Source organism: Gordonia westfalica, from assembly GCF_900105725.1.
Classification (GTDB): domain Bacteria; phylum Actinomycetota; class Actinomycetes; order Mycobacteriales; family Mycobacteriaceae; genus Gordonia; species Gordonia westfalica.
Genome location: NZ_FNLM01000034.1, coordinates 3442268 through 3556969, shown reverse-complemented (window position 1 = coordinate 3556969; position 114702 = coordinate 3442268). Strand labels below are relative to the sequence as shown.

At 67.0% G+C, this 114702-nt stretch carries 106 protein-coding genes, 1 tRNA gene and 7 pseudogenes (1 of these 114 running past the window's edge); 74 read left to right on the top strand and 40 right to left on the bottom strand.

Translation table 11 applies throughout. The features are described 5' to 3' along the window. Positions 1–311 carry the end of a hypothetical protein gene (locus BLU62_RS21835; RefSeq protein WP_074852046.1) on the top strand. It extends 439 nt beyond the left edge of the window, so only the last 311 of its 750 coding nucleotides appear in the window; its start codon lies off the left edge, out of view; its stop codon occupies positions 309–311. A gap of 88 nt (positions 312–399) precedes the next feature. Here the strand turns inward: BLU62_RS21835 and BLU62_RS21830 are convergent, their stop codons facing one another. The 4 genes from BLU62_RS21830 to BLU62_RS21815 form a co-directional block, all read right to left on the bottom strand. Next, positions 400–732 carry a hypothetical protein gene (locus tag BLU62_RS21830; protein ID WP_074852045.1) on the bottom strand — a complete coding sequence of 111 codons (333 nt, stop codon included), beginning with the start codon at positions 730–732 and terminating at the stop codon, positions 400–402. An 11-nt stretch (positions 733–743) separates the two neighbouring features. Next, a complete protein-coding gene (locus BLU62_RS21825; RefSeq protein ID WP_074852044.1) occupies positions 744–1097 on the bottom strand; it encodes a DUF732 domain-containing protein in 354 nt (117 codons plus the stop codon). 252 nt (positions 1098–1349) lie between these two features. Further along, entirely contained in the window at positions 1350–1724 is a 375-nt protein-coding gene (locus BLU62_RS21820; RefSeq protein ID WP_139180060.1) for a DUF732 domain-containing protein, read from the bottom strand. 376 nt (positions 1725–2100) lie between these two features. Continuing rightward, positions 2101–3120, bottom strand: a complete 1020-nt coding sequence (locus BLU62_RS21815; RefSeq protein ID WP_074852042.1) for an LLM class flavin-dependent oxidoreductase — start codon at positions 3118–3120, stop codon at positions 2101–2103. A 328-nt stretch (positions 3121–3448) separates the two neighbouring features. On the opposite strand from BLU62_RS21815, the gene BLU62_RS21810 reads away from it, so the two are divergent. The 5 genes and pseudogenes from BLU62_RS21810 (at position 3449) to BLU62_RS21795 (ending at position 8744) form a co-directional block, all read left to right on the top strand. Continuing rightward, positions 3449–4390, top strand: a complete 942-nt coding sequence (locus tag BLU62_RS21810) for a hypothetical protein (RefSeq protein WP_244278283.1) — start codon at positions 3449–3451, stop codon at positions 4388–4390. 4 nt (positions 4391–4394) lie between these two features. Next, a complete protein-coding gene (locus tag BLU62_RS21805; protein ID WP_084811856.1) occupies positions 4395–6134 on the top strand; it encodes a PEP-utilizing enzyme in 1740 nt (579 codons plus the stop codon). Between the two features lie 28 nt (positions 6135–6162). After that, positions 6163–6387: pseudogene (locus BLU62_RS34415) on the top strand (TIGR03857 family LLM class F420-dependent oxidoreductase); the annotation flags it as partial. Positions 6388–6458: 71 nt separating this feature from the next. After that, positions 6459–7277 carry a TIGR03857 family LLM class F420-dependent oxidoreductase gene (locus tag BLU62_RS21800; protein ID WP_280141552.1) on the top strand — a complete coding sequence of 273 codons (819 nt, stop codon included), beginning with the start codon at positions 6459–6461 and terminating at the stop codon, positions 7275–7277. A 95-nt stretch (positions 7278–7372) separates the two neighbouring features. Beyond that, positions 7373–8744, top strand: a pseudogene (locus BLU62_RS21795) (IS30 family transposase). A gap of 75 nt (positions 8745–8819) precedes the next feature. Here BLU62_RS21795 and BLU62_RS21790 read toward each other — a convergent pair. The 4 genes and pseudogenes from BLU62_RS21790 to BLU62_RS21770 form a co-directional block, all read right to left on the bottom strand. Then, positions 8820–10433 carry a PEP-utilizing enzyme gene (locus tag BLU62_RS21790; protein WP_244278282.1) on the bottom strand — a complete coding sequence of 538 codons (1614 nt, stop codon included), beginning with the start codon at positions 10431–10433 and terminating at the stop codon, positions 8820–8822. After that, a pseudogene (locus BLU62_RS21785) lies at positions 10430–11967 on the bottom strand (pyruvate, phosphate dikinase). The gene BLU62_RS21790 and the pseudogene BLU62_RS21785 overlap by 4 nt, the downstream one beginning before the upstream one ends. Next, entirely contained in the window at positions 11964–12578 is a 615-nt protein-coding gene (locus tag BLU62_RS21775; protein ID WP_074852038.1) for a helix-turn-helix domain-containing protein, read from the bottom strand. The pseudogene BLU62_RS21785 and the gene BLU62_RS21775 overlap by 4 nt, the downstream one beginning before the upstream one ends. Positions 12579–12604: 26 nt before the next feature. Next, positions 12605–13504 carry a DUF7065 domain-containing protein gene (locus BLU62_RS21770; RefSeq protein ID WP_074852037.1) on the bottom strand — a complete coding sequence of 300 codons (900 nt, stop codon included), beginning with the start codon at positions 13502–13504 and terminating at the stop codon, positions 12605–12607. A 117-nt stretch (positions 13505–13621) separates the two neighbouring features. Here BLU62_RS21770 and BLU62_RS34405 point away from each other — a divergent pair, with 117 nt between their 5' ends. Beyond that, entirely contained in the window at positions 13622–14239 is a 618-nt protein-coding gene (locus tag BLU62_RS34405) for a TetR/AcrR family transcriptional regulator (RefSeq protein ID WP_074852036.1), read from the top strand. 58 nt (positions 14240–14297) lie between these two features. On the opposite strand, the gene BLU62_RS21760 is transcribed toward BLU62_RS34405, so the two are convergent. After that, complete coding sequence (locus BLU62_RS21760; RefSeq protein ID WP_074852035.1) at positions 14298–14849, bottom strand: TetR/AcrR family transcriptional regulator; 552 nt, start codon at positions 14847–14849, stop codon at positions 14298–14300. Between the two features lie 166 nt (positions 14850–15015). On the opposite strand from BLU62_RS21760, the gene BLU62_RS21755 reads away from it, so the two are divergent. From BLU62_RS21755 to BLU62_RS21670, 18 genes are all read left to right on the top strand, one after another. Next, positions 15016–15420: a sterol carrier protein gene (locus tag BLU62_RS21755; protein ID WP_074852034.1), complete on the top strand. Its 405-nt coding sequence runs from the start codon at positions 15016–15018 to the stop codon at positions 15418–15420. Between the two features lie 48 nt (positions 15421–15468). Then, on the top strand, positions 15469–17016 hold the full coding sequence (locus tag BLU62_RS21750) for an acyl-CoA synthetase (protein ID WP_074852033.1): 1548 nt from the start codon (positions 15469–15471) through the stop codon (positions 17014–17016). Next, positions 17013–18272 (top strand): cytochrome P450, encoded by a 1260-nt coding sequence (locus BLU62_RS21745; RefSeq protein ID WP_074852032.1) that lies wholly within the window; start codon positions 17013–17015, stop codon positions 18270–18272. Before BLU62_RS21750 ends, BLU62_RS21745 begins: the two co-directional genes overlap by 4 nt. 11 nt (positions 18273–18283) lie before the next feature. Then, on the top strand, positions 18284–19075 hold the full coding sequence (locus BLU62_RS21740; protein WP_074852031.1) for a coniferyl-alcohol dehydrogenase: 792 nt from the start codon (positions 18284–18286) through the stop codon (positions 19073–19075). Between the two features lie 10 nt (positions 19076–19085). After that, complete coding sequence (locus tag BLU62_RS21735) at positions 19086–20480, top strand: aldehyde dehydrogenase family protein (RefSeq protein WP_074852030.1); 1395 nt, start codon at positions 19086–19088, stop codon at positions 20478–20480. A gap of 46 nt (positions 20481–20526) precedes the next feature. Then, positions 20527–20727 carry a ferredoxin gene (locus BLU62_RS21730; protein ID WP_074852029.1) on the top strand — a complete coding sequence of 67 codons (201 nt, stop codon included), beginning with the start codon at positions 20527–20529 and terminating at the stop codon, positions 20725–20727. Further along, the gene (locus BLU62_RS21725; protein ID WP_074852028.1) at positions 20724–21587 is read left to right on the top strand and encodes an SDR family oxidoreductase; all 864 of its coding nucleotides are present in this window, start codon (positions 20724–20726) and stop codon (positions 21585–21587) included. The genes BLU62_RS21730 and BLU62_RS21725 overlap by 4 nt, the downstream gene beginning before the upstream one ends. 47 nt (positions 21588–21634) lie before the next feature. Continuing rightward, complete coding sequence (locus BLU62_RS21720; protein WP_074852027.1) at positions 21635–23332, top strand: phytoene desaturase family protein; 1698 nt, start codon at positions 21635–21637, stop codon at positions 23330–23332. 301 nt (positions 23333–23633) lie between these two features. After that, positions 23634–24554 carry an ABC transporter permease gene (locus BLU62_RS21715; protein WP_084811855.1) on the top strand — a complete coding sequence of 307 codons (921 nt, stop codon included), beginning with the start codon at positions 23634–23636 and terminating at the stop codon, positions 24552–24554. A gap of 4 nt (positions 24555–24558) precedes the next feature. Beyond that, on the top strand, positions 24559–25425 hold the full coding sequence (locus BLU62_RS21710; protein ID WP_084811854.1) for an MlaE family ABC transporter permease: 867 nt from the start codon (positions 24559–24561) through the stop codon (positions 25423–25425). A 73-nt stretch (positions 25426–25498) separates the two neighbouring features. Beyond that, the gene (locus BLU62_RS21705) at positions 25499–26482 is read left to right on the top strand and encodes an MlaD family protein (protein ID WP_139180059.1); all 984 of its coding nucleotides are present in this window, start codon (positions 25499–25501) and stop codon (positions 26480–26482) included. Further along, positions 26483–27502 (top strand): MlaD family protein, encoded by a 1020-nt coding sequence (locus BLU62_RS21700; RefSeq protein WP_084811853.1) that lies wholly within the window; start codon positions 26483–26485, stop codon positions 27500–27502. Continuing rightward, the gene (locus BLU62_RS21695; protein WP_074852025.1) at positions 27490–28485 is read left to right on the top strand and encodes an MlaD family protein; all 996 of its coding nucleotides are present in this window, start codon (positions 27490–27492) and stop codon (positions 28483–28485) included. Before BLU62_RS21700 ends, BLU62_RS21695 begins: the two co-directional genes overlap by 13 nt. A gap of 10 nt (positions 28486–28495) precedes the next feature. After that, complete coding sequence (locus tag BLU62_RS21690) at positions 28496–29581, top strand: MlaD family protein (protein ID WP_244278381.1); 1086 nt, start codon at positions 28496–28498, stop codon at positions 29579–29581. A 23-nt stretch (positions 29582–29604) separates the two neighbouring features. Beyond that, positions 29605–30576: an MlaD family protein gene (locus BLU62_RS21685; protein WP_159441571.1), complete on the top strand. Its 972-nt coding sequence runs from the start codon at positions 29605–29607 to the stop codon at positions 30574–30576. Further along, positions 30573–31580, top strand: a complete 1008-nt coding sequence (locus BLU62_RS21680; RefSeq protein ID WP_074852023.1) for an MlaD family protein — start codon at positions 30573–30575, stop codon at positions 31578–31580. The genes BLU62_RS21685 and BLU62_RS21680 overlap by 4 nt, the downstream gene beginning before the upstream one ends. 59 nt (positions 31581–31639) lie before the next feature. After that, positions 31640–32317 (top strand): hypothetical protein, encoded by a 678-nt coding sequence (locus BLU62_RS21675; protein WP_074852022.1) that lies wholly within the window; start codon positions 31640–31642, stop codon positions 32315–32317. 46 nt (positions 32318–32363) lie between these two features. Continuing rightward, entirely contained in the window at positions 32364–33380 is a 1017-nt protein-coding gene (locus tag BLU62_RS21670; RefSeq protein ID WP_074852021.1) for an ABC transporter ATP-binding protein, read from the top strand. 95 nt (positions 33381–33475) lie between these two features. On the opposite strand, the gene BLU62_RS21665 is transcribed toward BLU62_RS21670, so the two are convergent. Next, entirely contained in the window at positions 33476–34411 is a 936-nt protein-coding gene (locus BLU62_RS21665) for a PaaI family thioesterase (protein ID WP_074852020.1), read from the bottom strand. 73 nt (positions 34412–34484) lie between these two features. Continuing rightward, the gene (locus BLU62_RS21660) at positions 34485–35429 is read right to left on the bottom strand and encodes a hypothetical protein (RefSeq protein ID WP_244278380.1); all 945 of its coding nucleotides are present in this window, start codon (positions 35427–35429) and stop codon (positions 34485–34487) included. Between the two features lie 249 nt (positions 35430–35678). Here BLU62_RS21660 and BLU62_RS21655 point away from each other — a divergent pair, with 249 nt between their 5' ends. Further along, entirely contained in the window at positions 35679–36308 is a 630-nt protein-coding gene (locus BLU62_RS21655) for a TetR/AcrR family transcriptional regulator (protein WP_074853096.1), read from the top strand. A gap of 16 nt (positions 36309–36324) precedes the next feature. Here BLU62_RS21655 and BLU62_RS21650 read toward each other — a convergent pair whose 3' ends face one another. From BLU62_RS21650 to BLU62_RS21630, 5 genes are all read right to left on the bottom strand, one after another. After that, a complete protein-coding gene (locus tag BLU62_RS21650; protein WP_074852019.1) occupies positions 36325–37512 on the bottom strand; it encodes a phosphotransferase in 1188 nt (395 codons plus the stop codon). A gap of 68 nt (positions 37513–37580) precedes the next feature. Beyond that, complete coding sequence (locus tag BLU62_RS21645) at positions 37581–38756, bottom strand: hypothetical protein (protein ID WP_074852018.1); 1176 nt, start codon at positions 38754–38756, stop codon at positions 37581–37583. A 105-nt stretch (positions 38757–38861) separates the two neighbouring features. Next, positions 38862–40022, bottom strand: a complete 1161-nt coding sequence (locus BLU62_RS21640; protein ID WP_074852017.1) for an acyl-CoA dehydrogenase family protein — start codon at positions 40020–40022, stop codon at positions 38862–38864. After that, on the bottom strand, positions 40019–41176 hold the full coding sequence (locus tag BLU62_RS21635; RefSeq protein WP_074852016.1) for an acetyl-CoA C-acetyltransferase: 1158 nt from the start codon (positions 41174–41176) through the stop codon (positions 40019–40021). The genes BLU62_RS21640 and BLU62_RS21635 overlap by 4 nt, the downstream gene beginning before the upstream one ends. A gap of 185 nt (positions 41177–41361) precedes the next feature. Then, a complete protein-coding gene (locus BLU62_RS21630; RefSeq protein ID WP_074852015.1) occupies positions 41362–42192 on the bottom strand; it encodes a hypothetical protein in 831 nt (276 codons plus the stop codon). 190 nt (positions 42193–42382) lie between these two features. Here BLU62_RS21630 and BLU62_RS21625 point away from each other — a divergent pair, with 190 nt between their 5' ends. The 3 genes from BLU62_RS21625 (at position 42383) to BLU62_RS21615 (ending at position 46625) form a co-directional block, all read left to right on the top strand. Then, positions 42383–43924 carry a PEP-utilizing enzyme gene (locus BLU62_RS21625; protein WP_074853094.1) on the top strand — a complete coding sequence of 514 codons (1542 nt, stop codon included), beginning with the start codon at positions 42383–42385 and terminating at the stop codon, positions 43922–43924. Positions 43925–43977: 53 nt separating this feature from the next. Continuing rightward, positions 43978–44964: a spirocyclase AveC family protein gene (locus BLU62_RS21620; RefSeq protein WP_074853093.1), complete on the top strand. Its 987-nt coding sequence runs from the start codon at positions 43978–43980 to the stop codon at positions 44962–44964. Between the two features lie 272 nt (positions 44965–45236). Continuing rightward, entirely contained in the window at positions 45237–46625 is a 1389-nt protein-coding gene (locus BLU62_RS21615; RefSeq protein WP_084811849.1) for an IS1380 family transposase, read from the top strand. 218 nt (positions 46626–46843) lie between these two features. Here BLU62_RS21615 and BLU62_RS21610 read toward each other — a convergent pair whose 3' ends face one another. The 4 genes from BLU62_RS21610 to BLU62_RS21595 form a co-directional block, all read right to left on the bottom strand. After that, positions 46844–48439 (bottom strand): acyl-CoA carboxylase subunit beta, encoded by a 1596-nt coding sequence (locus tag BLU62_RS21610; protein ID WP_074852013.1) that lies wholly within the window; start codon positions 48437–48439, stop codon positions 46844–46846. Positions 48440–48485: 46 nt separating this feature from the next. Continuing rightward, on the bottom strand, positions 48486–49094 hold the full coding sequence (locus tag BLU62_RS21605; protein WP_074852012.1) for a TetR/AcrR family transcriptional regulator: 609 nt from the start codon (positions 49092–49094) through the stop codon (positions 48486–48488). A 98-nt stretch (positions 49095–49192) separates the two neighbouring features. Continuing rightward, complete coding sequence (locus BLU62_RS21600) at positions 49193–49909, bottom strand: TetR/AcrR family transcriptional regulator (RefSeq protein WP_084811848.1); 717 nt, start codon at positions 49907–49909, stop codon at positions 49193–49195. Continuing rightward, positions 49906–50703, bottom strand: coding sequence for an SDR family NAD(P)-dependent oxidoreductase (locus tag BLU62_RS21595; protein ID WP_074853089.1), 798 nt, complete (start codon positions 50701–50703; stop codon positions 49906–49908). The genes BLU62_RS21600 and BLU62_RS21595 overlap by 4 nt, the downstream gene beginning before the upstream one ends. Before the next feature lie 249 nt (positions 50704–50952). Between BLU62_RS21595 and fabG the strand changes: the two genes are divergently transcribed. The 17 genes and pseudogenes from fabG to BLU62_RS21510 all read left to right on the top strand — a co-directional run bounded on the left by fabG (position 50953) and on the right by BLU62_RS21510 (position 68877). Beyond that, positions 50953–51690 carry a 3-oxoacyl-ACP reductase FabG gene (gene fabG / locus BLU62_RS21590; RefSeq protein WP_074853088.1) on the top strand — a complete coding sequence of 246 codons (738 nt, stop codon included), beginning with the start codon at positions 50953–50955 and terminating at the stop codon, positions 51688–51690. After that, positions 51687–52451: an enoyl-CoA hydratase/isomerase family protein gene (locus BLU62_RS21585; protein ID WP_074852011.1), complete on the top strand. Its 765-nt coding sequence runs from the start codon at positions 51687–51689 to the stop codon at positions 52449–52451. Before fabG ends, BLU62_RS21585 begins: the two co-directional genes overlap by 4 nt. A 3-nt stretch (positions 52452–52454) precedes the next feature. Next, positions 52455–53258, top strand: a complete 804-nt coding sequence (locus BLU62_RS21580; protein ID WP_074852010.1) for an enoyl-CoA hydratase/isomerase family protein — start codon at positions 52455–52457, stop codon at positions 53256–53258. Then, the gene (locus tag BLU62_RS21575; RefSeq protein ID WP_074852009.1) at positions 53255–54070 is read left to right on the top strand and encodes an enoyl-CoA hydratase-related protein; all 816 of its coding nucleotides are present in this window, start codon (positions 53255–53257) and stop codon (positions 54068–54070) included. The genes BLU62_RS21580 and BLU62_RS21575 overlap by 4 nt, the downstream gene beginning before the upstream one ends. An 11-nt stretch (positions 54071–54081) precedes the next feature. Beyond that, positions 54082–55728: a class I adenylate-forming enzyme family protein gene (locus BLU62_RS21570; protein ID WP_074852008.1), complete on the top strand. Its 1647-nt coding sequence runs from the start codon at positions 54082–54084 to the stop codon at positions 55726–55728. Positions 55729–55740: 12 nt separating this feature from the next. Continuing rightward, complete coding sequence (locus BLU62_RS21565; RefSeq protein WP_074852007.1) at positions 55741–57471, top strand: class I adenylate-forming enzyme family protein; 1731 nt, start codon at positions 55741–55743, stop codon at positions 57469–57471. Further along, positions 57468–58736 (top strand): aromatic ring-hydroxylating oxygenase subunit alpha, encoded by a 1269-nt coding sequence (locus tag BLU62_RS21560; protein WP_074852006.1) that lies wholly within the window; start codon positions 57468–57470, stop codon positions 58734–58736. The genes BLU62_RS21565 and BLU62_RS21560 overlap by 4 nt, the downstream gene beginning before the upstream one ends. 1 nt (position 58737) lies before the next feature. Further along, entirely contained in the window at positions 58738–59292 is a 555-nt protein-coding gene (locus BLU62_RS21555) for an aromatic-ring-hydroxylating dioxygenase subunit beta (RefSeq protein WP_074852005.1), read from the top strand. A 114-nt stretch (positions 59293–59406) separates the two neighbouring features. Then, complete coding sequence (locus BLU62_RS21550; protein WP_309148657.1) at positions 59407–59607, top strand: hypothetical protein; 201 nt, start codon at positions 59407–59409, stop codon at positions 59605–59607. 57 nt (positions 59608–59664) lie between these two features. Next, positions 59665–60876, top strand: coding sequence for an acetyl-CoA C-acetyltransferase (locus tag BLU62_RS21545; protein ID WP_074852003.1), 1212 nt, complete (start codon positions 59665–59667; stop codon positions 60874–60876). A gap of 41 nt (positions 60877–60917) precedes the next feature. Continuing rightward, positions 60918–62334, top strand: a pseudogene (locus BLU62_RS21540) (OB-fold domain-containing protein). Further along, entirely contained in the window at positions 62334–63524 is a 1191-nt protein-coding gene (locus BLU62_RS21535) for an acetyl-CoA acetyltransferase (protein ID WP_074852002.1), read from the top strand. The pseudogene BLU62_RS21540 and the gene BLU62_RS21535 overlap by 1 nt, the downstream one beginning before the upstream one ends. 50 nt (positions 63525–63574) lie before the next feature. Beyond that, positions 63575–64816 (top strand): enoyl-CoA hydratase-related protein, encoded by a 1242-nt coding sequence (locus tag BLU62_RS21530; protein ID WP_074852001.1) that lies wholly within the window; start codon positions 63575–63577, stop codon positions 64814–64816. 3 nt (positions 64817–64819) lie between these two features. Continuing rightward, positions 64820–65982, top strand: a pseudogene (locus BLU62_RS21525) (acyl-CoA dehydrogenase family protein). A 64-nt stretch (positions 65983–66046) separates the two neighbouring features. Then, positions 66047–67353: pseudogene (locus BLU62_RS21520) on the top strand (phytoene desaturase family protein). 51 nt (positions 67354–67404) lie between these two features. Then, the gene (locus BLU62_RS21515) at positions 67405–67599 is read left to right on the top strand and encodes a ferredoxin (protein ID WP_055476729.1); all 195 of its coding nucleotides are present in this window, start codon (positions 67405–67407) and stop codon (positions 67597–67599) included. 33 nt (positions 67600–67632) lie between these two features. Next, positions 67633–68877, top strand: a complete 1245-nt coding sequence (locus tag BLU62_RS21510; RefSeq protein WP_074852000.1) for an NAD(P)/FAD-dependent oxidoreductase — start codon at positions 67633–67635, stop codon at positions 68875–68877. A gap of 29 nt (positions 68878–68906) precedes the next feature. Here BLU62_RS21510 and BLU62_RS21505 read toward each other — a convergent pair whose 3' ends face one another. The 4 genes from BLU62_RS21505 to BLU62_RS21490 all read right to left on the bottom strand — a co-directional run bounded on the left by BLU62_RS21505 (position 68907) and on the right by BLU62_RS21490 (position 73343). Continuing rightward, positions 68907–69563 carry a TetR/AcrR family transcriptional regulator gene (locus BLU62_RS21505; protein ID WP_084811847.1) on the bottom strand — a complete coding sequence of 219 codons (657 nt, stop codon included), beginning with the start codon at positions 69561–69563 and terminating at the stop codon, positions 68907–68909. 99 nt (positions 69564–69662) lie between these two features. Continuing rightward, entirely contained in the window at positions 69663–70307 is a 645-nt protein-coding gene (locus tag BLU62_RS21500; protein WP_074851999.1) for a TetR/AcrR family transcriptional regulator, read from the bottom strand. 544 nt (positions 70308–70851) lie between these two features. Further along, positions 70852–72702 carry a 2-isopropylmalate synthase gene (leuA, locus tag BLU62_RS21495; protein ID WP_074851998.1) on the bottom strand — a complete coding sequence of 617 codons (1851 nt, stop codon included), beginning with the start codon at positions 72700–72702 and terminating at the stop codon, positions 70852–70854. Positions 72703–72911: 209 nt separating this feature from the next. Next, complete coding sequence (locus BLU62_RS21490) at positions 72912–73343, bottom strand: winged helix-turn-helix transcriptional regulator (RefSeq protein WP_084811846.1); 432 nt, start codon at positions 73341–73343, stop codon at positions 72912–72914. Between the two features lie 77 nt (positions 73344–73420). Between BLU62_RS21490 and BLU62_RS21485 the strand changes: the two genes are divergently transcribed. Both BLU62_RS21485 and BLU62_RS21480 read left to right on the top strand, forming a co-directional pair. Then, positions 73421–73828, top strand: a complete 408-nt coding sequence (locus BLU62_RS21485) for a RidA family protein (RefSeq protein WP_074851997.1) — start codon at positions 73421–73423, stop codon at positions 73826–73828. 188 nt (positions 73829–74016) lie between these two features. Next, on the top strand, positions 74017–75444 hold the full coding sequence (locus tag BLU62_RS21480) for an MFS transporter (RefSeq protein WP_074851996.1): 1428 nt from the start codon (positions 74017–74019) through the stop codon (positions 75442–75444). A 103-nt stretch (positions 75445–75547) separates the two neighbouring features. On the opposite strand, the gene BLU62_RS21475 is transcribed toward BLU62_RS21480, so the two are convergent. Genes BLU62_RS21475 through BLU62_RS21465 form a run of 3 tightly spaced genes read right to left on the bottom strand, consistent with a single transcriptional unit; the run spans position 75548 to position 78635 of the window. Continuing rightward, complete coding sequence (locus BLU62_RS21475) at positions 75548–76444, bottom strand: glycoside hydrolase family 16 protein (protein ID WP_074851995.1); 897 nt, start codon at positions 76442–76444, stop codon at positions 75548–75550. A 47-nt stretch (positions 76445–76491) separates the two neighbouring features. Next, positions 76492–77070 (bottom strand): nitroreductase family protein, encoded by a 579-nt coding sequence (locus BLU62_RS21470; protein ID WP_074851994.1) that lies wholly within the window; start codon positions 77068–77070, stop codon positions 76492–76494. Further along, positions 77058–78635, bottom strand: a complete 1578-nt coding sequence (locus BLU62_RS21465; RefSeq protein ID WP_074851993.1) for an MFS transporter — start codon at positions 78633–78635, stop codon at positions 77058–77060. Before BLU62_RS21465 ends, BLU62_RS21470 begins: the two co-directional genes overlap by 13 nt. 294 nt (positions 78636–78929) lie before the next feature. Here BLU62_RS21465 and BLU62_RS21460 point away from each other — a divergent pair, with 294 nt between their 5' ends. Next, positions 78930–79601 carry a TetR/AcrR family transcriptional regulator gene (locus BLU62_RS21460; RefSeq protein WP_074851992.1) on the top strand — a complete coding sequence of 224 codons (672 nt, stop codon included), beginning with the start codon at positions 78930–78932 and terminating at the stop codon, positions 79599–79601. A 16-nt stretch (positions 79602–79617) separates the two neighbouring features. Here BLU62_RS21460 and BLU62_RS21455 read toward each other — a convergent pair whose 3' ends face one another. Then, positions 79618–80871: a hypothetical protein gene (locus BLU62_RS21455; protein WP_099047875.1), complete on the bottom strand. Its 1254-nt coding sequence runs from the start codon at positions 80869–80871 to the stop codon at positions 79618–79620. A 169-nt stretch (positions 80872–81040) separates the two neighbouring features. Here BLU62_RS21455 and BLU62_RS21450 point away from each other — a divergent pair, with 169 nt between their 5' ends. Continuing rightward, on the top strand, positions 81041–82306 hold the full coding sequence (locus BLU62_RS21450; protein ID WP_074851991.1) for an aspartate kinase: 1266 nt from the start codon (positions 81041–81043) through the stop codon (positions 82304–82306). Positions 82307–82308: 2 nt separating this feature from the next. Continuing rightward, entirely contained in the window at positions 82309–83334 is a 1026-nt protein-coding gene (locus tag BLU62_RS21445; RefSeq protein WP_074851990.1) for an aspartate-semialdehyde dehydrogenase, read from the top strand. Here BLU62_RS21445 and BLU62_RS21440 read toward each other — a convergent pair. Further along, positions 83331–84044 carry a FadR/GntR family transcriptional regulator gene (locus BLU62_RS21440; RefSeq protein ID WP_074851989.1) on the bottom strand — a complete coding sequence of 238 codons (714 nt, stop codon included), beginning with the start codon at positions 84042–84044 and terminating at the stop codon, positions 83331–83333. The two genes, BLU62_RS21445 and BLU62_RS21440, sit on opposite strands and share 4 nt — an antisense overlap. A 125-nt stretch (positions 84045–84169) precedes the next feature. Here BLU62_RS21440 and BLU62_RS21435 point away from each other — a divergent pair, with 125 nt between their 5' ends. From BLU62_RS21435 to BLU62_RS21425, 3 genes are all read left to right on the top strand, one after another. After that, on the top strand, positions 84170–84673 hold the full coding sequence (locus BLU62_RS21435; protein ID WP_074851988.1) for a gluconokinase: 504 nt from the start codon (positions 84170–84172) through the stop codon (positions 84671–84673). A gap of 2 nt (positions 84674–84675) precedes the next feature. Continuing rightward, a complete protein-coding gene (locus tag BLU62_RS21430; RefSeq protein WP_074851987.1) occupies positions 84676–86070 on the top strand; it encodes a GntP family permease in 1395 nt (464 codons plus the stop codon). A gap of 186 nt (positions 86071–86256) precedes the next feature. Then, a complete protein-coding gene (locus tag BLU62_RS21425; RefSeq protein ID WP_074851986.1) occupies positions 86257–87672 on the top strand; it encodes a hypothetical protein in 1416 nt (471 codons plus the stop codon). A 13-nt stretch (positions 87673–87685) separates the two neighbouring features. On the opposite strand, the gene BLU62_RS21420 is transcribed toward BLU62_RS21425, so the two are convergent. Continuing rightward, on the bottom strand, positions 87686–88720 hold the full coding sequence (locus BLU62_RS21420; RefSeq protein ID WP_074851985.1) for a hypothetical protein: 1035 nt from the start codon (positions 88718–88720) through the stop codon (positions 87686–87688). Between the two features lie 77 nt (positions 88721–88797). Between BLU62_RS21420 and BLU62_RS21415 the strand changes: the two genes are divergently transcribed. From BLU62_RS21415 to BLU62_RS21400, 4 genes are all read left to right on the top strand, one after another. Beyond that, a complete protein-coding gene (locus tag BLU62_RS21415; protein WP_084811845.1) occupies positions 88798–90093 on the top strand; it encodes a lipase family protein in 1296 nt (431 codons plus the stop codon). An 88-nt stretch (positions 90094–90181) separates the two neighbouring features. Then, on the top strand, positions 90182–90871 hold the full coding sequence (locus tag BLU62_RS21410; protein ID WP_074851983.1) for a hypothetical protein: 690 nt from the start codon (positions 90182–90184) through the stop codon (positions 90869–90871). Positions 90872–91006: 135 nt separating this feature from the next. After that, positions 91007–91438, top strand: coding sequence for an organic hydroperoxide resistance protein (locus BLU62_RS21405; RefSeq protein ID WP_074851982.1), 432 nt, complete (start codon positions 91007–91009; stop codon positions 91436–91438). Between the two features lie 106 nt (positions 91439–91544). Beyond that, on the top strand, positions 91545–92024 hold the full coding sequence (locus BLU62_RS21400) for a Dps family protein (RefSeq protein ID WP_074851981.1): 480 nt from the start codon (positions 91545–91547) through the stop codon (positions 92022–92024). A gap of 106 nt (positions 92025–92130) precedes the next feature. On the opposite strand, the gene BLU62_RS21395 is transcribed toward BLU62_RS21400, so the two are convergent. After that, on the bottom strand, positions 92131–92661 hold the full coding sequence (locus tag BLU62_RS21395) for a hypothetical protein (protein ID WP_074851980.1): 531 nt from the start codon (positions 92659–92661) through the stop codon (positions 92131–92133). A 224-nt stretch (positions 92662–92885) separates the two neighbouring features. Between BLU62_RS21395 and BLU62_RS21385 the strand changes: the two genes are divergently transcribed. From BLU62_RS21385 to BLU62_RS21375, 3 genes and pseudogenes are all read left to right on the top strand, one after another. After that, positions 92886–94337, top strand: coding sequence for a hypothetical protein (locus BLU62_RS21385; protein WP_074851978.1), 1452 nt, complete (start codon positions 92886–92888; stop codon positions 94335–94337). Between the two features lie 109 nt (positions 94338–94446). After that, a pseudogene (locus BLU62_RS21380) lies at positions 94447–95867 on the top strand (DUF2252 domain-containing protein). A 69-nt stretch (positions 95868–95936) separates the two neighbouring features. Next, positions 95937–97331 (top strand): dipeptidase, encoded by a 1395-nt coding sequence (locus BLU62_RS21375; RefSeq protein WP_074851977.1) that lies wholly within the window; start codon positions 95937–95939, stop codon positions 97329–97331. Here the strand turns inward: BLU62_RS21375 and BLU62_RS21370 are convergent. Further along, entirely contained in the window at positions 97268–98389 is a 1122-nt protein-coding gene (locus BLU62_RS21370; protein WP_084811929.1) for an acyl-CoA dehydrogenase family protein, read from the bottom strand. The two genes, BLU62_RS21375 and BLU62_RS21370, sit on opposite strands and share 64 nt — an antisense overlap. A 196-nt stretch (positions 98390–98585) precedes the next feature. Between BLU62_RS21370 and BLU62_RS21365 the strand changes: the two genes are divergently transcribed. The 3 genes from BLU62_RS21365 to BLU62_RS21355 all read left to right on the top strand — a co-directional run bounded on the left by BLU62_RS21365 (position 98586) and on the right by BLU62_RS21355 (position 99803). Then, positions 98586–99041 carry a helix-turn-helix transcriptional regulator gene (locus tag BLU62_RS21365; protein ID WP_084811844.1) on the top strand — a complete coding sequence of 152 codons (456 nt, stop codon included), beginning with the start codon at positions 98586–98588 and terminating at the stop codon, positions 99039–99041. Positions 99042–99218: 177 nt separating this feature from the next. Then, positions 99219–99536, top strand: a complete 318-nt coding sequence (locus tag BLU62_RS21360; protein WP_139180058.1) for a hypothetical protein — start codon at positions 99219–99221, stop codon at positions 99534–99536. Between the two features lie 42 nt (positions 99537–99578). Continuing rightward, complete coding sequence (locus BLU62_RS21355) at positions 99579–99803, top strand: serine hydrolase family protein (protein ID WP_074851974.1); 225 nt, start codon at positions 99579–99581, stop codon at positions 99801–99803. A gap of 46 nt (positions 99804–99849) precedes the next feature. On the opposite strand, the gene BLU62_RS21350 is transcribed toward BLU62_RS21355, so the two are convergent. Beyond that, positions 99850–100464 carry a lipocalin family protein gene (locus BLU62_RS21350; protein WP_074851973.1) on the bottom strand — a complete coding sequence of 205 codons (615 nt, stop codon included), beginning with the start codon at positions 100462–100464 and terminating at the stop codon, positions 99850–99852. Between the two features lie 140 nt (positions 100465–100604). After that, positions 100605–101030 (bottom strand): DUF7144 family membrane protein, encoded by a 426-nt coding sequence (locus BLU62_RS21345; protein ID WP_074851972.1) that lies wholly within the window; start codon positions 101028–101030, stop codon positions 100605–100607. Positions 101031–101232: 202 nt separating this feature from the next. On the opposite strand from BLU62_RS21345, the gene BLU62_RS21340 reads away from it, so the two are divergent. Next, a tRNA-Pro gene (locus tag BLU62_RS21340) sits at positions 101233–101306 on the top strand. Between the two features lie 115 nt (positions 101307–101421). Here the strand turns inward: BLU62_RS21340 and BLU62_RS21335 are convergent. From BLU62_RS21335 to BLU62_RS21320, 4 genes are all read right to left on the bottom strand, one after another. After that, positions 101422–101613 (bottom strand): hypothetical protein, encoded by a 192-nt coding sequence (locus BLU62_RS21335; protein ID WP_074851971.1) that lies wholly within the window; start codon positions 101611–101613, stop codon positions 101422–101424. A 13-nt stretch (positions 101614–101626) separates the two neighbouring features. Next, positions 101627–102322 carry a haloacid dehalogenase type II gene (locus BLU62_RS21330; RefSeq protein ID WP_084811843.1) on the bottom strand — a complete coding sequence of 232 codons (696 nt, stop codon included), beginning with the start codon at positions 102320–102322 and terminating at the stop codon, positions 101627–101629. A 4-nt stretch (positions 102323–102326) separates the two neighbouring features. After that, a complete protein-coding gene (locus BLU62_RS21325) occupies positions 102327–103334 on the bottom strand; it encodes a metallophosphoesterase (RefSeq protein ID WP_074851970.1) in 1008 nt (335 codons plus the stop codon). Positions 103335–103396: 62 nt separating this feature from the next. After that, the gene (locus BLU62_RS21320; protein WP_074851969.1) at positions 103397–105847 is read right to left on the bottom strand and encodes a penicillin-binding protein; all 2451 of its coding nucleotides are present in this window, start codon (positions 105845–105847) and stop codon (positions 103397–103399) included. Between the two features lie 338 nt (positions 105848–106185). Here BLU62_RS21320 and BLU62_RS21315 point away from each other — a divergent pair, with 338 nt between their 5' ends. Then, a complete protein-coding gene (locus BLU62_RS21315) occupies positions 106186–106497 on the top strand; it encodes a WhiB family transcriptional regulator (protein WP_024499565.1) in 312 nt (103 codons plus the stop codon). Between the two features lie 92 nt (positions 106498–106589). Here BLU62_RS21315 and bagB read toward each other — a convergent pair whose 3' ends face one another. Together bagB and bagA are read right to left on the bottom strand one after the other, a co-directional pair. Continuing rightward, positions 106590–107684: an ArsA family ATPase gene (gene bagB / locus BLU62_RS21310; protein ID WP_074851968.1), complete on the bottom strand. Its 1095-nt coding sequence runs from the start codon at positions 107682–107684 to the stop codon at positions 106590–106592. Next, entirely contained in the window at positions 107684–108754 is a 1071-nt protein-coding gene (gene bagA / locus BLU62_RS21305) for an ATPase BagA (protein ID WP_074851967.1), read from the bottom strand. The genes bagB and bagA overlap by 1 nt, the downstream gene beginning before the upstream one ends. A 43-nt stretch (positions 108755–108797) precedes the next feature. On the opposite strand from bagA, the gene sp36 reads away from it, so the two are divergent. The 8 genes from sp36 (at position 108798) to BLU62_RS21265 (ending at position 114670) form a co-directional block, all read left to right on the top strand. Then, positions 108798–108962, top strand: coding sequence for a Sp36 family protein (gene sp36, locus BLU62_RS31925; RefSeq protein ID WP_004022081.1), 165 nt, complete (start codon positions 108798–108800; stop codon positions 108960–108962). A 2-nt stretch (positions 108963–108964) separates the two neighbouring features. Beyond that, a complete protein-coding gene (locus tag BLU62_RS21295) occupies positions 108965–109438 on the top strand; it encodes a RidA family protein (RefSeq protein WP_074851966.1) in 474 nt (157 codons plus the stop codon). A gap of 7 nt (positions 109439–109445) precedes the next feature. Then, positions 109446–110207 carry a TSUP family transporter gene (locus BLU62_RS21290; protein WP_074851965.1) on the top strand — a complete coding sequence of 254 codons (762 nt, stop codon included), beginning with the start codon at positions 109446–109448 and terminating at the stop codon, positions 110205–110207. A gap of 54 nt (positions 110208–110261) precedes the next feature. Next, positions 110262–111530, top strand: coding sequence for an MFS transporter (locus BLU62_RS21285; protein ID WP_074851964.1), 1269 nt, complete (start codon positions 110262–110264; stop codon positions 111528–111530). 42 nt (positions 111531–111572) lie between these two features. After that, entirely contained in the window at positions 111573–112664 is a 1092-nt protein-coding gene (locus BLU62_RS21280) for an IS630 family transposase (RefSeq protein WP_074847987.1), read from the top strand. A gap of 72 nt (positions 112665–112736) precedes the next feature. Continuing rightward, positions 112737–112955: a hypothetical protein gene (locus tag BLU62_RS21275; protein ID WP_074851963.1), complete on the top strand. Its 219-nt coding sequence runs from the start codon at positions 112737–112739 to the stop codon at positions 112953–112955. A gap of 148 nt (positions 112956–113103) precedes the next feature. After that, positions 113104–114243 (top strand): SPFH domain-containing protein, encoded by a 1140-nt coding sequence (locus BLU62_RS21270; RefSeq protein ID WP_074851962.1) that lies wholly within the window; start codon positions 113104–113106, stop codon positions 114241–114243. Between the two features lie 7 nt (positions 114244–114250). After that, complete coding sequence (locus BLU62_RS21265) at positions 114251–114670, top strand: DUF2628 domain-containing protein (protein ID WP_074851961.1); 420 nt, start codon at positions 114251–114253, stop codon at positions 114668–114670. Positions 114671–114702: the final 32 nt, after the last annotated feature.

Below are 114702 nucleotides of genomic sequence, written 5' to 3'. Positions count from 1 at the left end.
GGACCGCGCTCGAGACCGGTGTGACCCAGCAGCTCAAGGAGATGAGCACCGCGGTCGATGTCGTTGCGCCGCTGCTCACCCAGATGCAGTACGTGTCGACCGCCGAGAAGCTGGCCGCGACCGTCGCCCACTCGGACGGAAACCAGTATGTGGTGCGTGTGTTCGTCGACATGGACTCCAAGAGCCGCCAGACGCCGGACGGGGTGACCGCCACCGCGAGTTACACCATCACCCTCGACAAGGCCAGCGGCTGGACCATCACCGACGTCGGTGGTCTCGGCGCCGGTCTGCCCGGTCAGCCGGGTAACTGACCTCACGCACAATCGCGGGTTCCCAGCAGAAGCGGTAGTTGGAACCAGCGCGACAGTCGAGACCGATTTCCTGTGGTGCGGTGCGCCCCTACCACTGCCACCGCAATCCGGCGCTGTTGGATTGTCGGCAGGTCGCGATGCCGTCGGTTTGATACACCATGGCTCGCGCGCCGAGCGTAGGACAGGAGGTGCCGATGTGGACCTTGGGTGCTCGAGTCACGGCATAGCTGCGCCAGATCCCGTCACCTTCAGCAGAGCAGTACAGCTTCCCGTCGGCAGAGTCCTTGCCGAATTCATGCTTGTAGCAAGGCCCGCCCTCGCGCTGTACCGATGTGGGTGCTGCCGAGGCGCCGCCGATGCCACCGCCGGTGCCAGTGACTGCTGCCGCCAGAAGTAGTCCGACGAGAATCTTCTTGGCCATCAGTGATCTCCTCAAAAGTTCTCATAGCGATAAGCGTGGCGAGGGCAAAGGTCTTGGGTCGCGTAGAGCAGGAACAATCGCTGTTCGTAGGCGGGCTGGTAGCTGCCGTCAGGATTGAAGTAGATCCGCTCGGCAACCTGAGTGTCGCGGTATCGGTCCATGACGCGGCAGGCTCGGTACCCGCCTGCCGCCATCTCTGCGTCAGTGGTGTATCGGCTGTTTGGCCAGGCGGCAGTAGGCAGAGTCCGCGCTTTGTTGACGAACTGCTGCTCCGCGGGGGTGATGGCTGACGCCTCCCCGGTGCCCACGAGCGGCCCGATGCCGAGGATCGCTGTGGCCAGTAGCCCGGTGATGACTCTTCTCATGATGTCTTTCCTTTCTCGGGCTGCGCGCCGGATGTAATCCGCAGTGCCGCTCGAAGGTGCTGGCGGCTGAGTACAACAACGTCGTGACCGAAGGCGTTGCGGGCCGAGGACACTGGGCGATACGCGCGCGACTCCACCTGAAGTGATCTCGAGGTCGAAGGTGTCGCCGGGGCGATGCGATCTGGACTGCCCATGTTCCCGGCGCGGTCGCAGATACTCTCCGACACCCCGAGAGATCAGGGACGACGGTCTTCACACGCAGAGTTCTGCCTTCGCGGTGTTGACGACGATGGCGGAGTTCCTCTTGCTCAGGAACAGTCCATCGGCCATGTGCAGAGCGTCCGCGATCGAAGATGATGAGCGGCCTGTACGCAACTCGCGGCAGACCCAATAGCCGGTGCTCAATGCATCTTCTGCGGTGGTGAATCGTTTGCTGCAGCCATTAACCCCGTCGTCCGGATAGTCGAAGCACGGCGCGGCTCCAGGTGTCGACACGTAAATCCCGTTCGACTTGAGCGTGGCCAGATAGTCGTCACGGGCCGCCGACGCATCACCGGCACCCATCGCAATACCCACCGCGACTACAACGAAGGTGAGTCCGCCGCGCCAGCAAGAGAGTGTGGCCATTTTCGTCTCCAAGCGACCGCCTGCAGCTGATGGGCATGTCGAACGATTCAACTGCAGCCGCATCGTATCCCGCTCGGGGGACAAAGCTGGAGGTCGAGCGAATGGTTCATCTGATGAATCGAACGCCGCACATACCTCCGACGCCGCAGACTCCGGCATCTGGGCGCGCTTCGCGTACTTGGAAAGCCGTGACACGATCCGTGCGGCTGGGCCTTGGTTTCGATCTGCCAAACCGACTTCGAGGTCGCTGGGAGGGCGACCTGCTCTTGAAATCCGAGGGGCTGGTCACGGTACCTGACTCGGGATGCGCGAAAGTGCACGCAAGCTACGCATGAGGGTAGCCATGTGCGCTTACCCCGCATTTTGTCGAGAGCGGTCAGCGCCAGCCGAGGGCCGGCGCCACGTGGGTGAGGATCGACTCGATGACGTGCGCGTTGTACTCGACGCCGAGCTGGTTGGGGACGGTCAGCAGCAGGGTGTCGGCGGCTGCGATGGCCTCGTCCTCACGCAGCTGCTCGATCAGCTTGTCCGGCTCGTCGGCGTAACTGCGTCCGAACCTCGCGACGGTGTTGTCGATGACACCGACCTGGTCGGATTCTTCGCCGCCGCGGCCGAAGTACGCACGATCGCGATCGTCGACGAGCGCGAAGATGCTGCGGCTCACCGAGACTCGTGGCTCGTGCGGGTGACCGGCGTCGGCCCAGGTCTTGCGGAAGCGGTGTATCTGCTCCGCCTGGAGCTGGTGGAAGGGGACTCCGGTGTCCTCGGTCAGCAGCGTCGACGACATCAGGTTCATACCCTGCTGGGCAGTCCATTCCGCGGTGGCCCGGGTGCCGGCGCCCCACCAGATGCGGTCACGTAGGCCGGGTGACTGCGGCTCGACCGGCAACAGGCCTGGCGGGTTGGGGAACATCGGACGCGGGTTGGGTCGAGCGAAACCGCCGCCTTCGATGACACGGAGGAACACCTCGGTGTGCTGGCGGGCCATGTCTGCGTCGGTGGAGCCCTCCGGCGGGACGTACCCGAAGTACTGGTAGCCCTCGATGACCTGCTCGGGCGATCCGCGGCTGATGCCGAGCTGTAGGCGACCTTCGGCGATGAGGTCTGCCGCACCCGCGTCCTCCGCCATGTACAGCGGGTTTTCATAGCGCATGTCGATGACGCCGGTGCCGATCTCGATGCGGCTGGTCTTGGCGCCGATCGCGGCCAGCAGCGGGAACGGCGACGCGAGCTGCCGGGCGAAGTGGTGGACGCGGAAGTAGGCGCCGTCGACGCCGAGCTCCTCGGCCGCCACCGCGAGGTCGATGGACTGCAGCAGCGTGTCCGATGCCGAGCGGACCTGGGAGCCAGGGGAGTCCGACCAGTGGCCGAACGACAGGAAACCGATCTTCTTCATGGTCGGTAAATGATACCCCGGTCCGTTTTGTTCCCCGGGGGCGACGACGGTGCCGATCCGCGCCATGCTCGTCCGTGACCCTTGTCACATCTGACTATACGCTGTATGGTTCGTCGAGAAATTTAGTCGCAATTCAAAAGTAGCCGGAATTCGCGAGCGGATCAGCACCGGGAATCGCCGGCGGACAGGCGGACTGGATCGGATGAACAGCACGGGCACGGCGAACTCGCCGACGCAGTTGTTGCATGGAGACAACCCCTTTCGCGTGAATCCCGACGCGGATCTGCTTCACGGGGTTCCCATCGATGTGCCGGGGTGGAGCGAGACGATGTTCTTTCACATCTGGTCGCCCGCGCAGGAGGTGGGCGTCTTCATCCACTGCGGGCGCTGGCCGGACGACCCTGACCTGTGGTGGGCCCAGGTCATCGCGATGCTGCCCGACGGCCGGCTGCTGGTCGACAGATCCTGGGGACGGGCACCTGATGATCGGGGACCGGCCACCGGGAACCTCCGGGTCACCTGCGTGGAACCGCTCCGCGCCTGGCGCCTGACCTTCGACGGCGCCGGCGAGAAGACCGACCTGGGCCGGATGGCGACCGGCGCATCGGGCGCGGGTCCGGCCCGGGCTTTCGCCTTCGACATCGACATCGAGGCGGCGGCACCGGTGTGGGACATGCACGGTGCGCTCGGCATCCATGACCTCTCCTGGGCGGCACTGCACCACACCCAGGGATTCCGCGCGGTCGGCTCGCTTCGCGCCGGGGCGGAAAGCTGGGACATCCAGGGCGTTGCGGCTCGAGATCACTCCAGCGGACCCCGTGACGTCGGCAGGCTCGGCGGCCTGCATTTCTTCGTGGTCGTGTTTCCCGACACCGGACGGGTCGCGAACGGACTGGTGAACTGGCGGGTCGACGGCACCGTCGACCATCGGGTCTTCACCGTGTTCGGCCCGGCCGGTGCCGAGACCGGTGGCGATGTGCACTGCACCGGGCTGGACGATTTCCGGACGCACGAGCCGAGGCAGATCTCGTTGCGTATGACCACCGAGGACGGGCCCTTCGAACTGGAAGGCGAACGGCTGCACGGTTACACGCTGACCTTTCTCGCCCCGAACGAGAACATCAACGGCGTCGCTCGCGACACCGAGCACGACGCCCTCGTGATCACCCAGTCCACCGTCCGGGTCACCGCGCCCGACGGTGACGTCGGCTACGGGGTGTTCGAACGCGACTACCGCCCATCCCAACTCCCATCTCCCGAGGAGCGCTGAACACATGACCGGATCACCAGTGGTCGAGAACGCCTCGACACCCCGACCGACACCCGGACCGACCGCGGATCTCGCGGCGAGCCCGGTACATGTTCCCGGGCGCCGACTGCGTTGGACGACAGCGAATGTCGACGAGGGACTGCCGGGCATCGTCACTCCGATGACATGGTCGCTGTACTTTCCGCCGACCGAACAGACCATGCGCGACTGCTGGGTGGACCTCGGTGTCATGCCGAGGTCCGCACGCGAGATACCGGACGATGTCGACCTGCGGTTCCTGTCTGTCGCTCACGGACATGCCATCGCGAACGTCGACAACATGGGTCAGATGGCCGCCCACGTGCCCGGCGGTTCGGCCGCCATGATGGAGGAGCAGCTGTTCGGATCTGTTCAGGCAGGCGGACTCCCGGAACCGCGGGGATGGGCCAAGATGCGCCGCTACCCGATCGTCGCGGTCAAGTTCCCCGTTGCGCTGCGCCGGGCGATCAGGGCGCTGCCTGCGCTCGCGGAAGAGAGCGAGCGATGGTGGTCACGCCGCGCGTTCGCACTCGACGCCGCGGGCCTCGACGAGGCCACCGCGGCGCTCGTGGAGGCCCGGGACATGTTCGAGAAGGGCCTCTCGGTGCACATGCCGCTGTCGATGGCGGCGCAGGGCCTCATGGGTCAGGTTCAGAATCTGGCCGAGTCGGCCGGACTCGCATCCGGTGGGGAACTGATCAAGAGCGATGAGGGCACCGCCGAGTTCGAACTGGTCCGTGACCTGTGGCGACTCTCGCGAGACGAGATCGACGTCAACGGTTTCGTACGACGCCACGGTTATCACGGGCCGCGCGAGGGACTCGTCGATTCAGTTGTCTGGCGCGAGGATTCGACGATGGTGACCGCCCTCGCCGCGAGATATCGGACGCGTGCCGACGCCGAGAACGTGGACGATCTGGTCGTTCGGCGCCGGCGCGAGCACGACGAGGCCGTCCGACGCCTCCACGCCGGTCTGAGCCCGGCCCGGCGCCGGCTCGCCTCCGCCCTGATCGGGTTCGCCTCCCAGGTGCCGACCTGGCGCGAGACCGGACGGGCGAACATCCTGCGCGGCGTGGACGTCACCAGGGCGGCGGCGCGGTCGATCGGGCGACAGCTCGCCGACGCCGGGGTGCTGGCAGAGCCGGGCGACGTCTTCTTCCTCACCATCGACGAACTCGCCTCCCGCCGGACCGGTGACTACGCCGATCTGGTGGCCCGCCGGCGACTCGACCACGACGCGTACAGCGCGATCGACCTCCCTCATGTCTGGCACGGCGCACCCGAACCGGTCGTCTCGACGGCCCCCCGAACCACCGACGACAGCGACGGCACCGGGGCCGCCGACGGCACCGGGGCCGCCGACGACACCGGGGCCGCCGCCACCGGCGACACCCCGGAGATCCGCACGCTGACCGGTCTCGGTGTCAGCGCCGGGGTGGCGCAGGGACGGGTCCAGGTCATCCGGGACCTCGACGACGCGGAGATCGAGGACGGCACCGTGATGGTCTGCAAGGCGACCGACCCGGGCTGGGCATCACTGTTCCCACTCGCCGAAGCCGTCGTGACCGATGTCGGCAGCGCGATGAGTCATGCGGCCATCGTGTGCCGGGAACTGGGACTGCCCTGCGTTGCCAACACCCGGTCCGGCACAACGGAACTCAAGGACGGCATGTTCGTCCGCGTCGACGGCACGGCCGGCACGGTCGAGGTCCTGGCACCGCAATGAACCCCTCACCACCGGAAAGGTCACGCCGATGACCCAGCTCGACGACCTCAGCGCCTACCTCATCGCCGGCCGGGTCAGATCCACTCTGCCCGAGGGCCGGCGCAACGAGACGGAGGTCCGGACCGTCCCCCAGGGCATCGCCGACGGCGAGGAGGCCGAGCGTCTCGGCTTCCGCAACGTCTTCCTCTCCGAACGCTGGAATCTCAAGGAGGCCGCGGTGGTACTCGGCGCGGTGGGGGCGCGGACCGAACGAGTGGGTCTGGCAACCGGTCTCGTCTCCCCGGCCCGCCGTCACGTCCTCCACATGGCGGCCTTCGGGCCACCATGCACGCGGCGTTCGGTCCACGGTTCATCCTCGGTCTCGGGCGCGGTGACAGCGCGTATCTCCGGCACGAGGGACTCCGGACGGCCGGCTTCGACGGCATCTGCGATTACGTGGACATCCTCCGGAAGCTGTGGCGTGGCGAGAAGGTGTCCTACGACGGTCCGGCCGGCCGATATGAGGGGATCAAGCTCGGCGACGTCTACGACGGCCCGGCCCCGCAGGTCTGGTACGGAACATTCGGTATGCCGCGGGCGGCGGCAGCGGTGGCGCGCGCATTCGACGGGGTGATCCTGCCGCCGATGATGACCCCGGAGGCCACCGCGGGAAGCGTTGCGCGACTCCGGAAGGCGTGTGAGCAGATCAACCGCGACCCGGCGAGCCTGCGGGTCGTCCAGTGCGTGGTGACCGCGCCGGATCTCGGCGACGAGGAGACCCGGACGCTCGCGCACGCCCGTGCCGTCACCTATCTACAGGCCCAGCAGTACGGCGACGCCCTGACGGCGGTGAACGGATGGGATCCGGGACCGGTGCATCGCCTGCGGACCGCACTGGAAGAGGTTCGGCAGCAGGCGGGGGACGAGTTGGTGGACACCGCATTCCACCGCCGCGAGCTGCTGGAACCGGCGCGCCTGGTACCGGATTCGTGGATGGACGACTCCTGCGCCTTCGGCTCGGCGTCGAACTGCGTGACCGCCCTGGGGTCGTATCGGGACGCCGGCGCGGACGAGGTCGCGACCTATGGCAGCACCCCGGGTCAGAACGCGGCACTGGCCCGGCTGTGGGCGGAGACGAAGGAGCCCGCGATCTCCCCGGTGTGACGCCGAACGGTCCGACCATCGACAACGTCCCCGCGACTCACCTTGGGTTCTAGTGATCCCCGCAACACCCTGGCTATCAGGGAGTTGCGGGGATCATGGTTTCTGCGGAGTTGAAGGAGCTGTTTTTCGAGGCGTTGGACCGTGAATACGGCAACGTGACAGCAGCGGCGCGCAGTGTGGGAGTCAACCGTGCCACGGCATATGGGTGGGTTCGTCGAGCCGGCTTACGTGGTCGCGGCAAACGGGGCACTTCCGGGCATCCAGGACGCGCTCGCTATGACGCGCTGCGCGCTGCCGGTGTCGGCCGCCGTGAGGCTGCCAAGCAAGTCGGAGTGCACATCCGCACCGCCCGGGACTGGGATAAAGGGATCCGCAAGATCGGCAACGCGCGCCTCCACCCCGATGGCCGTCGGATCGACTACAAGACCGGTGTGACCACTGTTGACACGCGACCGTCACTGGCCCGGATCGAAGCCCCACTGCATCCTCGGTTTCTCACCTTGTCCGAGCGGGAACAGATCGCCGACATGCGTCGCGCCGGCGACTCGCTGCGGGAGATCGGGCGCCAGCTGGGTCGGCCGGCATCGACGATCAAACGAGAAATCGATGCCTACTCCGTTTCTGGGGTGTATCGCCCTCATCGAGCCCAAAGAGACTGGGCAAGTTCGCGTTTACGACCAAAAGACTCCAAGCTGGCGGTCGGTGGACCGTTGCGGGATTACGTTTCGAACAAACTCGCCGAGCAATGGTCTCCCGAACAGATCAGTCACACTTTGATCATCGAATTCCCCGATGACGAGGCGATGCGAGTGAGTACCGAAACGATCTATCAGGCGATCTACGTCCAAGCCCGGGGGGTTGCGCCGCGAACTCGCCGACGCGTTACGCACCGGCCGCACCCACCGCAAACCTCACCGGTCCCCAGATCGACGCACCACCCGGTTCGTCGACGAGATGGTGATGATTTCCGATCGACCGGCCGAGGTCGAGGATCGGGCTGTGCCCGGTCACTGGGAGGGTGACCTCATCGTCGGCAGCCGGTCGGAATCAGCCATCGTGACGTTGGTCGAACGCTCGACTCGCTATGTGCTCCTCGGTCATCTACCCGGCGAGCACACGGCCGAAGCAGTCCGTGACGTACTGATCCCGCTGATCGGTTCTCTGCCCGAGCACCTGCGGGGATCGTTGACCTGGGACCAGGGCTGCGAGATGGCCGCCCACAAGCAGTTCAGCATCGCTACCAATGTGCCCGTCTACTTCTGTGACCCGCATTCACCCTGGCAGCGAGGCTCGAATGAGAACACCAATGGGCTACTGCTCCAATACTTTCCGAAGGGCACCGACCTGTCGGTGCACACTGCCGCAGACCTCGAACTCGTCGCCCAACGACTCAACAGTCGACCACGCAAAACGCTCGACTGGACAACCCCAGCCGAGCGTCTGCGTGATTTACTTGTACCCGTCTAACCAACCGGTGTTGCGAGGACCCCTAGAATCCGCCCACGAGTCGCGGGGACGTTGTCATCGTGCAGGTGCCGGTCGTCACCCGATGACGGTCACCCGGCCGGTGTCGCCGTCGACGCGCAGCATCTGTCCGTCGCGGATCTGCCGGCTCCCGCTCTCGGTGCCGCAGACGCAGGGGATGCCGATCTCGCGGGCCACGATCGGTCCATGGCTGAGCAGACCACCGAAATCGGTGACGACGCCGGCGGCGACCATGAACAACGACACCCAGCTCGGATCGGTGGTCTCGCACACCAGGATGTCCCCGTCGTCGAGCTCGGTCTCGGCGGGATCGCGGACCACGCGGGCCCGCCCCTCGACCTGCCCCGCACTCGCCGCGACGCCGGTGACCACACCGCCCGTTCCGAGGGCGACATCGTCGTCCTCGTCGACCTTGGTCACCGCGGGATACCCCGCCCACGCCTGAGGAACCCGGATGCCCTGCTGCCGGGCGAACCGATCGATCCGCTCGGTGACGATCGCGCTCTGATCGCCGCTGATCCCGGCCACCAGCGCGTCGTAGCGCAGGTGGAAGACGTGCTCCCGGTCGGTGATGACGCCGCGTTCGACGAGGAGGTCGCCGAGTCTGCGGGCGGCGGCGCGAGCGACGTCGTAGGTGATCAGATATCCGGCCTTGCCCTGCTCGCGCAGTGCGAGGAACCGGCCGGCGATGCGGACCATCCACGCCGTGGCCCGACGCCGTGACCTCGGCGTGGCGTTCAGCAGCCGTTGAACCGCATCGTCTCGGAGCTGTCGCTGTGCCGCACTCCGATGTCGTGGAGCGCGCGGGTTGTCGTCGGCGATCGCGCGGTAGTCCGCCAGCCGCGAACGGATGGGCGCCAGGTTCTCGCGCCAGGTGATGCCGTGGAGCTGGCCCTCGTTGGGGCCGTGGTAACCGTGGCGATCGACGAACTGCTGCTCGGAGATCGTGCCGTGGGCCAGCGCCCACAGGTCGTAGGCGACCTCGTTCTCGTCCGAACCCACCCCGGACAGCAGGTGTTGTTCGAGACCGGGGAACCCGCCCGCAGCGGCGGCCTCGGCCACCTTGTCCGCGAGCGCCGAGCTGATGAACGCGACCCCCATGTGGATGGACATGATGTCCTCGAATCGTGTTCGCGCATCGGCGAGTACGGCGAGGCAACCGGCTTCGTCCAGATCGGCGATCCGCGGCAGCCGATCCAGCCGCCAGCGTCGCAGCTCGGCGAACATCGCATCGTGGCGCCTGGGTACCCCGATGACCCACCGCGGTGCCTTCGCCAGGATGGCGGGATAGCGGCCGACGGTGTTGGCGTCGACCGTGTCGGGGCGAACGTAACCGAACAGTTGCTGTTCGATCGCCGTGGCGGACGTCCCCGGCAGCACGTTCGCGATCTCACGGAACTTGTCGATGTTGCCCGCGCCCCAGCCGGCGAAGAGACTCCAGAAGCAGTCACTGACCTCCTCGGGTACCTTCACATCGCTCGACGACAGCGCGCCGAGATCATGGAACATCCGCCGGAAAGCGAGCTCCATCGGCCCGAAGACGAAGCTGATACCGAAGGTGCTGAACACGCCGGGGAACGCCTCGGCGACGTTGCCGGTGGTCCACGTAGTGGATTCGGGCACGTCGGCGCTGTCCAGGGTGTCGAGCATCGTGTCGACCGTGGTGCTCATGAGTCCGAATGCTCCTGTCCTGCATAGGCGTCCAGCAGAGAAGCCAGGTCTCCGGACGGGTCCGCCGTGGGTTCGGCGCCGGTAAGCCCCGAATGTTCGGTCAACCACCGCCGGATGGTGGCGAGGCCGGGATCGTCGTTGCGACCGTCGACGATGGGAAGCGCGCCGTCGAAGATGATCCCGGCGCCCGCGTCGACGGTCACCGTCCGACCGGCGAGTGTGGTGATGGTGCCGCTTCCGCAGCCGACGACGCACGGCACGGCCATTTCGCGACACACGACCGCGGCGTGGGAGGTCGAGCCGCCGAACTCGGTCAGCACCGCGACTGCCACCGACATGGCGGCGACGTCGTCGGGATCGGTTGTCTGCCTGCCGAGGATCACGTCGGTACCGTCCTCGGCGAGATCCTGGGCGTCGTCGGGATCGGTGACGACAACTCCGGTCCGGATGCCCGGCGATGCGGGTTTGCCGGTCGCCAGCACCTGCGCGCGTTCGGCGGCCACGGCGTCGAGGTGCGGTTTCTGCAGTGCGCGAACCTGATCGGCGGTGACCCGCCGCAATGCCTCGGCGGGAGAGATGAGGCCTTCCTCGACCATGTCGACCGCACACCGGACCGCGGCCTCGGGCGTGCGCTTGGCCGCCCGGGACTGCAGCAGCCACAACCGTCCCTCCTCGACGGTGAACTCGATGTCCTGCAGATCCCGTCCCTGTCTCTCCAATGTCTCGCTCACCGCGAGCAACTCGGCGTGGATTCCGGGCATCGTCTCCGCGAGGACGGACAGCGGCACCGCGTCCATGCGCCCGGAGACCACGTCCTCACCCTGTCCGCCGGAGAGCCACTCGCCGTATGCGCCCGGCGCGCCGGTCAGCGGATCGCGGGAGAACAGCACGCCGGTACCGGAATCGGCACCGAGGTTGCCGAACACCATGGCCTGGACGGTGACCGCGGTACCGCTCGTGTCGTCGAGTCCGCGTGCGGCTCGGTAGGACACCGCGCGGGGCGACTGCCAGGAGTCGAGCACCGCTCGAATCGCCTCGTGCAGCTGTTCCCTGGGGTCTGCTGGCGCCGGCGTGCCCACGACCTTGGCGAACTGTTCGGTGAAGCGATGCCGCGTGTCGGCGGCGTACTGCGCATCACCCGACTGGCCGGCGAGGGCGGTCTCGATCGCGTCGGTCATCCCGAGGTTGAGAACGGTGTCCATCATGCCCGGCATGCTCACCGCGGCACCGGATCTCACCGACACGAGTAGCGGCCTCTCGGGGATCCGAAACCGCGGCCGGTCTCCGACTCGAGGTGCGCGAGAGCGGAGTCGACCTGGTCCCAGAGTCGTTGCGGCACTGTGCGGTCGTGCTCGTAGTACTCGCGACAGAGGGCCGTGGTGATGACGAAGGCGGGGGGCACCCGGATGCCCAGGGCACGCATGTGCTGGATGCTCCAGGCCTTTCCGCCGATCAATGCGCGGTGGTGGTCGGTGGTCCCGTCGAGGACCACGACCTCGGTGGTGACATCGTTGCGATGTCCGGCGACGGTCATAGTGCCCGTCCTGCAGCGGCTTCGGCGGCGCGGGTGCGGCCGGTGAGTCCGATCAGTTCCTCATGGAGTTCGAACCAGACGGTGTGGTAGCTGTCGGCGATCGGCCGGGCGAACCACGAGGTGTCCCCGGACTCCACCTTCCCGAGCGCGTCAGCGAACCGGGCGGGGTAGTGGTGCAGACGCGGTGCCTGCTCGACGATGCGCGTCAACAGTGGCGCGAACCTCTCGTGAAGCGCACGGAGGTCGGCGACGACCGCGGCGTCGTAGGCGGCGTCGGTGTGGTCGTTCGGGGTGGACTCGTCTTTGAGCTGCCATCGCGACATCAATGCCTTGAGGTCGTCGTTGTGCGCATCGAACTCCTCGTAGGCGTCGGTGAGGGCATCGGTGTCGAGCGTGGCGCGTTCGGCGTCGAGTAGCTCCGACAGGTGGGTTCGACCCTCCGGCGTGGTCTTGTACCGGCCGTTCGCCTCGGCGGCGAAGCCGGCCGCGACCAGCGCATCGAGATCGGTGGTCATCGCGGCCGGGTCGACGCCCACGCTGTCGGCGAGGTCGGTCGCGCGCACACGGCCCTTGAGGCGCAACGCCTGCAGGACGATCAGTTGTTCGGTCATGGGATCTCCTTGGGTGAACGCGGATCTCAGTGAACGCGGTGGACGATGCCCTGCTCGAAGAAGCCGGCGCCCGGACTCCCGTCGCGCTCGAGCGTCATGAAATCGTCATAGGTGCCGAATGCCGGCCCCTCGGTCTCGGCGCCCATCGGGACGAAGAAGCCGGCGTCGCGGTGACGCATGACGCACGTGAGTTCCTGGCCGTCCTCGAGGGTGAAACGCGCGGCGAGGAACTGGGCGGCCGCGGTCCGGCGGAAGGTCACGTCCTCGATGTGGCGGGACCCGGTGGCATCGATCAGGTAGCCGTCGGTCGCGAGCGTGCCGTCCATGCCCAGGAACTTCATCACCGACAGGAACGAGTCGCCGAAGACGGCGACGAGCCCCGCGTACTCGGCCCACTGCGCTGCCTCGTCGCGGAAACCCCAGGTACGGTCGCGCATTCCGAATCCGTCGACCTCGGCGCGCGTGCCGCGCAACTGGATGGTGCCGCGCATCGTGCAGGCCTGCTGGAAGTGCTGGAGGGGCTTGCCGGGGACCAGTGGGGGGATGAGTTCGTGCAGGGAGAAGTCGGCCGGGGTGTGCAGGGGCGCGTTGACGAACTGCGCCTGGAGTTCCGGGTGGTCGACGGTGATGGTGCCGTCGAGGCCGAATGTCAGTGATTCGCTGGCGTACGACCCGCGGTCCAGGGGTTCGATGATCTCGATCTCGTCGCCGCCGACCAGCAGGGAGCACCTGGCCCGCCGCGCTCCGTCGCCGTTGGGGGAGGTGGAGAAGTGGAAGCTTCCGAAGATCCGGCGCTCGACATCCCAATAGGACAGGTAGGCGTTGTCCTTCCAGATCGGGTCCGACGGACCGGCCGCGTCGTCGTGCAGGGGCTCGGCCAGCGGCCCCCATGCGGTGATCCCGGGTGATGAGGTGGTGACGGTCATGGGTGACCTCCGTGGAGATGGTGTTGAATTTGAATGCGGGATAAAAACTCAGACGGACTCTACAGCGTATAGTCAAACGTGACAAGGGTCACTCGCATCGGTTGATCGGAGAATTCTGTGGCGCGTGGAGCGGGCTTGGACGCTGACCGGATCGTCAAGGCGTGCTTGGCGATAGCGGATGAGGAAGGGATCGGACAGGTGACGATGCGGCGTTTGTCGCGTGACCTCGACGTCACCCCGATGGCCATCTACCACCATGTCGCCAACAAGGACGAACTGTTCGACCTCGTCCTTGACGAGTCGTTGCGGGCCGTGGAACCCGTCGATCCCGCAGGTGACCCCTTCGATGAGTTGATGCGGTGGGGACGGGCATTCCACCGCCTCCTCGTCGACCACCCATCGCTGGCCCAGGAGATGGCATCACGACGGCTCGAAGGGCCGGTCGCGGTGGGTGCGGCCGGCCGCATCCTCGATCTCCTGGCTCGGGCCGGTACGCCTGACGATCGCGCCGACGAACTGCTGGTCGCCCTGTTCAGCTGCATTCTCGGTACCGCGCAGTACCGGATCTCGCGAAATGCGGAATCCGCCCGTCGTGGCGGCCGCGCGCTCCCCGAGGATTTCGCCGACGGTAGGGCGGGAATGCGTGATCGGTTGTCCGACACGTCGATCACCGACCAGCGTTTCGCCGCCATTCTCACTGTGCTGATCCGCGGTTATCTACCCGCGGCGCACTGATCGTGGCGCATTGATCGTGGTGCACAGACGCGACGTACTGAGGGTCGCGGCCTGCGCGTCAGGACGACGGACTGTTCTCCTCGAGAAACTGCATGAGGCGGATCATGATGTCGCGTAGCGCATCCCGATCCTTCGGCAGCGAGGTCTGCTCGTAGCCGACCAGCAGGAAGACCGACCAGTGGGCGAACCGGTGTGCCAGTCGGGTGTCCTCGACGATCTCCGCGACGGACTCGTAGACCACCTCGAACCGCCTGCGATCGACCTCTTCCTGGGTTCGCCGGGCACGTTCGTCGAGATTGCTCCAGGTGCGGATGGCCCGCTCGGCGCCGTGCGGCAGGCCCAGGCCGATGTCGATGATCGTCGCCAGGCGTTCGCGCGGGTCCCCGATGGCGGCCAACCGATCGATCGAGCGGACCGTCCGGGCTTCGAGCCAGTAGGCCAGCAGGCTGCTGGTGTAGTCAGCCCAGTTCGAGAAGTAGTGGTAGAAGGACCCCGAGGTCACCCGGAGGCGTGAGCAGACCTCGGCCAGTTTGAGGCCTCCGTAGCCGAGGTCGGACAGGACGTCCAGGCCTGTTTCGAAATATGCATCGCGTGACAAAACGGTGCTCATGACCTGCTCCTCAACGTTCGGCGGTCGATGGGGTTGACCATAACTGAACTTATGCTATCGTCGTTGTGACTCAGCTCATAGACCCCGCCGAAGACGCATAGATGCAGGTGGGGGTGCCGCAGACATCGATTTGAATCGAAGTTACATTTAAAAAGGAGGATCTGTCATGGGTTTCACCGACGCTGCCGAGGTCAGGAAGTACATCGGAGGCATCTTCGAGACGGCGTTCGAGGATGCCGAGATCGGACCCAAGCTCGTCGACAGCGGACTCGTGTTCGCCTTCGACTTCAGCAGTCCGGAAGCCGTGGTCGTCGTCGATGCGGTCAACAAGCAGGTGTACGAGGGCTTCGACGGGAGCCCCGAACCGATGGCCACCATGGTCATGCCGGCCGACACCGGAAACGCCTACTGGCAGGGCAAGGTCAATCTCCCCCTGGCCATGGCCAAGAAGAAGATCTCGGTGACCGGCAACGTCGCGAGCCTGCTCAAGCTCGCACCGCTGGGCAAGAAGTTGTTCCCGGTCTACATCAACAACCTCAAGACCGACGGACGCGAGGACCTGCTGGTCTGACGTCGCCCGAACATCCCACACGCAGGAACTCCAGAGAAGAGACAAGCCATGTATCCGGGAACCCACGCGCAGGCGACACCCGACAAGCCGGCGATCATCATGGCCGGCAGCGGCCGGACGGTGACCTACCGAGAACTCGACGATCACTCCGCAGACCTGGCCGCAGCCCTGCACGGAATGGGTCTGCGTAAGGGCGACGTGATCGCGCTGCTGTCGGAGAATGCGCCCGAGTGCCTCGAGATCTACTGGGCGGCAGTTCGTTCCGGCCTGTACGTCACATCGGTGAACTGGCACCTCGCCCCGTCCGAGGTCGCCTACATCGTCTCCGACAGTGACGCACGAGTCCTGTTCGCGTCGTCGGGGGTCGCCGCACTCGCGTCCGCCGTCGTCGAGGAGCTCGGCGACAGTGACATCCGCACCATCGCCTTCGGCGGGAACATCGACGGCTTCGAGGCCTACGGTGACGTGCTCGCCCAGGCCGGTCCGCGGCTCGTCGACCAGCCTCGCGGCTCGGACATGCTCTACTCCTCGGGGACCACCGGCCGACCCAAGGGGGTCAAGCCGTCGTTGCTGCCGATCCAGGTGGACGAGCCCGGCGACCCGATCACGGGTCTGATCCAGCACGTGTTCAAGGTGACCGCCGACGACGTCTATCTCTCGCCTGCGCCGATGTATCACGCCGCGCCGCTCAAATGGTCCGGTGCCATCCACGCCCTCGGGGGCACCGTGGTGATCCTCGAGAAGTTCGACGCCGAGCGCATCCTCGAGGTGATCGAGCAGTACAAGGTGACCATCACGCAGATGGTGCCCACGATGTTCGTCCGGCTCCTGCAGCTGCCGCCGGAGCAGCGGAATGCCCACGACACCTCGTCCCTGCGGCTGGTCGTGCACGCCGCGGCGCCGTGTCCGCCCGACGTCAAGCAGGCGATGATCGACTGGTGGGGACCGATTCTCGTGGAGTACTACAGTGCCACCGAGAACCACGGCACCACCATCATCACGACGCAGGAATGGCTCACCAAGCGGGGATCGGTGGGCAAGTCGGCCATGGGCCCGGTGCACGTCTGTGATGACGACGGCAACGAGCTGCCGCCCGGCGAGGTCGGGCTGATCTACTTCGAGCGTGAGACGCGCCCGTTCGAGTACCACAAGGATCCCGAGAAGACCAGGGCCGCCGAGCATCCGGCGCACTCCAACTGGACGACCGTGGGCGATCTTGGATACGTCGACGAGGACGGATACGTCTTCCTGACCGATCGCAAGGCCTTCATGATCATCTCGGGCGGCGTCAACATCTACCCGCAGGAGGTCGAGAACGTCCTCACCCTGCATCCCGCGATCTACGACGTCGCGGTGATCGGCGTGCCCGACGCCGAGATGGGTCAGCAGGTCAAGGCCGTCGTGCAGTTGCGCGCCGGGCAAACCCCCTCCGACGAACTCGCCGACGAGATCATCGCCTACACCCGGGAGCGCATCGCGCACTTCAAGGCACCCCGAACGGTCGACTTCGTCGACGAGTTGCCCCGCACCGCAACCGGAAAGCTCGTCAAGCGTGAGATCGAGAAGCGATACCTAGCGGCAGGAGCACAGGCATGACCAGCACATTGAGCACATCGGCCCGTCCCTACGACCCGCTGAGCATCTCTTCGCTCGACTTCTGGGCGAAGAGCGCGGACGAGCGCGAGCAGACCTTCGCCCAGCTACGCGCGGAGCGCCCCGTCAGCTGGCATCGGCCGCTCGAGGGCGCGCTGATGCCCCCGGAGAACGACGGCGTGTGGGTCGTCGTCTCGCACGAACACATCACCGAGGTCAGCAAGCATCCCGAATTGTTCTGTTCGGGACAGGGTTTCCAGTTCGAGGAGATCCCCGAGGATCTGCTGTCGGCAGCGGGATCGTTCCTCGGGATGGATGATCCGCGTCATGCGGCCCTGCGCAGACTGGTCAGCTCCGCGTTCACGCCCAAGCAGGTCGCCAAGATCCACGATCAGATCAAGAACCAGGCGCGGCTGATCGTCGACGGACTCATCGCTCGCAAGGAGGGCGACTTCGTCGAGGCCGTCTCGAAGAAACTCCCGATGTGGACGATCTACGAGATGATGGGCCTCGAGGACCTCGACCAGCGCGAGGAGGCCGCCCATCACGCCGACGGCATGGTGTCCTGGGCCGACGAGGACGTGGCCGCGGGCCGCGAACCCGGTGAGGTCCTGAACGAATCCCTGGTCGGCCTGTTGTCGCTCGGATTCGAGTTCGCCGAGGAACGCCGCCGCAACCCGAAGTCGGATCTGATGACCGGTCTGGTGAACGCCGAGGTCGACGGGGAGAAGCTCACCGACGAGGAGATCGCGTCGTTCTTCGTGCTGCTGTCGGTGGCAGGCAACGACACCACCCGCAACTCGATCAGCATCACCACCAAGGCCTTCCAGGACTTCCCGGCACAGCGTGAGCTGCTCCTGGAGGATTTCGACGGGCGGATCAAGCCGGCCATCGAGGAGTTCGTGCGGTGGGCCTCGCCGGTCATGACGTTCCGCCGCACGGCAACCCAGGACACGGTGCTCGGCGGTCAGGAGATCAAGGCCGGCGAGTGGGTGGCGATGATCTATTCGTCGGGCAACCGCGACGAGAAGGTCTTCGAACGTCCCAACGAATTCGACATCACCCGGTCGCCCAACCCCCACGTCGGTTTCGGTGGCGGTGGACCGCACTTCTGCATGGGCAGCTTCGTGGCGAAGATGCAGCTGCAGGAGATCTTCGACCAGCTGCTGCATCGGGCACCCACCCTGAAGGTCGGCGAACCCGAGTGCCTCACCGGCAACTTCGTGCGCGCCGTCAAGTCCATGCCCTACACCCTCTGAGCGGAGAAACCATGTCTGAATTCAACGGAAAGCGGTTCGTCGTCACCGGCGCCGCGTCGGGTATCGGCGCGGCGACCGCCGCCAAACTGCTCGACCTCGGTGCCGAGGTGCACAGCCTCGACCGCAACGTGCCGACCGTCCCGGTCACCTCGCACACCGAGGTGGACTTGGCGAACCCGAACAGCATCGACGCCGCGATCGAGTCCCTCGAGGGTTCCTTCGACGGACTGATGAACATCGCCGGGGTTCCCGGCACGCTGCCCGGCGAACTGGTGTTCGCAGTCAATTCGCTTGCCGTGCGCCATCTCTCGGAGGCGTTCTTCGACCGTCTCAATCCGGGTGGCAGCATCACCATCGTCAGTTCGACCGCCGGCTTCGGCTGGCCCGCACGGCTCGAGCAGATCCGCGACCTGCTCAGCACCGACACCTTCGAGGAGGGGCTGGCCTGGTTCAAGGCGAATCCCCAGGAGGGCAACACATACAACTTCTCCAAGGAGGTCTCCACCGTCTACACCATGTCGATGGGTCTTGCCGTGGCGGAGATGGGTTTCCGCATCAACGCAGTCCTGCCCGGACCGGTAGAGACGCCCATTCTCACCGACTTCGAGGAGTCGATGGGCAAGGACACCCTCGACGGTCTGAAGAATCTGCTGGGTCGCCACGCCGAGCCCGGCGACATCGCCGACACCCTGGTGTTCCTGGCGTCCGACGCCGCGCGCTGGGTCAACGGGCACGCGCTCGTCGTTGATGGCGGCGTCACCGGTTCCGTGCTGTCCGGCGTCGTGCCGGCACCCGAGATCTAGGAGCCGAGACATGGCAACGACGGTCCAGGGACTCGGCGCGGTCGACCACGAGCGCATGATGGCGTCGGTGCGACAGACCTTCGCCTCGGGTCGCACCCGTGACATCAGCTGGCGGCTGGGGCAATTGGCCGCCATCGAGCGGTTGCTCGCCGAACGCGAGGACGAGATCGCCAAGGCCCTGGCCGCCGACCTCGGACGCAGTCCGTCCGAGGCGTGGCTGGGAGACATCGCCTCGACCGCCGGTGAAGCCGCCTATGCGCGGAAGAACCTGAAGAAGTGGATGAAGCGCAAGCGGGTCAAGCTTCCGCTGAACCAGTTGCCCGGGCGCGGCTGGGTGCAGTACGAGCCGCTGGGCGTCGTCCTGGTGATCGGCCCCTGGAACTATCCGGTCTACCTCACCCTTGGCCCGCTGATCGCGGCGGTGGCCGCAGGCAACTGTGCCGTGGTCAAACCCTCGGAACTGGCGCCCGCCACCTCGACGCTGCTGACCAGGCTGATCCCCGAGTACCTGGACTCCTCGGCCATCGCGGTCGTCGAAGGGGACGGCCTGGTCACGCAGGAGCTCCTCGCGCTCGGCTTCGACCACGCGCTGTTCACCGGCGGAACCGAGATCGGCAAGAAGATCATGGCCGGAGCCGCGGCCACGCTCACCCCGGTGACCCTGGAACTCGGCGGCAAGAGCCCGGTCATCGTGGCTGCCGACGCCGACCTCGACGTCGCCGCGCGGCGGATCGCATGGGTGAAGACCATGAACTCCGGACAGACCTGCATCGCACCGGATTATGTGCTCGCCCACCGTGACATCGCCGACCGGCTGGTCGAGAAGATCGCCGCGAACATGATCGAATTCCGTTCGGGCGAGGACGACCCGGCGCTGCGGATCGTCAACCGCCGCCAGTTCGACCGTCTCGCCGGCTACCTGGCGACCACGACGGGTCGGATCGTCGCCGGTGGTGCGACCGACGCCGACCGGTTGACCATCGAACCGACGGTGGTCCTCGACCCGGCGCCGACGGATCCGGTGATGTCCGAGGAGATCTTCGGCCCGATCCTCCCGGTGGTGACCGTCGCGTCCATCCCGGAGGCCGTCGCATTCGTCAACCAGAGGTCGAAGCCGCTGGCGATGTATGCGTTCACCTCGTCGAAATCGCTCGGACAGCACCTGATCGACTCGATCCCCTCCGGGGGAGCGGTGATCAACCACATCGCGATGCACTGTCTCGTTCCCGCCCTGCCCTTCGGTGGCGTCGGGGACTCGGGGATCGGTGACTACCACGGGCAGTGGGGATTCGAGCGGCTCAGCCACCGGAAGGCCGTCCTGTCCAAGACCGCGAAGCCGGACATCCGCCTGATCTACCCGCCCTATTCGGTGCGCGATCTGGCCATCATGCGAAAGCTCTTCTGAATCCACTCGTCAGGGCTCTCGCCTCCACATCCACCCAGGAGGGACCATGAAAGTAGTACTCGATCGCGCCCGTTGCACCGGGCTCGGAATCTGCGAATCGCTGGCGCCGGAGTTCTTCGAGATCGACGACGACGGTTCACTGCTCGTCCTCAAGGACGAGGTCGCAGAGGCCGATCTGATGGAGGTCGAGGAAGCCATATCCGGTTGCCCGACCGAAGCTCTCAGACTTCTACGGGACAGCGAATGAGGAACCTCGACGGCCGGGTCGTCGTCATCACCGGAGCCGGTGGCGGGCTGGGCCGCGAGTACGCGCTGAGCTGTGCGGGAGAAGGTGCGCGGATCGTCGTGAACGATCTGGGTGGCAACCGTGACGGCACCGGCGCCGGGTCGGCCATGGCCGACGAGGTGGTGGCCGAGATCCGTGACCGCGGCGGCGACGCGGTCGCCAATTACGATGACATCTCCGATGTCTCGGGCGCTCTGTCGCTCGTGCGCACCGCCCTCGACCGATTCGGCCAGATCGACGCCGTGATCCACAACGCGGGGATCCTGCGCGACGCCAGCTTCGCCAAGTTGTCGCCGGAGAACTGGGACGCGGTGATGCGGGTGCATCTCTACGGCGGGTTCAATGTGACCAGCGCCGCGTGGCCGCACTTCCGCGAACAGGGTTTCGGCCGCATCGTGGTCGCCACGTCCACCAGCGGCCTGTACGGCAACTTCGGGCAGGCGAACTACGGCGCCGCGAAGTCGGGGCTGATCGGTCTGATCAACACACTGGCGATCGAAGGCGCCAGGTCGGGGATCACCGCGAATGCCGTTGCGCCGCTGGCAGCCACCCGCATGACTGCCGACATCGCACCGCGCGAGGTCCTGGACCGGCTTCCCCCCGAGTTCGTCGCCCCGGTCGTCACGCACCTGGTCAACCCGATCTGCACCGATACCGGATCGATCTTCGTCGTCGGCGGGGGATTGGTGCAGCGCGTGGCGCTCTTCCAGGGCGCCGGGATCACCTTCAGCGAGCCGCCGTCGCCGGCCGACGTCGCCGAGCGGTGGACCGAGATCTGCGATCTGACCGACGCGACCCTCGGCAGCAACCCCCTGGCCTGACGCCCTGAAACGACCAGAACCAGAAGAGATCAGAAGAGAGAAGAGTAGTGAGCCCAGCACCGAAGAACACAACCAAGAACACCGCCGACGTCATCGTGGTCGGCGCCGGTCACAACGGCCTCGTGTCGGCCGCCTACCTGGCGCAGGCCGGTCTCGATGTCCTCGTCGTCGAGGCGTCGCCGACCGTCGGTGGAATGACTTCGACGAATCCGTTCGAACCGGAGGCGCCGGGGTACACCATCAACGAGGCCTCGATGCAGGCCTCGCTGTTCCGGACGACCACCATCGACAAGGATCTGGGACTGTCGAGGAAGTTCGGGCTCAAGCAGACCGTCATCGACCCCGCCCACGTGCAGCTGAACTACGACGGCACCTCCCTGGCCATGTGGCGGGACCCGCGTCGCACCGCGGATGAACTGCGCTACTTCTCGCCGTCGGACGCCGAGGCGCTGCTGGATCTGTACCGGGTCATCGACGCCGCAGTGGAGATCGGCCTGCCGCTGATGCAGACCAGCCCGGTCAAGCCGGACATCAAGAAGGTTCTGCAGGCCACCAAGGGGATGGTCAAGAACCGCAAGGAACTCGTGGCGGTCGGACGCTGGATGGCGTCGTCGCAGGCGGAGGCGATCGAGGACAGCTTCACCAGTGACGCGATCAAGGCGCCGCTGCTGATCGCATTGCCGTTCATGCCTTTCGACGCCGACCTCTCGGGTTGGTCGTTGATCTACCTGGGTGTCCTCAGCAAGTACGGGGTGTCGATGTTCCACGGCGGCACGGGTGCCCTCCCGGCTGCGCTGGTCGAGAGCCTGAAGTCCAACGGGGGTCGTGTACGCACGAGCGCGCCCGTGGACGAACTCGTCATGCACAACGGGCGGGTGACCGGTGTGCGTCTGGTCGGAGGCGAGGAGATCCACGCTCGCCGTGGCGTTCTGACCGCCTGCAGCCCGAAGACGACCCTGACGCGGCTGCTCCCGGAGGGCACGTTGCCGCGGGTCCTGCAGAACAAGGCGGACAAGATCCCCACGCGCCGGCGCGGAATCGCCGACTACAAGCTGAACATCGCGCTCAGCGGCAAGATCACGATGGAGAAGCACGAGAAGTGGCGTGGCGACGGAATCGACCTCCGTCTGGGCTGCAACTCGTTCAACACCTACCAGGAGAGCCTCGACGCGGCGAAGGCCTGCATCAGGGGTGATGTGCCCGAACACATCCCGGGACTCGGACACGCGACGACGTCGTTCGACAAGGGATTCGCCCCGGACGGATGCGACATCTTCTGGTTCTGGACCGGGCTGACCCCGTCGGACCCGCGCGAGGGCTGGGAGGTCGCTCGGGACAAGATCACCGAGCGCGTGATCCGCGACGCCTCGCACTACTACAACGGAATCGAGTCCCTCGAGGTTGCGCGACGCCCTCTGGCGCTGCCCGACATCGAGGACCGGTTCTGGGCGATCGACGGCAGTGTCTACCATGTCGATCCGGTGATCTCCCGGTTCGGGCCGCTGAAGCCGGCGGACAAGTTCGCCGGTTACAGCACCCCCATCCCGGGGCTGTACCTCACCGGTGCCGGGACGCATCCGGTCGCGGGGATCTCGGGTATGCCGGGACAGAACGCGGCGCGGGTGATGCTGAAGGAGTTCCGCAAGGAGGACGGCGCGGGTCTGGGTGACCGCCTGCGTTCGGGTCTGGTGCGTGAGAAGACCCTGGAAGCCCGGTACGAGAAGGCGGTTTCTGCCGCCCGCTAGATCGGCTCGACGTCACCTGGCGGGCGCCGGCGAACCACCGCCGGCGCTCGCCATCTGGTGTTGGTGGAGTGACTGATCACTGCACTTCAGCGGGGGATTTGTCCGTTTTGATCGCGATCGGCGGGTCGGCCGAAGCCCTGTTGGTCAAATGTCCCAATACGGGGTTGACCATAGGTGGACTTATGGCTAAGGTTCCTTGTGATCCAACGCACATCCACGCACGGGTGTGAACTGCCTACTTAATCAAATATCGATTAAATTACCGGAGCTGATGTCTCCGAAGATCTTCTGAGAGGAAGGTATGCGCGATCTTCAAGTCTCGGCTGCCGAGGCCGAGATACTCACCTACAAGGATGAGTTCGCCCATCCCGCGCCGCCCTCGGGCGGAGGGGTAGGGGCGGTCGCCGCTCGTGCAGGGGCTCGTACGGTCGAGTACCTGCGGACCGTGCCGAAGGCGTCGATCGCCACCATGGGACGCGCTGCCACCTTGACCGCGGACGTTGTGCGTTACTCGGTCACCGAGACCATCCGGATGCGTCTGCCGATGGTCGAGACTCTCGAGCAGGCTTGGTTCCTGCTGACAGTGACGGCGCTGCCCGCGGTACTCATCGCGTTGCCGTTCGGCACGGAGATCTCGATTCAGGTCGGCGCCGTGGTCAACCAGGTCGGCGCCAAGTCGCTCGCCGGTGCGGCCAGCGGTATCGGGGTGATCTCGCAGGGCGCCCCGATCGCGGCCGGCCTCCTGATGGGAGGTGCCGCGGCGTCGGCGATCGCCGCCGACCTGGGCGCCCGGTCCATCCGTGAGGAGATCGACGCCATGCGGGTGATGGGTGTCGACCCCGTGCAACGCCTTGTCCTGCCGCGCTTCCTGGCCATCCTCCTCATCTCACCGATCCTCTGCGTCATCATCGTTGCGTCGGCGGTGGCGGCGGGATTCGTTCTCGCCGTCTCGATCAACGGAGTCATCCCCGGCAGCTTCTGGCAGTCCTTCGGAGCGTTCGCCACCCAGACCGACTTCTACTTCGCGATTCTCAAGACGATGCTGTTCGGAATGGAGGTGGTCATCATCGCCAGCCTCCGCGGCCTCGAGGCCAAGGGCGGACCGCGAGGCGTTGCCGACAGCGTGAACGCCTCGGTGGTACTCGGATTCGTCGCGGTGTTCGTCACCAACCTCATGACGACACAGCTCCAGACCATGTTCTTCCCGAGTCAGGTGGGCTGAGGACATGGCATCTCCGACCAAGTACTCCGTGTCCCCGACGCTGTCGCGCACCGGGCGATGGCTCGCCACAAGTGTTTTCACCGTCCAGGAGGGGATCGGCCGGTGGGCGCTGTTCACCCTGCAGACGGTCGTGAACATTCCGTTCACCATCCGGCACTACCGCAAGCAGACCTTCAAGACCATGAACAGCATGGCCTGGGGTCGCGGATCGATCATCGTCGACGGCGGCGTCATCTCGCTGCTGATGATCCTCGGTGTCGCCATCGGCGTCGCGGTGGCGATCGAGGCGTACAACACGTTGAATCTCATCGGTTTCGGACCGCTGACCGGTGTGATCGGCGCCTTCCTCAACATTCGTGAGATGGGTCCGATCATGACCGGCATCGGGTTCGCCGCGCAGGTCGGCTGTCGCATGACCGCCGAGATCGGCTCGATGCGCATCGCCGAGGAGATCGACGCCACCGAGACCCTGGGCATCCGCTCCATCCCGTTCGTGGTCGGCACTCGTCTGGTCGGCGGAATGCTCTGTGTCATACCGGGTTACCTGCTCTCGCTGGCCATCGGGTTCCTGACGGCGAGCGTGTTCGTGAAGGTCGTGCACGGCGCGCCGGCGGGCACCTACGATCACTACTTCTCCCAATTCCTCGACCCGGTCGAGGTCATGTATTCGCTGATCAAGGCGGTGACATTCTGTGCGGTGATCACGATCATCCACTGCTACTACGGCTTCTTCGCGTCCGGAGGGCCAGAAGGGGTCGGACGTGCGTCCGGGCGGGCCATCCGCGCGAGCCTCGTCATGACCATCGTGCTGAACCTCGTGATGACCATCGTGCTGTGGGGTCTTCACCCGGACCTGATCTTCAAGGGGTGAACTGATGGTCTCCGGATTTCTGATCGGATCGGACCGACACCGGCAAAAGGTGTTACGGCGTTCGGGTGCTGTCGTGGTGGCGGTGGCGATCGTCGCCACACTGCTCGGGCTCTACGTCGTCCCGGCGATGACGCCCGACGATCCCGACATCGTGACCGTCACCATCGACACGCCGGCGGTTGGGCCGGGCGTCGAGGGGGGCACCGAGGTGGTCATGTTCGGGGCGCCGGTCGGCAAGGTGACCTCGCTCGACGTCGACCAGGTCGGGGTCACCTCACTGACACTCGAACTCGACCGCAGCTCGGTCGCCGGGCTCGGACGTGACTTCGTCATCGACTTCCGCCCCAAGAACTACTTCGGCATCACCGGCCTGAACATCGCCGACACCGGTGATGTCGCCAGCGGCGAGGTGCGCGACGGCGATCACCTCAGCCGAAGTCCCGGCGCCGACTACACGATGGCCACCATGATCGAGCAGGGCTCGGACGTGGCCAACGGCTCGCTCGTCCCGGAGACGATGGACGCCATCAAGCGAGTCCTGGTGTACACCTCGGCTTTCGAGCCGCTCATCCACACCGGTGTGGTGCTCGCCGACGTCGTCGAGCGTACGCAGCGCGAGATGCCGGCAGAACTGATCACGAAGTACAACGCCATCGTGGACTCGCTGCCGCCGTTCGTCGACGGATCGATTTCGGCGCTGTTCCACTTCTACAACAGCGAGTTGCGCGCCGCGGGCGACGAGGTGCAGAACAACTTCACCACCACGCTGAAGGCGATCTCGGACAACTTCTTCTCGATGGTCGGCAGGCTCCTGAAGTCGAACCAGGCAGATCTGACCTCGACGGTTCAGATGGCCACCGAGGCGGCCACCGTGCTGCCGGCCATCGGCCAGGGCGTGATCACTCCGGTCACCGTGCGGGACCTGGTGCGGCGGCTCGACGGCGCCTTCGCCACGAAGGGTGATGGCACAACAGTTCTCAAGGTCAATCTCGCGCTCGAGCGGCTGCCTGCGCTCGCTGTGCCGCTGACCTCGCTGACAGAACGTGGAGGACGCTAGATGAACGGCCGATTCGCCGGTGCGGCTCGGATCATGCGCCCGCTGTGGAAGCTCATCGCCGCGGCCGCGGTGGCGGCGATCCTGTTCGCGGCGATCACCAACGGGATCAAGAACCCCGTAGACGGCACCACCGCCCAGTACACCGCGGACTTCACCGATGCATCAGGTCTGCGACCGAACGCCGACGTTCGTATTCGAGGGGTGAAGGTCGGCAAGGTGACCGCGATCGAGATGCGGCAGTCGGAGGACGCAGCTCACGCCGAGGTGTCGTTCACGTTGCTCGAGCCGCACAAGCTCACGGACCAGACGAAGGCAGCGGTCAAGTACGCCAACCTGTCCGGTGTCCGGTACGTCGACGTGACCGGTGTGGACGGCCAGGGGGAGTCGGTGACCCACCTCCCGGTGAAGCAGACGATCCCGTCCTTCGACATCACCGAATTGTTCAACGGATTGCAGCCGGTGCTGCAGACCCTCAGCCCCCAGGAGATCAACTCTTTCTCGCAGAATGCCCTCACGCTTCTGCAAGGTGACGGTGGCGGCTTGGCACCGATGCTGAAGAGCGTCGACACCCTCAGTCGCTACGCGACCGACCGTCAGCAGGTCATCTCCGTCCTGGTGGCGAACATGTCGCGGATCTCGGACACGCTGGGCGGAAAGTCTCCCCAGATCCTGGAGTTCCTCCGCGACATCGAGGGACCGGTCGATTCGACTCTCACCGTGCTCGACGAGTTCCGGAAGGCCAGCGAGTACGGGCCGTCGTTCATGGGTGTGCTGAACTCGATCCTGTCCGGTGTCGGAATCCAACCCGACACCGATGTCGACCGGATTCTCACCGAGGCCTTCCCGACGGTCGACAATCTGTGGCGCTCACTGGAGATGCTCCCGACGATGCTGGAGGGTCTGCAGTCCCCGGTGACCGCACCGATGCCGGAGAAGCGGTGTTCCAAGGCAGAACTCGCTCTCCCCGCCATGGCGAAGGTTCTGATCAACGGAAGTGGAGTGGTCATATGTCGGGCCTGACGCGTGCGTGGGAACGGATACGCGCCAACGATTTCCTGACCGGGATGGTGGCGGTCGGTCTGGCTGCCGTGCTGATCGCCGGCGTGAGTTACTTCTACATGGCACCCCCCGGGCGGCAGGCGATCACCTTCACGACCCGCGATGTCGCGTCGTTGAGCGGGGGCGAGGATGTCCGCGTGGCGGGTATCTCGGTGGGAAAGGTCGCCGATGTCAGACTTCGCGCCGACGACGTCGAGGTGGAACTCGATGTCACCGACGACGTCGTGGTGGGCGACAGGTCGAGCGTCCGCGTCCAACTGCTCACCGCGGTCGGCGGTTACTTCGTGTCGCTGATCCCCTCGGGTCGGGTCACCGACACGAGCCGCACGATTCCGGCGGACCGGGTGACCGTGCCCTACACCATCGCCGACACGCTTCAGGAGCTGCCGCGCATCACCGACGAGGTGGACGGCGATCCGATCGAGAGCACTCTCGCCCAGGTGGCCGACGGTCTCGGTGAGAACTCGAAGTCGTTGCGGCACCTGATCGACGGGATGCGATCGATCTCCACGATCGTCGACAAGCAACGGCGACAGGTCGATGCGATCCTGGCGATGGCGAGCAACTACATGACGACGTTTGCCAACAGTCGGGAGTTCGTCTTCGAGCTGATCCGCAAGGTGAATGTCGCGCTGTCGCAGTTCTACACCTACCGCGCAGGTTTCTCGGAGGCCTACCGGCAGCTCGGTGGGGTCCTCCAGCGGCTGGGGGCGGTGTCGAATTTCTATCTCAACCACTCCGACCAGATCTACGCGGCGGTGGTCGGCGCGCGGAACACCGCGGACCGGCTGCGCAACGGGATGGACGCGATGATCGACAACCTCGGTCCGCTGCAGAGCCGGCTGGCCTCGCTGGTGGCGCCCGAGGGTGCACCGGATGCGGACTCCGCCTTCGTCCTGGACGCGACCGCGATGTGCCTGCCGGTGGCCGGAAGGAAGTGCTGACGTGAAGCGAATGGCAATGAGGTCGGCGGTGTGTCTGGCGATGGCGGCCACGGTCGCCGCCGTGGCGACGACCACCGCAGGTGCGGGCACCGCGCAGGCGCGCGCCGAGGGTGGCTACTGCGCGATGCTGCCCGACTCGATCGGGCTGTACGCGGGCAACAAGGTGACGCAGATGGGTTATCCCATCGGCACCATCGAGTCGATCGAACCGCAGGACATCGGTGTGCGCGTGACCTTCTCGGTGGACAACGACCGACCGATCCCCGCGAACGTCGCGGCGGTGACCCGATCCAAGTCGGTCCTCGCCGACCGCTCACTCGAGCTCGTCGGCAATTACCGGACGGGACAGCGACTCCGCGCCTCCGAGTGCATTCCCCTCGAACGGGCGCACACCCCGCAGAGCATCTCGCAGATCACCGGTTCGGCGGCCGACCTGATCGACCAGCTCGCCCCCGAGGGCGACACCCGGGCGCTGGCGGGATCGATCGACGAGATGTCGAGTTCGGTGATCGGTACCGGGCCTCGCGTCGAGACCCTGATGCGCACCGCGGCGTCGGCGGCGCGGAGTCCGGAACGCACCATCGCCGACATCGGCTCCATCATCACGATGACCGCGCCCCTGACGAAGGACGCGCTCGCACGGTGGGGTGACATCTCGTCGATCATCACCAAGCTCCCGCAGGCGACCGACGTTGCGGCGCGGGTCCTCTGGCCTGGAACCGTGAACATGATCTACGGCATGCAGCCCGTGCTCCTGCTGATCTCTGACATCGAGCCGCGCTACGGCGAGTACCTGTACCCGACACTCGACGTGCTGGCCGACGCGCTTCACATCGCGGCAACACGTGTGGGGGACGTCCAGAAGGCACTGTCCGCGATCCCCAGCGTGGCGGCCAACGTGGCACTGGTCGCCGAACGCGGGCGGGGCGCGGGTCTCCGTGTGCGACCGCCGGAGGTGCGGGTACGCACCGCCGACGGAAAAGCCTGGTGCGCCCGGGTCAACGCGGTGAAGTCGGGGAGCTGCACCACGGAGCGTGGCGACACCCGGATGGTCCGCGTGGGAGTGCTCGATCTACTGGTGGCTGGAGTTCGATGATGATCGCTCAGATACGAGGCCGGGTGGCCACGGCTGCTGCCGCAGCACTCGTGGCCGTTGTTCTCGGGGGCTGCACGCTCAATCCCGGCGAGCTGGCCTCCTCGGTGCGTTCGGCAGGCGACGGCGAGACGATCACCGTCCAGTTCGACGACACCCTGAATCTCCCGGAAGGCTCCGACGTCACGTTCAACGGGACGAAGGTCGGTTCGGTGACCGGAGTGGAACTGCGGGGCGATCACGTCGACGTGAACGCCAAACTCACCGGCCGGGTGCGCATCCCGGTCGACGTGACCGCGTCGATCCGCCAGAACACCGTCCTCGGTGATCCCTACGTCGCGCTCGTCGCCACCAGCGGAGGTACGGAGGTCGTCGAACCGGGTGGACTGATCCCGTTGTCGCAGACGACATCTCCGCCACCGCTCGAGGACACCCTCGCCGTGGTCGCGAACTTCGTCAACGGCGGCAGCATCCAGAACATGCAGGATGTGATCCGTACGATGAACACCGCACTGCCCGACATCCGCCAGACCAGGCGCGTCGCGAAGATCTCGGCGATCGACCTGAGCAGTCTCTCGGCGGGCACCGACCTGATCGACGGGATGATCCGCGGGCTCGACGCCACGGCGCTCGCCGTCATACCGCATCTGCCCGCGGCCGAGCAGATGCTCTCCGACGAGGGCATGCACTACTGGAGTCAGCTGGGCAAGCTGTTCTCGGGCATCGGCATCGTGTTGCCGAGTATCGGCAGCGTATTCGAAGGAGGCTACTGGCTGATGCCGTTACTGCGAGGTGTGGACGGGAGCGTCGGCACGGTCCGGCAGGGGATCGACGCCATCGGCGCGAATCAGGCGCAGCTGCAACAGTTCCTGTCGAAGAGCCTGTTCCCGTTCCTTCGGAAGCCCGGTCTCGAGATAGTCTCCGCGTCGACCCCGGACGGGCAGGAGATCATCGGCGACGTGACCAAGGTCCTCCGGATGCTCGGAGCGGTCCGATGAGGCGGGGACAGTCCGCCCTCAACGGCCGAACGCTGGTGTCGATCGCGGGGCTGCTTGCCCTGATCGTCGCCTCGCTCGCCTACCTGAACTCGCTGGGCCTGTCGGTGACGAACAATGTGAACGTGCGCCACGCCACGATGATGGTGCAGCACACCAACGGCCTGGTCGTCGGGTCCAAGGTCCTGCTGCGGGGCGTGCCCATCGGCCGGATCACCGCCGTGAAGCCCTCCGTCGAGGGAGTGCGCATCGAATGGAACTACAAGGACAAGTACTCGATCCCGGTGAACTCGGCCTACCGCGTCGACAACCTGTCGGCACTGGGCGAGACCTACCTGGGAATCACCCCGAAGACCGAATCCGGGCCGGTGCTCTCCAACGACGTCGTGCTGACGGCGTCGACGATCACGGTCCCGACCACGGTCGACGAACTGTCGGCGCGGGTCACCCGTTTCCTCGAACAGGTCGACAGCAGGCAGGTCCGCTCGATCGTCGACGAGATCAACGAAGGGCTCCCGGCGGATCAGGAGGTGCTGACCAACATCCAGCACGCGAGCGCACTCCTCGAGGCCACCATTCTGGCCACGCGCGGATCGCTGACCACATTGCTGACCGACTTCCAGCCCCTGCTGACCAACGGCGCCGGCATCAGCGACTCGCTCGCGGCGTCCGGGGACCCGGTCGAGCGCTTCGCCGTCGGACTGGCGAAGTTCCTCAGCGAGGGCGGCAAGAAGGCGTCGACCAGTGCGGACGGCAAGGACGGCTTCATCGTCACCACCAACGCACCGACCTCGCTCAATCGAGAGGCCAAGCCGCTGCTCGAACACGTACAGAAATTCCTCGACGAGGCCGCCCCGGACCTCCGCGTCCTCAGTGATGCGGCGCTGCCGTCGGTGGCGTCGGGTGCCCGGAGTTTGCGCAGCGTCGACCTCGGCGCCCTGATGCGGACCGCGCTGGCGACCGCCGGCGACGGCAACGGCCTGGTGGTCAAGGTGGGTGGTAGGTGACCGCTGACCCAGCAGGACCCGATCCGCACGAACCGACTTCGAAATCAGGAGAAGCACCGATGAGCACCCCCACCGTGAAAGCCGAGAAGCACACCACCGACACCGGCGACGACACAGCCACGCCCGCAACCGGATCGGCGACACGCGGCTCCGCGAACGACGAGAAGGGCTCCGACCGGCCCACGGCAGGCGGGGACTCGTTCCTGGCCCGTGCCTCGGGGGTGAAACTCGGCCTGAAGCAGGTCGTCGTCGGCCTGGTGGTCCTCGGGATGGCCGTCGCGATCGGCATCCTCGGGTTCGTCGTCGCGGACAAGTCGGACACCATCAGCGCCATGCAGAGCGAGACCGCCGCCGCGACCACCGCCGAACAGCGCGCGCTCGACTACGCCACCGGTGCAGCCGACATGAACTACAAGGATCTCGGCGCCTGGAACTCCCGGCTGACGGCCAACACGTCGCCGGAACTCACCGCGAAGCTCACCGAGGCATCGACCTCGATGGAACAGGTCATCGTCCCGCTCCAGTGGACCTCCACCGCGCAACCGATCGCTGCAAGCGTCAAGTCCCACGAGGGCAGCGTGTACGTGGTCTCCGCATTCGTGAGCGTGATGACGAAGAACGCCCAGGCACCCGACGGCGTGCAGTCCACGGCGAGTTACACCGTGACCATGGACAGCTCGAAGGACTGGCTGATCACCGACGTGGGCGGCATCGACGGCGCCGTCGCACCCAAGTGACCGGCCGCGACGAGTTCCACCGAGATCAGACCAACTGGAGGACGAGATGGGTGTAGAGGTCAGTGTCGAGGGACTCACCAAGTCGTTTGGTTCGCAGAATATTTGGCGAGATGTGTCGTTGACGTTGCCGGAGGGTGAGGTGTCTGCGCTGCTGGGTCCGTCGGGTACCGGTAAGTCGGTGTTCTTGAAGACGTTGATCGGGTTGCTGCATCCCGAGCAGGGGTCGGTGATCATCGATGGCACCGATATCACGCAGTGTTCGGCCAAGGAGCTGTATGAGATCCGGACGTTGTTCGGTGTGCTGTTCCAGGATGGTGCGCTGTTCGGTTCGATGTCGTTGTTCGACAACATCGCGTTCCCGCTTCGTGAGCACACGAAGAAGAAGGAGAACGAGGTCCGCGACATCGTGATGGAGAAGATCGATCTGGTCGGTCTGACCGGTGCCGAGGACAAGCTGCCCGGTGAGATCTCCGGTGGTATGCGCAAGCGTGCCGGGCTGGCGCGCGCGTTGGTTCTGGATCCGCAGATCATTTTGTGTGATGAGCCGGACTCGGGTCTGGATCCGGTGCGTACCGCTTACGTCTCGCAGTTGTTGATCGACATCAACGCGCAGATCGATGCGACGATCCTGATCGTGACGCACAACATCAACATCGCGCGGACGATCCCGGACAACATCGGCATGTTGTTCCGTAAGGAGTTGGTGATGTTCGGTCCGCGTGAGCAGTTGCTGACTTCGGAGCAGCCGGTGGTCAAGCAGTTCCTCTCCGGTGATCGGTTCGGTCCGATCGGTATGTCGGAGGAGAAGGACGAGGCCCTCGTCGCGGCGGAGGCGGCGATGGCGGCGGCGGGGATCTCCGGTGGTGGTACCAAGGAGGACTTCACCGAGATCATCCCGCAGGTGCAGCCCAATCCGGGTATGCCCGAGCGCAAGGCGGTGGCCCGTCACCGTGAGCGGGTGCTGGAGTTGCTGCCCACCTTGCCGCCCCGGGCGCAGGAGACCATCCGCCGCAGCCTCCACGAGGAGGACCGGGCGCGCGACGAATTCACGTCCGCGGTGTAGCGCGCGGAGCCGTTTTCTCTGGCCCCGTCTACCGGTCGACCCCGGCGCGGGGCAGCGCCGAGGTTGTGTCCCAACACGTTCCGGGTGTGTCGCGATCAGTCGCGGCGCACCCGGAATGCTGTGCATGTGGCCCGTGCCTGTTCACGGCCGTCGGTGCCGGTCACGGTCACGGCCATGGTGACCATTCGACGTCCGATTCGGAGGAAGGACACGGACCAGTCGTAGGTGGTCGACGCGGCGGGCGAACGCAGCAGATCGACCGAGATCTCCGTCAGCCCGATGACCTCGTCCGCGGAGGTGATCCCGGCCAGTGCGAGCTGTGCGGCCTCGGTGACCACGGCCAGCACGACGCCGCCCTGCACGGTGTCGAACGGGTTGAGCATCCACGGTGCGGTGGTCCAGGTGCCGGACACCGACGCGGTCGTCGACGCCGCGACCTCGAGTCCGAGAACAGCGGCGAAGACGCTGCTGCGCAGGGAAGTTGCGGTGTTCGCGGTGCCCGGGGCTCCGACGGCCCGTGTCTCGGGGCGTGTGCCGGATTCGTCCACGGTCTGCAGTCCGTGCTGAGTGGGTACGGTCACGGTCTCCCGGAGTACCCGTTCCACAGGAACAGCTCGACAGGTCACGACCGCGATGAGCCCTGCGCCGCCGTGGACCTCGGCCACCGAGGCCACGGTGTCGGTGCGTCGGTCGACATCGACGCGCCGGGACTGCGCCCTCACCGTGTCGTCGTCCCCGACCCCCGCGACGAAGGTCGCCGACAGGCTCGACATCACGAAATTCCGGGTACCGCCGGCGCTGAGGTACGGCGCCGACCCGACTGCGGCGTCGACCATCGGGCCGAGTGCGGCCAACGAGATCGCGCCGTCGGGACCGCGCTGCCAGTCCTGGACCTGCTGGGTGAAGACAGCGAAGTGATCGTCCACCGACTCGAGCCGCACATGCATCGATGCGGTTGCACGGTCCGCGTCGAAGATGGGGAGGCCGACCGCCGGCACCGACTCGTCGGTGGCGAGAGAACTCGAATTCATATTCAAAACGTAACCTACGAGAACAGCACCCGGCCAACCGGCCGGGTGCTGTTCTGATGCGGGAGTGGGTCGGTCAGACCGTCTCGGGAATCCGCTTCGCGGGCGGGCCGAAGACCGCCTGGGCGGGATCCTCGGGGTTGGTGGCGAGGGCTTCGTGTGCGCCCACGCCGCCCTCGTCGACCATGCGATCCCAGAGGCGCTGACGGCTGGCGTGGGTGAACAGGACCCACGAGTACATGAACATCCGCGGGAGGGTCCAGCGCGGAGCGGGCTCGGAGTCCTTGCGGCCCACCAGGTGATGCAGGACGAACATCCAGCCCACCATCATGACCATCATGATGATCGTCGCGATGTAGCGTGCCCAGGTCGGGAGCGCCGAGTTGTGCGCGAGGATGTGAACCCAGCCGACGCCGAAGTAGGCGACCATCATGCCGGCCGGAGCGGCGAGGAGCAGGAGCAGCTGCTGCGCGCCCTTGAGGCGGGGAACCGCGTAGGCGAGGATGGCGCCCACCGTGACGAACGAGCCGCCGTTGATGAAGCCCCACCAGTACGGGAAGCCGAGGAACTCGAACGGCTGAACACCGTAGTACTCGTAGACATTCAGGTTGATGCCGATGGTCTCCATGACGGCGTCGGTCATGATGCCCATGCCGAGCAGCATCACGAAGTGCCACTTGTGTGCGCCGTTGCGGATCACGAAGTAGCAGAAGTACGCCTCGAGTCCGAGGAATGCGACATAACAGAGGGGGATCAACGCCGGTACGGTCACGCCGAAGTTGGTGAACGCCGGAACGAGATCATTGGCCCAGTGCAGATGGCCGAGCAGATCGAGCATCGGCTCGAGCAGGCTGCAGACCAGACCGCTGCCCATGACCAGCAGGGGCACGAAGTTCCGGCTCCGCACTGCGGCACCGATGGCCCAGGGGAGCGCGAAGATGACGACCGCTGCACCGGCGATGAAGAAGAACGTGATCTCCGAGGTGGCACCGGCGGTGAAGTCACCGGGACTCGGCGCCATGTTCGGCGGCCAGCCCTCCTCGGTCACGAGTGGCCAACTGCTGGCCAGATTCAGAACTGAACTCACGGCGAACGCCTTCCTGTGATGGCTTCGACCCCCGACGGGGCGCTTGTGTACTCGGTCACACTAGCAAAAGGCAGACACGTTGTATACCTATTTTTGAAACTGGCATAAAACCAGCCGGCGCTCGCGCCGTCGGCGTCGACGAGAGTGCCGCTCGGGCGGGGTAGTGTCGGCCTGGTGGCAGATGTGGTGCGGACGCGCGGCCGGCAACGGACCGCGGACGAGACCGGCGAGATCCCCGATGAGATCTACCGCGCGACGCTGAAGTTGATGGCGCAGAAGCCTTTCAGCGAGATCAGTGTCGCGCAGATCCTGCGCGGCGCGCAGGTCTCCCGCGCGACCTTCTATGCGTACTTCTCGTCGCGCTTCGCCGTGCTGCTCGGCCTGCTCGAGCGCGCGATGGATGACATCTTCCAGACGGTGTCACCGTTCTTGCGGCGTACTGCCGACGACCCACCGGAAGCCGCCCTGGAACGGAGTATCACCGACGTCACCAGGGCGTGGCGTCGTCATCGGGTGGTTCTGCAGGCGGTGAACCACCACTGGCCGACCGAGGCGTCGTTGCGCGACCGGTGGCTGGAGATCACGGGACGGTTCATCGAGGCGGGCGCGACCGAGATCGAACGTGAGCGGGAGTCCGGTGTCATCGTGTCGACGGTCCCGAGCCGTCAGCTCGCGGCGACGCTGTTCTGGGGCACGGAGAGGGTTCTGCACATTGCCGGGCTCGGGGTGGATCCCGACCTACCGGACGAGGATGCGGCCGTCGAACCCCTGGTGGCGCTGTGGGCGGGCGCGCTCTACGGGCACCCGCACTGACTGGGCAACCGCCGAATCAGTGCAGCGCGGAGAGTGATTCGGCGTCGACCACTGCGGACGCGAGGCGCTCTATGTTGACGAGGCAGTCCGTTTCGTCGTGGAGATCCGGCTGCATCCGCCCGGCGCCGATCGTCGCCAGCCAGAAGATCAGGCCGTGTATCGACTGCTCCCGGTAGGCACGCTCGGCGTCGGATCGCGTCGGCGGAGTCACCCCGCCGGCGGCGAGCGCGTCCAGATAGCGACCGAGCAGTTCGTCGAACCACGCCCGTCGATCGGCGATCTCGAGACCGCAGTTGAGCGCGTAGGCGAAGTCGATGGCCCAGGTGCCCTTGACGATCGTCTGCCAGTCGTAGAGGCCCATCCGTCCGTCGCCGTCGACGTACCAGTTCTTCGAGTGGACGTCGTGATGTAGGAGGGTGAGCGGCGGTCTGGACTTCAGTTCCAGGGACGCCTCGAACGCGGGCCAGATCAGGTCCCGTTGCCGCAGAAGTGATTCGGGAAGCACGGATTCGGCTCGGCGTAGCCCGCGGCGCACCATCGCCTGGGTGTTGATCATCGAGTCGAGATGACGTTGCCAGTCCGAACTCGTCTGCAGGAAACCGAACTCGCGGTCGAGGCGTGGATCATCCCAGAACGCAGCGTGATACGCCGCCATCAGGTTCACCATGTCATGCGCCTGGTCCCGGGTGACGCGGAGTGTCTGGGGTGAACCGAACTCGGCGCCGCGCGTACGTGCGATGTCCTCCATGATGATGATCGACCGGCACGACCGGAGATCGTATGCGGCGAAGTAGCCGTGCGGACTCTCGATGCTCAGCTCGGGTCGGAGCCGGTTGTAGAACTGCGACTCACCGACGAACAGGTTGGTGAGTCCGGTGAACAGCCTCGTCCGGATGTCCGGAGTGGTCTTGGTGAACAGCTCGCGCGGCAATCCGGCGTCGGTGCCGACGCGGTTGTATCCCACCGTCAGGCTCCGACGGTCGCTGGTGCCGCTCGACCCGTCGCCGATCCGGAAATCGGTCACCGCCGCGCCCTCGACGTGCGCACACAACGCCGCGGTCAGCCACTCCGGGGTCAGGTCGTCGACGCTGATCGGGACCTCGCCCGGGTGCAGGGGGCGTGTCCCGTGCATCACCTCCGTGCCCCGATGCAGCACCACCCGCGCTGCCTGACCGACGAGATTCAGCTTTGCTCCGACCGACATGCGTGGTCACTCTCCAGACTGGGGCGGGACTGTGGTGGCGAGGGGTCTCTGCGGTCCGGACATGCCGACTACCAGCGCGGCATGCGGTCGAGGCTGTCGAGAGACTCCAGGTCGACGATCGCCTGACCGGTGCGCCGGACGATACGACGGACGTGGTCGTCGGTCTGCAGTTTGGACACCCGGCCGACGAGATAGGTGTAGGTCCAGAAGATGAAGCCGCGGAACATCTGTTGCCGGTAGGCGAGGAACGCCTCGTCCGGTGACGGCGGCCGGCCGCCGAACGCGGCGAGGCGGTCCACGTACAGCTCGATGAGGTCGCGCTCCCAGTTTCGGCGGTCCTCGATGTCGAGGGCGGCGCTCAGCGCATAGCTCACGTCCAGTGACCAACCGCCGCGACCGATTCCCTGCCAGTCGTAGAGGTTGAGCGAGCCGTCGGGCAGGGTGAACCAGTTGCCCGGATGGACGTCCTGGTGGAGGAGGGTCAGTGGGCCGCTCGCGTTGAGCTCGAGCGATCGGCTGAGACCGGCACGGATGTCGGCGCCGCGACCCCGGAGCTCCGCGGGTACCTCGTCGGGCAGGAGACGCATACCCACGACCGCACCACGATCGAAGCCGATGCGCGCGTTGAACATCCGCTGCCAGTCGTCGGCACGCAGCAGGTTCCAGGTGTTCTCGAGCCGAGGGTCCTCCCACAGGGCCCCGTGGTAGCGGGCGAGTTCGGTGACCATGGACTCCGCGGCGGCACGGTCGACCTTCAGCGTCGACGCGTCGGCGAACCGGGCGCCGCGCGCGACGGCTATGTCCTCGGTCAGGACCATCGATCGGCAGCTGCGGGGGTCCCAGGCGCCGTGGTAGCCGGCGGGCGCGCCGATGTCGAGTTCAGGCCGGATTCTGCTGTAGAACAACGCTTCCGCGCCGGCCGCGCCGGTCACGCCCACCAGCAACCGGTTGAGGAGCGACGGCGTGGACTTGGAGTAGATCGCGCGGGGGAGTCCGGCCGAGATTCCCGCTTCGTTCCAGTCGACGGTGATGGCTCGGCGTGAGCTGGTGCCGTCCGAGCCGGAACCGAGTCGGAAGCCGGTGACCCGAGCCGCTCGATGCCCGGTGGCGAGGACGGCGGTCAGCCATCCGGTGGTCAGCTGGTCCACGCTCGCCGGTACCTGGTCGCGCCTGGTGACCGCCGATCGGCCGCGGATCCGTTCACCGGCCGATGTCGCCGCCACCCGCGTGACCGCAGATGCCATGGCCAACTGTTCTCGCACAGCAGTCCCCTTCTGGTGCCCGGGCGCCGAATGCTCGCGGGATGCGCCGGCCCCCTGCACCGTTCGTCTGGCGCAGGGGGCCGTCTGTCATTCTGCCGACGCGATGAGGTCGCGTCCGATGATCTCTTTCATGATCTCGGTGGTTCCGCCGTAGATCGTCTGGACCCGGGTGTCGACGTAGGCGCGGCCGACGTCGTACTCGGTCATGTAGCCGTAGCCGCCGTGTAGTTGGAGGCAGCGGTCGATGACCCGCTTCTGCAGTTCGCTGACGAACCATTTGCCCTCGGCGGCATCGATGGGTGTCAGTTCGCCGGCGTTGTAGGCGAGTACCGATTTGTCGACGTAGGCCTCGACGATGTCGATCTCCGTCTTCATCTCGGCGAGCTCGAACCGGACATGCTGGAGGTCGGTCAGCGAACCGCCGAACGCCTTGCGGTCACGGCAGTACTCGACCGTCTTCTGGTGGATGGCGCGGGTGACCGCGAAGGCCTTGGCCGTCACCCCGAGACGCTCGCGCGGGAGATGGCTCATCAGGTACGGGAGTCCCTTGCCCTCTTCGCCGAGCAGATTGGCATGGGGTACGACGGCGTCAGCGAAGAAGAGTTCGGCGGTGTCCTGCGCGGGCAGCCCGATCTTGTCGAGTTTTCGTCCACGTTCGAATCCCGGGGTGTCGTCGGCCTCGACGACGAACAGGCTGAAGCCGCGGGAACCGGCCTCGGGGTCGGTCTGGGCGGCGACGACGATCAGGTCTGCCATGATCCCGCTGGAGATGAAGGTCTTCTGCCCGTTGAGAATCCAGTTGTCGCCGTCGCGCCGGGCCGAGGTCTTGATGCCGCGCAGGTCGCTGCCGGCCCCGGGCTCGGTCATGGCCAGCGCGCCGATGCTCTCGCCGGCGGCGAATCCGGGTAGCCAACGCCGCTTCTGTTCGTCGTCGGTCAGATCCAGGAGGTAGTGCAGAACGAGATCGTCCTGCAGGCTGATGGTCGTGTTGAACGACAGCGCGTTGATCCGTGCGGTCTCCTCGCACACGATCATCCGGTAGCGATAATCGGATTCGCCTGCGCCGCCGAACTCCTCACCGATCTGCAGGGCGTAGATCCCGGCCTTCGCAGCTCGCGCGAAGACCGCGCGGTCGATCCAGCGGTCGGCGTCCCACTGCGCTTTGTACGGTTCGACCTCCCGGCGCAGGAACTCGCGGACCGTCTCGCGATATGCCTCGTGATCCTCGGTGTAGAGGGTGCGTTTCATGATCCCAGCCGTTCGATGATGGTGACGTTGGCCTGTCCGCCGCCTTCGCACATGGTCTGCAGGCCGTAGCGACCGCCGGTGCGCTCGAGTTCGTGGAGCATCGACGTCATGAGCCGGGCTCCGGTGCAACCGATCGGGTGGCCGAGCGCGATGGCGCCGCCGTTGGGGTTCACCTTCGCGGGGTCGGCTCCGGTGTCGGCCAGCCAGGCGAGCACGACGGGAGCGAAGGCCTCGTTGACCTCGAAGGTGTCGATGTCGTCGATGCTCAGGCCGGTGCGCTTGAGTGCGTGCTCGGTCGCCGGGATGGGGGCGGTGAGCATCATGATCGGGTCTGCACCACGCACCGACATGTGATGGATCCGGGCACGCGGGGTGAATCCGAAGCGGTTGACGGCGTCCTCGGAGGCGATGAGCAGCGCGGCAGAGGCGTCGGAGATCTGGCTGGCGACACCGGCGGTGACCTTGCCGCCCTCGGAGAGCGGCTTCAGTCCGGCGAGCTTCTCGAGGCTGGTGTCGCGGCGCGGTCCCTCGTCGGTGGTGACACCGGCGTATTCGGAGATCTCACGGGTGAAGTATCCGGCGTCGATGGCGGCCAGGGCGCGCTGATGACTGCGGAATGCGTAGTGTTCGCAGTCCTCGCGGCTGACGCCCCACTTGTCGGCGATCATCTCGGCGGCACGGAACTGTGAGACCTCCTGCGTTCCGTAGCGCTGTTCCCAGCCCTCGCACCCGGTCCACGGGTCTGACGAGCCGTACGGTTCACCGGCGCCGAAAGCGCAGAGGATCGGGTACTGACTCATCTTCTGCACACCACCGGCGACGATCAGGTCGCTGGTGCCGCTCATCACGGCCTGCGCCGCGAAATGGATTGCCTGCTGCGCGGATCCGCACTGACGGTCGATGGTGACGCCGGGGACCGATTCGGGCAGACCAGCCGCGAGTGCCGCGGTACGGGCGATGTCCCCTGCCTGCGAGCCGAGATTGTCCAGGCAGCCCAGGATGACGTCGTCGATCTCGGCCGGATCGAAGTCGTGCCGGCCGGTCAGTGTGGCGATCGCGTGGGCCGCCATGTCCGCGGGGTGCCGGTCGGCGAACCCGCCTCCTCGTTTGCCGACCGCCGTACGGGTCGCGTCGACGATATATGCCTCGGCCATCTGTTCTCCTTGGTCTTGATCGATGCTCAGCGGCATCGGCGCATCACTGGGGCACGTGGGCGCTCCGGTCGGGGCGCGTGGAGGGCGGATCGATCTCGCACCCATGCCTGCCGACATAATTTAACATAGAATCAAAACTTGCCGGGTGGAAAATTGTGTCGGGTCCGGGTGTCCCGGCGGGGCGCCTAGGCGACCGGCGTGCGGCGCTCGTCATCGGCGGTGTGCGTCGCCGGCCGCAAGGCCGGATCTACCGGGTTCCGGCCGTCCACCAGGTGCCGTCCCAGCATCCGGATCGTCCAGGCGATCCCGCCCGCGACGGTCAGTGCGGCAAGCGACACGAGGATCATCGACGGGTTCTCGGAGTGGCGCACCGACAGATAGAGGATGCCGGTCCCGAACAGGCCCATGGCGAATGCGCCGGGAACCAGGGTGATCAGGTACAACTGAGCCGCTCCGCGGAGCAGCGGTACGAGTCGATAGGCGACGATCCCGCTGACCACGGCACTCATCGCGTTGGTGAACCCGAGGAAGATCGGATAGCCGAGGACGACGAATGGCTGGCGGTCCTGGTAGCAGTACACCTCGAGGATGCTGATGTAGGTGATCTCGGCGATCACGGCCATGGCTACGATCGACGCGTACAGCGACCACACCGTCCGCATCTGGGGACGTCGGGCGAGTGTGCGGGAGATCAACACCGTCGCGCCGCCGTAGAAGGCGATGTACGCCGCCGGTACCCATATCGGCTGGTTGCTCCCGAACGTCGTGTACAGGTGCCACTGCCCTTCTTCGTAGAACCACAACCCGTACAGGTGATCGAAGAGGGGCTCCATCAGGCAGGTTAATCCGCCGCTGGCGAGCAGGATGGCGGGCCAGATGATTCTGTCGCGCACGCAGATGCGCACCACGTAGGCGATGGCCGCGAGGGCGAGCGCGAAGGTGAGGCTGGTCGCCAGCCACTGCCCGACCTCACTTACGGGAGAGTCGATTCCGTCGGTCGTCACGGGGGCGGTCATGGTGTTCTCCTCGGACCAGAAGATTTATTTTGTGTTAGAAAATTACCATAAGTTGGTTTATAGTGTGGCCCACGGCACACTCGCCGTGCCTCCGGCCACAAGGAGTGGATCAATGGACGTCCTCAACGCGCAGTCCCCGCCAGGGGCCTCCTGGAGCTCGATCAACCTCGCCGAGGCGGTGCCCGGCGTGATGACCCCGCTGACCGCCAGCGTGTGGGTACCTGCCAGCGAGATGGGTCTCCGGTCGCCCTTCCATGCCATGGGGGTGCTGACCGGCAGCGACGCCGGGATCCCCGACGATCCGCTGGAGCGGATCACCGGCGCCTTCTTCGGCCGGATGGCGGTTCGGGTCGACTTCCTCTGCCGCATGGGAGATCTCATCCCCGGACAATCCGGTGACGCCCTGGCCCGCGACTTCTTCGGCTTCGTGCCCGAGGACTTCGTGAGTTCGCCGTCCATGCGGCGCCTGCCCGCCATCGCGGTCAGCTATCCGCGGATGCTGGCGACCATCGTGCGCCGGATGCGTCGGGACAGATCAGACATCGACGCCTGGTGGCGGCAGTCGATCGCCACGATCGGCACCCTCGGCCAGGACCAGGTCAGGTCCCTTCTCACCGAAGCGGTCGAACGGTTCACCCACGCACTGGAGTTGCAGGCGATCGTGAGTGCCGGCGCCATCCAACCCGTCCAGGAGCAGATCACCACGCTGGCCGAGAGGGCGGGCGTGGACATCACCGACCTGCTCCGCGGACACGGTTCGCACGAGGAATCGGTCGTTCTCGCCGACATGTGGAACGTGTCGCGAGGTGAGATCTCGCTCGCGGAATTCCTCCTCCGGCACGGGTATCACTGTGCGGGCGAGGGTGAGACGGCGTCGACGAGCTGGCGCGAGGACCCGGCGCCCGTCGAACGACTGATCGCCTCATTCGCCGGCATGCCGGACAGTGAGAGCCCGCAGGAGCGCGCCGCCGCGCTCGAACGGGCGGGTGCCGCCGCCGAGCGCACGTTGTTCGCCGGTAGCGGGGTGGGGCGGATGAGAACTCGACTGACGCTGCGGCTGGCTCGCCTGTTCATCCCGCTGCGCGGGGTCGGAAAGGTGAGTTACCTGCAGAGTCTCGACGTGATCCGGGCCTGCGCGCGCCGTCTGGGTGCCGACGCCGTCACCGACGGTGTCCTCGACACGCCTGACGACGCCTTCTATCTGACCGCGGAAGAACTGGCGAGAGCGCTGCCGGACGGCGTCCGGTCGATCGTCGCCGATCGTCGGGCGCGGCGCCTGGAGTACCAGTCGCTGAAACTGCCCGCCGCATGGGTCGGCAACCCCGAACCCGAGCGCACGCCAGAACCCGACGCCGAGTCCGGGCCGGCCGGAACCATCCTGTCCGGCGTCGGCGCATCCCCGGGGACCGTCGAGGGCCGGGCCGTCGTGGTGACCGAACCCGCCGACGCCGAGGTCTCCGACGGCGACATCCTGATCGCGCACACGACCGATCCGTCCTGGGTCTCCCTCATGTTCCTGTCCGAGGCGCTCGTCGTCGACATCGGCGGGATGATGAGCCATGCCGCGGTGGTCGCACGGGAGATGGGTGTTCCGTGTGTCATGAACACCAGGACGGGCACCACCACGCTGACCACAGGTGACCGGATCCGCGTCGACGGCGCGTCCGGGACGGTCGAGATCCTCGTCAAAGCCGCCGAGCCACGGGCCGAACCCGTTGCGGCGGAATCGTGATGCGGGCAGAGTCCGACAACCGGTCGGACGACAAACAGAACGGGAGTACTGTGATGGCGATCGACAGTGCGGCGAAACAGGCGGAGGACACCGCTGTGCCGCCACTGCCACGGCGCGGCTCGACAACCTTCCTTGCAGCCGTTGGGATCGTGTGGTTCCTGGTGTGCGTCAACACAATCGCACGCTGGGTCACCTCCGATACCGAGTTCTCCCCGGCGCCGAAGATCGGTCCGGACGAGATGGCCGACTGGCGCCTGATCGCGCTGCGGGTCTTCGAGGTGATCAGTCTCCTGGTGCTGGCCGCCTTCATCTGGTTCTCGGTGGTGCAACCGATCCGCAAGACCGGAAAGCTCAGCCTCGACGGACGATTCGTGATCGGCGGCCTGATCTGCTTCGTCGCCGACGCGTTCCTCAACGTGCAGGAGTACCTCTTCGCGTGGAACAGCGAGAACGTCAACATGGGCGTCTGGGTGAAATTCCTGCCCTTCCACAACCCCGAGGCGCCGAGTCGTTACGCGGAGTCCCTCATCTGGGGACCGCCGATGTATGTCTACTTCTGCGCCGGCGTCGCAATCGTCGCCTGCCATCACGCGAACAAGGCGCGCCGTCGCTGGCCGAACATGAGCAAGGTGACGCTCTTCACCTTCGTCTTCATCGGTGAGTTCCTCTTCGACTTCATCGTGGAGAACGTCGTCATCCGCACCACCCACGCCTACTCGTTCGCCAAAACCTATGAGCCGCTGACCCTCTGGGCCGGGACCGTACACCAGTTCCCGATCTACGAGTCCATCCTCGTGGCCGCTGTCGGGTGTGTGTTCACCTGGATGCGGATGGAAGCGCAGGATCATCCCGAGGGGCTGTCGCCCATCGAGGTCGGACTCGTGCACTGGCGCCCGGCGCTCCGGGAACCGGTGCGCAACTTCGCCGTCCTCGGCTTCTGCATGGTCACACTGGTCTTCGTGTACCACCTGCCGTTCAACTGGCTGGGACTCATCGGCACCTCGATCGCGGACCTGCCGAGTTACCTGTTGCCTGCGTGATCTGATCCCCGCAATGAGCGGGCCTCGAGGGGTGTGGGAGTACCCTTCGAGGCTCGTCGCTGTCGCTCCTCGCGCCTCAGGGGGCGAGGGGGTGCTCGTCGCTGTCGCTCCTCGCGCCTCAGGGGGCGAGGGGTACTCGTCGCTGTCGCTCCTCGCGCCTCAGCCTGGATCCGTGGAGGGGTGTGGGGTGTCGGTGACATAAAAGTGCCCTCTGAGCTGGGATGATTGGTGGTGTTGAGACACAAAACATCCCAGCTCAGAAGGCACTTTCAGTGAAAGTATCACACAGCTTCTCGGCCACGTCCGCACTCTTTGACGACGACAATCTCGTGTCGCATGCCGGGCTGGTACCGGTGATGGAATTGGCGCGCTCGACCGGGGTGGCCGCGCTGCTGGCCAAACGGGTCGATCTGGGCACCACCCGGGTCGCCTCAGCCGGAGCCAACTTGGAAGCGAAACTGCTGACCGTGATCGCCGGGTTATGTTGCGGCGCGGACAGTATCGACGACCTCGGCATCGTCCGCAGCGGCGGGCACCGACGCTTGTTCGACCGCGTGTACGCCCCGGCCACGATCGGACAAACCCTGCGTGAGTTCACTCCCGGGCATGCCCGACAACTCAACGCCGTGATGACCCGCTCCCTGCCGGCGATGTGCGCCCGGGCAGGGTTGTTGCCCACTAACGGTGCCCGAGTGTTCGTCGATATCGATTCCCTGCTGCGTCCGGTCTATGGCTATCAGAAGACCGGCGCCTCCTACGGACACGCCAAGATCGCCGGACGTGAACTGCTGCGTCGGGGTCTGTCGCCGCTGATCGCCACCCTCAGCGCACCCGAGTACCCACCGGTGATCGCTAACGCCTGGCTGCGCGCCGGCCGCGCCGCCTCCGGTGCCGGGGCCGCAACGATGATCGCGCAAACCATCGCCACCGCCCGGCGTTGCGGGGCCGCCGGTGAGATCACCGTGCGCGCTGATGCGGCCTACGGATCAGCTGAGGTGATGGCTACCTGCCAACGCCTGGGAGCCACGTTCTCGCTGGTCCTACGGACCAACACCGCGATCACCCGCGCGATCTCAGCCATCGGCGAGGATGCCTGGACCCCAGTGGTCTATCCCGGGGCGGTCACCGACCCCGACACCGGCGCGTTGATCTCTGATGCCGAAATCGCCGAAACCACCTACACGGTCAGACCACTCTCGTCACACCCGATCACCGCCCGACTCATCGTGCGGCGAGTCAAAGCACACCACCCTGCCGACACCGACACCCTGATGCCGGCATGGCGGTATCACTCGTTTTTCACCAACACCACCGACGACACCATCACCGCCGACATCAATCACCGCGCCCACGCCGTCATCGAGACCGTGTTCGCCGACCTCATCGACGGACCACTGGCCCATCTACCCTCCGGCGTCTTCGGCGCCAACGCCGCCTGGCTGGCCCTGACCGCCATCAGCCACAACCTCATGCGCACCCTCGCCGCGCTCACCAGCTCGGCCAGACTGCGCGCCGCGCGCGGAGCGACACTACGACGCACCCTGGTCGCCGTACCCGCCCGACTGGCCCGACCAGCACGAACACCCATCCTGCACCTACCCCGACACTGGCCCTGGCACCACGCATTCACCACCCTGTGGACCGCGGTGAACACCCCCTGACCCCACCCCAACACATCCACCCACCACCAGGAACCCCTGTGAAAAAGCTGACAAAGATCAGCGAATACCCCACGCCCACAACCTGATCAACCACAGAAGCAGCCCAAACTACACCTCCCGACAACCCGTCCACGGATCCAGGCTCAGGGGCGAGGGGGTACTCGTCGTTGCCGCTCTTCGCACCTCAGGGTCCGGGGGAGGGCTCATCGGCGCCGGGTTCAGATCGGGGAGATCGACCGTCGCTTGCCGGGTACCCGGGGTTCACGGCGCCCACCCGAACCGTTCGACGCCGACCGGGCGAGTGCGTCGGCCAGCAGTGCGCGCGTCTGGCTGGGGAACACCACGTCGTCGATACCGAAGCCCTGCGCGGCGCGGACCGGGTCGACCGCCTCGCGAAGCGACGCGATCACCTCTGTCCGCCGCTGTTCGGGGTCGTCGGCGGCAGCGATGTCGCGCCGGTAGGCGATGTCGACGGCGCTCTCGATGGGCATGGCGCAGATCTCGGCCGTCGGCCAGGCCAGGACGAGGTCCGCGTCGATGCTGCGGCCGCCGCCCATCGCGACGTAGGCCGCGCCGTACGCCTTTCGCATCACGACGATGTACCGCGGCACGGTGGCGATGGCGAGCTCGTAGGCGAGACGTCCACTGCGCCTGCCCAACTGGGAGGCCTCGGCATCGGAACCGATGAGGAAGCCGGGCAGGTCGACGAGGAGCAGGAGCGGCAGACCGAAGGCATCGCAGACCGCGATGAAGTGTGCGGCCTTCTCGCAGGCCGGACTGTCCAGGGCCCCACCGAGATGCAGCGACTGGTTGGCGACGACGCCCATCGCATGCCCGTCGACACGGATGAAGCTGGTCACGATGTTGGGTGCCGCCGCGGCGCGGATCTCGAAGACCGAATCCTGGTCGGCCAGTGCGTCGAGCACGTCGCGGACATCGTAGGCGCGCCGCATCGAGGTCGGGACGATCTCGTCGATCCGATCCGCGGTCGACGGGATCCGGCCGGAGCCGCGCGGCCCGAAGCCCTCGGCGTGAGACGGTAGGTAACTGAGGTAGGCGCGTACGGCGTCGATGCCCTCTTCTTCGTCGTCGGCAGCGAGATCTGCTGTTCCGTAGCCGGTCTGGACGTCGGCTCCGCCGATCTCCTCGTTGGTGAGCTCCTCGCCGGTTCCCGCGCGCACGAACGGGGCCGAGGACATGCCCATGGTGGAGATCTCCCGGACCATCACCACGAAGTCGCACAGTGCGGCGAGGTTGGTGGCGAGGCCGAATCCGGGTCCGAGCATCACCGCCACCGTGGGTACGAGCCCGGAGAGGTCGACGAGCCGCTGCAGCATCGGTGACCCGACCGCCGCGAGTCGCGAGTCGAGCCCCTCCTGAATCCGGTGCCCGCCACCGTCGCACAGCAGGACGAGCGGAATACGGTCGCGCAACGCGCGCTCGACGCACCGCTCGATCTTGGACATCCCCACCGCGCCGTTGCTGCCGCCGAGCACCGTGAAGTCGAACGCCGCGATGGCCGCGGGCCGTCCGTCGATCGTGCCCACGCCGGTGACGACGCCGTCTCCCGGAGCGTGCGCACCGTCGGGGGAGTCGGGTATGGCGAGAGCGCCGAACTCGATGAAAGACGCACCCCCGGTGAGCATCCGCACGCGTTCCCGGGCCGTGTACCGGCCGCGCCGGTGTTGCCGATCGACCTCGACGGGGCGGGCGTCGTCGAGGACGGCGGCGTGCGCGGCACGAACGCGTTCGAAGACGTCCCCGGTCGCGCTGTCGGCGGACGCGGGGCCGGGGGCGATGATGTCGGCGGTCATGTGGGTCGGCTCCTCGTGGTTTCCGCGCCGACGGCGACGTGCGTCGTCAGTCGCGGGACTCGTCGGCGCGCGACTTCTCGACGGCCATCGCGCGCTGTTCGCGGCGGTGCCGGCGGACTTCGCGGCTGAGATCTGTGGTGATTTGGCGGGCAGCCCATTTCAGGGCGTCGACGTCCTTGGGCAGGGTTGTCTGTTCATAGCCGGTGAGAAGGTAGAGCGCCCAGCTCGCGTACCGGTGGGCGATGACCCGGTCGTCAAGGAGTTCGAGCACCGCATCGAACACGACGTCGTAGCGGGCGCGGTCGGCGTCCTCCTGGACCCTGCGCACGGCGGGATCGATCGCGGACCAGGTGCGGATCGCCGATTCGGCACCGTGCGGCAGAGCCAGGCCGTACTCGATGAGGCCGTCGATCCGTTGTTGCGGGTCGGGCTCGAACCGGGCTGCCGACATCTCGCTCTCGGTCCGCGACGTGTACCAGTGCTCGATGAGTTGTGAGGTGTAGTCGGACCAGTTTTTGAAGAAGTGATAAAACGACCCGGTGGTGACCCCGAGCCGCTTGCACACCTCGGCGAGCTTCAACGACCCGTAGCCCGAATCGGCGAGCACTGTCAGTCCCGTCTCCAGATACGCTTCCCGCGTTGCAGTGGCTGCCATGCCGCAACCGTATCGAAAGCGGGTGGACCAGGGGCGCGAGGAACGTGACCGGTGCCCGGCGTCGTGGGCCCGGCCGCGGTCGCGGGTCGGGAGCGCCGTCACGGCGTGGCCGTCTCGGTGATGCGGGAATCCGGGCGCGCGAAGAGTCCGTCGCCGACGATGCCCTGCGCCGTCGCGACCACCACGCCGACCGGCGCGTCGTCGTTGTGCCACCACTCCGGTGCCCAGTTGAGGGCACCGATGACCATCATGCGTGCGACGCGGACGTCGACCGACGGGCTGATGGACCCGTCGGCGACGGCGTCGGCGAGCAGGTCGCGCCAGACCGCGTGATAGGCCTCGCTGTCGGCCTGCAACGACTCCCTGATCGGCGCCGGCACGTGACCGAGATTGCGGGTGACCGCGGTGGCGAACTCGGACAGCTCCAGTTCGATGCGCAGGTGCGCGTCGATCGCGATCATGATGCGGTCGCGGCTCGACGTGTGGGGCGGGCTCGCCTCGAGCGCCGCCGTGACGTGCTGACGGACGCGGCGCTGGCCTTCCCGCAGGACCTGCGTCACCAGGTCGTCCCGGGAGGAGAAGTAGTGGTACACCCCCGGCGCATGCACGCCGGCGCGACGGGCGATGTCCGACAGGCGAGTCGCGGCATAACCGCGCTCGCTGAGGACCTGCGCCGCCGAGACGAGTATCCGCTCCCGGGTGCCCAATGTCGATCTGTCCAGTGTCGATGTGTCCGGTGCCGACGGGTCCGGGACCGGTGTCCCCGGGACCTCTGACGGACCCGGCGGGGTCTGGGACGCGGGTGTCCTGGTCATGGCATCGTGTACCCGCCGGACACCGAGAACATCTGGCCTGTCACCTGCCGGGCGGCGCGTTCGGAGGACAACCAGACCACGGAGTTCGCGACGTCCTCGGCGGTCGTCAGGCGCCGCAGCGGAGTGCCCTTGGTCATGAACTCGGTCTGCTTGTCGTCGAAGACGGTTCCGGCGCCGCCGGCCCACAGGCTCTTCGCGCCGACGGCTTCGGGGCCTTTCGGCACGACCAGTCCGGGACAGACGATGTTGGAGCGGATGCCCTTACGGCCGAACTCTTTTGCGGTCGTCCGGGCGAGCGCGACGACAGCTGCCTTGGTGGCGCCGTACACCGCCTGCCGGATCTGACCGAAGGCCGCGTCGCTGGAGACGAAGACGATCGATCCGCTGCCGTTCGCGGACATCGGTTCCAGCGCCGCCTGGGTGGTCGCGATGGAGGAGTACAGGTTCACCTCGACGAGCCGCTGCCAGCGGTCCCGGTCGGTGTCCTCGGTCAGGAAACCGGGGACGCTCCATCCCGCGTTGTTGACCAGGCAGTCCAGCCCGCCCCAGGCATCGACAGCGGCGGCGACGGCCTGCTCGGGGGCGTCGGGCTCGGTCAGGTCGGCGATCGCGAGCCGCACCTCGGCGGCACCCGCGGCAGTGGCCTCGGCCGCGACCTTCTCGGCCTGCTCGCCGTCGATGTCACTCAGGACGATGCGCGCGCCCTCGCGTGCGAATCCGTGCACGATTCCCCGGCCGATGTTCGACGCGCCCCCGGTGACGAGTACGCGTGCGTCGGCGAGACCAAGATCCATCATGTGTCCTCTCGCTGCGTCGACGACCGTGCGGCCGCGGCGGCCGGCTGCGACGCAGAATAATTTAGGTTTCATTCGAAAAACAAGCTTTCGGCGATATTGCCGTTCCGCCTCGGAGACCGGCCGAAAACGGTTGCCCGTCATCCAGTTTTAATCTATCTTCAATTCAACTCAGTCGTCCAGCGAATCGGAGTCGTGTTGAGAGTCGTGCGTGATGTCGAAGAACTCGTCGAGGGTGAGGAGCGGGAGGTGACCGGCCTGCTGGCCGGCCGCCGTGCGGTCGTCACCGGCGCGGGGCAGGGCATCGGACTGGCCATCGCCCGGGAACTGTCGCGCCACGGCGCGGTGGTGGCACTGGCAGACCTCGACGAGGCCCGGGCCACGACCGCCGCCGCAGCGCTCCCCGGTGACTCATTCGGCGTGGGGTGCGACGTGACGTCACCGGACGACGTGCGCGGCGCCGTCGACGTCGTGGTGAAGCAGTGGGGCGGCGTCGACATCTGGGTCAACAACGCCGGCGTCACCAGGGACGCCTCGCTGCGCCGGATGACCGTCGAGGACTTCGACCTCGTCATCGGCGTCCATCTGCGCGGCACCTGGCTCGGGGTGAAGGAGGCCTCCGCGATCATGCGCGACAACGGCGGCGGCTCGATCGTCAACATCTCGTCCATGTCGGGCAAGATCGGCAATCCGGGCCAGACCAACTACAGCGCCGCCAAGGCGGGGATCGTCGGACTGACCAAGGCGGCGGCCAAGGAACTCGCCCACCACGGCGTGCGCGTGAACGCTGTACAGCCCGGCCTGATCAAGACCCCGATGACAGCCGCGATGTCGGCCGAGGCATTCGCCGCCACGGAGGCCACGATCCCGATGAAGCGCGCCGGGGAACCCGAGGAGGTCGCCGGGGCCGTCGTCTTCCTTGCCTCGGATCTGTCGAGTTACGTCACCGGATCGGTGATCGAGGTCGGCGGGGGGCGAGGGATGTGAGCGTCGTCGACGTCGCGATCTCCGACGGGATCGGGTATGCCACGCTGAACCGGCCGCAACAGATGAATGCGGTCACCACCGAACTCGGTCGTGAACTCGCCGAGGCGATCGGCGCGCTGGGCGACAACGCCGACGTCAACGTGATCGTCATCCGCGGCGCAGGTGGGAACTTCTGCGCCGGAGGCGATTTCGCCGAGGTCGAACGGCTTCGCGCGGACGGCCCCGACGCCCTGCGCCCGCTGTTCGAGAACTTCCGGGGCGCGTGCGGCGCCGTGTCGACCTGCCCGGTACCGGTCGTGGCGCTCGTCGAGGGCGTCGCGATGGCCGGCGGATTCGAGCTGATGCAGGCGGCCGACGTCGTACTCGTCAGCGATGACGCCCGGATCTCCGACAACCACATCCGGTTCGGGCAGATCCCGGGCGGCGGGAGCACGCAGCGTCTCCCGCGACTCGTGGGCCGTCAGCAGGCTCTGGGCCTGCTCCTCAGCGGCGACCGCCTGTCCGGGCTGGACGCGCAGCGCCTCGGACTTGCCTACCGCAGCTGGCCCGCGGCGGAATTCAACAGCGAAGCAGCCGCTTTCGTCTCGAAGCTGGCCGGCCGCGACCGGTCGGCGGTCACGAAGATCAAGAGCCTCGTCCACCAGGGGCTGTCGGGATCGCTCGACGACGGCCTCGACCTGGAGCTGGACGCGGTGGTCGGTCATATCAGTGGCGACGCCGGGAGCAACGGTGTCGCGACCTTCGCTACGAGGAGGCAGTAGGACATGTCAGATGGAGCTCAACCTGTGGTGCTGTGTTCGATCACCGATGACGGGATCGGCCGGATTCGGCTGAACCGGCCCGACGCGGCGAACGGTATGGACACGGAGTTGCTGCGCGCGCTCAACGACGCGGTGCTGACCTGTCACGGCGACGCCCGGGTCAAGGTCGTCGTCCTCACCGGCGAGGGCAAGAACTTCTGTGCCGGTGGCGATGTCAAGACCTTCGCGTCCAAGGGAGACGCACTGCCGGACTATCTGCGCGAGGCCACCGCGTGGCTGCAGATCGCCACGGCGTCACTGCTGCGGCTCAAGTGCCCGGTCATCGTCGGTGTCCAGGGATTCGCCGCCGGCGGTGGCGGACTGGGCCTTCTGTGTGCGGCGGACTTCGTGGTCGCGGCCCGGTCGGCGCGCATCTTCTCCGGCGCGGTACGCGTCGGGATGGCCCCTGACGGCGGCGCGACGGTGACGCTCGCGCAGATCGTCGGAGTTCGCAAGGCCCTCGAGATCCTGCTGACGAATCCGACGCTGACCGCAGCGGAGGCACACGAGATCGGACTGGTCAGCGAGGTCGTCGACGACGCCGAACTCGACACGCGGGTCACGGAACTCGCGACGACGTTCACCACACTGCCGCCGCTGGCCGTCGCCGCCACCAAGCGGCTCGTCTGGGACGGGATCGGTTCACCCATCGAGTCACGCCTCGGCGAGGAGGCCCGGGTCGTGTCGGCATTGTCGGGCACCGCGGACTCGCTGGAGGGGCTCGCCGCGGTCATCGAACGCCGGACACCGAAGTTCGTCGGCGCATGAGCACCGACGCGACACCGGAGCCCGTGCTGGTCGCCGACCACGGCGCGGTTCGGGTCATCACCCTGAACAGGCCGGAACGACGCAACGCCATCGACCTGCCCCTCCGGTACGCACTGGCCGAAGCACTCGAGGCGGCCGCCGACGACAACTCGGTACGCGCGATCGTCCTCACCGGTGCGGGCGGAGTCTTCTGCTCGGGCGGTGACGTCTCGACCATGAAGCGGATGCCCGCCGAGGAGTCACGGCCGCGGGCGCAGGCCGCGCAACGCGTGATCCGCGCGATCTGGGCGACCGGCAAGCCGGTCGTGGCCGCGGTCGCGGGCGCGGCCTACGGCGCAGGTGCATCGCTCGCGCTCGCGTGCGACCGCGTGATCGCCGAGGAGGGCACCCGCTTCTCGACGGCCTTCACCGGCGTCGGGCTGGCCGGTGACATGGGGATCTTCGCCAGCCTGCCGGCGCGCGTCGGTGCGCCGCGGGCCCGTCAGCTCTTGCTCATGCCGCAGGTCATCGAGGCCGCCGACGGGCTGACGATCGGCCTGATCGACCGGCTCGTCCCGGCCGGTCGTTCACTCGACGAGGCACTCGCCGACGCCACGACACTCGCGGCCGGACCCGGACAGGCCTACGCCACGATCAAGTCGATGCTCGCGCAGGCGGGTGGGCTGACCCCGGACGTCCTCGACCGAGAGGTGGAACACCAGGTTCGGCTGTTCGACAGCGAGGACTTCGCCGAGGGCGTGAGCGCATTCGGCGAGAAGCGTCGCCCCGTGTTCAGCGCGGCAGCCGGATCGATCGTCCACGAGAACGGATAACGGGAGGCATCATGAGTTCGGTCGACGCGCCCACGGGTGCACTTACGACGTCATCGCGACCGGCGGACACCACGGTCCCGCTGATCGACATCACCATCGGAGGTCTCCTCACCCAACGCGCCGCCGAACGACCGGATGCCCCGGCGCTGGTGGGCACCAGGCACGGGACCGGCGAACGGGTTCGGCTCACCTATGCCGAGTTGCTCGACGAGGCCTCGCGGGTCGCCACGGCGATCGCGGCCTCGACCCGGCCGGGATCGTTCGTCGCGCTCTGGGCGCCGAACGTCGTCGAATGGCCCATCATCGAATACGGTGCGGCGCTGGCGGGTGTGGTCCTCGTGGCGATCAATCCCGCGCTGCAGCGCGACGAACTCGACTACGCCCTCACCCACTCGCGAAGTGCAGTGCTCATCCATGCTGACCGAGCAGGTGACCGGGACATGGCCGCAGTCGTCGCCGAGGTCGCGGGTGCCCACCCCGACCTCGTGACGATCAGCCTGAGCGAGACCGGCCGCTGGTCCGCACCGGCCGCCGACCCGGACGTCCTCGCCGCGGCTCCCACCGACCCGACCGCAGCGGCGATGTTGCAGTACACCTCCGGCACCACCGGAAATCCCAAAGGGGTTCTGCTGTCGCATCGTTCGATGGTGAACGTGGCGAAGTTGACGATGGAGGCGGTCGAGGCCCGGCCCGGCGCCGTGGCGATCAACCCGTTGCCCATGTTCCACACCGCAGCCTGTGTGATCGGCACCCTCGGACCGTTGTGGCTCGGCGGGACGGAGATCCTCGTCGAGAAGTTCGCCCCGGGTGAGGTCCTCGAGGTCGCCCGGTCCGCCGACGCGTCGATCCTCTTCTACGTCCCCGCGATACTGGGAGCACTCCTGGCGGCCCAAACGGCATCGGACGCCCCCGCACCGCACTTCGAGATCGTCATGGGCGGTGCCTCCAATGTTCCCGCGACGATGATCGAGGCCGCGGAGTCGACCTTCGGGGCGAGTGTCATCAACCTGTTCGGGCAGACCGAACTCGCGCCGGTGCTGAGCGCGACTCGGCCCGGCGACCGCCGCGATGACCAGCTGCACACCGTCGGTCGTCCACTCCCGCAGGTGGATTGCAAGATCGTCGACCCGCTCACCGGCGAGATCCAGCCGATCGGCGTAGAGGGCGAGATCTGCGCGCGCGGGTACCAGCAGCTCATCTGCTATCTCCACGACCCGGCGGCGACCGCCGCGACCGTGGACGCCGACGGCTTCGTCCACACCGGCGACCTGGGGACCATGGACGAGCGCGGCTACCTGAAGGTGACCGGCCGCCTGAAAGAGATCATCATCCGCGGCGGCGAGAACATCGCGCCCGTCGCGGTCGAGCAGATCCTGCTCGAACATCCGGCCGTCGAGTCGGCCACCGTGGTCGGGCTCCCCGACGAGCGGCTCGGCGAGATCGTCGCCGCCGTACTCGTCCTGACGGACTCGCCGGCAACGGATCTCGGAGCGCAGCTCGCCGAGTTCGCCGCCGAGCGGATGGCGCGGCACCAGGTTCCCTCGCGGTGGTTCGTCACCGACACGCTGCCACTCACACCGACCGGCAAGATCCGGAAGTTCCGGGTGCGCGAGGCGATCGCCGACGGGCGACTGACGGAATTGGAGGCGACGCGATGAGGAGGACCGGGTATGAGGAGCGTTGACGATCGCAGGCACGATCTGCGCAAGCGTTTCGAGGTCTGGACGCCCCGCACGCTCGACGGGTGGCTGGACGACTGCGCCGAACGGTACGGGGACAGACCGCTGGTCATCACCGACGACGTCGTCCTCACCTATGCGGAAGTCGCCCGACAGTCGCGGATCCTGGCCGACGGCCTGGTGTCGCTGGGAGTCCGCCCGGGCGACCGGGTCGGCATGCTCATGGCCAACTACCCGGAGTTCGTCGCGTTCAAATTCGCGATCGCCCGCACCGGCGCCATCGCGATCCCGTTCAACTACCTGTACCGCACCGACGAGCTGGGTTACGTCCTCGAGCAATCGGAATGTTCGGTCCTGCTGACGATGACCGGCTTCGGCGGCCTCGACTACCTGGCCATGCTCGATGTCATCGCACCCGATTGGGACCGCGGTGCCCCGTGGAAGCATCTGCGGAACGTGATCACGCTGTCCACCGACGGCCGGCTCCGAGACGGCGCCCTGACGCTCGACGGTCTCGTCGAGCTCGGACGCGCGAACCCCGGCGTGGCGTCGGGTGCCGTCCACGCACCGACCGACATCGGCGACATGCTCTACACCTCGGGGAGCACCGGCAGTCCCAAGGGCGTGACGGTCACCCACGACGCCGTACTGCGCACGGGGTATGCCTCGGCGCTGACGCGTGCCTACGACGACGGCAGGCGAATCCTGTTCTCCCTGCCGTGTTATCACATGTTCGGGTACGTCGAGGGAATCCTCTCGGCGATGGTCGTCGGTGGCGCGGTCATCCTGCAGACATCGTTCTCGGCAGAGGGGTATCTGGCGGGGATCGAACGTCACCGGGCCGACGACGTCCTCTGCGTGCCGACGATGGCCGTCGCCATGGTGGAGTCGCCGACACGTGACAGCCACGACCTGTCCTCGCTGAGTGCCATCCTCTGTGGGTCGGCGCCCGCACCGATCTGGTTGTGGGAACAGGTCGAAGGCGTGTTCGGGGTCAGCGAGATCGTCACCGGTTACGGGATGACCGAGTGCGGTGGGGCGATGACGCTCACCCGACCGGAGGACGAACTGATCCTCACCTCGACCACCGTGGGACGGCCGAAGATGGCCGGCGCCGCGGGCGTTCCGGGTACCGACGAGCTGTGTGTCTACTCGACGATCGATCCCGCGACCGGCGAGGCGCTGCCACCCGGTGATGTCGGCGAGCTCGTCTCCCACGGGCCGACCACCATGATCGGCTACTGGAACAAGCCCGCGGAGACGGCGGCGGCGCTCGGCACCGATGGATTGCTCCGCTCGGGAGACCTGGGCCGGGTCCGTCCGGACGGCTACCTCGAGGTCACCGGCCGTAGCAAGGAGCTCTACAAGAGCGGCGGAGAACTGGTGATGCCCAAGGAGATCGAGGACATCGTCGGTGCATTGGATGCGGTCAGCCAGGTGTTCGCGGTCGGTGTCGTAGACGACCGGTGGGGCGAGATCGGTGCCCTCGTCGTCGTGCGTGCACCGGGCCATGACATCACCGCGGCCGAGATCCTCGAGCACTGCCGTGAACGACTCGCCAGGTTCAAGGTCCCCAAACGCGTCGAATTCCTCGATGTGACAGCCCTTCCCACCACACCCACCGGAAAGATCCAGAAGTTCCGGCTCGTCGAGATGGTCTCGAAGAGCATTTCCGGAACCTCCTCCGCACCAGAACCCGACCACGAAAGGAGCTCCTCATGACCTCGCTTGCACCCAGCGGGCCTGACATGAAGAGTGTCGTCGACCGCCTGATCCGCCCTGATCAGGTGCATGGTTCGATCTACACCGATCCTGCGATCTTCGCCGAGGAGCTGAAGAAGATCTGGTTCACCACATGGGTTTTCATCGGGCATGAGAGCGAGGTCCCCGAGCCCAACGACTACGTCCGCAAGCGACTCGCGACCCAGGACGTCATCATGACCCGCGACCGCGAGGGCGAGGTGCACCTGCTGATCAACCGCTGTGCGCACCGCGGGCTCCAGGTCTGCGACGACTCCAGCGGCAACTCGAGCTCCTTCCGCTGCCCGTACCACGGGTGGACGTACCGCAACACCGGAGAGCTGCTCGGCTACCCGTACAACAAGGGATACGGCGGCAAGGGAAAGCTCGAACTCGGCATGGGCAAGGTGCCGCGCGTCGCGTCGTACCGGGGATTCGTCTTCGGGTCGATGGCCGAGGACGGACCCACTCTTCTCGAACACCTCGGTGCCGCGGCCGGTGAGATCGACCGGCTGGCCGGGTTGTCGCCGCACGGCGAGGTGGCGCTCGACGCCGGATGGCTCGCGCACAAGACCCGCTCGAACTGGAAGTTTCTCGCGGAGAACGAGACCGACGGCTACCACCCGCAGTTCGTGCACGGATCGATCTTCGGGGTGACTGGCAGTCCGATCGGTGCGCTCTACAGCGACGCCTCCACGGCCGTGACCCGCGCGCTGGGCAACGGGCACAGCGAGAACGATCTGCGGCCCGAGTTCCGCGACTTCGCCGAGCCGATGCGGTGGTTCGGGACGACGCCCGAGCGGGTGCCGAACTACGTGGCCGCGATGAACGAGGCCTACGGGGACGACGCGCAGCGCCGGATGATCGAGGGTGCGCCGCACGTCATGATCTTCCCGAACCTGTTCATCGCCGAGATCCAGGTGTTCAACATCCAGCCCGTGGCCGTCGGGGAGTGCATCCAGTACGCGACCGCGGTCCAGCTGCGCGGCGGCGAGGAACTGAACCGCCGCATGATCTCCCAGTCGATCGGATCGGTCGGTCCGGCCGGCATGTTGCTCGCCGACGACACCGAGATGTACGAGCGCAATCAACGCGGCGTCGAGATGCTCGACCCCGAGTGGCTCGATGTACGACGCGGTCTGCAGCGCGAGAGCGTCGACGAGAACGGCTTCACGATCGGAGCCGCCACCGACGAGACCGGCATGCGGGGCTTCTGGAAGCACTACCGCACTCTGATGGAGGCATGAGATGACGACGAGTCCGGCGACCAGATCCGAATACGTCGACGGCGGAGGACAATTGGGTCCTGTTCCGGACGGCTGGTCCTACGGGGAGATCGCGCAGTTCCTCTACCGCGAGGCGCGCCTGGCCGACGAGAACGACTACGACGGCTGGGAGGCGCTGTGGACCGACGACGCGCTGTACTGGGTTCCCTCCGGTGGCGCCGACGTCGACCCCCGTACCAACGTGGCCGTCATCTACGACAACCGCAGCCGGATCTCCACCCGCATGAAACAGGTGAAGACCGGCAAACGGTACGCGCAGGCGCCGCCGTCGGATCTGCGCCGCATCCTCGGCAACATCGAACTCCTCGGTGGTCGGGAAAATACGCTGGGCACAATCGATGTCGAGGTCGGCGCCAACTTCCTCGCCTACGAATCACGTCAGCGGGAGAACCAGCTCTGGGGCGGGCGGACCACCTACCGGTTGCGTCGTGTCGACGGTGAGATCCGGCTGGCCTACAAGAAGGTCGTCCTGGTGGACAGCGACAAGCCCATCCCGACGCTGGCCTTCCTGATCTGACCCGCCCGCGTTCCAGCCGATTGCGCGTTCCAGCCCATCCGTGTCCCAGGAGGAACTGTCATGTCCATGGAGATGAACGACCGCGGCCCACATGACATCCCGGGCATCGGCCCGGTGGTGGGCAGCGAGTTCGCCGAGGTGTCGGTCAACATCGATTCACAAGGCAACTCCCAGCGCCTGCGTCTCGAAGACCTGCGGACGGGCCGGGTGCGGTATCTCGACGCACTCGAGATCGAGACGATCATCTGGCTCGACGAGGGTCACCTGACCACACTTCTCGATCCGTCATCGGATCGCTGGCGGGACCGCAGCTGAGGAAGTGATCAGACACAAGCGAGTAGCGGCCGGCGTGCCGTGGATACAGGAGTTCACATGAGACGCGTGGCCATCGTCGCGCCGGTACGTACCGGTGTCGGCGCATTCGGCGGGACACTACGCCCCGTGCCCGCACACGACCTCGCCGCATCGGTGCTGAAGTCGCTGGTCGAGCGGTCGTCGATCGACCCGGCCCGTATCGACGACGTGTGTATCGCCCAGTCGTACGCCAATTCCGAGGCGCCCTGCATCGGACGCTGGGCGGCATTGCACGCCGGGCTGCCGGTGGAGGTTCCCGGTTTTCAGATCGACCGGCGGTGCGGCGGCGGCCTGCAGGCGGTGATCACCGCGTCGATGATGGTCCAGACGGGTGCCGCCGACGTCGTGGTGGCCGGCGGTGTGGAATCCATGAGCAACATCGAGCACTACACCACCACCGCACGGTGGGGCTCCCGCTCGGGCAATCAGGTCCTGTACGACCGTCTCGATCGGGGTCGTGAACGCTCCCAACCGGAATGGCGGTTCGGGGCGATCAGCGGGATGATCGAGACCGCCGAGAACCTGGCGGAGCGTTACGGGATAGTCCGCGAGGAGTCGGATGCGTTCGCACTCCGCAGTCAGCGTCGTGCGGCGGCCGCCTGGGAGTCCGGCCGCTTCGACGACGAGGTGGTCCCGGTCGAGGTTCCGCAGCGCCGAGGAGACCCCCTGGTGTTCGCCGACGACGAGGGGATCCGCGGCGATTCGACTGCCGAGAGCCTCGCACGGCTGCGGCCGATCATGCGCGACGGAACAGTGACAGCGGGCAACGCGGCACAGCAGAACGACGCGGCCGCAGCCTGTCTCGTCGTCGCCGAGGACAAACTGGACGAACTCGGGCTGACCCCGGCGGGATGGTTCGAGGGCTGGGCGGCCGCCGGGTGTGAGCCGTCGATGATGGGGATCGGGCCGGTCGCCGCCGTGCGCCGGCTCTTCGAGCGCACCGGACTCACGTTCGACGACCTCGATCTCCTCGAGATCAACGAGGCCTTCGCCGTTCAGGTGCTCGCGGTGCTGAAATGCTGGGGTGTCGGGCTCGACGAGGTCGAGGACCGGCTCAACGTGAACGGTTCGGGAATCTCGCTCGGCCACCCGATCGGCGCGACGGGCGTCCGGATCCTGACCACCCTTCTGCACGAACTGAACCGACGTGAGGGTTCCGTCGCGGTCGAGACGATGTGTATCGGCGGCGGCCAGGGTATCGCGGCGGCATTCCGGGGAGTCCACTCATGAGCGAACCAGACAAGAACCACGGGGGCATGAGCCACGGGGGCATGATCCACTCGATCCTCGGATATGCCACGTACATCCCGACCTGGCGGGTGGACCCGGCCGGCAGCGGCCGCGCGGCCCGTGTCGTCGCCTCGTTCGACGAGGACGCCGTCACCATGGCGGTGGCCGCGGGTCGCCGGGCACTCATCGGCGACCTGCGTCAGGTGCCCTCGACGGTGTTCGTCACGAGCGCCCCCGCCTATCTGGACAAGACCAACGCGACCATCGTCCACGCGGCGCTCGGACTCGACCGGAGGAGTGCGGCCCACGATGCCATCGGCACCACCCGATCGACCATGGCCGCGGTGCGATCGGCGTTGCGTTCCGGCGGTCTGCTCACCGCGGCGGATGTCCGCACCGGACAACCGGGTTCGGCCGACGAACGCGGCGGCGCGGACGCGGCGGCGGCGATTCTCGTGGGTCTGCCGACGGAGCGCACCCCAGCCCTCGCCGAGGTTCTCGCAGAGGCCTCGGTGACCGAGGAGGTGCTCGATCGCTGGCGCCCGCCGACCGCCCCGTGGGGGTCGACCTGGGAGGAGCGCTTCGGCTTCGAACACTACGCACGGATGATCCGCGAGGTCGCGGCGCGAACACTCGACGACGCCGGCCTGGCGCAAGCCGATCACGTCGTCGTGGTCAGCGGGAACACGGCCGTGACCAAGCGGGCGGCCACCCTGGTCAAGGGGCCGTCTCCACCGGGGGTTCGCCGGTCGGCTTCACCGGTGCGGCCGACCCACTGATCGCGCTGGGCGCTGTCCTCGATGTCGCCGGCCCGGGGGAGAGCATCCTGCTGCTCGCCGCGGCCGACGGGGTCGATGCCCTGCTGGTTCGCACGACCGGTGCCCTGCCCTCCCGCCGCCAGGCGATCCCGCTCGTCGAGCAACTCGCCGACCGGCAGGTGGTGCCCTATCCGAGGTACCTCTCCTGGCGAGGACTCCTGGAGTTCGAACCACCGCGACGCCCGGAACCCGACCGGGCGGCCGCCCCGCCGTCGGCGCGGTCCCGCGACTGGAAGTTCGGTCTCACCGGGTCGCGCTGTGACGCCTGCGGATTCCTGCATCTCCCGCCCGGTTCCGTGTGCCGGGAGTGCGGGTCCGTCGGTGAATCGAGTCCGGTGTCCGTAGCCGGTCTCACCGGCCGGATCGCCACCTACACCGTGGACCATCTGGCCTACTCGCCCTCGCCGCCGGTCGTCGACGCGGTGGTGGACTTCGAGGCCGGACGCGGAGCGGACTTCACCGGGGCGGCCGGACGACGTTCGAGGTCGCCGATGCGCAGCCGGATCTCCTCGAGGTCGGCGCGCCCGTCGAGCTCACCTTCCGGCGTCTGAACAGCGCCGGCGGTGTGCACAACTACTTCTGGAAGGCTCGGCAGATCCGGCCGGCCCAGAGCACCACACCCCTGGGGGAGGACCACTGATGGCATCGCATGGGATCTCGGACAAGGTCGCGATCGTGGCGATGGGTTGCACCCGCTTCGGTGAGCTGTGGGAGACCTCGACCGAGGACATGTTGGTCGACGCGACGCAACAGGCACTCACCGGCACGTCGCTCGCCATCGCCGACATCGACGCCTACTGGCTGGGCACCCTGGGCTCGGGGCAGTCGGGTCTGACCCTGAGCCGTGCTCTCGGCACCGACCACAAGCCCGTGACCCGCGTCGAGAACTACTGTGCGACAGGGTCGGAGGCGTTCCGCAATGCGTGTTACGCGGTTGCGTCCGGAGCGTACGACCGGGTGATGGCCGTAGGTGTGGAGAAACTCAAGGACTCGGGATTCTCCGGCCTCCTGCGAGGGGACCCGCCCGGCGACGGCACCGCGCCGGAGCTGTCGGTGACCGCACCCGCCGCGTTCTCCATGCTCGATCCGGCCTATTGCGCCAAGTACGGCGTCGAACCCGGTCTCATGCGGGATTCGATGACGCACGTCGCCTGGAAGAACCACGTCAACGGTGCCCGGAACCCGCGCGCACAGTTCCGGTCCGAGGTGTCGAAGGAGAAGATCGCGAAAGCGCCCAAGGTCGCGGGGCGGCTGGGTGTCTTCGACTGCTCGGGTGTGTCCGACGGCGCGGCGTGCGCCGTCATCGTCCGGGCCGAGGACGCCTACGAATACACCGACCGGCCCGTCTTCGTGAAGGCGCTGGCGCTGGCGGCAGGCCCCGGCCGTGGTGCCATGGACCCCGGATACGACTTCACCAGTTTCCCCGAGGTCGTCCGATCCGCACGCGAGGCCTACGCACAGGCCGGCATCTCCGACCCGCGCGCCGCCGTGTCCCTGGCCGAGGTGCACGACTGTTTCACGCCCACCGAGATCGTCCTGATGGAGGACCTCGGATTCTCCTCGCCCGGACAGGCCTGGAAAGACGTGCTGGCCGGGGAGTTCGACGCGGACGGCACCCTGCCGGTCAACATCGACGGCGGGCTCAAGTCGTTCGGTCATCCGGTCGGTGCCAGCGGTCTCCGCATGCTCTTCGAAGCCTGGCTCCAGTTGCGCGGTGAGGCCGGGGATCGACAGTTGACCGACCCGCACACCGCCCTCACCCACAACCTCGGCGGCCGGCCCGGGGCGTGCGTCTCGTTCGTCTCCATCGTCGGCCGGGAGCGCGGGTGAAGCACGTGCCGACATCTTGCGCAGCTTCGATTTTATGTTAAATTAAAACCATGGATTCAGGGCTGGCGGATGCGCGCACGGGGATCATGAGGTCCCTGTACGCCGCTCTGGCGGAGGGTGATTCGTCCCGCGTCGGCGAACTCCTCGATCCCGCCTTCGTCGGCAGGGTCACACCCGGAATGCCGTTGGGTCTCGGTGGCGAGTATGTCGGCGCGGAGTCGATGCAACGTGACTTCTGGTGGCGGCTCGGTTCGGCCTTTCGTGTTCACGCGGAACCGGACGCCTTTCACCCGCTCGACAACGACCGGGTCCAGGTCCACGGGCGTTATCGGGGAACCGCCCGGGCGACCGGGCGCACCGTCGATGCGCAGTTCATCCACACGGTCACCTTCGCCGGTGAGCGGATCTCCCGCCTCGACCAGCTGACCGATTCCGCAGCCTGGCAGGCGGCGCTCGACGGATCATGCGTCGCGACGCCACCGTATCCGGGGCCCGCGATCGGTGATCTCGAAACGATCGACTACTCGGTGGCAGACGGGGTGGCACAGGTCATCCTCGACCGGCCCGACGCCCGCAACGCCATCGACCTGCGGCTGGCCGAGGAGATCTTGGCGGTGGCACGGGCAATCGCCGCCGACGCCCGGGTCCGTGCCGTGCTCATCGCCGGAAACGGGCCAGCCCTGACCGTCGGCGGCGACATCGCGTACTTCGACTCCGCGCCGCCGGAGGCGCTCGGCGCACTGACCGCCCGGATGACCGAGCCTTTCCACCAGGCGTTCCGCATCCTCGACCGCATCGACGCCCCGATCGTCACGGCCGCTCATGGTGCCGTCGCCGGCGGCGGCCTGGGCTTCGTCTACATCGCTGACATCGTGATCGCCGCCCAAGGGTCGGTGTTCACGACCGCCTTCAGTGGGATCGGACTGTCCGGCGACGGAGGCGGCACGTGGCACCTGCCGCGGCTGGTCGGCGAGGCGCGCGCTCGTCGCATGTACCTGGAGAACCTGCGGGTCGACGCGGCTCGCGCGGAGAGCTGGGGACTGGTCTCCGAGGTGGTCCCGGACGCAGAAGTACGTCAACGGGCGCTCGCGACAGCCACCCGGCTCGCCGCCGGCCCCACCCGGGCGTTCGGGCGTCAGCGTGCGCTGCTCCGCGATTCGTGGGACTCCACCCTCTCCGAGCAACTCCGCGCGGAGACCGACGCACTCGCCGTCACCGGTGCCACGCATGACGCACAGAATGCGGTTGCGGCCTTCCGCGCCGGGACCCGACCCACCTTCGAAGGCAGGTAACACGTGTCCGGACTGATCATCGACTCCGACGAGCACCGCGCGATTCGCGAAAGCGTCCGCGGGATCGCGAAACGCTATGGCGGGCAGTACTTCCTCGACCGCGCTCGCAGCAATGGGCACATCGACGAACTCTGGGAGACCTCGGCGACGCAGGGCTGCTCGGTGTTCATCTGCCCGAGGAGTACGGCGGCGGTGGGGGAGGGATGGCCGAGGCGGTCGTCGTCGTCGAGGAGCTCTCCGCCCACGGGATGCCGCTGCTCATCTGGGTCATCTCGCCGGCGATCTGTGGCAGCATCCTCGCCGACCACGGCAGCGAGGAGATGAAACGGGAGTGGCTCCCGGCCCTCGCCGACGGTTCCCGCAAGATGGCCTTCGGCCTGACCGAACCCGATGCCGGGTCGAACAGCCACGACATCAAGACCACCGCGCGCCGCGATGGCGACGACTGGGTCATCTCGGGGCAGAAGTACTACATCTCGGCCATCGACCAGAGTGACGCCGTGTTGCTGATCGCGCGGGACGCCGACCACACGACAGCCGACCGCAAGGCGTTGTCGATCTTCGTGATCCCCACGGACACACCCGGACTCACCTTCACACAGATCCCGACGTCGATCGTCTCGCCCGACAAGCAGTTCATGGTGTTCCTCGACGAGGTGCGCGTCGGACCCGAAGCCCTGGTCGGCACGGCGGGTAGCGGCATGCGGCAGGTCTTCAGCGGACTCAACCCGGAGCGGATTCTGGTCGGCGCCATCTGCGGCGGCATCGGCCGCTACGCAGTGGACCGCGCCACCGACTACGCGCGCACGCGCACCGTGTGGTCGGCACCCATCGGTGGCCACCAGGGCGTCGCCCACCCACTGGCCGAGTCCCATATCGACGTGGAGGTCTCACGCTTGGCGACCAAGCATGCGGCCGAACTCGCCGATCAGGAATCCGACGCCGTCGGCGAGGCCGCCAACATCGCGAAATTCGCGGCGTCCGAGGCCGCTCTGCGGGCGCTCGACCAGGCCATCCAGACCCACGGCGGCAACGGGCTCTCCGAGGAGTACGGCCTGTCGGACCTGTGGTTCGTCACGCGTTTGATGCGCACGGCGCCGGTCAGCCGGGAGATGGTCCTCAACTTCGTCGCTCAGACCTCGCTCGGCCTGCCGCGCTCGTACTGAGGTCGCCGGTGAATCAGGCACCACACCCCACACCACCACGGCACCAACGCATCACGGAGGCAGAATGACAACCACTCACGACTACGACGCGATCGTCATCGGCGCGGGTGCCGGCGGTCTGTTCACCGCGGCTCGCCTGGCACACAGGGGATATCGGACCCTCGTCGTCGAGCGACTCGACAAGGTGGGCGGGCGCGCCTCCACCACCGAGATCGACGGTTTCAAGGTGAACGACGGCGCCATCGTCATCGAAGTGGGTGGCATCACCCAGCAGACGTGCGAAGAGGTGGGCGCCAAGTTCGAGATCCGGGAGCCGTCGCCGCCGATCCTCTACCGCATCGGCGGCAAGGACGTCGACGTCACGGGTGGCGGCTGGGGCTTCCTGCTCGGAAAACTCACCCGCCAGGGTGCAAAACTAGTCAAGGGCATCGGTGCCGCACGCAACGATTCGGGACTGCCCGAAGATGAACTGTCCACCGCGGACTGGGTGCGCAAGTACACCAAGAACGAAGGGGTACACGGCATCTTCCGCAACATGTGTGCGTCGGTGTTCGCGGTCGGCTCGGAAGAGCTGCCGGCGCGCGTGTTCCTCACCTACTTCACTCGCAAGAGCGCCTTCAAGCGATTCGGCTTCCACCCGGACGGGACCATCGGCCTGTGGGATGCGCTCGCCGAGGCATTCGTCGGACACGGTGGGGATCTGTGGTTGTCGAGTGAGGTGGAGCAGATACATGTCGAGGGCGGCGCGGTCACGGGGGTGACCCTCACCCGCGCGGGCAACCGGCAGACCGTCACCGCGCCGATCGTGGTGAGCGACATCGGCCCGTTCGCGACACTGGATCTGGCCGGACGCGACGCCTTCGACGACGAGTACGTGGCTCTCGTCGAGCAGCGAAACCGTCCGTGCGCCATGATCGCGGTGAACTTCGCGAGCGAGGAGCCGCTGATCGAGGCGCCGGGCATGCTCAGCTTCGCCCAGACCTCCCGTCTGGCCTATCTCGCGAACTTCACCGGGACCTGCCCGGAGATGGCACCACCCGGTTGGCACCTGTACGTCGGCACGTCCGTACCGGAACCGGCGATCGGGGATTTCGACGAGGCCGCCGAGACGGCGCTGCTCTTCCAGGAGCTGCGCGACAACATCGACGGCTTCGACGAGAAGGCCCGCGTTCTGAGCACGACGATCACCCGCGACGGCTGGCCCCGCAGCGTGCCGTCGCCGGGTTCGACCTGCCCCACACCACCGAAGTCACCGGATTGTGGAATGTCGGGGATGCGGTGAAGGAGTACGCCAACGGCGGTACCACGGCGTGTGCCGAGACCGCGCAACTCGTCGTCGACGAGATCGCGTCCGCTTTCCCGCGGGCATGACACAAACACTCGGACCGGCAACGGTCCCGGACATGAAAGGTGGGTGACGGCATGAAGGTCACCGTCGATTTCGGAAAATGCACCGGCCTCGGAATCTGTGAGTCCCTCGCTCCGGACTTCTTCGAGGTGAACGACAGCGGCGAACTCGTTCTGCTCAAGGAGGACATCGACCCCGATGAACTGCAGGCCGTCGAGGAAGCCGTCGCCGGCTGCCCGACCGAGGCGCTGCGCATCGTGAACGACTGACCACGACCCACAGAACGGAATCCTGAGTCCCTCATGGCCATTGGAAGAATTGTCGTCGTCGGCGCCTCCCTCGCCGGGTTGCGGGCCGTCGAAGCCGCACGTAAAGCCGGTTTCACGGGTTCGATCACGTTGATCGGGGCGGAGGACCACCTTCCCTACGATCGCCCGCCGCTGTCCAAGGCGTTTCTCGAACCCGGTGACGATGCCGTCGAGGCGCCCTACTTCCGGACCGAAGAACTGCTTCGTGACGAACTGGGTGTGACGCTCCGACTCGGGAGTCCGGCAACCGGACTCGACATCGAGAGTCGTGAGGTCATCGTCGGCGACGACCGGGTTCCCTACGACGCCCTGATCATCGCCACCGGATCGACGCCACGGATGATCCCGGGCACCGAGGAGGTGGCCGGGGTTCACTCCCTGCGGACTCTCGACGACGCGATCGCCGTACGCGAGGCACTGAGCGGGGGTGCCCGCACCGTGGTGATCGGGGCCGGCTTCATCGGTTCCGAGGTGGCCTCGGGAGCTCAGAAGCGCGGCGTCGAAGTGACCGTCGTCGAAGCGTTGCCCACACCGTTGGTGCGAGCGACCGGCGAGGCCATGGGCCAGGCCATCGCGTCTCTGCACGAACGCAACGGGACGGCACTGCGGTGCGGCACCGGCGTGGCGGCCATCGAGGGTGACGGACGGGTTGAACGAGTCGTCCTGGCCGACGGGACGGTGGTCGAGGCAGACCTCGTCGTCGTCGGGATCGGGGTCGTCCCGGCAGTCGCGTGGCTGGAGGGCAGCGGCGTCGAACTCGACAACGGTGTCGTCTGTGACGAGACCTTGTGGACCGGAGTTCCCGGCGTCTACGCCGCCGGCGACGTCGCCAACTGGTTCAACCCGGTACTCGGCGAGCGGCAACGCATGGAGAACTGGACCGCCGCGGCCGAGCAGGGTGCAGCCGCGGCGCGCAATGCGCTCGACCCTGCGAACGCGAAACCCTATGGGACAGTGCCGTATTTTTGGTCGGACTGGTATGACGTGCGGATCCAGTTCGTCGGCTCGCCCGATGCGGACGAGGTGGTGGTCGTCGACGGGGACCCGACGGGCGGGAACAGCGCCGATCGATGGGTGGCGCTCTACCGACGGGGTGATCGTCTGATCGGTGCACTGGCCGTCAACGGTCAGGCGGTCATCATGAAGTACCGGGTGATGATCGGGAAGGGCGCCGGTTGGGCCGACGCGCTCGAGTTCGCGGAGAAGAAGAGGACGAAGGCGAAGGCAGCAGCTCTGTAGAGCCTCCGTTTGTAATACCGCTGTCCGGGTTACTTCTGGGGCGCGATCGCGTCCCGCACGAAGGCCTGGGCGTTGGCGACGATCTTGTCGATGTTGCCGCGCCGGGGTGTCCACCATTCCGCCGCCCAGTTCAGAGATCCGAGAACGAGCATCTGCAGCATGTAGAGGTCGAGATCCTGCCTGATGGCGCCCTCTTCGTGAGCGGTGACGATCAGCGACTTCCACACCTTGCCGTACTTCGCCTCCTCGGCCGATGCGCGCTTGCTGATCTTGTCGGGCAGCTGCCCCGCGTTGCGGATGGATGCGGTGGTGTAGGCGGAGATCTCGAGCTCGTGCCGCAGGTGTGCCTCGACGGCGACGAGGATCTTCTCCAGCGGGTCGGTGCCGTCCGGGAGGGCGTCGAGAGCCGCGACGAGGTGCTGACGCATGTCGGCGAGACCGAACCACATCACTTCTTCGACGAGTGCGTCACGCGAGTCGAAGTAGTAGTAGATGGCCGGTGCCTGGAGTTCGGCGACCTCGGCGACATCGGTCAGGCGGAGTCCGGCGTACCCCTTGCGGCTCAGGACCTGCGCCGCGGCGTCGAGGATGCGCTCGCGGGTGCGTTCCGACTTCGGCGCACCGCCGCCCGCCCGGATCGTGCCGTTCTTGGTCGCTGCCGATGAGCGTGGATTACGTGGCGCCATTCTGCGGATTTTAATCTGTATTGCACACGCGCGAGCACCGGCACGGCCACGTGTGCCCAAGGCCACGCACGATCGTGGCATTCGGCGGCCGTGACCGGGTCATTCACGACCGCGTGGAGCCAGGCCCTGCCGGATCGCGGCCTGAGCGGTCGCCACCACCTCGTCGATGCTCCCGCGACGCGGGGTCCACCATTCCGCAGCCCAGTTGAGAGCCCCGAGGACCATCATCCGCGCGATGAACAGGTCGAGGTCGGTGCGGATCTCGCCGTCGTCGGCGGCGGCCTGGACGAGTCGTCGCCAGATCTCGCCGTACTGTTTTTCTTCTTCGATCTGGCGTGTGCGGATGCGTTCGGGGATCTGACCGGCATTGCGGATGGATGCCGTGGTGTAATCCGACACCTCGAGTTCGTGCCGCAGGTGCACGTCGACGGCGAGCATGATCCGGTCCATGGACGTCAGGTCGGGGGAGATCTCGTCGAGTGCGTCTTCGAGGCGGTGGCGCATGTCGGCCACGCCGGACCACATCACCTCTTCGATCAGGGTCTCCCGTGAATCGAAGTAGTAGTAGATCGCCGGGGCGCGCAGGTCGGCGGCCTTCGCGACGTCGGACAGGCGGGTGCCGGCGTAACCCTTCGTGCTGAGTACGCGGGCGGCGGCGTCGAGGATTCGGGTGCGTGTCCGGACGGACTTCGACTCCTTGTCGGAGACGCGCAAGCTCTTGCACGTGGGAGATTCGAGAGTCATGACGTCGGCATCGGGTCGCCGCGACCGACGGATGTTTCTGACATGCGCACCGTCCAGGTGGTTCTCATCGACGCAGGACGTGGCTCCGCATCGGCGGCGCGAGCGCACCGCAATGTTTAATTTACAGTAAAATAAGGCGGTGAGCATGAAATGCACCCGCGAGGGATGGGCGGTATCGGCCGACTATCCGGCCGCCGCCGGCAACACGTGTCGCTGGAGATGAGGGATCGCAGAAGCGGATCGCGACGGCCGCGGTCCACGAGCTCGATCAGGCCGGCCGCCAGCTTGTCGGCGTACGACGTCTCGTCGGCGATGATCGACTGGATCTGCTCGATGAGAACCCGAGATCTCTTGCCCGCGAGCGCGGTCGGTGCTCAACCGTCGCTGTCGTCTGGCGGGCAAGGTTCCTCGCATGTCTGTGGAATCGGTGACGACATTGGTCGGTGCGTGCGCGGCGTCGACGCCGACGTGGAAACGGCGCCGGGACAGTCCGGTACTCGGACGGTCCCGGCGCCGCTTCGGACGTTGCGGGTCAGGCCTGCGACTACGGAGCCCAGGTCCGCGGTGCGGCCTCGTCCTCGGCGGGCGGGGTCGAGGTGACGCGGTAGGCGCGGTTCACCGCGGACACCACGGCACGCAGGCTGGCGGTCGTGATCGACGACGCCACGCCGACACCCCACACGGTTTCGCCGTTGACCTCGGTCTCGACGTACGCGGCGGCACTGGCGTCGCCGCCGGCGGTGAGAGCGTGCTCGCTGTAGTCCAGGACCCGGACCTCATAGCCGACGGTGCCCAGGGCATCGACGAAGGCGGCCAGCGGCCCGTTGCCCGCACCGGTGATCTCGCGCTCGTTGCCCTCGACCTTCACGACCGCGGTGATGTGGTCCTCGCCGCCGTCGACCTCGGCCGCGTCGACCTTCTGGCGGATGCGCTCCAGCGGCCAGATCGGCTGCAGGTAATTCGTCGCGAAGACGTCCCACATCTCCTTGGGATTGACCTCACCGCCCTCGCCGTCGGTGATCTTCTGGATCTCGCGGCTGAACTCGATCTGCAGGCGACGCGGCAGGTTCATGCCGTGGTCGGCCTTCATGATGTAGGCGACGCCGCCCTTTCCGGACTGGCTGTTCACGCGGATGACGGCCTCGTAGCTGCGACCGACGTCCTTGGGGTCGATCGGCAGATACGGCACGGCCCAGACGATGTCGTCGACGTCGGAGTCGGCGTCGTCGGCGTCGTACTTCATCTGGTCCAGGCCCTTGTTGATGGCGTCCTGATGGCTGCCGGAGAAGGCGGTGAAGACCAGATCGCCACCGTAGGGGTGCCGCTCGGGGACGTTCAGCTGGTTGCAGTACTCGACGGTGCGTCGGATCTCGTCGATGTCGGAGAAGCTGATCTGCGGGTCGACGCCGCGGCTGAACATGTTCATGCCCAGGGTCACCAGACACACGTTGCCGGTGCGCTCGCCGTTGCCGAACAGGCAGCCCTCGATGCGGTCGGCGCCGGCCTGGTAGCCCAGTTCGGCTGCGGCAACGCCGGTTCCGCGGTCGTTGTGGGGGTGCAGGCTCAGGATGATCGAATCGCGACGGGCCAGGTTGCGGTGCATCCACTCGATCGAGTCGGCGTAGACGTTCGGCGTGGCCATCTCGACGGTCGCGGGCAGGTTGACGATCATCGGCTTCTCCGGAGTGGGAGCGATGATCTCGGTGACCGCGTCGACGACCTCCTTGGCGAAGCTCAACTCGGTGCCCGTGTACGACTCCGGCGAGTACTCGTAACGCCAGTTGGTGTCGGGGTAGTTCTTCTCCACCTCGAGCACCTTGTGGGCGGCGTCGGTGGCGATCTTGGTGATCGCGGCCTTGTCGGCGCGGAACACGACGCGACGCTGCAGTACCGAGGTGGAGTTGTAGAAGTGCACGATGACGTTCGCGGCACCGCGGCAGGCCTCGAAGGTGCGTTCGATCAATTCCTCGCGGCACTGCGTCAGGACCTGGATGGTGACGTCGTCGGGGATCGCGTTGTCCTCGATGATCTCGCGGACGAAGTCGTAATCGGTCTGGCTGGCCGAGGGGAAGCCGACCTCGATCTCCTTGTAGCCCATGCGGACCAGCAGGTCGAACATGCGGCGCTTCCGAGCCGGGCTCATCGGGTCGATCAGGGCCTGGTTGCCGTCACGCAGGTCGACGGCGCACCACAGCGGGGCCTTGGTGATGACCTTGTCGGGCCAGGTGCGGTCCGGCAGCGAGATCGTCTCGACCTCGTCGGCGAACTGGCGGTAGCGATGAACGGGCATCGCGGAATTGCGTTGCGGATTCCATACGGGCTGGTCAGCGGGAATCGGGCCGGACGGCTCGACGATTCGGCTGGCGCCGGAAGTGAAGGTGTCTGCTGGTGCCATTGGTGGTCATTCTCCGTGTGTGGAAGGAAAGTGACCGGCGCGTGATTGGGCCCCGCGACGGAGGGCCGGTCGTGTCAGACCCCGCCGCGGCAACCGAGAAGGAGTGCACGCTGCATGCGCTCGACTGTACTCCTCGGTGCTATTGAGACCAAAGGTGCAGGTGACAGCGTATTCCAGTTCCATGGCGGGGCGTGAAGCGGGGCTCTTCATCAGCCGTTTTCGGGGCCGAGGATCTCGTCGTCGAATCTCTGACGGGCGGCGTCGATGGCCGGCAGATGTTTCGACGCCCACTCCAGGAGTCCGTCGATCGGCTCCCGGACGGTCTTGCCCAACGGGGTGATGCAGTACTCGACCGAGACCGGTCGGGTGCTCAGCATGCGACGTTCGACGATGCCGTTTCGCTCGAGTCGGCGAAGCGTGCTGGTCAGCGACTTCTGCGACACCGTCGGGATGGCGCGGCGCAGTTCGTTGAACCGTGATGGCGCCTCGCACAGTTCGTTCAACACGCTCAGGGACCACTTGTCCAGGACCTGCCCCAGCAACTCCCGGGACGCGGCGTCGATCCTCAGGTCGTGGTCGGCGACCGGTGCCGGTTCTGCGTGTTCTGGTGGCTGGGAGGCGCGGGCGGGGGTATCGGGCATGAGACCTGGTTTCGTTGAAGTAACCGAACGGCACCAAGTATACAAACGATACCTACTCGTTCCACCAGGAGGAACTCATGACCGTCACGCTCTCCAGTCCCGAAGGCATGCTGCCGAACGCCCCGTATCACCACGTCGCCGTGGGGGCCGGGAGTCGTCACGTGTACGTCGCCGGACAGGTGGCACACACCGATGACGGTTCGCCGATCCCGGCTGACCTCGCCGGGCAGGTCGCGCAGGCAATGCGGAACGTCACCCGCGGATTACGTGGCGGGGGTGCGGATTTCGGCGACGTAGTGCGCCTGACCGTGTACGTGACCGATTGGCGTCCGGCGAAGATCGGGGACTTCATGGCCGGGATCGCGGCGGTGGCCGACGAGGTCGGCCTGCCGACGCCGATGCCTCCGGCGACCCTGATCGGGGTTCAGGCGCTGTACGAGCCCGAGGTGCTGGTGGAGATCGAGGCCACCGCCGTCGTGAACTGACCCTCGGCGGCCCCCTCTTCGGGGGGTGCCGCGTGGGGGTCGCCCCGGCGACGCTATGACATGCATCTCACCCGGTGCTGCGAGTGACCTGAATCATTCTGGCGTCGGTGGGTGTACGGGCGTGATGCCCGGTCTTCGACGGAGCCGCTCAACCACGACGCGGCCGCCTGCACAGAAGGACGACGCCAGTGACCACGATCCCCGCCGATCCGCCCCGCGCTGTACCGCCCGAGCCGCACAGCTCTCCCGACGCGAATCCCACCAGCCTCCGACGCGTCGCCGCCGCCAGCTCGATCGGCACGACCATCGAGTTCTACGACTTCTTCATCTACGGGACCGCGGCCGCACTGGTCTTCCCGACCGTGTTCTTCCCGGCGGCCGACGAGGTGACCGGCACGATCGCGTCCTTCGCGACCTTTGCCGTCGCCTTCTTCGCGCGCCCGGTCGGCGCGATGCTCTTCGGGCACTTCGGCGACCGGATCGGCCGGAAGCGCACGCTGGTCTGGACTCTGCTGATCATGGGCATCGCCACCGTGGCGATCGGACTCCTCCCGGGATACGAGTCCGGTGTCTTCGGTATCGCCGAATCGGGCATCGGGATCGCGGCGCCCATAGCGCTTGTCGTCCTCCGGTTCCTGCAGGGCTTCGCCGTGGGCGGTGAGTGGGCGGGCGCGACACTGCTGACGGCGGAATACGCACCCCCCGGCAAACGCGGGCTGTACGCGATGTTCCCGCAGCTCGGCCCGGCGTTCGCGTTCTTCCTGTCGAGCCTGACGTTCCTCATCGCCACGCTCACCCTCGGCGAGACGAGCTCGGCCTTCCTCGACTACGGCTGGCGCATCCCGTTCATCCTGTCGTTCGCTCTCGTCGCCGTCGGCCTATGGGTGCGGCTCGCCGTCGCGGAGACCCCCGTGTTCCGGGAAGCGCAGCGCCGCAAGGCGTTCGAGGCCGAGAAGTCGGACGGTCCCGCACTGCCGTTCATGGACGCCTTCCGCTATCAGTGGAAAGAGATCCTCATCGCCGGCGGTGCGCTGGCGAGCCTGTTCTCGCTCTTCTACATGGGCACGGCCTTCCTCACGAACTACGGCACCAAGAGTCTCGACCTGTCCCGCACCTTCGTTCTCGGTGCGGGCATGATCGCCGCCATCGTCTTCGGTCTGTCCACCGCCGCGTCGGCCATGTGGTCCGACCGGGTCGGTCGTCGTCGTGTCATCCTGACCTCGTGCGTCATCGCCATCCCGTGGACGCTGGTCCTGTTCCCGATCCTCGAGATCGGCGGGGGCTTCGCCTTCGTCGTCGGACTGATCGGCACGCTGCTGATCTTCGGTATCGCCTACGGCCCTGCGGGTGCGCTGCTCCCCGAGCTGTTCGAGGCGCGCTACCGCTACACCGGGGCCGGCATGGGCTACAACCTCGCCGGAATCCTCGGCGGAGCCATCCCGCCGCTGATCGCCGCCCCGCTGATCGCCGGTCCGGGCGCGATCTGGGTGGGCGTTCTGCTCGCCGGCCTCTCGGCCGTCAGCGTGGTCTGCACGATCCTGATCGTCGAGACCAAGGACAAGGCCATGCGCGCCGAGGCCGAGCCGGCCGAACCGGAGCACTCCCTGGTCGGCTGAAATGTGTTCTGGCGAGACCTGTCCGTGGTCCGCAGAACGACGACATCCCCGTCACGATCACCGATCGCGGCGGGGATGTCGCTGTCTCGAGAAGGATTCGGGCTCAGGGGGTGTAGCGGACCCAGTCGACGGTCATCGTCGACGGATTCGGGGTCGTTCCATTCGCGGGGCCCGGCCAGACACCGCCGACCGCGACGTTGAGCAGGGCGTATATCGGCTTGTTGAACACCCACTGCTCATTGGCGGCGAGCGACGACCGCGCGATGGTGTAGACCGTGTCGCCGTCGAACGAATAACGGATCTCCGACGGCGTCTTGGTGACCGCGTAGGTGTGGAACGCGGATGGGTTGATGCCGGTGATGTCGTAGTTGCGTTCGTACCGACCGCTCAGCACGCTGGGGACCTCGATGCCGAGCAGGCTAGTGAGCGACATGTCGAGTGAGCCGTTGCCGACCGCGACTCCGTCACCGGTCGGACCGTGCACGCCCATGTGGACCCAGTTCGAGTTGTTGATCGTCTCGGCGATGTCGATCTCGCCCGACTGCGGATAGCCCACGGTGTCGATGTCGGTGCCGAGAAGCCAGAACGCCGGGTGTAGTCCCTGTCCCTGTGGGAGGGAGATCCGCGCGGCGATGGTGCCATAGGTGAACGAAAAAGTGCCCTTGGTGGTCAGGCGCGCCGACGTCCAGGTGTTGCTGTTGGTGCTGCGTCGGGCCTCGATGAGGAGGTGACCGTTTCCGTCGAGGCGCGAGTTGTCGAGGCTCGAGGTGTAGATCTGTGCCTCGTTGTTGCCCCACCCGCCGCCGCCGGTCTCATGCTTCAGGGCCGAGGGGATCGCGCCTGCCGCGCCGTTGAACTCGAGGCTGAACGCCTCCTCGGCGTGTGCCACCGTAGAGCTCGACAACACGGCCGCTGCGGTGAGCGCCGTGATCGCGAGAGCCGGTGCCAGGCGGGACGTGAGTCGTCGTGATGATCCTCGTCGGCGAGGTGAGACGTTCATGTAGAAGAAGTATCACGAGATCACACCTGCCTCATATGCCTCATTGGTCACATTTCGGGCGCAGGGAACGCCGCGTGCCCCCATGTACCGGCGAAGGCGACCTCGTCGAGCGGCAGTCTCGTGCGGGGGCGCTCGTCACGCTCGCGAATGTCCTCCGGAAGCGACGCCGCGTCCTCGGCGAGGGCTCCGATCCCCAGCAGGACCAAGGGGCGCCTGCCGTCCGGGATGTCGAAGGCCTCGGTCGCGGCGGCCGCGTCGAAACCGGCCATCGGGTGTCCGTTGAAGCCGAGCGCCCCGGCCTGCAGGATCATCTGCGACACCGCGAGACCGACGTCGACGGCTGCATACGTGTGTTCCTTGGGGTCGTCGGGACGATCGGTGGTGCACACCAGGACCAGCGCGGCCGACCTCGGCGCCCAGCCCGCATTGCCGCGGGTCAGGACGCCGGTGAGGGCCTCGAAGGTCTCGTCGCCGCGACGGCCGACGACGAACCGGACCGGCTGCATGCGTCCCCAGGTGGGTGCCCAGCGCCCGGCGTCGACGATGGTCTCCAGGTCTGTGACGGAGATGGTGGCAGCGGGGTCGTAACCGCGCGCGCTCCACCGGCCTGCGATCAGTTCGTGCACTCGGTCGAGGGTAGCGGCGCGGCGACCGCGGGTTCGTCGGTGCTGGTCTGAGCGTCGGCATCCGTGGGGGTCACCGGGTTGCGCATCGCGAAGAACAGTCCGACGCCGAGGACGGTCATCGAGATTCCGGTGGCCAGCGAGGCGGCGTGCATGCCGTCGACGTAGGCCTGGCGGGCCGCGGACGCGAGACCGTCGCCCTGCACACCCATCTCGAGGGCACGGTGCAGCGTCTCTCCGAGCGTGTCGCCGAACGACCATCCGTCGCGATGCCCGCGGAACACGAGTGTCGCGAGCGAACCGAACAGGGCCAGGCCGAGGGCGTTGCCCAGCTCGAAGCTCGTCTCCGAGATACCCGACGCCGAGCCCGAGCGCTCCGGGGGCACCGCGCCGATGATCACGACCGACACGAGACTGAACTGGATGCCGTAGCCGATACCGGCGATCGAGGTGAAGACCAGGTACACCCAGATCGGCGACGACGTGGTCAGCGCGAGCAGGCCGAAGTTGCCGGTGGCGGCCAGCGCGATCGAGCCGAGAAAGGCCGTACGCGTGCCGACCATTGACGCGACGCGGGACGCGCCGATCGAGAACACGGCGACCGCGACTGCCATCGGGAGGCCGGCCATCGCCGCGGCCAGGACGTCGTGTCCCATCACCGACTGCAGGTAGACGCCGGTCAGGTACGACATCCCGCCGAGCGCCATCATGCCGACGAGTGCGACGGTGATCGCGCCGACGAACGGCGCGCTCCGGAACAGCTTGAGATCGAGTAGTGGTGCCGCGGAATGGCGTTGCTGAACGACGAATCCGACGAGGAGCGCCGCGCCGACGAGTCCGACGACGATGACGCCCGCGTCGGCGCCCTCGCTCGCAACGGTTTTCACCGCGTAGACGAGTGGCAGGATTCCGGCCATCGACAACACGACGCCCAGTACGTCGAACCTCGCGGAGGTCGGAGCCTTGTACTCCGGGATCAGTCGCGGGCCGAGGATGAGCAGTGCAGCCAGTACCGGCACGTTGATGAGGAAGACCGAACCCCACCAGAAGTGGTGCAACAGAACGCCACCGATGACCGGGCCGACGGCGGCGCCGCCGGCGAAGGCTGCCGTCCACACGCCGATGGCGCGGCCGCGCTCACGATTGTCGGAGAACATGTTGGCGATCAGCGAGAGACTCGACGGCATCAGGGTCGCGCCGCCGATGCCCATCAGGGCGCGGGCCGCGATCAGGATGCCGGCCGTCGGGGCGAAGGCGGCGAGTACCGATGCCAGACCGAACACCGCCGCGCCGGCGAGCAGGATGCGACGCCGCCCGATACGATCGCCGAGGTTGCCCATCGTGATCAGCAGTCCGGCGATCAAGAAGCCGTAGATGTCGAGAATCCACAACTGCTGGGCCGCCGACGGTGCGAGGGCGTCGGTGATCGACGGGATCGCGAGGTAGAGGACGGACACGTCCATCGACACCAGGAACACCGGCAGGGTGAGCACTGCGAGCCCCAACCACGTACGTCGGTCGGCGGTGCCCGGAAGCTGCCGATTCGACGGGCCGAGATGGGTGGACACGATGCTTCTCCTTGGGGGGTTTCGACACGGTTCGTCGCTGCGCTCCGTACCGGCTCAACCGGCGGGGGCGCGGTGCGTCGCTGCGCTCCGTACCGGCTCAACCGGCGGGGGCGCGGTGCGTCGCTGCGCTCCGTACCGGCTCAACCGGCGGGGGCGCGGTGCGTCGCTGCGCTCCGTACCGGCTCAACCGGTTCGATCGGCGAGGTTGCGTACGGCGTACGCGAGTCAGCGTACGGGTGTGAGTACGCTGTACGCAATCGATATATTCCCGAATCCGGCAGGAGGAATCCGCAGGTGACGTCCGACACCACCAAGCTGTCGCCGGCGAGCATCGTCGACGCCGCGATCCGGGTTGCGGACGCCAACGGGCTCAGCGGGCTGTCGATGCGGCGGGTGGCCGACGAACTCGGGGTGGGCGCGATGTCGCTGTACCGGCATGTGGCCGACAAGGACGCGCTGCTGCAGAGGATGGCCGAGGTGGTCGGGCAGCGGTATCCGTATCCCATCGATACGTCCCCGTCGTGGGATGAGCGCGTCCGGATCGCCGTCGACGTCGACTGGGAGATCTACCAGCGGCACCCGTGGTTGGTGCTCGCCTACGCGTCACCCCGGCTCAGCTATGGCGAGGACTCCCTCGAATGCCTCGACTGGTTGTCGGCCGGCTTCCTCGAACTCGGCGTCGGAATCGAACGTGCCACCGACATGGCGCTGACCGTGTGGAGCTTCATCCACGGCGTCGCGCTGATGGCCGTCGGGGATCAACTGCTCAGCGAACAGGGGCAGGAGACCTCGCTGCCCTCCGCGCGACTGGCCGACGTGCTCGCAGGTGGGTCCGACGCCGCGGTGCCTCCGCACCTCGCCCGTCTCGCCGGACGCCCCGACGCTGCACATCTTCTGGACCCGCGGGCCCGTCTCGACACCGGAATCGGTTATCTCTGCGCGGGTTTCGAAGCGTCTGCACGCTGAGGCGCCGGGCTCGCGGTCACATGGCGTGCGGGAACACCGTCAACATGTGGGCGCCGAACCACGAGCTGCCGACCACGATCGGCACCACGATGAGCCCGGCGACCACCGGCCGTGTCCGTGCGAGAGCCATCGCGAGCGGGATGAGCAGAACGAAGGCCGGCAGCAGGAGCCGCGGCCGGCTCATCATCAGGCCGCTCGACAGCACGATCTGGGCGACGAGCAGTGATCCGAACAGCAACACCGGCCAGGGCAGGCGCGCCCAGACCGCCACGCCCAGCATCACCAGAGTGCTCAGGACGATCCACGACGTCGCGGTGGGGGCCACCTCGGCGGAATGCACGAGCTGCTCGTTCACGAAATTGAAGGCGGCTATGCCCCAGTCGAATTCGGTGTCCCAGCCGTCGGTCTGGATACGAAACCATCCCGTCGGCGAACCGGTGTGGGCCCATACGACGCCGAGATAGGTGAGGTAGCCCAGCGGGCTGATGACGATCGCGGCGACGGCTCGTAGCCGATCACCCGTCGTGACCTCGGAGGAGCGGCGGCCGGTCCACAGGAAGACGAGCGCGGCGAGGACCACGACGCCGATGATGACCGCGGCGGTCGGCCGGCAGAAGCCGCAGAGTCCGGCCATCACCCCGGCCAGCAGCCAGCGCCTCTCCAGGATTCCGATGAGGGCCCACGTCGCGAGGGCGCAGAACATCGCCTCGGTGTAGGCCATGTTGAGCACGATCGACATGGGCGTCGCGGCGAACAGCACCACCAGGAAGAGGCCGGTGGCCCGTTCGGGCGCGGGGCCGATGGGGGAGCGTCGGGACATCAGCCTCGCGCACACCATGCCCAGGCGGGCGGCGCCGACCGCGGCGATGCACCCGAGAACGAGATTGAGGGTCAGCGCCGCGCCGAACGGCGTCACGCCGGGCAGCTTCGCCAGGAACCCCACCAGATACGGGTATCCGGGGAAGAAGGCATAGGCCGTGTCGGCCGTGTGGATTCCGCGCGCGTCGGTCAGGCTCGCGGGAACCCCGTCGTAGCCGTGTGTGGCGATCGCGAGCATCCACTGCCCGTCCCACACCGTGAGCGCCTTGCCGAGGGTGGTGTCCCGCAGGTCCGCGAATCGCGCGAGCGTGAGGATGCCGATCGCCCGGATGACCAGGTAGACGACGAGGGCGTCGAGCCACCAGCGGTGCCGGTGTACCCAACCCGCGAACGGGGGGCTCGCGTCTCCGGAACGCCGGGCCGGTTCGTCGACGTCGGTTGGGTTGGCCACCCGAAGGATCCTAGGTCGTCGGTGGTGAGCACACGCGGGGTGGCGTGTGCGTCGGATCACACCGACGTCGGTGACCAGGTCAGAGCGCCCGGAGGCTGCCCGGTAAGGTTGTCCGAAGCAAGCTGACGTCTATCGAACCGGCGCACGAGCCGGCGGGAGGTAACTCGACGTGGCCCTCGTGGTGCAGAAGTACGGCGGATCCTCGGTCGCAACGGCCGAACGCATCCGTCGCGTTGCCGAGCGCATCGTCGAGACGAAGAAGCAGGGCAACGACGTTGTCGTCGTCGTCTCGGCGATGGGCGACACCACCGACGAACTGCTCGACCTCGCCCAGCAGGTCAATCCGGCGCCCCCGGCGCGGGAGATGGACATGCTCCTGACCTCGGGTGAGCGCATCTCCAACGCACTGGTGGCGATGGCCATCAGTTCGCTCGGTGCACATGCTCAGTCGTTCACCGGCTCACAGGCCGGCGTCATCACGACGAGCAGCCATGGCAAGGCGAAGATCATCGACGTCACGCCGGGACGCGTACGCAGCGCACTGGACGAGGGCAAGATCGTCCTGGTCGCCGGCTTCCAGGGCGTCTCGCAGGACACCAAGGACATCACCACTCTCGGCCGCGGTGGCTCCGACACCACCGCCGTCGCACTGGCGGCGGCTCTCGAGGCCGACGTCTGCGAGATCTACACCGACGTCGACGGCGTCTATTCCGCCGACCCGCGCATCGTCCCCGACGCCCGCCGCCTCGACGAGGTCTCCTTCGAGGAGATGCTCGAACTCGCGGCCTGTGGCGCGAAGGTCCTGATGCTGCGGTGCGTGGAATACGCCCGCCGGTACAACGTTCCCGTTCACGTGCGCTCGTCGTACTCGACCAAACCCGGCACCCTGGTGACCGGATCGATGGAGGACATTCCCGTGGAAGAAGCCATTCTCACCGGCGTCGCACACGACCGCAGCGAAGCCAAGATCACCGTCGTCGGTCTCGACGACAAGCCCGGCTACGCCGCCAAGGTGTTCCGCGCCGTCGCCGACGCCGAGATCAACATCGACATGGTGCTGCAGAACGTCTCGAAGGTGGACACCGGCAAGACCGACATCACCTTCACCCTGCCGCGCGAGCTGGGCCCGCTCGGCGTCGAGAAGCTGACCAAGCTGCAGGAGGAGATCGGGTTCACCGATCTGCTGTACGACGATCACATCGGCAAGGTCTCGCTCGTCGGTGCCGGAATGAAGTCGCATCCGGGCGTCACCGCCACCTTCTGTGAGGCCCTCAGCGAGTCCGGCGTGAACATCGAACTGATCTCCACCTCGGAGATCCGCATCTCGGTACTGTGCCGCGACACCGAACTCGACGACGCCGTGCGCGCCCTGCACGCGGCCTTCGATCTCGGCGGCGAGGAAGAGGCCGTCGTCTACGCAGGAACGGGTCGATAGACATGGGTGTACGTATCGGAGTCGTCGGTGCGACCGGTCAGGTCGGCGCCGTCATGCGAACCCTGTTGGCGGAGCGCAACTTCCCGGCCGATGAGGTCCGGTTCCTCGCATCGCCGCGTTCGGCGGGCAGGAAGCTGCCGTGGGGCGACGGGGAGATCGTGGTGGAGGATGCGGCGACCGCCGATCCCGCCGGTCTCGACATCGCCCTGTTCTCCGCGGGCGCCACGATGTCCCGCGAACAGGCGCCGCGTTTCGCCGCGGCCGGTGTCACCGTGATCGACAACTCGTCGGCATGGCGCAAGGATCCCGATGTGCCGCTGGTGGTCTCGGAGGTCAACGGCGAGCTGGCGAAGACCCCGCCCAAGGGGATCATCGCCAACCCCAACTGCACCACGATGGCCGCGATGCCGGTGCTCAAGCCGCTGCACGACGAAGCCGGACTTCAGCGTCTCATCATCTCCAGCTACCAGGCGGTCTCCGGCAGCGGTCTGGCCGGTGTCGAGGAACTCGCCGGACAGGTGCGCGCCGTCGCCGGTGACGCCGAGAAGCTGGTCCATGACGGCTCGGCCGTGGACTTCCCGGCGCCGAACAAGTACGTCGCGCCCATCGCGTTCAACGTTGTGGCCCTTGCCGGTTCGCTCGTCGACGACGGCTCCGGCGAGACCGACGAGGATCAGAAGCTGCGCAACGAGTCGCGCAAGATCCTCGGCCTCCCCGAACTGCTCGTCAGCGGCACCTGCGTGCGCGTGCCCGTCTTCACCGGACACTCGCTGTCGATCAACGCGGAGTTCGCCGACCCGCTGTCGGTGGCGCGCGCCCAGGAGATCCTCGGCGCCGCAGCCGGAGTGGAGCTCGTCGATGTCCCGACGCCGCTCGCGGCCGCCGGCAAGGACGTCTCGCTCGTGGGTCGCATCCGCCAGGACCCGGGTGCCCCCGAAGGCCGCGGCCTCGCGCTGTTCGTCTCGGGTGACAACCTCCGAAAGGGTGCTGCCCTCAACACCATTCAGATTGCGGAGCTGCTGGTCTAAACCACCCCTTCACCCGAGACGGCCTCGGCCGCCTCGGTGATGATCTCTCGCATACACGCCTCCGCGGCCTTCGGGTCGCGGAGGCGTATTGCTCTCGCCACGTCGTCGTGGAGTGCGATGGCGGCCGGGTTGGGGGTCGGCGGCATCATCCCGTGATGGGTTCGTCCGGCCAGGACCTCGCCGACCACGTCGGCCAGCGACCGGAACATCTCGTTGCCGCTCGCCTCGAGCAGGGTTCGATGAAAGACCTTGTCCGCCAGAAGGTACGACTCGAGGTCGCCGGTACGGCCGTGCACCGACATGTCCGACACCGCGGCCGCGAGGATGCGGCAGTGGTGCTCGTTCGCGCGTTCGGCCGCCAACGAGGCTGCCACGGGCTCGAATCCGCGTCGTAGCTCCGACAGGGTAGAGAGAAACTCCGCACGGTCCGCGCCGTCGAGGCGCCAACGGATGAGGCGTGGGTCGAAGACGCTCCAGCGCGTCCGCGGCTGGATGGTGATGCCGACCCGGCGTCGCGACTCGACGAGCCCCATCGACTCGAGGACCTTGATCACCTCGCGCGCCACGGTCCGGGAGACCCCATGGTCGGTGCAGATGGCGTCGAGCGTCAGGACGCTGCCCGCCGGTTGCGCTCCCGAGACGATACGCCGGCCGATGGCGGCGAGGATCTCGTCGTGGCGCTCAGTGGTCCCGCGTGTGCTCTCACTCACGATTTCATCTTCTCATTAGCGGCGATGACTGCCAATATGCGTACTTATAGAGGCAGGGACTTGCATAAGTATGACTATTGCGGCAGTCTCCGTGATCAGCAGCACAGCGATGTGGAGGAGTTGACATGCGATCACCGGTGGTCGTCATGGGGGTCTCGGGGTCGGGAAAATCGACGGTGGGAGCCGCCCTGGCGCAGCGTTTGCGTGTGCCGTTCGCCGATGCCGACGACTTCCACTCGGCGGCGAACATCGCCAAGATGTCGGCTGGTCAGCCGCTCGACGACGACGACCGCCGGCCCTGGCTCGAGTCCATCGGCGCCTGGCTGGCCGAGCACGGCGACGGCGGCGTGATGAGCTGCTCCGCACTCAAGCACACCTACCGTGACCGCCTCCGTGGACATGAGCCGTCGGTGGCGTTCGCGCACCTCGCGGGGTCGGTCGAGGTCATTGCGCGACGGCAGGCGTCGCGGCCCGGGCATTTCATGCCGTCGGCTCTGCTCACCTCCCAGTTCGTCACCCTCGAACCCCTGACTTCCGATGAACGCGGCGTGACCGTCGACGTGGACCAGAGTGTGGACGCCATCGTCGACGCTCTGGTCGCGTCGCTGCCCGACGGCGAGGAGAACTGAACATGTTGTCGACCACCACGATTCTCGCCGCCGGCGCGGATCTGCCCGAGCCGGTCGCACCGGGGTGGCAGCTCGTCGTCGCCGCCCTTGTCGGCATCGCCGTCATCGTCGTCGCGATCACGGTCGCCAAGGTGCATCCGTTCCTCGCCCTGGTCGGTGGCGGCGCCACCGTCGGCATCGTCGCAGGGGAGTCGATCCCGACCGTCCTGGAATCGTTCACCACCGGATTCGGTTCGACCGCAGCCGGTGTCGGCATCCTGATCGCGCTCGGCGCGATGTTCGCGAAACTCCTCGCCGACTCCGGGGGTGCCGACGAGATCGTGGACACGATCGTCGGCCACGCCTCCCCGCGGATGCTGCCGTGGGCGATGGCCCTGGTCGGTGCCATCATCGGTCTGCCGATGTTCTTCGAGATCGGTCTCGTGCTCCTGATGCCGGTGATCTACCTGGTGGCCCGCCGCTCGGGGCTGGGGCTGATCCCCATCGGCATCCCCGCGCTCGCCGGCCTCTCGGCCATGCACGGCTTCGTGCCCCCGCATCCCGGCCCGCTGGTCGCGATCGACGCCCTCGGCGCCGACCTGGGACTGACCCTCGCACTCGGTGTGGGCGTGGCGATCCCGACGATCATCGTCTCGGGTCCGCTGTTCGCCACCGTCGCCGGGAAATGGGTGACCGTCGAGGCGCCGCACACCTTCGACGTCGACCCCGACGACGGTCCGACCACCAAGCGGCCCTCCTTCGCCGTCACCATGTTCAGCGTCCTGCTGCCCGTCGTCCTGATGCTGGGCAAGGCGCTCGCCGAGATCTTCATCTCCGACGAGGATCAGCTTCTGCGTCGTGTCCTCGACATCCTCGGTACACCGCTGATCGCGCTGCTCATCGCTGTCGTCGTCGCGATGTTCACCCTCGGCCGCGGTTCAGGGATGGATCGCGAGACGATCTCGAAGTGCACCGGGGCGGCGTTGCCCGCCATCGCCGGGATCCTGCTGATCGTCTCGGCCGGTGGCGGCTTCAAGCAGGTCCTCGTCGACACGGGTATCGGCACCCTGCTGGCGGACTGGGCCACCGGTGCGAACGTCCCGATCCTGGTCCTCGCCTGGGTGCTCGCCGCGCTGATCCGCCTGGCCACGGGCTCGGCGACCGTCGCGACCATCACCGCGTCCTCGCTGATGCTCGGACTCGTCGACGGATTGAGCTCGGGTGAGGTCTCGCTGGTGGTCCTCGCGATCGGTGCAGGGTCGGTCTTCCTGTCCCACGTCAACGACGCGGGATTCTGGCTGGTCAAGGAGTACTTCGGCATGACGGTCGGCCAGACCTTCAAGACCTGGTCGATGATGGAGACCCTGCTCTCGGTGAGCGGCCTGGTCGTCGTCCTGGCGCTCGGTCTGGTGATCTGATCGGCCTGGCCGCCCCTGAGAACCGCGCCTGAAAACCGCTCCTGGGAACCACCCCCGCGATCCGCCCTGAGCAGACGAGCCGCCGACGTATCGTCGGGCAGGTTCAAGTGATCGCCGCAACAGCCTGACTTGTGGAGGGTTGGTTTCAGGGGCGGTTTCCAGTCGCGGCACGGTAGCTTGTCGGGCATGACACGGGTTCGCAAGTTGCTGGTCTCCCTGGCCGTGGTGGCGACGATGTCCGTCGCGTATCCCGCCGCGGCACAGCCCGATTCGCCGGCGACCGGTCTCGGACCGTCGGACACCTCGTTGATGCACGGCGATCTGGCGTCCACCGACACGACCGGCCACCGGGGGCCGGGGCGGGGTGCGCGCCTTGCCGCGTCGTCGATCCCGGGCGGGGCCTGTGCGGCGACCTTCGTCGGCAGCGACGGGATGCCGGTCGCGCTGTGCACGCAGTTCATGGCGACCTCGCCGCCGGCTTTCGCGGCACCGACAGTGGTCCTGTTCGATCCGCTTACGGCACAACCGTTGGCGTCGAGACAACTGACCAAGGGTGGTCTCCTGGGCGGGGTCTACGGCTACCTCGACGCCCGTGACCGCGTCGTCGTCGCCGACGGATCCGGATCGATACTCCGTGTGGCACATCGGCAGACGCCCTCCGGCTGGCAGGTCTACGTCGACGACCGCGTCGACGTTTCGGGCCACATCCCGGCCGGCGACGCGATCACCGGTCTCGCACCGGATTTCGACGGACGCGTCTGGTTCGCGACGACCCGCGGTGTCGTCGGGACTGTGGACGGGAGCAAACAGGTGCGGGCGACGCGGCTCCCGCGCGGCGAAGAACTCGGCAACGGACTCTCGATCCGACGATCCGGGGCGTCGATCCTGACGACGCACGCACTGCACGAGATGACCGCGAATCCCGGTGCGGCACCACGGGTCGTATGGCGACGGGCGTACGACCGGGGTCCGGCGCGCAAACCCGGCCAGCTCACCTGGGGGTCGGGGACCACGCCCACCTACTTCGGCCCCGGTGGCGACGGCTGGGTCGCGATCGTCGACAACGCGGATCGGCCGGACCTCCGGGTGTTCCGCAGTGACGACGGATCGGAGGTGTGCCGTGTCCGGGCCTTCGACCGCTCGGGGCCAGGCACGGAGAACTCGCCGATGGCCTGGGGAAACTCTCTCGTCATCCCCAGTACCTACGGATACCAGTACCCGCCGATGGCGGTGACCGGTCCGGCGGTTCCCGCCGACGCACCCTTCGCCGGTGGCGCCACCCGCATCGACGTCGACGAGAACGGGTGCCGGCGCGTATGGGAGAACTCCGACCGGATCGCGACGCTGCCGAAGTTGTCGCGCGCGGACGGCCTGATCCATGCCCTCGGCTACGGCCCGCCGGTGCCGGGGACTCCGCAGCAGCTGGGGCCCGTGAACTACATCGCCACCGATTTCGAGACCGGACGCCGCGTCGAGACCCGTCGTGTCGGGACTGCGCCGATCGACGAACCGCTCGAACTCACCGGCACGATCACCTCCGACGGAACCTTGTGGCAGGCGACCCTCGGGCAGATGCTGAAGATCGCACCGTCGGTTCGGTGACGGTCGGCGACCGTCAGGTCACCGGCGCGTCATAACCGCGAGGGGAGGTGGACGTCGCGTTGGGCGCAGCCGCGCCGCGTTCGGGCTCGGCGGGCGTCTCCGGACGATCCGGCGTCGCACCGGTCGACGGCTCCGCATCCGAGGACTCGGCCGGCGAGCTCGATTCGGTGGTGGACGATTCCGATGCGGACGGCGCGCCTGATGAACTCGGGGCGGTGCGTGCTTCCCGCGCCGAGGCCGAGGCCGCGGTTGTCACGGTGCCCTCGGTCCCGCAGAGCGACAGGTTTCCGGACTTGTCGACGCGCTGTGTGAGCGTCGGATCCGATGGGATCCAGTTGGTGCCGACAAGGGTGTAGACCGAGATGTTGAAGGTCGGGGGCAGGAGGTCGCCCACGCTCGTCTCGGTGGTGTGCGTGACCGTTCCCGACGCCTGTGCGGGAACTTCCACTCGCTTCAGCTCTGCGCCGGTGAGCAGGAGCTTGTACACCAGACGATATCGATAGTTCGGTCCGACGACCGGCCACGTGAGTACGGCGCGACGGGACACGAAGGGCACACCGGTGTTGGTACAGGTGAAGGACGCGGGCCGCGGGGCCGTGCCCATCGTCAGGGTGATCTGTCCCGCGGTGATGTCGGTGAACGCGGCACGCGCAGGTGAGGGTTCCGCGAAGGCGAGGACGGCAGTCAGTGCGAGCGCGACAACCGGTGCACCCGTGCGCCATTCGCCGAGTGCATGGCGTGGCCCATCGGGCCGAGCCGGACGGATCGGAGTGGTTGCGGGGGGTTCCTCGGGAGATCCGCCTCGTGGCAGGTGATGTTGCGGCCGGAACGCAATCACGAGAAGAGCTGCTGCCAGGATGATTCCGGCGGCGAGGGCAGTGGGCGTCGATGACCAGGCCACGAGATAGCCGAGGTATGGCGCGTCGGCGAGGACGCGTTCGACGTCGGTGACCACGTAGGGGGCGGCGTCGGGGACGTCGTTGGCGTCGCCCTTGAGGACGAGGGGTACCGAGTTGCCGGTGCGTTCACCGACCGATGTCGCAGGCATCGCGTGCCCACTCACAACTCGCGACGGAAGCGGACCCAGTCACCCGAATCAACTTACTGTGAGGTAGGTTACTCGCCATGAAACTCAGGTCGGGAATGAAGAACGCAGCGTTGCGCCGCAGGTCACGCCTGCGAACGACCATGATCGCGGGGGCGGTGACGGCCGCATGCGCGGCGGCGGTGATCTCGCCCGCGGCGCCGGACGCGAATGCGGCCGATTTCTATACGCCGCCGGCGTCCTTCTCCACCGAACCCGGTTCGGTGATCCGGAGCCAGCAGATCCCGCTGCTCCTGCAGATCCCGGGCGCACCGAATCAGTGGCCGGGAACTGCCCGCAAGGTCATGTACACCTCGACCTACCAGGACGGAAAGCCCGCGGCGGTCACCGGGACCGTCGTCGAACCGACCGCGCCATGGCTCGGCAAGGGTCCGCGACCGACGCTCGTCGTCGGCCCGGGAACGATCGGTCAGGGTGACCAGTGCGCGGCGTCGAAGCTGATGGGCCTGCCGATGTCGATCGACATCACCAAGCCCAGCATCGGCGTCAACTACACCGCGCCGGAGATGTACTACATGCTGCTCAACGGTGTCCGTGTGTTCGTCACCGACTACATCGGTACGGGTACGCCGGGAATCCACACCTATGTCAACCGGTCCGAGACCGGACACGCGATGCTCGACGGCGCCCGGGCCGCGCTGCGTGCCTCCGGAGCCCCGGCGGATGCGCCGGTCGGATTCGCCGGGTACTCGCAGGGCGGTGGCGCAGCCGCATCCGCTGCCGAACTCGCCGCGACCTACGCGCCGGAACTGAACGTCCGTGCCAGTTACGCCGGCGCACCCCCGGCCGACCTGGAGAAGGTCATCCCGGCCATCGACGGCAGCACCATCGCCGGAGCCATCGGTTTCGCGATCAACGGTCTCACCGAACGGTATTCGGAGGTCGACGACGTGGTGCAGCGCGAGACCAACGCAGCCGGGAAGGCCGCGCTGAAGCAGATCTCCACCAGTTGCATCGGCGACATCATCCCCGCCCACGGGTTCCAGCAGACCAGGAACTGGACGCGCACCGGCGAGACGCTCTCCTCGGTGATCGCACGGTCGCCCGCGGTGCAGAAGGTGGTCGGCGAGCAGCGCATCGGTCGTCTCAAGCCGAATGCGCCGGTCTTCCTCGAGGGCGGGCTCAACGACGACGTGATCCCGTATGGCCAGGTCGCGCAGCTCGCGGCGGACTGGCGCGCCCAGGGGGCCGACGTCCGGTTCGTCACCGACCCGACACCGCCGATCCTGACCAAGTCGATCGTCAACCACGTCGTGCCGATGCTGGGCACCTTCCTGCCCGGCATGGAGTTCGTCCTCGGCGAGTTCCGTAAGTAACCGAACAGCACGAACGACGCCGCAGGGCCCGCCGACTGCGATCGGCGGGCCCTGTCCGTACCCGGGGCCCGGATGGCAGGATCGAGGAATGAACGATCCGCACGGGCCGGGGGGTGGTGCGACCGGGGAACCCCACGATCGAGACCCCGAACGCATCCCGACCCAGGCAGAGCTCGACGCCGAGGACCTCGCCGAGTTGGAGCGGTCGTCGCGCGACCGTGACCAGGCCTCGCTCTATCCGCCGCGACCGTCCGATCCGGGTGCGCCTCCGGCCGCTCTCGGCCTGCATGCCCGCGTGGTCTGGTGGGGTGCGGCAGTCATCGGACTCATCCTGGCGATCTACGGATTCTTCAATCTGAGCACCATCACCGACGACCTGCGGCTCCGCCTGCTCGAGGGCGTCGTGTCCGACCCGGCCAACTCCGCTCCCGAGGACCAGGTCGAGACGCTCGCGGGTTTCTTCCCGCCGTTCATGCTGGTCATGATCGTCGTGGTGTTGGTCATCGAGTACCTCCTCCTGGTGGCCGCGGCGACCCGCAACAGCCGCCACTGCCGCAACTTCTTCCTCGCCGCCGTGGTGGTCCATCTCCTCTGTATCCCGGTCGGCGTCGACCTTCTCTTCCGCTATCCGGACATCTCGTCGACGATGGTCGTCCTCAGCTATGTGCAGTTCGCTCTGCTGGTGATCGCCGCACTGTTCACCGTGCGGCGTTCGGTGAACAGTTGGCTGCCGGAATCGACGCGGATGAAGCCGACCCGCATGCTGCGCGGCCGCTGACACGTCCGCGGTCTCGTTGTAACGCCCGCCACCTGGCGGTTCGATCGGAATGATTCCGGGTACAGGTCGGTTGGAAAGAACGTTGGTTCAACACAGCTGGACATCCCACCCACCTGAACCCAGGAGGATTCTCTGATGGCAATCGAACCGGTGTACACCATCTCGTCCAAGGCATCCGGCGGAGGCCGCGACGGTGAGGTGGTCTCGGCCACCGGCCAGATCGACCTCGACCTCCGACCGCCGAAGGAGATGGGTGGCAGCGGCGACGGATCCAACCCGGAGGAACTCTTCTCGGCGGGCTACGCGGCATGCTTCCTCGGAGCGCTCCGTGCGACGTCGAAGGCGGCCGGCAGCCCCGTTCCCGACGATTCGACCGTGAACGTGACCGTCGGCATCGGCAAGGACCCGTCCGACGGCGGATTCGGCCTGACCGTGGCCATCGAGGTCTCGATCCCCGGCGTCGACGAGGCGAAGGCCCAGGAACTCGCGGACAAGGCACACGAGTTCTGCCCGTACTCCAAGGCCACCCGCGGCAACATCGACCAGAAGGTCACCGTCACCGTCTGACGCGCGTCACCCAGCCACTCCACCCGATCGTTTCTTCCCGACGGGGCGCTGAGTTATGCCCTGGAACAGCCCAGCCCAGATATGACAAGAAAGGAAGTTCTTGATCATGACCATCACCACCCCGATCACCAGCACCCTCACCGACGAGCAGCAGTCCGTGGCCGGAAAGGCCTTGCAGGACACCCTCGTCGACCTGATCGACCTGTCCCTGATCGCCAAGCAGGCCCACTGGAACGTGGTGGGCAGGCAGTTCCGGTCGGTACATCTCGACCTCGATGAACTCGTCACCGTTTCGCGCGAGTTCACCGACGCGGCCGCCGAGCGCGCAACCGCCATCGGTGTCAGCCCGGACGGGCGTGCCGAAACCGTGGCGAAGTCCGCCGGCACCAAGGGATTCGGCGAAGGCTGGACCAAGGACTCGGACGTCGTCGACGCCATCGTCGCCAACCTCAAGGCTGTGGTCGCGGGTCTCCGCGAGCGCATCGGAGCCACCGAGGAGGCCGACCCGGTGACGCAGGATCTGCTCATCTCGTTCGCATCGAAACTCGAACAGCTGCACTGGATGTGGCAGGCGCAGGTAGCCTGAGGCGAAGAAGACTCCCTCTCGTAGGGCCTCTCACAGCGACGAACCCCGCCGGTCTCACCGGCGGGGTTCGTCGTATTCGGATGTCGCTGTGGGTGTTCGATGGGCGTCAGTCGCCGGTCTTGTCGGCGGCCCTGGTCTCGGCGACGTCGGCGTCAGTGGTGATGGTGCCGGTGTCGTCGGCAACCGCATACGAATCGCGGAAGGAGACCCGCGGCGTCGACGCCGAGTGATAGAGCGCGATTCCGGCGAAGACCAGTGCGGCGATCCCGAAGATCGCGGACGCGGCGATGGTGACGATGTGGATGACCGTGGCGTACACGCCGTCCACCTGTCCGACCGCGACGGCACCCGCTGCGGCGAGTGCGGCACCCAGCAGGGCCCAGACCGCGCTGCGAATCCACGGAGCCACCACGGACGAGTAGAAGAGCCGCTGATAGATGGTGAGCGAGAACTCGTCGACCGCGGCCAACCGGACCTCGTCGTCGCCCGCGAGGTCACGCAGTTCGCGGGCGAGTGCCGTTTGCTGTTGCAGGGTCGCGGACTCCCGCTCCCGGTAACGAACGAAGGCAACGGCACCGAATGCCGACGCGAGAAGTCCCAACCCGACCATCACACCCCAATAGTCCACGGCACACACGCTACAACGCCGTCGGTCGGCACCCGTGAACCAGGTCACAGCCGCGGCGGTCGGCGCCGGTCACCGGGATATGCACACCGCCGGTTCGCGCGGGGAGTCGATGGGACCCGCCGTCGCTGATACGTTGGGCGACCGTCTGCGCCATCGCCATCACGAAGCCGTCCGACCCGCGGGTCGAACGGAGCCCCACACGGGAGGAACGCACTGACGGGAGGAATGCACTCGTGACGATCCGGTTGTTCGGGGCGTCGATCGTCTGTGTGATGGTCGGGCTGTTCATCAGCGCATCGGCGGGCCAGGCGGGGACGAGCGGTGCCGTGGCGTTCACCGACCCGCAGCCGGGGGCCGCTGTCATCTCCGGCGCCGAGCCGGATTCCGTCCTCGTCAGCAGGGAGTTCTATGCCCGCTCGGACGAGGCGATCCTCCTCGGACCGGGTGCCCTCGCCGAACCCGACGCCCGGCATCGTGTCGAAGAAGCAGCCGGCGACAAACACGTCCCGGTGCTCACCGTGACACCGGAGACCGCGGACGGCGTCGACGACGAACTGCGCCGTCTCGGCACGCATCGGGTGGTGCGACTCGGCGAGATCGGAGTACTCGAGGACCGGCCCTCGGTCGAGCTCGGGGACCTGCGGGGCAACCTGCCGCGAAGCGGAGACGAGCCGATCGTGATGGTCTCCCGGGACACCCCGATCGACGCGACCCTGACCGCGCGCTCCGCGGCACGCGTCGTCGAGCTGCCGACGCCCGACCCGCGAGCCACCGCGGATGCCGTCGCGGCGGTGACCGGGGCGTCGTCGGAGATCCCGATCCGGGCGGTCGGGTCCGGCTTCGGCGACGACGAGGCCTTCGCGCGACGCGTCGACCAGGCGCGTCGAACCCCGGAACTGCCGGGTGGCGGCCAGCTCGTGTTCCCGGGTCGACGGATGGTCGCGCTCTACGGGTCTCCCGATGCGCCGGCGCTCGGTCCGCTCGGGCGGCAGGGCATCGCGGAGTCGATCGACCGCGTCCGGCGACTCGCGGCCGACTTTCAGCGGGTCAGCGCCGAGCCGGTGATCCCGGCGTTCGAGATCATCGCGACCGTCGCATCGTCGGAACCGGGCGAGGGGGCCGAGTACACGAACATGCTCGACCCGGCTGTCCTGCGGCCGTGGGTCGAGGCGGCCGGTCGTGCCGGTGTCTACGTCACCCTCGACCTCCAGCCCGGCCGCATGGACTTCCTGACCCAGGCCCGGCGGTACGCCGACCTCCTGGCCCTGCCGCACGTCGGGCTGGCCCTCGACCCGGAGTGGCGCCTCAAACCGGATCAGGTGCACCTCACGCAGATCGGGTCCGTCGAGGCCGACGAGGTGAACCGCACGTCGGAGTGGCTCGCGGGCGTGGTGCGCGATCGCGGACTGCCGCAGAAGCTCTTCGTGCTGCACCAGTTCGACGCCGGGATGCTCGCACAGCGGAAGAACATCGTCACCGACCGACCGGATCTCCAGGTGGTCCTGCACGCGGACGGGCACGGGACGCCGCCGGTGAAGATGGAGACCTGGCGCAGATTGCTCGACGATCTCCCCGCGGGAGTGTGGATGGGCTGGAAGAATTTCTACACGGAGGACACGCCGACGTTCTCGCCGACGACGACCATGGCGGTCGCGCCGACACCCTGGTTCGTCTCGTACCAGTAGCGCGCCGGGAGACTGCCACCTCCGGGCTCCGACCGGCGCCCGGGACACGCGACCCGCCCCGCGACGTTCCGTCCGGCGGGGTGGACGCACCCGACTGGGAGGAGTCCCGGTGACCAACACTCCGGCCGACCCGCTGCGCGAACAGGATCGTCGCCATCCCGCCCCGACGGCCGCCGACCTGGCCGCGTGTCCGACCCCGGGCGAACGTGCCGACCCGCTGGCGATCCTCGCCAGGCAGGCGCAGAACCGGGTGCCCGACCTCATCCCCGTCCGGCACGCGCGGATGGCGGCGACGCCGTTCACGTTCTACCGGGGCGCGGCCGCCGTGATGGCCGACGATCTGTCCCGAACCCCGACACCGGCATCATCACCCAGCTGTGCGGGGATGCCCACCTGAGCAACCTGGGCCTTTTCTTCAGTCCGGAGCGTCGAATGGTCTTCGACCTCAACGACTTCGACGAGACGCACATCGGGCCCTTCGAATGGGACGTGAAACGGCTGGCGGCGAGTTTCGCGATCGCGGGCCGCAACAACGGATTCGACGACGCGACCAACCGGAAGATCGCCAAGACCGTGGCGAAGTTCTACCGGCAGACGATCGAGCAGAGTGTCTCGATGACCACGCTCGAATGCTGGTACGCCGGCATCGACGTCGAGGTCGTGATGAGGGACCTCGGGAACCTCTTCGACACGTCGATGACCGAGCGGACGCAGAGGGCGTTGCGCAAGGCCCGCCACCGCAACAGCGCCCAGGCGCTCGCCAAGCTCTGCGAGATCGACCCGGATGGCAACGCGCACATCCGCAGTGACCCGCCGCTGCTGGTGCCGATCAAGGAACGCTTCTCCGGCGAGGACGCCGCCGTGGTCGAGGAACGGGTCCGCGAGCGCGTCGACAGCTACCGGGCGACCCTGCCGCTGCATGTGCAGACGTTGCTCGCCCAGTTCTCACTTGTCGACATCGCCTTCAAGGTAGTGGGCGTCGGCAGTGTCGGGACCCGCGCCTGGATCGTGCTCATGATGGGCAGGTCCCTGGAGGACCCGCTCTTCCTGCAGGTCAAGGAGGCACAACGGTCCGTTCTCGCCGACCATGTGCCGTCGTCGGGCTTCGACAACCAGGGGCAGCGTGTCGTGGAGGGGCAGCGGCTCCTACAGGCGGCCAGCGATCTCTTCCTCGGCTGGTCGACGGGACTCGACGAGAACGGCGAGCGACGTGACTTCTACGTTCGCCAACTCCGCGACGGCAAGGGGTCGGTCGTCGTCGAGGCGCTCGAACCCGACGGCATGAAACTCTATGCGCGCCTGTGCGGGGTGGCGCTCGGTCAGGCTCACGCCCGGACGTCGACCCGGTTCGACATCGCTCGGTATCTCTCCGAGACAAAGGGTTTCGCCGACGCTATGGCGGAGTTCTCCATCGCCTACGCGGATCTCAACGACGCCGATCACGTCCAGATGACGGCGGCGATCAATCGCGGTGAGCTGAGTGTGTACGACCTCACCGCAGAGGGAAAGAACGCGGAGGGAAAGGGCTGAGTCGCATCCGGCTGTGGTACACAGACGGCAGGGCGAACCGACAGTCGAGATCGACAGGGAGACGAGTGCATGGACGACGCGACATTGCGGGATCGGGTGCGGGAGTTGATGCCTCGCGCGAAGTCGGACCTGACGGAGATGGTGCGGTTCCGCTCGGTCCACGACCCGCAGCAGTTCCCGACGGCGGAATGCGACGGCATGGTCGAGTGGTTGCTGGCAACGTTCCGTGAGCTCGGCGTCGACGATGTGGCCGCGCATGTGACGAGTGACGGATCCAAGGCCGTCACCGGGCAGATCCCCGGTCCGGAAGGCGCGCCGACCGTCCTGCTGTACTTCCACCACGACGTGCAGCCGCCGCTGGGTGATGACGAATGGGATTCGCCGGTGTGGGAGCTGACCGAGCGCAACGGCCGCTGGTACGGGCGCGGAGCAGCCGACTGCAAGGGCAACATCGCTGTCCACCTCACCGCGCTTCGCGCGCTGGCCGGTGACCTCGGCGTCACCGTGAAGATCATCGGCGAGGGCTCGGAGGAGCAGGGGACCGGTGGACTCGAGCACTTCGCGGTCGAGAACCCCGACCTGTTGCGCGCCGATGCGATCCTGATCGCCGACTCCGGCAACTTCGCGGTCGGCAAACCCAGCCTCACCACGACGCTGCGCGGCATCGCCAACATCGATGTGACGGTCGAAACCCTGCAGTCGGCAATGCATTCCGGGATGTTCGGTGGAGCCGCGCCGGATGCACTCGCCGCGCTGATCTCGATGCTCGCCACCCTGCGCGACGAGCACGGCAACACCACCGTCACCGGCCTCGACGCCGACGCGGAGTGGCCCGGGGTGTCCTATCCGCCCGAGCAGTTCCGTTCGGACGCAACGGTTCTCGACGGCGTCGAACTCGTGGGTTCCGGATCGGTGTCGGACATGGTGTGGGCGCGGCCCGCGGCGACGGTGCTCGGCATCGACTGCCCGCCGGTGGTCGGGTCGTCGGCCGCGGTCCAACCGCGCGCACGAGCACGCATCAACCTTCGGGTGCCACCGGGAATGGACCCCACATACGCCCAGGACGCACTCGTCGAACACCTCGAGGCGGTCACCCCGTGGAATGCGCGGGTGTCCTTCGAACGCGAGGCGGTCGGATCGCCGTTCGTCGGTTCGACGTCCGGCCCCGCCTACGAGACGCTCACCGACGCGCTGGCGGCCGCATACGGCAGCGAGGTGCTGATCCAGGGGCAGGGCGGGTCGATCCCGCTGTGCAACGTCCTGCAGAGCACCTTCCCCGACGCCGAGATCATGCTCTTCGGTGTCGAGGAGCCGCAGTGCCTGATCCATGCGCCCAACGAGAGCGTCGCCCCGACCGAGATCGAGCGGATCGCGCTCGCCGAGGCGCTGTTCCTGCGCGACTATGCGTCGCGCGCGGCCCAGACCGGCCGGACGGCGGACGCCGCCGGGGCGAGCGGCGTCTGATCGGGCTCGGATAGCCCGCCGAACCGCCGCACCAGCAGGTCCTTGAGCTCGGGTCGGCTCGCGGCGACGAGCACGAACGAGGCCTCCCGGAACAGTCGCTCCGGGTCGCTGCCGCGGAGCAGTGCCTCACCGCCACGTGCCGCGACCAGGGTGGCGGCTGCATCGAGGGCGAGTCGGGCGGCGTCGGCCCGTGCGGCGAGCAACGAGGCGGCGTCGCTCATCGCCGAGTCGAGGGCGACGCGTGCCTCGTCGGCGCGCTCGCGGAGCCGGCGGGCGGCCGGTGCCTGCCCTGCGACGTCGAGGAGTGCGGTACAGCGTCGGAGCAGCCCTAACGGCAGCGTGCCGTTGAGTCGGACACCGACGTTCTGATTGGCGAAGAACTCGGCCGACGTGACCCGACTGACGACTCGGGTGTCGGGAACCGCGAGCTCGTCGACCTGCACCGACACCGTCGCCGTCGCCGCCGCTGCCGTCAGTGCGAGCGGGGATGCCCGGACGCCGGACGGTAGATCGGCGGTGGGGAGGATCGCGGCGATGACATCGTCGGTCGCCGCGTCGCGGGCCGAGATCTGCAGGAGGTCGACCAGGCCCCAGCCGCTGACGAAGGGAGCGTGCCCGGTGAAGGACCAGCCCCGGCCGGTGCGGGTGGCCGTCATCCGGGGCGGGGTCGGCACGACGCCGGCGTAGGCGACGCCTACCCGCAACCGGCCGGCGACGGTGGGCTGGAGCAGTTCGTCGCGTAACGGCGAGTTCGGGGTCCGTGACAGGGAGATGACGACACCGTGGTGCTGGAGCCAGGTGAAAGCGGTCGACAGACAACCGCTGACGAGGATCTCCAGGATCTCGGTGACCTCGCCGAACTCGAGGCCGGGTCCGCCGGCCTCGACCGGCGCGGCGATGCCGTAGAGGCCGGCATCGGCGAGTGCCCGCCAGTGGGATGCCGGGACGGTGCCGGTCCGGTCCACCTCCGCGGCCGCGGGGAACAGGACATCGTCGGCGATGCGGAGGGCTTCCGCGCGCAGGGCATTCCGGCGAGCGGTCGGGTCCTGGGTGCTCACGGAGTCCACCCTACGTCCCCCGGATGGTGGACGCCTGACCCAGTCCCTGAGCGAAGTGGATAGGGAAAGTCCGCGCCCCGCAGCACAATCCCGTGACAAGAACCCGTCGATTTGGGACCAAAGGCCCAAGACCGGGAATCGGCCCGTCGGTAATCTCTGATGTGGGTTGGAGGAGAAGTCTCGTGGAAGGAATCAGGTGGGCCCAGGTCCCAATGGTAGTGACGGGCAAGTGATGAGCATTGCGCCGGAACGTGTTTCGCCTAGCGAACAGGTTTCCCGCGTCGCGGTGTCCGACTTGCGTACCAGTGAGCGGTATCTACGCGCCGCCGTCACCGACCTCATCGAGCGTAATTTCCGCGACCCGGATTTCAGTGTCGAGGTCGTGGCACGGCACCTCCACGTGAGCCGCCGACACCTCTACCGTGTGCTCGCCGGCAGTCCGACCTCGCTGGCCGAGATGATCGCCGACCGCCGTCTGGAGTGGGCGCGCCGCCTGCTCGCCGGGCCGGGGAATCTGAAACTAGAAGCGGTGGCACATGCTTCGGGCTTCGCCTCCACGGCGACGATGCGGAACCGCTTCCGTGCGAGATACGGGGTCACCCCGGACGAGTTCCGTCGCGCCGCCACGGCGCCCGACGCAGAAGCCAGCTGATACATGTCGGCGCAAGCACTTTGGTGCTTGCGCCGATGGTGTGTGCACCTCACGCCGGTAGGGCTTCGGCAATTCCCGACTGTCCGAATTGTCGACATTCGGGCACGGTGAGATCTTCGGCGTGGTACGACTACATCGCACGCCCGTCCTGGTGCGGGCCGGTGGAAGGCGTACGGCATGAGGAGCTTTCGATGTCGATCGTCGGCTCAGGCACCCCGCGGCGCGTTGGTCGCGCTCATCGTCACCTGGGGCCTGGTCCTGTCCGGTTGCTCCTCCGGCGGGTCGGCAACCGAGTCGAATCCCGAACTCAGACAGATCGATGTCGCCGCGATGACCGCGACCCTCGACGACGCGATCGAGGAACTCCTGGTGCCCGGTGCGCTTGCGCTGATCCGGACCCCCGCAGGGACTCACACGGTTTCGGCCGGTACCACGACAACGGGCGATGACATCGCGCCCGCGGCGACCGACACAACGCTTTCGGCGCCGTTCTGACACGGATATCAGTACGGCCCGCTGCAGGTCTCGGACAAGCCGATGGCGCCCGAGGAGACCGCGGCGGCGAGGGCCGGAACCCTGCAGCCCAACGATGTGACGGTGATGAGCCCCTCGTGGGCCTGGGCGGCCGGCGGCGTCGTCTCGACCGCCGACGACCTGATGACCTGGATCGAGGCGTTCGTCGGCGGAGACCTCCTCGACGACGCCGACCAGCAGTTGTGGTGGGACAGCATCCGGATCCAGCACACACTCCCTGCTCGGTGAGTGTGCCCGCCAACGGTTTTCGAGCCAGCGGCGCACCGCCAGGCCGTCAGATCGTGCAGAGCGGTGAGTAGTCGCTGCGGCCGCCGGTGGTCGGTGAGACGAGGAAGGTGCACGGGTTGAAGCCGACCTTCTCGATCTCCTTGGTCAGTCGACGCAGTTCGGAGTTCGAGACGACCTTGTCGCGGGAGAGCAGGAATCCCGATGCCCGAGTGGGATCGCCGACGATCGAGTACTTGTACGGCCCATCGGGATTGCCGCCGTCCTCGAGATGGGCGACGATGTAGTTCGGTGCACCGTTGGGGTTGATGCTCGCCGGTGTCTGCGGGAATCGCACGGACAGTTGAGCATTCGACTTGGTGTCCACGACGGTGGCCTGTCCGATGACCCCGCCCTTCATCCCGGTGGGGCCGGTGCACTGGTTGTCGACGCCGATGGTCTTCGCGTCGATGCGGGTGTAGAAGGCGCTGGTGTCGCGGGCGCAGGTGACGCCCCAGAACGACGGAACGGTGGCCAGCTGCCACCACTTGCCGAGATAGCGGTCGACGTCGAGTTTCTCGACGGGCGCCAGGGGCGCCGCCTGTGCCGGGGCCGCCCCGACGGTGAAGCCGATACTGGCGACAATGCCGGCGACAAGGGCTGCGAGGGTGCGTGTGACGCGCATGATGTTCCTTTCGTGGGCCGATCGTCTCCGTCGAGCCCCGGTGGGCTGTCAACAGAGGTTCGGACCAGGAACGCGTCACGGATGGGTCGAGCACCTCGCGGGCCTTGCCGGCCGGCATCATCGCTGGTGGAGCGGGGAGATCACATGTTGTAGGCGTTGTTCGGGTTCCAGGTGGAGACCGCCCAGATGACGATGAGGTCGAGGACGATGATCAGGATGGCCCACGCCGGGTAGTACGGCAGCCACAGGAACTGGGCGACGATCGACAGCGAGGCGATCACGATCGCTCCGATCCGCGCCCAGTCGGCACCTACCGCGAGGCCGCCGGCGATCAGGATGCCGACGATGCCGAGGATGAGGTGGATCCAGCCCCACGCGGTGAGGTCGAACTCGAAGATGTAGTTGCTTCCGACGACGAAGAGCTCGTCGTTGGCGATCGCCGCGATTCCCTGGAAGATCGAGACGAGACCTGCGACGAACAGCAGTGCGGCGGCGACGATCGAGATGCCGAAGGCGAAGCCCTGTTTCGCGGACGAGTTCGCCTGCTCATCGGTGGAAGCGCTCATGGTGGCGTCCTTTCGTGGTGGTGTGAACGCCGGCATCCAGAGGTCCTGGGCGACGGCGCGGGGGCGTTGTTGCGGGTGGACCTTAACCAAGGATGGGACGTCCGACCCGTCTCCCGCGGCGTTTCGTTCAGTTCCGGCACATCTTTGACCAGGCGATTTAATACTCGGCGGGGGTCGGGTATAAGCTATCGCAGGCTACACACGGGGTGTGGCGCAGCTTGGTAGCGCGCTTCGTTCGGGACGAAGAGGTCGTGGGTTCGAATCCCGCCACCCCGACAGAGATCGACCACGGTCGGTCAGCAAGATGTGTTGGTTGAGACACAAGCAGTGAGACCCCGGTCCGCAGAGATGCGGCCGGGGTTTCCTCGTTTCCCGTCACCTTGCGGGCTGCTCAGATCTCCTGCTCCGACGAGACCCGCCCGCCGATGTGCGCGAGGATCTCCGGGTCGTCGGTGACGAACCGATCCACCTCTTCACCACCGTCACAGCGCAGCAGACTCACGGTGACGCCCTCCGGGCCGCGGTGGATGACACGCCAGCCGGCCCCCGAGTCCTCCCAGCGGCGTAGATCGTCGAGCGTCATCGGGCGGCCTCTTTCAACAGCCCAGCTGCCGGGCCAGATCGAGCAGATCGGTCGCGTGGAAGTCGTTGTCCGGAGACCCGGAGTCGTCCTTCGGCTCGCCGCCCCATTCGTCGGGCCGCTCGATGAACGCGGTGCGCAGGCCGAAGGAACGCGCGGCGTCGAGGTCGGTCTGGTGGGTGGCGACCATCATCACCTCGTCCGGCTCGACCTCGAGGAGCTCGGCCAGGCCACAGTAGGTCTCGCGTGCCGGCTTGTAGTGCTTCCAGAGGTCGGAGCCGCCGATGACGTCCCACGCGAAGTCGTCGTGCCGCGCCATGTCGGTCAGCAACGCCACTGTTCCGTTGCTGAGGGCGCACACGATGTGGTCCCGCTTGAGACGCCGTATCCCCTCGGCGGCGTCGGGCCAGCCCGGGATGGTGCGCCACGCGCGCACGAGGACGCGGCTCTGCTCGGCGTCGAGAGTCACGCCGAAGGCTGTTGCGACATCGTGAAGGGTCTCGGTCTGCAGATCGTCGAGACGGCGCCAGGGGAGCTCTCCGGACTCGACGCGCGCGAGGATCGGCGAGTAGCGGCGACGCCACTCGCGGGCGAAGTCGGCGGCGTCGACCCCGGGCACGGTCTGTGCGACGGCACCGGAGATGCCGGTGAACCAGTCGGTGACCGTGCCGAAGGTGTCGAACGCCAGAACCTTCACACCGAGAATCGGCACGGCCTCACAGGGTCTCGCGCGCCAGCTGCGGCAGCGACTGGTCGGCGTCGTAGTCGGCGTCGCCGTGCGAGACCGGCGTCAGGGTGACCAGGCTGGCCTCCGGCCGGCAGCAGAACCGTGCCGGTGCGTACGGCGAGGTGCCCAGCCCGGCACTGACGTGCAGCTTCATCGACGAGCCCCAGTTCGACGGCCCCTTCACCCGGGAACGGTCGATGTGGCAGTTGGTGACGAGCGCGCCGAAGAACGGCAGGCACAACTGGCCGCCGTGGGTGTGGCCGGCCATGACGAGGTCGTAACCGTCGTCGGCGAAACGGTCGAGGACCCGCGGTTCGGGGGAGTGGGTCAGGCCGAGCCGCAGGTGTGCCAGGGGGTTCGGGCGACCGGCGATGGTCTCGTAACGATCCCGCTCGATGTGCGGATCGTCGACACCGGCCGCGACCACACGCACCCCGCTGACCTCGAGCTCGCGCACGGTGTGCGTGGCGTCGAGCCAGCCGCGTTCGGTGAACGCCGCCCGCAGGTCCTGCCAGGGGAGCGGTTCGCCGTGGGTGCGCTGGTGATTCTTCTTGAAGTACTTGAACGGGTTCTTCGGCTTGGGGCCGAAGTAGTCGTTGGAACCGAAGACGAACAGACCGGGACGTGACAGCAGCCCGCCGAGGGACTGGATCACCGCCGGCACCGCCTGCGGGTGCGCGAGGTTGTCTCCGGTGTTGACCACCAGATCCGGTTCCAGTGCCTCGAGCTCGGAGATCCACGCCTGCTTGAGTCGCTGGTTGGGCATCATGTGCAGGTCGCTGATGTGCAGGACCCGCAGGGGAGAGGCGCCGGGTTCGAGGACCGACAGCGTCGTGTGGCGCAGGGCGAAGGCGTTGCGCTCGATGACGGTCGAGTAGACGAGGCCGGCCGCGGCGAGTCCCGCGGCACCGATCAGTGCGCGCGAACCGACCCCGGAACCGGACGAACCGAGGCGTGACCGGCCGAGGCGTGCGAAGTCGAGTTCGGAGTGCTGCATCTGTTCAGAATACGCACCTCCGAGCGCATGCCCATCCCTTCGGCGGCGCTCCGGTGCGCGGCTCAGCCGGGCAGTTGGATGACGACCGGTCCGACGCCGGGGACCACCACGGTGGTCTCGGTGGGGCCGTTGCTGTCACTGCCGCCGGCACGACGACCGTTGCTGACGTAGATCGTCACGGTGCTGCCGGGCATCGCGGAGTCCGACGGCGCGGTGAACACGACCGTGCCCTTCGAGCGTCCGCTGTCGACTTCCAGCTCGTTGACCTTGAAGCCGGCGCGCTGCAGGCGCGAGGTGGCCTCACTGGCGGTCAACCCGCTGACCTGGGGGATTCGTCCGCGGTCGCTGCCGTTCCAGTACTCGCGGTCGATCGGAGGGAGCCGGACCGGGCCGTACTTGGTGGCAACCGGCTTCATGGCCTGGAACCACGTGCGCGCCGGTTCCATGCCGCCGTAGAGGTCACCGTCGTAGCAGGACCGCAGCGGGCTGCTGCAGACGCCCTGCGGGTTGGGGCCGTCGCTGTAGACGTATGCCGCACCGGCGATCTGGTTGGTGAAGCCGACGAACGCGGAGCTGCGGTGCGCCTCGGTGGTACCCGTCTTGCCCGACATGGGCAGCGTCCAGCCGGCGGAACCGGCCGCGCCGGCCGCGGTGCCGCCACCCCTGTCGTCCTTGCTCAGTGCATTGGCGAGGGTCTCGGCCAGACCCTTGTCGACGACCTGCTCGCATCCGGGGGAGTTGAACGGGACCGACGTGAGGGCGCGCTGTCCGTCGGGACCGATCACCGGGTTGCCGTACTGGTCGCGCTTGACGCGGCTGATCGCCTTGATCGGATTGGGCGGACACCAGGTGCCGCCCGAGGCGATGGTCGCGGCCACGTTGGCGAGTTCGAGGCCGTTGAGCGGCAGCGGTCCGAGGGTGAACGAGCCGAAGTTCCCGTCCTTGACGTACTGCGCCATGCTCTTCTCGCCGTAACCCGACGAGCCGGGCACCGTGTAGGAGCGCAGGCCGAGACGCACGGCCATGTCGACGGCCGGCTTCACGCCGACCTGCTGCAGCAGCTTGACGAACGCGGTGTTCGGCGACTGCGCGAGCGCGTCGGACACCGACAACGAAGCCGGGTAGCGGCCGTCGTTCTTGACGCAGTAGGCGTTGACCGGGCAGCCGTTGGCCCCGGCGCTGTTGCCCATGCCCTCCACGGCGACGAAACCGGGGACCGGGATGCTCGAGCCCGCACCGAGCCCCTTCTCCATGGCCGCGGCGACGGTGAAGATCTTGAACACCGAGCCCGCACCGTCACCGACCATCGAGAACGGTTGTGGCTGCATCGTCTCGCCGGCGTTGAGGTCGAGGCCGTACCTGCGACTGGACGCCATCGACAGCACGTCGTGGGACTTGTCGCCGGGGCGGATGGTGCTCATCACGTCGGCCACGCCGTCGGCGGTCGGACTCGCCTGCGCCTTCACGGCACGATTCGTCGCCCGCTGGACGTCGGGATCGAGGGTGGTCTGGATGATGAATCCGCCGCGGAGCACCGAATTGCGGGACATGCCGTTCTCGGCGAGGAACTGTAGCGCGTAGTCGCAGAAGAAGCCCTCGGAGTCGGCGGCGATACAACCCTGTGTCGGCGTCCGCGGACTCGGCAGCACGCCCAGCGGCGTCTCCTTGGCCGCCACCAGTTCGGCGCGTCGTTCGGGGAAGTTGTCGATCATCGTGTCCAGCACGAGGTTCCGGCGGGTCAGCGTTCCCTCGGCGTTGCTGTAGGGGTTGAGCGCCGAACTCGACTGGACCATGCCGGCCAGCATCGCCGCCTGCTGGACCTTCAGGTCCTTGGCCGGGATCCCGAAGTACGTCTGCGCGGCCGCCTCGATGCCGTAGGCGTTGTTGCCGAAGGGCACGACGTTCAGATAGCGGGTGACGATCTGCTTCTTCGCCTCCTGCTTGGCCGCGGCGTCGTCGAGTCCCTTGTCGCGCTTGGCCTGGTCGATGAGGGTCTGCTCGAGCGTCAGCGCCATGCGCACCTCGCGCAGCTTGCGCGCCGGGGTGGTCTCGACGGCGGCCTGGCGGTCGGCCTCGGTGCGGGCCAGCACGAGTAGTTGATAGTTCTTGATGTACTGCTGATCGAGCGTCGACGCACCCTGCTGGACCTCACCCGACGACGAGTTCTTCAGCGCGGCGCGGATGGTGCCCTTCCAGTCGACGCCGTCGTGTTCGAGGAAGCGCCGGTCCTCGACGGAGATGATCGCGCGGATCATGTCGGGCGAGATGTCGTTGTATCCGACCTGGTATCGGTACTGGTCGAACAGCACTGCGATCGGCTTCCCGTTGACGTCGGTCATGGTGGTGACCTCCGGCAAGGTGCCGTTCAGGAGTTCGGAGGAGACGTTCTCGACTGCCGCGGCCGCCCGGTTGGAGACGACGCCGACCCCACTGGCCACCGGATAGAGCAGGCCCGCGACGAGAACCCCGGCCAGCAGGCTCGCCCCGGCCAGTGACCACAGTTTCTTCGACATCACCCCGACAGGATACGTGCGATCGGGCCGAACATCGCCCAGCCTCGCCCCCGGGATCCTCTGGGTGCGTTGTGCCTGGACACGCTGCCGGCGTGCTGGAAGAAGGCGCCGGCGGCGCGTCGGCGCAACCCCGAACCAACGTGAATGCAACCCCCCGATCAGATGAGTTTGCACGGTGGTCCCACTTTGTTGCGCTCCAGGGGTTGCGCACCCATGCACAGATCCCTAGATTGAGTGCAGAATGTGACTTACGTAACAGTTGGCTGTAAATATGGTCTGAGCAGCGAGTTGAGTCCCGGTTTCGGGGCTATGCGGAACACGACAAGTAGGGGTGGCGGATGGCGACAGCGGCAGTTTCTACCGGAGAAGATCGCCTGGCCTGGGTGGCCAGGGCACGATGCCGAGGAGGAGACCCCGACGACCTGTTCGTGAGAGGAGCAGCGCAGCGTAAGGCCGCAACGATCTGCCGGCACTGCCCGGTGCAGCTCGAATGCGGTGCCGACGCCCTAGACAACCGCGTCGAATTCGGTGTCTGGGGTGGCCTGACCGAACGTCAGCGTCGCGCGCTCCTGCGCCAGCACCCCGAGGTCACCTCGTGGTCGGCGTTCTTCGAAGCCCAGCGCCGCCGCCAGCGCGCCGACGCGGTCTGACCCACCCGACACCTCTTCAGCCAAAGCAATTCGGCTCGACCGGCGAAAGTCGGCCGAGCCGATTGCCATCGGTCTCCCGGTGGTGAGGGAGCTCAGCCACGTCCGGTGATCTGCTCCGCGACGGCGCGGAGTGCGGTCACGTCCGCGACCTCGAACGGCAGCGCCGGGACCCCGACGATCGGGACCCGCGGATGGGCCGCCGTGAAACGCTGCAGCAAGTGGAGTTCGCGCTTACCGGTGGCGGCGCGATCGGCGTGGATCTGCAGCACCCCCCGGGTCAGGTCGTCGGTGACCGACTCGAGTGCCACCAGCGCCGCCTCTTCGTGGATCGACGTCAGGTTCGGATGGGTCCGGTTGAGGATCAGACCCGCCAGCGGCATCGTCTCCTCCGACAGCCGGTCGACGAAGAACGCCGCCTCCCGCAGCGCGTCGGCCTCGGCCGCCGCGACCACCGCGAACTGCGTACCGGGCTGCTTGAGCAGCTCGTAGGTCTTCAGCGCGCGATCCTGGAAGCCGCCGAACATCGAGTCCAGGGACTGGACGAACATCGCGACGTCGCGCAGCATGTCCCCGCCGATGATGGTGGAGACGCCGCGCATCGCCAGGCTCATCGCGCCGGTCACCATGCGGCCGACGCCGCGTCCGCCGCCGACCAGCACCTTCATCAGCCGGCCCGACAGGAACGAACCGAGACGCTGTGGTGCGTCGAGGAAGTCGAGGGCGTTCCGGGAGGGCGGGGTGTCGACGACGATGAGATCCCAGTGATCCTGCTCGAGCAGCTTGCCGAGCTTCTCCATCGCCATGTACTCCTGCGTGCCGGAGAACGACGACGCGACCGTCTGATAGAAGGCGTTCTGCATGATCGCCTCGGCGCGTTCGGGAGTGGAGTACTCGAGCACCATCTCGTCGAAGGTGCGCCGCATGTCGAGCATCATCGCGTCGAGCGTGCCCTTGCCGTCGATCGGCACGGGCTGCGGCTCGTTGGTGAGTTCGGACATCCCGAGTGACTGGGCGAGACGCTTGGCCGGGTCGATGGTGAGGACCGCGACGGTGCGTCCCTGCTCGGCGGCGTACATCGCCATCGCGGCCGCGGTCGTGGTCTTGCCGACGCCGCCGGCTCCGCAACAGATGACGACGCGGGTCGCGGGGTCGGTCAGCACCGCCCCCATCTTGAGGTCGAGTGGCATCACGCACCCGCTTTCTGGAGAAGGTTGGCCAGCTCGTAGATGGAACCGAGGTCGACGCCGTCGCCCAGGGACGGCATCTCGAGCGTCGGCAGTTCCACCTCGTCGAGCTGGGCCTTCGCGATCTGTTGCGCCTGCAGGCGGGTCGCGTGCTCGATGGTCTCGGTGAGCAGACCGGACAGGTCGCCGTCGGTGAGCTTCACGCCGGCGGCCGTCAGGTTCTCCTCGATACGCGAGGCGTCGATCTGGCCCTCGGCGATCTCGTCGATCGTGTCGGCGGGCAGGTGCGGTGCACTGACCCGGTTGATGATGAGGCTGCCGAGGTTGAGGTTCTTGCCGCGCAGCTCCTCGATCGCCTCGATGGTCTCCTGGATCGGCATCGCCTCGAGCAGCGTCACGAGGTGGACGACGGTCTCCTCGGAATGCAGCAGGCGGACGACGCCCTCGCTCTGATTGCGGATCGGACCGGTCTTGGCGAGGTCGGCCATCGCCTGGGTGACGTCGAGGAAGTTGCCGATCCGGCCGGTCGGCGGTGCGTCGACGACCACCGCGTCGTACACGCGGTTGCCCTGCTTGTCGGTGTGGATGATGCGCTCTTTGATCTTGCCGGTGAGCAGCACGTCGCGCAGGCCCGGTGCCACTGTGGTCACGAAGTCGATGGCGCCGATGCGCTTCATCGCCCGGCCGGCGAAGCCGAGGTTGTAGAACATGTCGAGGTATTCGAGCAGTGCGTGCTCGATGTCGACGGCGAGCGCCGACACCTCGCCGCCGCCCTCGGCGGTCGCGATCTTGGTGTCGGTCGGCGGCAGCGGCGGGATGTCGAAGAGCTGCGCGATACCCTGCCGCCCCTCGGTCTCCACCAGGAGAACCTTCTTGCCGTCGGCGGCGAGCGCGAGTGCGAGTGCTGCCGCGATGGTCGTCTTACCCGTTCCGCCCTTGCCCGATACGAAGTGCAACCGGGCGCGCGATGCCGCGTCCGGCCACTCGTTGTCGACAGTGACTGAAGACTTGTCTGTCACGCCGGAATCGAGACCTTCCCCCGCCCCGGAACGTGAGCCCTGTTCATTGGCCACCGCAACACCTTATCCATTGATGGTCGGCAGATAGGGTGAGTCCATGAGTGAAGTGACCGCCTGGGAATACGTGACGGTGCCGCTGCTGACGCATGCGACCAAACAGATCCTCGATCAGTGGGGTGCCGACGGCTGGGAACTGGTGTCGGTGCTGCCCGGCCCGACCGGTGAGCAGCACGTCGCCTACCTGAAGCGACCGAAGGGCTGAACATGGCAGCGACCTGGACAGATCGACTCGCCGAGCTCGGCATCGCGCTGCCCGACGTGGTGCCTCCGGTGGCGAGTTACACGCCGGCCGTGCGCACCGGAAACCTCGTCTACACCTCGGGTCAGCTCCCGGTCGTCAACGGCGAACTCTCGGTCCACGGCAAGGTGTCCGACGGCGCCGAGGGCGTCGTGCGTCCGGATGAGGCCACCGCCGCGGCCCGTGCGTGCGCGTTGAACGCGCTCGCCGCCGTGCATGCGCTGGTCGGAATCGACTCGGTCGTGCGCATCGTCAAGGTGGTCGGCTTCGTCGCGTCGGCGCCGGGCTTCACCGGACAGCCGAAGGTCATCAACGGCGCATCGGACGTGTTGGGCGAGATCTTCGGGGACGCGGGCGTGCACGCTCGTTCGGCCGTCGGTGTCGCCGAGCTCCCGCTCGGTGCGCCGGTCGAGGTGGAACTGATCGTCGAAGTGGCCTGACGCCGGTTTGGACGTCGCGCTACTGATCGTCGCGGCCGCAGCTGCCGGATGGGTCGACGCCGTGGTCGGCGGCGGGGGACTGGTGTTGATCCCCGCGATGCTGATCGCGCAACCCGGCCTGCCGACGGCGACGGCGCTCGGCACCAACAAGCTCGCCGCGGTCTTCGGTACCGCGTCGGCGGCCTGGCGCTACGTGCGGCACGTGCGCATCGACCTGCGCAGGCTGATCCCGGTGTTCGTCGCCGCGCTCGTGTTCTCGGCTCTCGGTGCGCTGGTGGCGATCTCGCTGCCGACGGAGATCTTCACGCCGATCGTGCTGGTGATGCTCGTCGGCGTCGGGCTCTTCGTCGCGCTGAACCCCGGTTTCGGCGGTGACGCGTCGACGGGACCGCGATCGCGTCTGTCGACGATCGCCGGACTGGTCATCGCCGGCGTCGTGATCGCCTTCTACGACGGCGTCATGGGGCCCGGGACCGGGACCTTCCTCATCATCAGCCTGACCGCTCTGGTGGGGACTTCCTTCCTGGAGAGTTCGGCGATGGCCAAGGTCATCAACACCGGTACCAACCTAGGGGCGCTGACGGTGTTCGGGCTCCAGGGAAATGTGCTGTGGCTCTTGGGTCTCGGACTGGCCGTCGCCAACATCGTCGGCGCCCAGATCGGCTCGCACATGGCCATCGGGCGCGGTAGTTCGTTCGTGCGGTGGGTGCTCCTGGCCGTCGTCGTGGTGATGGTCGGGAAGTTGGGGTACGACCTGATCACCGACTGATCCACGTGCGCAGGCGAAAAGGCGTGGCGGTGCCGGGCCGGAACGGGAGATGCTGTGGGGGTGAACGCCTCCACCGAGTCCGCCGCCGACTCGACGCGCGTCGCGATCCAGCGTCGCACCGTCGTCCTGCTGTGCCTGGTTCAGGTGCTGGGAGGCGTCTCGATGGGCGGTGCCCTGGCACTGGGCGCGATCATCGGTGAGGAGCTGTCCGGGACCGAGTCGCTGGCCGGGTTGCCGGCCACGGTGTTGACGCTCGGCGCGGCAGCAGCCGGGCTGCCGCTCGCGGCGCTGGCGTCGGCGCGCGGTCGGAGACCCGCGCTCGCCACCGGGCTGATGGTCGCCGCGACCGGCGCGCTGATCGTGGCCTTCGCCGTGGACCGCGGCTGGTTCCTGCTGATGCTCGCGGGGATGATCGCGCTCGGATCGGGGACGGCGGTCAGCCTTCAGGCCCGGTTCGCGGCGACGGACCTGGCCGCGCCGGAGACGCGGGGTCGAGACCTGTCGCTCGTGGTCTGGATGACGATGGTCGGCGCCGTCGTCGGTCCCGCGCTGGTTCCGCTCGGGGCGAGCGTCGCGAGTCGGGTCGGGATGGCGGACATGGCGGGGCCGTTCCTGTTGGGCGCCGTCGGATGCCTGTGTGCGGCAGCCGTGCTCCTCGTCGGTCTGCGGCCCGACCCGCTCGTGGAAGCGTATCGTGGTATTTCCGAATCGACATCGAGACCGTCTCTGGCGGAGGGGCTTTCGGCGATCATGCAATCACCCGCCGCCCGAGCGGCGTTGGCGGCGGTCGTCTCGGCGCATGCGGTGATGGTCGGTGTCATGGCGCTGACGCCCGTTCACCTGCACCACGGTGGCGCGTCGGTGACGCTTGTCGGGCTCTCGATCAGCGCCCACATCGCCGGGATGTTCGCGCTCTCACCGCTGATGGGCATCCTCGCCGACCGTGCTGGAAGAGTTCCGGTCATCCTCGTCGGTCAGGCCGTTCTCGTCGTCAGTTGCATCGTCGGCTTCGTGTTCGTCGACTCCCAGGCCGGTCTGGTCGCCGCACTGGTCCTGCTCGGCATCGGGTGGTCGGCGTCCACGGTCGCGGCGTCGACCCTGCTGACCGACGCCGTAGAGGTCACCAGACGTGCTGCTGCACAGGGTGTCTCGGACACCTCGATGAGCCTCGCCGGAGCCGGGGCGGGTGCGCTGGCCGGGGTCGTGGTGGGTGCGTTCGGATACGCCGCCCTCGTACTCGGTGCCGGGACGATCGCGGTGGTCACCGCCGTGTATGTGGTGGTCGACGGTGCGCGCGGGCGCCGGCAGGCCGCGATGGCCTAGTGTCCTGAGTCATTAATTGTCATTCGGTTGATAGACTGGGGAATGGCAACCCGGGGTCCGCGAGCAGTGGATATTGTTCTGACCGATGACGAGCGCCGTGAGCTCGAAGGGTGGGCGCGTCGGCGAACGACGGCCTCGGGTTTGGCGATGCGATCACGAATCGTTCTCGCTGCCGCAGATGGCGGGTCGAATACCGAAGTGGCACAACGACTCGGCCTCAACCGAGGTACCGTGCGGCGATGGCGAGGCCGGTTCGTCGAGCACCGCTGCGAGGGGTTGCTCGACGAACCCCGGCCCGGGCGACCTCGAACCGTCGGCGACGAGCAGATCAAAGACCTGATCACCGCAACTCTCGAGACCACTCCGAAGAATGCGACACACTGGTCGACTCGGTCGATGGCTGAGCATCTCGACATGTCGCAGTCAACTGTTTCGCGTGTATGGAGAGCGTTCGGATTGGCTCCACACAAACAGGATTCGTGGAAGCTGTCGAAAGATCCCATGTTCACCGAAAAGGTCCGCGACGTCGTCGGGCTCTACATGAACCCACCCGAACGTGCCCTGGTGCTCTGCGTTGACGAGAAGACCCAGATCCAAGCGCTCGATCGCACCCAGCCGATCTTTCCCATGCTCCCGGGCACCCCGCAACGGGCCAGCCACGACTACGTGCGCAACGGCACCTCCAGCCTGTACGCGGCGTTGGACATCGCGTCGGGCAAAGTCATCGGTTCGCTTCACTCACGGCATCGCGCAACGGAATTCATCGGATTCCTCCGCAAGATCGACGCCGAGGTACCCGACGAGCTCGACGTCCACCTGGTCATGGACAATGCCTCCACCCACAAGACACCCGCGGTCAAGCGATGGCTGACCGCGCACCCGCGGTTTGTTGTCCACTTCACCCCCACCAGCTCATCCTGGATGAACCTCGTCGAACGCTGGTTCGCCGAACTGACCACCAAGAAACTCCAACGCTCCACCCACCGCACCGTACGAGCACTCAATGCCGACATCAGAGCGTGGATCGAGACCTGGAACGACAACCCCCGCCCCTACGTGTGGGTCAAGACCGCTGACCAGATCCTCGACTCCATCGCCCACTACTGCACACGAATTAATGACTCAGGACACTAGAGTTCGATCATCGGCCTTGCGGACGGCGCCGGGAGCGCAGCGAGCGGGCCACGTGTCGGGGAGGGATTCAGCGTGTCACAGCAACTCGTCGGACGAACGGGTGTCGTGACACTGGCGATCCCCGGGGGAGAGACTCTCGGCGAGATCGAACTGCCTTTCGGCGGAGGGACAGAGCGGTTCCTGGCGCGCGCCACGGAACCGCTCGACGACGACACCCCGGTGCTGGTGATCGCCGAACTGCCCGGCCGGATCGTCGACGTCGAACGCTGGACCACGCTCCCCGGGCTCTGACCTGCATCGCCGGTGCATGTGAATGGATGATCGTCGCCGGCTGCGAGATGAGGCAGGATGTGCTGCAACGATGCGACGATTTGCGATCGACAACCTTGATGTGACGACACGAAACAATGCAAGACGCACCTGACGCGAGGAGAAGAGCATGCTCGGTTACTACGTCCCCGAACCCGACGAGGCGATGCTCATCTCGGGTGCGAAGGCCCATGAGGGTGACGCGCCGTTCGTCGTGATCGTCGGCCACGGCAAATGGGTGATGCCCTTCTTCCGCAAGGTCCGGTTCCTGTCGATGGCATTGCACGAGGCGTCGATCCGTGAGGTCTGCGTGACCACGCAGGGCATCCAGCTCAACGTCCGCGCGGTGATCGCGCACAAGGTCGGCAACGACGTCGTGTCGATCGTCAACGCCGGCCAGCGATTCATCTCCGAGCAGGAGAACGAGATGAATCAGCTGACCGGACAGATCTTCTCCGGCCATCTCCGTTCGATCGTCGGTTCCATGACGGTGGAGCAGATCATCCGCGAACGCGACACCCTCGCCCGGCAGGTGCTCGAGGCCTCGAAGAGGGAGATGGGATCGATCGGCCTGGTGGTCGACTCGTTCCAGATCCAGTCGATCGACGACATGGACTCCGGCTACATCAATGCCCTTGCCGCACCGAACATCGCGAAGGTGCAGCGCGAGGCCGCTGTGGAACGTGCTCGGGCCGACCAGGAATCGGCGAAGGCGCAGCAGGAGTCGCTGCGCAACCAGGCCGACTACGAGCGGGAGACCGCGATCAAGCGCGCGGCCATCAAGGCCGAGACCGACAAGGCCAACGCGGAGGCCGCCCAGGCCGGCCCGCTCGCCCAGGCGAGGGTCAACCAGGAAGTCATCCGCGAGCAGTCGGTGCTGGCGCAGGCGCAGGCCGAACTGCGTGAGCAGGAACTGATCTCGGAGGTCGTGAAGCCGGCCGAGGCCGAGGCGCGTCGTCGCGCGATCATCGCCGAGGCCGAGGCGAAGGCCGTGGAGATCCAGTCGGCCGCCGCCGCGCAGCACAACCGGATCGCGCTCGACCAGCAGCTGATCGAGGCGCTGCCGACCCTCGTGGGTGAAGTCGCCAAGGGACTCAGCACCGCCAACCTCACGGTGTACAACGGCGCGGAGGGCGTCAACGAGATCATGATCGGCGTCATCACCCAGGGCGCCGCGCTCCTGCGCAGTCTGCAGGATCAGGTCGCGCCGACCGTGCTCGACGAGGCGTCGGACCAGTCCGTGAACGGCACCCCGGTCAGCGGGGTCTGAGGAACAGATGACCTTCTCCGAACAGCCCCTCCGTGACCAGGCCGTACCGCCGAGCTGGCACAGCCGATTCGCCTTCTTCGACGCCTACGGCCCGCCGGCGGATCCGCCGGCCCGAGAGGCGATGAAACACTTGTCTTTCGGGCAACGGATACGCCTCACGTTCAATCCATTGGCGTTCTTCTTCGGGCCGATCTACTTCGCGGTGAAGGGCATGTGGCGCAAAGGCCTGATGCTGTTCGGGCTGACGGTGGTCTTCAATGCGCTGCTCCTGGCCCTGAACGTCCCGAGCAGCTTCGACATGGCCATCGCGTGCGGTGTCGGTGCCCTGTACGCGACGACCGCGAACTACGCGTGGTACCTGCATGTCCGGAATGACAACCGTTCATGGAACATCTTCGAGGGTATGACTCGCAGCAAAGCCGAGTAGGGATCGACTCACCGCGGTCGGAAGGTCGAGCG

Excerpts from the sequence above, each read along its gene's own strand:
- BLU62_RS21695 (WP_074852025.1), top strand. The coding sequence starts at position 27,490 with ATGTCGGGCCTGACGCGTGCGTGGGAACGGATACGCGCCAACGATTTC.
- BLU62_RS21805 (WP_084811856.1), top strand. The coding sequence starts at position 4,395 with ATGACCGGATCACCAGTGGTCGAGAACGCCTCGACACCCCGACCGACA.
- BLU62_RS21770 (WP_074852037.1), bottom strand. The coding sequence starts at position 13,504 with ATGACCGTCACCACCTCATCACCCGGGATCACCGCATGGGGGCCGCTG.
- BLU62_RS21815 (WP_074852042.1), bottom strand. The coding sequence starts at position 3,120 with ATGAAGAAGATCGGTTTCCTGTCGTTCGGCCACTGGTCGGACTCCCCT.
- BLU62_RS21345 (WP_074851972.1), bottom strand. The coding sequence starts at position 101,030 with ATGAGCGCTTCCACCGATGAGCAGGCGAACTCGTCCGCGAAACAGGGC.
- BLU62_RS21670 (WP_074852021.1), top strand. The coding sequence starts at position 32,364 with ATGGGTGTAGAGGTCAGTGTCGAGGGACTCACCAAGTCGTTTGGTTCG.
- BLU62_RS21625 (WP_074853094.1), top strand. The coding sequence starts at position 42,383 with ATGACCCCGCTGACCGCCAGCGTGTGGGTACCTGCCAGCGAGATGGGT.
- BLU62_RS21415 (WP_084811845.1), top strand. The coding sequence starts at position 88,798 with ATGAAACTCAGGTCGGGAATGAAGAACGCAGCGTTGCGCCGCAGGTCA.
- BLU62_RS21595 (WP_074853089.1), bottom strand. The coding sequence starts at position 50,703 with ATGGATCTTGGTCTCGCCGACGCACGCGTACTCGTCACCGGGGGCGCG.
- BLU62_RS21490 (WP_084811846.1), bottom strand. The coding sequence starts at position 73,343 with ATGCCCGATACCCCCGCCCGCGCCTCCCAGCCACCAGAACACGCAGAA.
- BLU62_RS21570 (WP_074852008.1), top strand. The coding sequence starts at position 54,082 with ATGAGTTCGGTCGACGCGCCCACGGGTGCACTTACGACGTCATCGCGA.
- bagB (WP_074851968.1), bottom strand. The coding sequence starts at position 107,684 with ATGCCACTCGACCTCAAGATGGGGGCGGTGCTGACCGACCCCGCGACC.
- BLU62_RS21545 (WP_074852003.1), top strand. The coding sequence starts at position 59,665 with ATGAGACGCGTGGCCATCGTCGCGCCGGTACGTACCGGTGTCGGCGCA.
- BLU62_RS21360 (WP_139180058.1), top strand. The coding sequence starts at position 99,219 with ATGAGGAGCTTTCGATGTCGATCGTCGGCTCAGGCACCCCGCGGCGCG.
- BLU62_RS21810 (WP_244278283.1), top strand. The coding sequence starts at position 3,449 with ATGTTCTTTCACATCTGGTCGCCCGCGCAGGAGGTGGGCGTCTTCATC.
- BLU62_RS21430 (WP_074851987.1), top strand. The coding sequence starts at position 84,676 with ATGTTGTCGACCACCACGATTCTCGCCGCCGGCGCGGATCTGCCCGAG.
- BLU62_RS21435 (WP_074851988.1), top strand. The coding sequence starts at position 84,170 with ATGCGATCACCGGTGGTCGTCATGGGGGTCTCGGGGTCGGGAAAATCG.
- BLU62_RS21315 (WP_024499565.1), top strand. The coding sequence starts at position 106,186 with ATGGCGACAGCGGCAGTTTCTACCGGAGAAGATCGCCTGGCCTGGGTG.
- BLU62_RS21735 (WP_074852030.1), top strand. The coding sequence starts at position 19,086 with ATGGCAACGACGGTCCAGGGACTCGGCGCGGTCGACCACGAGCGCATG.
- BLU62_RS21675 (WP_074852022.1), top strand. The coding sequence starts at position 31,640 with ATGAGCACCCCCACCGTGAAAGCCGAGAAGCACACCACCGACACCGGC.
- BLU62_RS21400 (WP_074851981.1), top strand. The coding sequence starts at position 91,545 with ATGACCATCACCACCCCGATCACCAGCACCCTCACCGACGAGCAGCAG.
- BLU62_RS21580 (WP_074852010.1), top strand. The coding sequence starts at position 52,455 with ATGTCAGATGGAGCTCAACCTGTGGTGCTGTGTTCGATCACCGATGAC.
- BLU62_RS21420 (WP_074851985.1), bottom strand. The coding sequence starts at position 88,720 with ATGCCTGCGACATCGGTCGGTGAACGCACCGGCAACTCGGTACCCCTC.
- BLU62_RS21510 (WP_074852000.1), top strand. The coding sequence starts at position 67,633 with ATGGCCATTGGAAGAATTGTCGTCGTCGGCGCCTCCCTCGCCGGGTTG.
- BLU62_RS21690 (WP_244278381.1), top strand. The coding sequence starts at position 28,496 with ATGGCAATGAGGTCGGCGGTGTGTCTGGCGATGGCGGCCACGGTCGCC.
- BLU62_RS21295 (WP_074851966.1), top strand. The coding sequence starts at position 108,965 with ATGGCAGCGACCTGGACAGATCGACTCGCCGAGCTCGGCATCGCGCTG.
- BLU62_RS21775 (WP_074852038.1), bottom strand. The coding sequence starts at position 12,578 with ATGACCGAACAACTGATCGTCCTGCAGGCGTTGCGCCTCAAGGGCCGT.
- BLU62_RS21265 (WP_074851961.1), top strand. The coding sequence starts at position 114,251 with ATGACCTTCTCCGAACAGCCCCTCCGTGACCAGGCCGTACCGCCGAGC.
- BLU62_RS21640 (WP_074852017.1), bottom strand. The coding sequence starts at position 40,022 with ATGAAACGCACCCTCTACACCGAGGATCACGAGGCATATCGCGAGACG.
- BLU62_RS21485 (WP_074851997.1), top strand. The coding sequence starts at position 73,421 with ATGACCGTCACGCTCTCCAGTCCCGAAGGCATGCTGCCGAACGCCCCG.
- BLU62_RS21680 (WP_074852023.1), top strand. The coding sequence starts at position 30,573 with ATGAGGCGGGGACAGTCCGCCCTCAACGGCCGAACGCTGGTGTCGATC.
- BLU62_RS21600 (WP_084811848.1), bottom strand. The coding sequence starts at position 49,909 with ATGACCAGGACACCCGCGTCCCAGACCCCGCCGGGTCCGTCAGAGGTC.
- BLU62_RS21325 (WP_074851970.1), bottom strand. The coding sequence starts at position 103,334 with ATGCAGCACTCCGAACTCGACTTCGCACGCCTCGGCCGGTCACGCCTC.
- BLU62_RS21555 (WP_074852005.1), top strand. The coding sequence starts at position 58,738 with ATGACGACGAGTCCGGCGACCAGATCCGAATACGTCGACGGCGGAGGA.
- BLU62_RS21425 (WP_074851986.1), top strand. The coding sequence starts at position 86,257 with ATGACACGGGTTCGCAAGTTGCTGGTCTCCCTGGCCGTGGTGGCGACG.
- BLU62_RS21270 (WP_074851962.1), top strand. The coding sequence starts at position 113,104 with ATGCTCGGTTACTACGTCCCCGAACCCGACGAGGCGATGCTCATCTCG.
- BLU62_RS21405 (WP_074851982.1), top strand. The coding sequence starts at position 91,007 with ATGGCAATCGAACCGGTGTACACCATCTCGTCCAAGGCATCCGGCGGA.
- BLU62_RS21610 (WP_074852013.1), bottom strand. The coding sequence starts at position 48,439 with ATGACCGCCGACATCATCGCCCCCGGCCCCGCGTCCGCCGACAGCGCG.
- leuA (WP_074851998.1), bottom strand. The coding sequence starts at position 72,702 with ATGGCACCAGCAGACACCTTCACTTCCGGCGCCAGCCGAATCGTCGAG.
- BLU62_RS21280 (WP_074847987.1), top strand. The coding sequence starts at position 111,573 with ATGGCAACCCGGGGTCCGCGAGCAGTGGATATTGTTCTGACCGATGAC.
- BLU62_RS21410 (WP_074851983.1), top strand. The coding sequence starts at position 90,182 with ATGAACGATCCGCACGGGCCGGGGGGTGGTGCGACCGGGGAACCCCAC.
- BLU62_RS21505 (WP_084811847.1), bottom strand. The coding sequence starts at position 69,563 with ATGGCGCCACGTAATCCACGCTCATCGGCAGCGACCAAGAACGGCACG.
- BLU62_RS21335 (WP_074851971.1), bottom strand. The coding sequence starts at position 101,613 with ATGACGCTCGACGATCTACGCCGCTGGGAGGACTCGGGGGCCGGCTGG.
- BLU62_RS21710 (WP_084811854.1), top strand. The coding sequence starts at position 24,559 with ATGGCATCTCCGACCAAGTACTCCGTGTCCCCGACGCTGTCGCGCACC.
- BLU62_RS21515 (WP_055476729.1), top strand. The coding sequence starts at position 67,405 with ATGAAGGTCACCGTCGATTTCGGAAAATGCACCGGCCTCGGAATCTGT.
- sp36 (WP_004022081.1), top strand. The coding sequence starts at position 108,798 with ATGAGTGAAGTGACCGCCTGGGAATACGTGACGGTGCCGCTGCTGACG.
- BLU62_RS21800 (WP_280141552.1), top strand. The coding sequence starts at position 6,459 with ATGCACGCGGCGTTCGGTCCACGGTTCATCCTCGGTCTCGGGCGCGGT.
- BLU62_RS21645 (WP_074852018.1), bottom strand. The coding sequence starts at position 38,756 with ATGGCATCTGCGGTCACGCGGGTGGCGGCGACATCGGCCGGTGAACGG.
- BLU62_RS21635 (WP_074852016.1), bottom strand. The coding sequence starts at position 41,176 with ATGGCCGAGGCATATATCGTCGACGCGACCCGTACGGCGGTCGGCAAA.
- BLU62_RS21740 (WP_074852031.1), top strand. The coding sequence starts at position 18,284 with ATGTCTGAATTCAACGGAAAGCGGTTCGTCGTCACCGGCGCCGCGTCG.
- BLU62_RS21650 (WP_074852019.1), bottom strand. The coding sequence starts at position 37,512 with ATGTCGGTCGGAGCAAAGCTGAATCTCGTCGGTCAGGCAGCGCGGGTG.
- BLU62_RS21825 (WP_074852044.1), bottom strand. The coding sequence starts at position 1,097 with ATGAGAAGAGTCATCACCGGGCTACTGGCCACAGCGATCCTCGGCATC.
- BLU62_RS21530 (WP_074852001.1), top strand. The coding sequence starts at position 63,575 with ATGGATTCAGGGCTGGCGGATGCGCGCACGGGGATCATGAGGTCCCTG.
- BLU62_RS21475 (WP_074851995.1), bottom strand. The coding sequence starts at position 76,444 with ATGAACGTCTCACCTCGCCGACGAGGATCATCACGACGACTCACGTCC.
- BLU62_RS21535 (WP_074852002.1), top strand. The coding sequence starts at position 62,334 with ATGGCATCGCATGGGATCTCGGACAAGGTCGCGATCGTGGCGATGGGT.
- BLU62_RS21820 (WP_139180060.1), bottom strand. The coding sequence starts at position 1,724 with ATGGCCACACTCTCTTGCTGGCGCGGCGGACTCACCTTCGTTGTAGTC.
- BLU62_RS21350 (WP_074851973.1), bottom strand. The coding sequence starts at position 100,464 with ATGCGCGTCACACGCACCCTCGCAGCCCTTGTCGCCGGCATTGTCGCC.
- BLU62_RS21320 (WP_074851969.1), bottom strand. The coding sequence starts at position 105,847 with ATGTCGAAGAAACTGTGGTCACTGGCCGGGGCGAGCCTGCTGGCCGGG.
- BLU62_RS21565 (WP_074852007.1), top strand. The coding sequence starts at position 55,741 with ATGAGGAGCGTTGACGATCGCAGGCACGATCTGCGCAAGCGTTTCGAG.
- BLU62_RS21745 (WP_074852032.1), top strand. The coding sequence starts at position 17,013 with ATGACCAGCACATTGAGCACATCGGCCCGTCCCTACGACCCGCTGAGC.
- BLU62_RS21700 (WP_084811853.1), top strand. The coding sequence starts at position 26,483 with ATGAACGGCCGATTCGCCGGTGCGGCTCGGATCATGCGCCCGCTGTGG.
- BLU62_RS21500 (WP_074851999.1), bottom strand. The coding sequence starts at position 70,307 with ATGACTCTCGAATCTCCCACGTGCAAGAGCTTGCGCGTCTCCGACAAG.
- BLU62_RS21715 (WP_084811855.1), top strand. The coding sequence starts at position 23,634 with ATGCGCGATCTTCAAGTCTCGGCTGCCGAGGCCGAGATACTCACCTAC.
- BLU62_RS21830 (WP_074852045.1), bottom strand. The coding sequence starts at position 732 with ATGGCCAAGAAGATTCTCGTCGGACTACTTCTGGCGGCAGCAGTCACT.
- BLU62_RS21725 (WP_074852028.1), top strand. The coding sequence starts at position 20,724 with ATGAGGAACCTCGACGGCCGGGTCGTCGTCATCACCGGAGCCGGTGGC.
- BLU62_RS21605 (WP_074852012.1), bottom strand. The coding sequence starts at position 49,094 with ATGGCAGCCACTGCAACGCGGGAAGCGTATCTGGAGACGGGACTGACA.
- BLU62_RS21575 (WP_074852009.1), top strand. The coding sequence starts at position 53,255 with ATGAGCACCGACGCGACACCGGAGCCCGTGCTGGTCGCCGACCACGGC.
- BLU62_RS21375 (WP_074851977.1), top strand. The coding sequence starts at position 95,937 with ATGGACGACGCGACATTGCGGGATCGGGTGCGGGAGTTGATGCCTCGC.
- BLU62_RS21790 (WP_244278282.1), bottom strand. The coding sequence starts at position 10,433 with ATGAGCACCACGGTCGACACGATGCTCGACACCCTGGACAGCGCCGAC.
- BLU62_RS21665 (WP_074852020.1), bottom strand. The coding sequence starts at position 34,411 with ATGAATTCGAGTTCTCTCGCCACCGACGAGTCGGTGCCGGCGGTCGGC.
- BLU62_RS21630 (WP_074852015.1), bottom strand. The coding sequence starts at position 42,192 with ATGACCGCCCCCGTGACGACCGACGGAATCGACTCTCCCGTAAGTGAG.
- BLU62_RS21760 (WP_074852035.1), bottom strand. The coding sequence starts at position 14,849 with ATGAGCACCGTTTTGTCACGCGATGCATATTTCGAAACAGGCCTGGAC.
- BLU62_RS21445 (WP_074851990.1), top strand. The coding sequence starts at position 82,309 with ATGGGTGTACGTATCGGAGTCGTCGGTGCGACCGGTCAGGTCGGCGCC.
- BLU62_RS21560 (WP_074852006.1), top strand. The coding sequence starts at position 57,468 with ATGACCTCGCTTGCACCCAGCGGGCCTGACATGAAGAGTGTCGTCGAC.
- BLU62_RS21620 (WP_074853093.1), top strand. The coding sequence starts at position 43,978 with ATGGCGATCGACAGTGCGGCGAAACAGGCGGAGGACACCGCTGTGCCG.
- BLU62_RS21355 (WP_074851974.1), top strand. The coding sequence starts at position 99,579 with ATGGCGCCCGAGGAGACCGCGGCGGCGAGGGCCGGAACCCTGCAGCCC.
- BLU62_RS21750 (WP_074852033.1), top strand. The coding sequence starts at position 15,469 with ATGTATCCGGGAACCCACGCGCAGGCGACACCCGACAAGCCGGCGATC.
- BLU62_RS21730 (WP_074852029.1), top strand. The coding sequence starts at position 20,527 with ATGAAAGTAGTACTCGATCGCGCCCGTTGCACCGGGCTCGGAATCTGC.
- BLU62_RS21755 (WP_074852034.1), top strand. The coding sequence starts at position 15,016 with ATGGGTTTCACCGACGCTGCCGAGGTCAGGAAGTACATCGGAGGCATC.
- BLU62_RS21660 (WP_244278380.1), bottom strand. The coding sequence starts at position 35,429 with ATGGCGCCGAGTCCCGGTGACTTCACCGCCGGTGCCACCTCGGAGATC.